The following is a 112,743-nucleotide window of genomic DNA, read 5'->3' on the forward strand; positions in this document are numbered from 1 at the left end:
TTTGGCAACACGCAAGACACATGTCGCGAACGGAGCAAAGCAGATGACACGTGAGATGACCGGCGCAAAGATGGTGGTTCAGGCCCTCAAGGATCAGGGCGTGGACACGGTATTCGGATACCCCGGCGGCGCCGTGCTACCGATCTATGATGAGATTTTTCTGCAAAACGACATTCGCCACATTCTGGTGCGTCACGAACAAGGGGCTGTGCACGCCGCCGAAGGGTACGCGCGCTCGACCGGCAAGCCCGGCGTTGCGCTTGTAACCTCAGGCCCCGGTGCCACCAATGCAGTAACCGGCCTGACCGATGCGTTGCTGGATTCGATCCCGATCGTGGTTCTAACCGGTCAGGTCCCGACCTTCATGATCGGCTCGGACGCGTTTCAAGAGGCTGACACCGTTGGCATCACCCGCCCCTGCACCAAGCACAACTGGCTGGTGAAGGATACGGATTCGCTTTCTGAGACCATGCACGAGGCTTTCCACGTCGCCACCTCTGGCCGCCCTGGTCCTGTGCTGATCGACATTCCTAAGGACGTGCAGTTCGCCTCGGGTGACTATACCGGCCCGAAACCTTCGACCTCACATTACCAGCCAGTTTTGAAAGGCGATCTCGAAGAGATCACCGAACTGGTTGCCGCGATTGAGACGGCGAAAAAACCTGTCTTCTACACGGGTGGTGGCGTGATCAACTCGGGCCCCGCGGCCAGCCAGTTGCTGCGCGAGCTGGTGGATGCAACCGGCTTTCCGATTACCTCGACCCTGATGGGACTGGGGGCCTATCCGGCGTCGGGCGAGAACTGGTTGGGCATGCTGGGAATGCATGGTCTCTATGAGGCCAATCTGGCGATGCATGACTGCGACCTGATGATCAACATCGGCGCACGTTTCGATGACCGGATCACCGGGCGCATTGATGCGTTCTCGCCGAACTCGAAAAAGGCGCATATCGACATTGATCCGTCGTCCATCAACAAGGTGATCCGCGTCGATATCCCGATTGTCGGGGACGTGGCACATGTGCTGGAAGATATCCTCAAGGTCTGGAAAGCACGTGGGCGTAAAACCGACGCAGCGGCGGTTAAACAATGGCAGTCGCAGATCGCGGATTGGCGCAAGGTCAACTGCCTGGCCTATACCAACAGCGAAAAGACGATCAAACCGCAATACGCGCTGCAACGTCTTGAAGAGCTAACCAAAAACCACGACCGCTATATCACCACCGAGGTCGGCCAGCACCAGATGTGGGCAGCACAATATCTTGGGTTCGAAGACCCCAACCGCTGGATGACATCCGGTGGTCTGGGCACCATGGGCTATGGCACTCCGGCCTCGATCGGTGTGCAGATGGCGCATCCCGACGCGCTTGTGATCAACGTCGCAGGTGAAGCCTCTTGGCTGATGAACATGCAGGAAATGGGCACCGCCGTTCAGTACCGCCTGCCCGTGAAACAGTTCATCCTGAACAACGAACGTCTGGGCATGGTGCGCCAGTGGCAGGAATTGCTGCATGGCGAGCGGTACTCGCATTCGTGGTCCGAGGCCCTGCCCGACTTCGTCAAACTCGCCGAGGCCTTCGGGGCCAAGGGCATCCTGTGTTCCGACCCTGCCGACCTGGATGACGCGATCATGGAGATGATCAACTATGACGGCCCTGTCATCTTTGACTGTCTGGTTGAAAAGCACGAAAACTGCTTCCCCATGATCCCGTCGGGCAAGGCCCATAACGAAATGCTGCTGGGCGAGGCCGAAACGCAGGGCGTGATCGACTCCAAAGGTTCGGTTTTGGTTTAACAAAATTCGTCGAATTTTGTCGGGCGCTTCAGTACCCGACCTTCGCAGGATGATGAAAGGGACTTAAATGTCTGCCCTACATATCAAACAAGGCTCCACCCGCCATTCGGCCTATAACCTAAGGCCCACATTCTCGGACGTGCAGGAACGGCACACGATTGCGGTTTTGGTCGAAAACGAACCGGGTGTTCTGGCTCGCGTGATCGGACTGTTCTCTGGCCGTGGATATAACATCGAAAGCCTCACCGTGGCCGAGGTCGATCACACCGGCCACCTGAGCCGCATTACCATCGTCACCACCGGCACGCCGCAGGTGATCGAGCAGATCAAGGCCCAGCTTGGTCGCATCGTATCGGTCCGGGATGTGCACGATCTGACGGTCGAGGGCTCATCGGTCGAGCGTGAGCTGGCCATCATCAAGGTCGTGGGCGAAGGCGACAAACGGGTCGAAGCTCTGCGTCTGGCCGACATCTTCCGCGCCAATGTAGTAGACAGCACCCTGAATTCGTTCATTTTCGAAATCACTGGGGCCCCGGACAAGATCGACGCCTTTGCCGACCTGATGCGCCCGCTGGGCCTGGTTGAAATCGCCCGTACCGGTGTCGCGGCCTTGCTGCGTGGTGACTGAATGAATTGCCCCGCCCATTGCATGTAGGCATCGGACGGGGCTAAACATTCACAAAACTGCAGACAATATGCAGTTATGTCTGTTTATTTTTTACATAACAGAAAATAATCGAATAAAAGATTATACAAATAAAAATAAAGCCTATTGCCTTTGTGGTTTAGCGCGTTAGCTTCGACACGTAACGTGGCGTTTCTATGCGCCTGTTGGGGTCCTAAGTACGATTTCAGAACATGCGCGACCGTTTGGTCAGACATGGTACGGTTTCACAAAAACACTTGAATACCGGGACAGAAATGACCAACGACACCCGCAACCCTGCTGACTTGCGCAGGATGTTCGGCGCAAACCTCAGGCAGCTCGCGCAGCAATACCCCTCTGTTTCCGAACTCTGCCGTCAGCTTGGCATCAACCGGACTCAATTCAACCGGTATTTGGGCGGACAGAGCTTTCCCCGCCCCGATGTTCTGGACCGCATTTGCCGGTTCTTCGATGTCGACGCCCGTATTCTGCTGCACCCTCTTGAGGCATTGGACAAGGCCCCTCTACACCCCGCCGCTTCGGCCCTGACCGAGTTTCTGGGCTCGGGGCCCACGACGTTGACCGAGACGCTGCTGCCCGCCGGATTCTATTCTGTGTCAGAGACGGATCTTGAAAACCCCTTCCCGTCCCGGCGCCGGCTGCTGCATGCCCGCCGCCTGCCCCAATGCACCCTGATTCGCAGCTTCGAGCCCCCCTCGGATGGCAAAGACAGTTCAGCCAAAGCGCGCGAAGTTCAGGGGATCGCCGCTTGTGCCGGTCATCAAATCTATATCCTGATGTCCTGCCGCGCCGCCCAGAACAGCCGCATCTACCTGATGACTCGCAATTCGGACTCGCAAGAAGAGTATTGGCGCGGCGTCGCAATCTGCCTGTCCAAGACGAATGCAAATGCGACCACCATGCGCAAACTCCAGCTGCGCCATCTGGGCACCAAACCGACCGAGGCATTGCCCGCCGCCCGCACCGCGCGCAGGTTGGAAAAGCCGCTTTAGGTAAGTCCTTCGGCCTCTGTAATCTGACGGTAAAGATGCCAGCTTGCATGCCCCAATAGCGGCAATACTATCAGCAAGCCAAGAAACCAGGGGATCATGGCGACAAAGGTCAGAACGGCGATCAGCACCCCCCAACCCAACATGACCGGCAGGTTTGCACTGACATAGCTATAGCTTGCAATCATCGCCGTAACGAAATCCAGTTCGCGGTCCAGCAGCATCGGGATGGACAAGACGGTGATCATGTAAAGCACGGTCGCGAAAACTGCGCCCACCGCCGTGCCCACCGCCAACATGGTCAGCCCATTGGCCGTCAGATACACCTCGACTGAAGTGGATACGTTGGTCATGGTCGACAACCCCATGAACAAAGCAAAGATCATGTGACCCAGAAAGAACCAGAACAGGAACATGACCACGATGATTGCGCAGATCGACGGCAACTGACGCCGCCCCTGCTGCGCCACGACACCAAAGATCGCGCCATAATCCAAAGGCTCCCCCAGTTCCAACCGGTGAGAGACCTCATACAGCCCCACCGCCGCGAAGGGGCCCAACAACGGAAATCCGATCGCGGCCAGCACCAGCCAGTATGAGGTTTGAGTCTGTATTGTCACCCAGGCAATCGCCCAGCCGGCCAGCACATAGAACCCTGCAAACAGCAGCCCAAAAACCGGCGCGCGGCGAAAATCAGCCCAGGCACGGCGCAGGGATTCGCGCAGCATCTCACGGCTGACCGGTCCCATTTTCGGAACGCCAAAGGGTTTCTCCATCACATTCTCCTCCCCTCATCCGTCCTTCTATCAGGCCGGTCTTTTCTGCGGCCAACGCGTGACCTCATGATACGCCGCCCCAATGGACAGAACCTGCCCATCGGCCCCTTTGGGTCCAAAAAGCTGCATCCCCATCGGCAGCCCCTCGGCCCCGAACCCGACGGGCACGGACAAGGCAGGCAGACCAATCAGACTGACAGGCACCATGACCTGCATCCAGCGATGATAGGTGTCCATCTTCACCCCTGCGATTTCTGTTGGGAACGGCGTGTCCAGCTCAAACGGCCAGACTTGCGCAGATGGCAGCACCAACATGTCATAATCAACGAACACCTCTGCGGCCTTGCGATACCAGTCCGAGCGAATGACGCTGGCGCGATGCACCTGCATCGCCGTCAAGGCCAAGCCCCGATCCAGCTCCCACTGCGCGGTGTCTTTCAGCTTTGAGCGGTGTTCAGTCAAAGGCCTCAACCCGGCGGCCACGCTCCAGGCGCGTAGCGTCACCCAACTATCCCACATCAATTCCGCTTCGAATGGCGGCGCAAGTGGTTCCACTTGCGCGCCCAGATCCGAAAACACCGCAAGGGCCTGCGCGCATTGATCCAAAATTCCGTCTTCAAACGGAAAGGCACCGCCCCAATCCGCCAACCAACCAATCCGCAGGCCGCGCATATCGGCGGGTCTGACCCGTGAAACCGGCGTGCAAGCCGCAGATAACGGCTGTCCCGCGTCCGGCCCTGAGATCACGTCCAGCAACACGCCCAAGTCCTCAGGGCTGCGCGCCATAGGCCCCAGAGTCGACAACTGATGCAAATACCCGTCCCCTTCGGGTTGAGACGGAACGCGTCCCCAGCTTGGTCGAAACCCATAAACATTGTTCCAGGCCGCTGGGTTGCGCAAGCTGCCCATCATGTCTGACCCATCCGCCAGCGCCAGCATCCCCGAAGCCAAGGCCACTGCGGCTCCGCCAGAGGAACCTCCGCAGCTACGCTCAGCATCATATGGGTTGCGCGTCGCCCCATAGACCGGGTTGAACGTGTGCGACCCCAAACCGAATTCCGGCGTATTGGTCTTGCCGATCAGAATGGCCCCCGCCGCCCGCAACCGTGCCGCGATCAGATCGTCAGCCTCCGGTACATGCCCTGCAAACAGCGGCGAGCCTTGGGTCGAGGCCATCCCGGCCACATTGACCAGATCCTTGACCGCCATCGGCAACCCATGCAGCGGGCCCCGTCGCGGACCTTCATCCATCGCCCGCGCCTCGGCCATCAATTCGGCCTCATCCCGCAGCGCCACGATGGCGTTCAATCGGCCATTGACAGCCCCGATCCGCTCCAGCGTCAACCGCATGACATCCGCAGCCGAGACCTGCCCCGATGCCATTGCGCCCAAAAGTTCAGTTGCGGTGATTTGGCTCAGTTCCATCCCGGTCCCATCGGCAGTCATATCGCGTCAATACGATCAGCCTAACGACCCCGCCGCACCATTTAAACCCACTGTTTAAATGTATCTTTTCCGGTCCACCGCCGCGCAAGGATCCCCTTCATCTGGCCCAAAATATCCCGGGGGAGTCGCGCGCACGCGCGGCGGGGGCAGAGCCCCCTGCCAGACTTATTCACCTTGCGCTTCGGACCGGGACTTGCCAGCCACATCCAGCGCCAAAGTCGCCGCCATGAACCCGTCCAGATCCCCATCCAACACGCCCTTTGTGTCCGAGGTCTCATGGTTGGTCCGCAAATCCTTCACCATTTGATACGGTTGCAACACGTAAGACCGGATCTGGTTGCCCCAACCCGCATCACCCTTGGCCTCATGCGCGGCGTTGATATCCGCGTTCCGGCGGTCCAGCTCTTGCTGGTAGAGGCGCGATTTCAGCGCCTTCATGGCGATGTCCCGGTTCTGGTGCTGCGACTTCTCGGAACTGGTCACAACGATTCCGGTCGGGATGTGCGTGATCCGCACCGCCGAGTCCGTGGTGTTCACGTGCTGACCACCCGCGCCGGATGACCGATAGGTATCAATCCGAATATCCGACGGGTTCACCTCGATCTCGATATTGTCGTCGACCACCGGATAGACCCAGACCGAGCTAAAGGACGTGTGTCGCTTGGCCGCCGAGTCATAAGGCGAAATCCGAACCAGCCGGTGTACGCCGCTTTCCGACTTCAACCAGCCATACGCGTTGTGACCCGAAATCTTATAGGCTGCCGATTTGATCCCTGCCTCTTCGCCCGCGGTCTCGGATTGCAGCTCGACGGTGTAACCCTTCTTCTCAGCCCAACGCACATACATTCGCGCCAGCATTGAGGCCCAGTCACAGCTTTCCGTCCCACCCGCGCCCGAGTTGATCTCAAGGAAGGTATCGTTGCTGTCGGCTTCGCCGTCCAGCAGGGCTTCTAGTTCTTTCTTGGCGGCCTTGGCCTGCAGCGCCTTGATCGCGCCCTCGGCGTCGGTAACGACCTCTTCGTCCTCTTCCATCTCGCCCAGTTCGATCAACTCGATATTGTCACTCAGATCGGTCTTGATGGTTTCATAGGTCTCAATCGCATCGACCAGCATCTGCCGCTCGCGCATCAGCTTCTGTGCATTCTCGGGATTGTCCCACAAGTTCGGATCTTCAACACGCGCGTTGAATTCCTCAAGACGATGAGGTGCGGTCTCATAGTCCATGCGCTGCGCCAGCAGCTCCAGCGACTTTTCGATTTCCGCCACGATATTCTGGGTTTCGGCGCGCATGGTCAGGTCCCAACTTGCTCAATCAGGCTTGCGTGATAGCAAGAGGTTGGGGCCACCACAAGACAGCGGAGGCCGCAAACCAATCAGGTGTCAGTAAAGACCGCCAGTTGCCACATCGCCCTGGCTGGCGTTGGGTCCGACGGTGACGGTGTTCCCGGTCGAGGTTGTCACCTGACGACCCGAGCTGGCCTCTTCAAACAAAGGCAGATCCGATCCCATCGCAAATCCACCGTCATAGACACGGTCGATAAACCCATCGACACCATCGCGGAAATACTCGGCCACCACATAGTCACCGGTCGCCTCCGGTGGCAGGCGCGCGCCGCTGAACCGGTCAATCTTGATGAAATGACCACCCTCTGGAACCTCGAAAGGACCGCCGCCATATTTCTCGGTCGCGGTTTCCATAAAGCTTTGGAAAACTGGTCCGCACATGGTGCCGCCATAGGCTCCCCGCCCCATGGGACGCGGGCGGTCGTAACCGATATAGCAGCCCGCCACGATGTTCGAGGTAAAGCCGATAAACCACGCATCCTTCGAATCGTTGGTGGTGCCGGTCTTGCCGGCGGTCGGCACAGGCAGGTTCACAAAAGACGACGCCGTTCCACGATCCACCACACCCTTCATCATCGAGGTCAGCTGATAGGCGGTGATCGCATCCATGACCTGCCAACGGTCGGTGACGATGGTCGGCGACTCGTCCGGCTCCAACCAGGCCGAGTTGCAGTCTAGACATTCCCGGTCGTCGTGCCGGTAGATCGTCTTGCCGAACCGGTCCTGAATGCGGTCAACCAGAGTGGGTTCGACCCGCTCGCCGCCATTAGCAAACATCGCATAGGCTGCGACCATCTTATAGAGCGTCGTCTCTTCGGACCCCAGCGAGTTCGCAAGAAACGCCCCCATGCGGTCATAGACTCCGAACCGTTCGGCATAGCCCGCGACCACCGGCATCGTGACTTCTTGTGCCAGACGAATGGTCATCAGGTTCCGCGACTGTTCAATCCCGGTCCGCAAGGGCGTCGGACCGTAGAATTTGTTCGACGAGTTCTTGGGCCGCCACAGACCTTGCGGCGTGTTCACCTCAATTGGGGCATCCACAACGATGGTGGCAGGGCTATAGCCACTGTCCAGCGCCGCGGCATAGACGAAGGGTTTAAAGCTCGATCCCGGCTGGCGCTGAGCCTGCGTGGCGCGGTTGAACACCGAATCCTGATACGAGAACCCGCCCTGCATTGCTAGAACACGGCCCGAGTTTACGTCCATCGCAACAAAGCCACCCTGCACTTCGGGCACCTGACGGGCGGACCACTGGCCCTCTTCCCCGGCCATTACCAGAATGACGTCGCCGCGCTTGAAGTTGTCAAAGAAGTTACCTTGCATCCACTGGATGTCAGAGCGAGGAACGATGCCGTCAGCCGGGCCGTCCTCGATACCCACGGTCAGGGACTGATCGGCTACGTTCAGCACAACGGCCGGATACCATTGCGTCGGCAGTTCCACGTCGCGGGGGATTTCCATGATCGCCAGCGCCTCGCGCCATTGCGCTTCGTCTGCCAGGGCATCTTCGGCAATCACCTCACCCGTACCGCGCCATTTCCCACGTGATCGGTCGTATTTCTGCAGCGCCGTGCGCAGGGCCTTGGCGGCCTCAACTTGCATTTCCTCATCCACCGAGGCGCGGACGGTGAAGCCACCGGTAAAGAACTCACCCTCACCGAAATCCTCGCTCAGCTGACGACGGATTTCGTCGGTGAAATAGTCACGCGGCGGCAATGCGGTACGGAAGCTTTCGAAATCGCCGTTTTGGACCGATCGCAGCGGTTGCGCCACCTCGGCCTCATAGGTGGCCAAGTCGAGGTATCCGTTCTGATTCATCTCGCGCAGCACATAGTTGCGTCGCGCCAGCAGGCGCTCTTTCTCGCGCACCGGGTGGTAGTCTGAAGGCGCCTTGGGCATCGCCGCCAAGGTCGCCGCCTCATGCGGGGCCAGTTCCTGCAGTGTCTTGTTGAAATAGGTCTGCGCAGCCGCCGTCACACCATACGAGTTCTGCCCCAGAAAGATCTCATTCATATAGAGTTCCAGGATCTGTTCCTTGTCCAGCGTATCCTCAAGCCGGGTGGCGAGGATAATCTCCTTGATCTTGCGCTCGGCGCGACGGTCGCCGGACAGCAGGAAGTTCTTCATCACCTGTTGGGTGATGGTCGACGCACCACGCACGTTTTCACCCTTGGATTTCACCGCCTCAACGCCAGCTGCGATGATCCCGCGCGGGTCATAGCCTTGGTGCGTGTAAAAGTTCTTGTCCTCGGCCGAGATAAAGGCCTGTTTCACCAGATCAGGGATTTCTTCTGAAGGCGTGAACAGGCGGCGTTCCTGCGCGAATTCGTCGATCAACTGACCCTCACCCGAATAGATCCGGCTAATCGTGGGTGGTTTATACTGCGCAAGTGATTCATGGCTGGGCAGGTCGCGCCCATACATCCAGAAGATCGCGCCAATCACCAGCGCGGCCATGAAAAACCCAAGGGTCACGAGGCTGAAGATCGCCCCAAAGATCGAAAATATGAAACGGATCACGTCACTGCCTTTTGCTCGCGGTGCCGCCTATATAGGGACGCCCGCGCGTTGGGTCAAAACACGATGCCCCATATTAGCCGTTTTGCGCCGTAGGGTCACTGGCCAATCAGGGATCGGCGGATCACATCCTGCTGACGCCAGACTTCAAGCCCGTCGCGGATGCCATGTGCCATACCCAAGCGCCACTCTGGATTATTGATGTTTTTCCAATCTCTGGGACTGGACAGAAAGCCAAGCTCGATCAAAACCGAAGGGATGTCAGCTGCTTTGAGAACGGAAAACGAAGCGGTGCGGATCGGGTGGTTGTTCATCGGCCCGCCCTGCTGCGTCATGCCATTGGCCAGCGCTGCGGCCAGCGCATCGGTGCGCGGTTTGGTTTCCTGACGCGCCAGGTCCAGAAGAACATCGGCGACCTGATCGTCGGCCCCGCTGAGGTCGATGCCCGAGATCAGATCACCCCGGTCATGCCGCTCGGCCAGTTTGTGGCTGGCCACGTCCGAAGCCTCTTCCGACAGGGTATAGACCGCCGCTCCATGAGCGCGCCCTTCCGACAGGATATCCGCATGCAGTGAGATGAACACATCAACGCCCGCCCGGTGCGCCAGCGCGATACGGCGCTCCAGCGACACGAAATGATCATCGGTTCGGGTCAGAACGATCTCGTAGCCCCCCGTGCGCAAAAGAACTTCGCGTAATTCGCGGGCGAAGGTCAGCATCAGGGTCTTTTCGTCCAGCCCGTCTACCTCGGCACCCGGATCAATGCCTCCATGGCCGGGGTCCAGCATCACCCGCAGCGGGCGCGGGCCATCCGCCTCTTGATCTGACGCGGACACCGAGGGTTCAGGCAAGTCCCACTCCGGTTGGCGGGGTGCTCCGGCGCTGGCGACAAACGTATCAAAGTCGGTTCCCTTCAAGTCAAGCGTCAGGGCCGCCGTCCCCGTTGCCTCGTCGATCCGCAAATCAGCGCTTTCGACCGCCAAGGGGGCGCCAAGGTCCAATACCATGCGCGACCATCCGGGGACATAGGCCCCGAATTGCACGCCACTGATCCGATCCGTCTGCAAGAAATCCGCATCTTTCAGCCCGGTCCAATCGACCTCCCGAAAGTCCAGAACCATCCGGTAGGGGTCGCGCAGCGTGAACACACGGTAGGGAACCCCTTGGCTGAGCCCAAGCTGCACCCGCACGCCCGAGCGCCCCTCATCCACGATGCGGCTTTCATCGGGCAACACACGGGCCAGCGCGCTAAGTTCATGCGCAACCGCAGCCTCCGTCAGCGCCCAGATCAGCACTATGGCGTAGAAAATCCTGCTCATGGCCTCAAGTTATCCCGAGATCGTTTGACCAGCAGACTAGCGCAGCCGCGCCGGTTTGTGAACGCTCTACCCCAAATTGCCCCGCTCGGTCATAAAGATGCGCAATCGGTCCAGCCCCTCACGGATATCAGAGGTGGAGCGGGCATAGGAAAAGCGCAAGGTGCCGTGGCCGCGTTCGGGATCGAAATCCAGACCGGGCGTGACGGCCACGCCGGCCTTGTCCAAAATCTCGGCCGCAAAGGCGCGGCTGTCGTCGGTTAGGTCGGATACATCGGCATAGACGTAAAACGCCCCGTCCGGTGGTGCGATATTGGTGAACCCGGCCTTGGGCAGACCTTCCAGCATCAAAGCGCGGTTCTGGCGGTAGACGTCCAGATTGGCTTGCAACTCATCCTCGCATTCCATCGCAGCCAGAGCCGCCACCTGACTGGCATGCGGCGCGCAAATGAACATGTTTTGGGCGATCCGCTCAACCACACGCACCTGATCCTCGGGCACGACCATCCAGCCGACACGCCAGCCGGTCATCGAGAAATACTTGGAAAACGAGTTGATCACATAGCATTCATCCGTCAGCTCCAGCGCGGTGACGGCTTTGGCCTCATATTCCAGCCCATGGTAAATCTCGTCGCTGATGAAGGATGCGCCCTGCCCCTGCGCCGCCTCGATCAGCGCGCCCATGGCCGCGTGGTTCAGCATGGTGCCGGTCGGGTTTGCAGGAGAGGCCACCATCAGCCCTTGCAGATCGAGCCCGGCGAAATCCGCAGGCACAGGCTGCAATCGGTTTTCAGGCGCGGTTGGCAAATCAACCGGAACCAAGCCCAGAGCCTTTAGGATCTGACGATAAGACGGGTAGCCCGGAGCGCCGATTCCGACGCGGTCGCCGCTGTCGAACAGGGCCGTGAAGGCCAGCAGAAACGCGCCCGAAGAGCCCGGCGTCACGACAACTCGATTGGGATCTAGATCGACTTTGTACCATTCACCATAAAGCTGCGCGATCCGCTGTCGCAGCGCAGGCATTCCAAGCGCCACAGTATAGCCCAAAGGGTTGTCCTGCATAGCCTTCGCCAGTGCTTCGGTCGCGTCCTTGGGGGCTCCGGTTCCGGGCTGGCCGACCTCCATATGGATGATGTGGCGACCCGCCTCTTCGGCCTTTCGTGCGGCCTCCATCACGTCCATCACAATAAACGGATCGACGCCGGACCGGGTTGAGTTTCTCATGCCCATCTCCCATGTTGCTTGTATGGCTTTTGAGCGTGTATCCAGGCTGGCGTCAATCCCGGCCCTGTTTCTATGTGTGATGACTTGGTTCGTCAGCGCCGCTCAAACCAATGCGCAAAGCTTGATCCGCGACCCCGACATCGAAAACGGCCTACGTGAACTGGCCTTTCCTGTGCTGCGGGCCGCCGGGCTGAACACCAATCGGGTGCAAATTCTGGTCGTTTATGACAGCACATTCAATGCCTTCGTCATCGACAACAACGCGATCTATCTGAACTACGGCCTGATCCTGTCCGTGGACACCCCTGAGATGCTGCAAGCGGTGATCGCGCATGAGGCCGCCCATATTGCCAACGGCCATCTCGCCCGCCGGTTCGAAAACCTGAAAGCCGCCAAACGCAATGCCGGGTTGGGAACAGCGCTTGCGCTGGCCGTTGCCGTTGCCGGAGGTGGTGAAGCAGCGGCAGGTATCGCTGCGGGCACCTCGAGCTCGGCCTTGCGCAGTTTTCTAGGGCACACACGGGCCGAGGAATCCTCGGCCGACCGCAGCGCAGCAAGCTATCTGCGATGGGCAGGTATTTCACCCAGCGGGATGGTTGCCCTGCACCAGAAATTCGTGGGTCAGGAGCTGCTGAGCGAGGCCAATCAGGACCCCTATATGCGCTCGCACCCCACCAACCGCGATCGTCTGCGCGCGGCCCAGACGTTTTTAGGGGAATTTGGCGCGTCTGCGGTCCCCAACGCGCAGGCAGAATATTGGTTTGCCCGCGTGAAAGGAAAGTTATCCGCCTTCCTGCGCGCGCCCTCGTGGACATTGCGACGCGCGAAAGAGGAAACCGCGCAAGACATTCGCCTGATGCGCGAGGCGGCGGCCCATCACCAGAACCGCAATCTTGCGGAGGCGAGGGGCGCCATTGACGGCGCCTTGGCCATTCGCCCCGGCGATCCTTATTATTATGAACTGAAAGGCCAGATCCTGCTGGAAAACCGTCAGTTGCCCGAGGCCGTTGCGGCCTATGGTCACGCGATGGAGATGGCACCAAACAACGCCTTGATCCTTGCAGGCTACGGTCGCGCGCTTTTAGCACAGGATCGGACGAAAGACGCCCTGCAAGTGCTTGAAAAGGCACGCGCCCGCGACCATCGCAACACTGGCTCTCTGCGAGATCTGAGCGTGGCATATGCGCGGGTCGGCAACACTGGCATGGCCTCAGTCGTTACGGCGGAAAGATATGCCTTGCAAGGCAAGGTTACCGATGCAGGTATTCACGCAAGACGCGCTCTCGGGCAACTACCCGAGGGTTCAACAGGTTGGCAACGGGCACAGGATGTGCTGATTGCCTCGGAAAACGCAAAGAAATCGAAAAGGAAACGGAAATGATCCTCAGACATGCTGCACCGGCCCTTCTGGGGCTTTCCCTGCTTGCCGCCCCGGCGCAGGCGTTGGACCTCAACACCATGAGCGATGCCGAGAGAGAGCAGTTCGGCGCGCAGGTACGTGCCTATCTTCTGGAAAACCCTGAGGTCATCATCGAAGCGATCAACATCCTTGAACAACGCAACGCTCAGGCCGAGGCCGCCGCGGATCAAGAGCTGGTCGCAGTCAATGCCGACGAGTTGTTCAATGATGGCTACAGCTGGGTGGGTGGCAATCCCGAAGGCGACATCACGCTGGTCGAATTCATGGACTACCGCTGCGGCTATTGCCGCCGGGCCGTCCCCGAAGTGGCCGAGCTGTTGTCCGAAGACGGCAATATCCGTCTGGTGATCAAGGAATTCCCGATCCTGGGCGAAGCCTCGGTGGTCTCTTCCCGCTTTGCCGTGGCCACCAAGCATGTGGCGGGCGATGACGCTTATAAGCTGGTGCACGACGCTCTGCTGGACTTTGGTGGTGAGCCGAACGAGGTTTCTCTGCGCCGTTTGTCGGATGGTCTGGGACTGGATAGCGATGCCATTTTGGCAGCGATGGACAGCGATCGTGTGACCGATGAGATCAACCAGACCCGCGAATTGGCGCGGCGGATGCAAATCCAAGGCACACCGTCCTTCGTTCTTGGCACCGAAATGCTGCGCGGCTATCTGACTGCCGACCAGATGCTGCAAATTGCAGACGCCGTGCGGGCTGAGCAGGGTTAAATATGAACACAGGCGGTGCGCGTCCGTGCACCGCCCTATCCCTTACCGATCGGCTACAGCCATCGGAATTTCACGCAGCAATTTTCGCCGAAGGGCTGCGGCATAGTCCTCATACCCCGCCGCAATTTCCACAAAAGCGCCCTGCCCTGAAATGACGTGCTCGACGTAGTAGGCCAGCACCTCGGGCTCTGCCCCCTCGATCACCAGCGCATTCACGGTGACACCTTGCATCACCTGCATCTCGCGCGCGACATGGGGGCGAAAGCCGTTATTGTGTTTGCCGTCCCCTGACACATCTATGACGCGCCGACGGCAATCGGGCCCATAGTCGAACATCAACGCTCCGAACGCGACCGCCGGGCCTATGCCGGTTCCACCCGCTGCACTTCGAGGGGCCGCCAGAACCTCGGCAGCGATCGATTTCAACCCTGCCACCCCTTTGACCAGACGCCAGGCCGAAATCTGCGTCTGCTGGCGCGAGTCTGACCACTCATACACCATCAGGGCCACGCCACCGGGTTGGGCCGAAATCGCCGTTACAACGTCAGGGTCCAGCAAGGCAGCGGCGACGCCATCGCGTTGCAACTGATGTTCGGCCTCATCGACGCTGCCCGACACATCCAACGCAAAAGCCAATGCCAATTCACACGCGCGCGCCGCGCCGATGGGAGCGGTCCACATTAGCAGAACAAGGACGAGTGTAGCCTTCATAGGCCCGACTTGGCCCCAGAACGGCGGGACCTGTCAACACAGACCGGTTCACCCTGTCGAGAACACATCCCTCCCCGGAACCGCGCGCTTGTTGGGTTATTCCGCAGCCTCGGCCGCTGCGTCCAGTTCAGCCGCTTTCTTTTCGACCTGTTCAACGATGTGGTCGATCATCTGATCGTTGGACATCTTGTGGCTGGCCTTGCCCGCCAGATAGACCATACCCGAGCCCGCACCGCCGCCGGTAAAGCCAACGTCAGTCATCAGCGCCTCACCGGGGCCATTCACGACGCAGCCGATGATCGACAGGCTCATCGGCGTCTTGATATGCTCCAGTCGCTGCTCCAGCGCTTCGACCGTCTTAATCACGTCAAAGCCCTGCCGCGCGCAGGACGGGCATGAGATGATATTCACACCGCGATGGCGCAGGCCCAGTGATTTCAGGATCTCATAGCCCACCTTGACTTCTTCCACCGGGTCCGCGGATAGGCTGACGCGGATCGTATCGCCGATCCCCATCCACAGCAGATTGCCCAGCCCAATGGCGGATTTGATGGTGCCGCTGACCAGTCCTCCGGCCTCGGTGATACCCAAATGGATGGGAGCATCTGTGGCCTCGGCAATCCCCTGATAGGCCGCAGCCGACAGGAACACGTCACTGGCCTTCACGCTGATCTTGAAGTTGTGAAAGTCGTTGTCTTTCAGAATGCGGATATGCTCGAGCCCGCTTTCGACCATTGCCTCGGGGCATGGCTCACCATATTTCTCAAGCAGGTGCTTTTCCAGCGACCCCGCATTGACCCCGATCCGGATCGAGCAATTGTGGTCGCGGGCGGCCTTGATCACCTCCTGCACCCGCTTTTCGTCGCCGATATTGCCCGGATTGATCCGCAGACAGGCAGCGCCTGCCTCAGCAGCCTCGATGCCGCGTTTATAGTGGAAATGGATATCGGCCACGATCGGTACAGGGCTTTCGCGCACGATCTCTTTCAGTGCCTTTGACGACGCCTCATCCGGGACCGAGACCCGCACAATATCCGCCCCCGCCTCAGCTGCGGCCTGCACCTGCGCTACCGTCGCGGCCACATCCGTGGTCAGCGTGTTGGTCATGGTCTGAACTGCAATTGGCGCATCGCCCCCGATGGCAACGTCGCCAACCATGATCTGACGGGATTTGCGGCGATAGATGTTTCGCCACGGGCGCACGTGATTGAGGGACATGAGGGTCGGGTCCAAGACAGCCAGAGTTGCGCCTTTAGATAGTTCGCTTAACCCACTATCGCAATGGCTAGATCATTCAGACGCGGCAACGGGTTCCTGTGCCTGAAGCTCGGCAACCAAGCGTTTGAGCGCGCTGTTCTGCTCGGCCTCAAGATCGGCGACCGTGTAGTTTTCCGCAACGGCATCCTTGGACAAGACTACGCCTTTAGCCACGGTACCCGGCGCACCGACCGGGCCGAAATGTTCACCGTTCATCGAGAAATAGACCGACCCCGACGCGCCTGCGCGCAGTTGCGGTGGTTCTTCGGTCAGCGGAACCTCGAACGTGTTGCCTTGCTCGACCGTGCCCAGCGTGCCTTCGAAGATAACGCTGCCATCTGCGGCTGTCACGCGCATCCAGGACGGATTGACCGCGACGATCTTGAGCGTGGTGTCCAGTTGCTCGACCACTTGCGGCAGCACCGGGCGTTCGACAGTGTGCACCTCGGCCACTTCGATCTGAGGCGGCTCCGGCGGCAGGAAAGTCCCGACCGTGCGCGGATCAAGGGTCGAGATCGGAGCGTCACGCGCAACCAGAACCGGTACATCCAGCGCCTGTGGGCGATACAGACGATCCAGCGCCTCGACGCTGGGTGGTTCGATCTCGGCCGTGGTTTCAGTTGATATCGCAGCGCGGGCAACATCCAGAGGATCAAGATCGGACAAAACGACCGGCGCCTGTTCAACCGGGCTGACCTGAACCTGCTGTATTCGGTTCAGCACCGACCAGCCGCCATAGCCGATCCCGCAGATCACAGCCAGCAACACCAGCGATGAGCCGATGGCACGCGGATCGATCTGGCTGACCAGCGGTTCTTTTCCCGGAATATAGGGTGTATTGGGCGACATGAACGGATCATGGCCCATCGGGCCACGGGCCGGCAGCCCGCCTATAGGCTTGCGCACTACCGACGCTTGCGCAGACATGCCATGGGCCACTTCGAACCCACTTTCCTTGCAGAAGGCGGCAAATGTTTCATCCGGGTTCATCCCCAGATAGCGTGCATAAGACCGCACATACCCGGCGATAAAGCCGGGTGTGTCAAAAGCGTCGGGGTTCGCTTCTTCAATCGCTGCGATGTAGGTGGCTTTGATCCGCAGTTCGCGTTGAACATCCAGAAGAGACTTGCCCATCGTCGCGCGTTCGCCGCGCATCATGTCGCCAAGTCGGACCTCATAATCGTCATAGCCTTTCGGCCGGACGTCACTGTCCTCATCCGATCCGCGCTGAGATCTGCGCCCAATCATTCCTGCTGCCCCATTCTGCCTACGCGTGTTTCACGCCAGAGCCGAATCATGCCTACCGATTCGTCTGCTACTTTTGTTAGCTTAAGCCTAACACGCTATGAACGCGTTGCACACTTTGGCGTGAGGTTAACCGGCGAGTTCGGCGCGATTTAGCGCACAATGTGACCAAAGTTCGTCCATCGCCTGCACCAGAGCGTTCATTTCATCCGGCCCGTGAACCGGCGATGGAGTGAACCGCAAACGCTCGGTTCCGCGCGGAACGGTCGGGAAATTGATCGGCTGAACGTAGATTCCATAGTCGTCCAGCAGCATATCGCTGAGCTTTTTCGTATGAACCGGATTGCCAACGATCACCGGCACAATATGGCTGCCATGGTCGATCAGCGGCAGGCCCAACCCTTTCAGTCGCAGCTTCAGGACTTTCGCCTGTGTTTGGTGCAGCTCACGCAGTTCCGGGGCAGTCTTCAGATAGGCAACCGAGGCCGCCGCACCCGCAGCAACGGCAGGCGGCAGCGACGTGGTAAAGATGAAGCCCGGCGCATAAGAGCGCACAGCGTCACACATTTTCTCGCTTGCTGCGATATAGCCACCCATCACGCCAAAGGCTTTGGCCAGCGTTCCGTTGATGATGTCGATCCGATGCGCCAGACGATCCCGCTCGGTCACACCGCCACCGCGGGGGCCGTACATGCCAACCGCATGAACCTCATCAATGTAGGTCAGAGCACCAAATTCATCTGCCAGATCGCAAATTTCTTCGATCGGGCCGAAATCGCCATCCATCGAATAGACGGATTCAAACGCGATCAGCTTGGGAGCGGCCGAATCGTCAGCCTCCAGCAGTTCGCGCAGATGAGCGACGTCGTTATGACGGAAGATCCGCTTGGCGCCACCGTTGCGGCGCACGCCCTCGATCATCGAAGCGTGGTTCAGCGCATCCGAATAGATAATCAGACCAGGAAACAGTTTGGGCAGCGTGCTCAGCGTTGCGTCATTGGCAATATAGGCCGAGGTGAAGAGCAACGCCGCCTCTTTGCCATGCAGATCAGCCAGTTCAGCCTCAAGCTGCTTGTGGTAAACCGTCGTGCCCGAGATGTTGCGCGTGCCACCCGAACCGGCCCCTGCCGAATCCACAGCTTTGTGCATCGCGTTCAGGACAACCGGGTTCTGGCCCATGCCCAAGTAGTCATTGCCGCACCAGACGGTGATGTTCTGTGTGGACCCGTCCGGGCGCGTGTGTACCGCATGCGGGAAATGGCCGTTGCGACGTTCGATGTCGATGAAGGTCCGGTAGCGTCCTTCGTCGTGCAGCCTGGCAATCGCGGTATCGAGCTGAGCAGTATAGTCCACCGGTTTCTCCTTAAAAGCCCGGCCAATCCGCATTGACCGAACATCTTCCCCGACCCCGTTTTCATCCGACGCCGATATGGTCCCAAGTGATCGCACCATATAAGTGAGTCTGGGAATGCTTATTTGATTTGCATCAAATATCGCCTCACATCCTACCCGACAAGTAAACTTACGTCCAAGAAACGCGAGGAAACGACGCAGGGGGGCGGTCGCATGCGTCAGTTATTGCGCCTTTTTTGACAGCAAACGGACTGGACGGCAAGGATCGCCCTGTTAGGGTGCCGCCAGAAATCCTTTTGGCCGGAGTCCCCCTCATGACGCTTGACGCAGTTCTCACCCGCATCGACGCCGATCTGCAAACCTCAATCGACCGGTTGATGGAATTGCTGCGCATCCCTTCGATTTCGACTGACCCGGCTTTTGACGCTCAAGTCAGCCAAGCTGCGGACTGGCTGGTGGCCGACCTGAAAACCATCGGCATTCAGGCAGAAAAGCGCGAAACCACGGGCCACCCGATGGTCGTTGGGCATATCGGAGAAGATAACGACGCGCCGCATGTACTGTTTTACGGGCACTATGACGTGCAGCCAGTGGACCCGCTGAACCTGTGGAACCGCGACCCGTTCGACCCGGCCATCGAAGACACCGACAACGGCCCCGTCATCCGGGGGCGGGGATCCTCGGACGATAAGGGGCAGTTGATGACTTTTGTCGAGGCCTGCCGCGCCTGGAAAGCCGTTCACGGCACCCTGCCTTGCCGCATTACTTTTTTCTTCGAAGGCGAAGAGGAATCCGGTTCGCCCTCACTTGTGCCCTTCCTGCGCGAAAACGCGGCCGAGTTGAAAGCCGATCTGGCCCTGGTTTGCGATACCTCGATGGTGTCGCGTGGGGTGCCCTCAATCGCGTCTCAGCTGCGCGGGATGCTCAAGGACGAATTCACCATCGTCGGCCCCCGGATCGACCTGCACTCGGGCCACTACGGGGGACCGGGTCTGAACCCGTTGCGAGAATTGTCGAAGATTGTTGCCTCTTTCTACGATGACGAAACCGGTCGGGTTGCAGTCGACGGCTTTTATGATGGCGTCCACGAGGTTCCCGCTGACCAGTTGCGCCAATGGCAAGACTGCGGTTTCGACGAAGCTGACTATCTGAACTCCGTCGGCTATTCGCAACCGCATGGCGAAAAGGGCTATTCCACCCTTGAACAACAATGGGCGCGCCCGACACTCGAGGTCAACGGGCTTTGGGGCGGGTACAACGGTGCGGGGTCCAAAACGGTGATCCCCTCGCGCGCCCATTGCAAGATCACCTGCCGCCTTGTTGGCGATATGGACCCTGACGATCTGCGCAACAAAATCCGCAAACATGTGGAGGATCGCCTTTCGGCAGATGCAACGGTTGAATGGGATAACGACCTTGAAGGCGCCCCGGCATCGGTGATGAACCTGGATCGCCCCGAATTCGAGGCCGCACGCGGCGCGCTATCGGACGAATGGGGGCGCGAGGCTGTCTTCACCGGCATGGGAGGATCAATCCCGGTCGTCGGATATTTCAGCACCGAATTGGGGCTGGATTCCATGCTTGTCGGTTTTGCCAATGACGACGATGCGATTCATTCGCCGAACGAGAAATACGACGTAAAGAGCTTCCACAAAGGCATCCGGTCCTGGGCCCGTATCCTGGACGCACTGAGCAACTAGGGGTTAAGCGAGGCTCTGCCTCGCGCTCCGGGATATTTAAGGCCAGATGAATGAAGGATCCCCGCTTCATCTGGCTAAAAATATCCCGGGGGAGTCGCGGCTTGCCGCGGCGGGGGCAGAGCCCCCCTTCCCTTACATGTGGATCACGCGCCCATAGGCATCCAATACACTTTCATGCATCATCTCGGACAGCGTTGGGTGCGGGAAAACTGTGTTCATCAGATCTTCTTCCGTGGTCTCCAATTGACGACCGACTACATAGCCCTGAATCATTTCCGTCACTTCCGCGCCAACCATGTGCGCACCCAACAATTCGCCAGTTTTGGCATCAAAGATCGTTTTGATCATCCCCTCAGGCTCACCCAGGGCAATAGCCTTGCCGTTGCCGATGAAGGGGAAGCGGCCGACTTTGATGTCATAACCCAGTTCTTTGGCCTTGGCTTCTGTATACCCGACCGAGGCGACCTGCGGCTGACAATAGGTGCAACCCGCAATGCTCTCGGGCTTGACCGGGTGTGCGTGTTTACCTGCGATCAGTTCGGCGACCATCACGCCTTCATGACTGGCTTTATGCGCCAGCCAGGGCGCGCCGGCGATGTCCCCGATTGCATACAGCCCCTCGACACCCGTCCGGCAGAACTCATCTGTAACCACGTGGGTACGGTCGATTTTCACCCCTAAGGCCTCGAGCCCCAGATTCTCGACATTACCGACAATACCAACGGCTGAGATGACCGTATCGAAATCGTGCTTTTCGACCTTGCCCTTCACCTCGATATGCGCGGTGACTTTGCCTTTGCCGCGATCAAGCTGCTTGACCATCGCTTTTTCCATGATGGTCATGCCCTGCTTGGTGAAGGCTTTTTTGGCAAAGGCGCTGATCTCGGCGTCCTCGACCGGCAGAACCCGATCCATCACCTCGACCACCGTCGTGTCCGCGCCCAGTGTATTGTAGAAGCTGGCAAATTCGATCCCAATTGCGCCTGACCCAATCACCAACAGCTTTTTCGGCATCCGGGGCGGTTGAAGTGCATGTTTGTAGGTCCAAACCAGATCGCCATCTGCCTCAAGACCGGGCAACTCGCGCGCACGCGCGCCCGTCGCTAGCACGATGTTCTTGGCCGTCAGGTCCTCGATCCCTTTTTCGGTTTTGACCGAGACCTTGCCCTTGGCCGGGATCGTTGCCTCGCCCATCACAACGGTCACTTTGTTCTTTTTCAGCAGATGACCAATGCCGCCTGACAATTGCGCCGCAACCCCGCGCGACCTTTTAACCACCGCATCCAGATCGTACCCGATCTTGTCGGCCTTCAGACCAAAATCCTTGGCGCGTTCCATAAGGTGAAACACTTCTGAAGATCGCAGCAGCGCCTTTGTTGGAATACAGCCCCAGTTCAGGCAGATACCGCCCAGGTGCTCACGCTCGACAACGGCCGTTTTCAGACCGAGCTGCGATGCGCGAATTGCTGCTACATACCCGCCGGGCCCGGCGCCGATTACGATCAGATCAAAAGAGTGTGCTGCCATTGTTCCCTCTCGGCGCAGGTCGTTTCAGAGATTAGTTTACCATTAAACTAAATTCAAAATTGCATCAACAATATCGTCCCGCGGCAAAAGCGACGCAGGGTCAGCGCACAAGATAAACGCTGTTTTCAGCCTATACCGCGCAAGACACAATGGCTAGAACATAGACGTCGGGCACGCCCGGCACTCATTGATTGTATTGTATTGGAAGTTTCGACCATGGCCAGAACGCTGACTGACCTGTTGCTTGCCCTATTGAACGCGACCCTGATCCTGGTGGCCCTATGCCTGTTTCTGGGGTGGAAGCTCGCCTCGACGGTTGACGATGTCACGACGACCCTCACGGAAAAGGTTCAAATCGTTGCTCCGCTGAAAGAAGAGGTGAAGGGAGTGCGTGGCGAATTGACCGCCCTGCGCAGTGAATTGTCGTCATTACAATCTGCGGCGGTTGTCGCAGACAGCGCCGTCGCCGCACAAATATCGTTGGCCTTGGCCAAGCTTGACCAGCTTGAAACCAAGCTGCAAACGTCACAGGCGCGTATCGCCGATCTCACTGAATCGCCGGACCACTTAATTAATACCGCCATAAACACGACGGCCGACGCAATCGCCGACCGCGTGATTGCCATTCGTGGCTGTGTGCCTTCGTCTTAGTTCGCGGCCTGCAATTCACGGACCGTTGCACCGTAGCCACCCATGTCCACATAGGCGGCTTCGGGCGCGGTCATGGGGCGCGACAAAGCCTCGTTCCGATAGGGGAAGCGACCGAACTGGCGGATCACTTCACGATGGGCCCGCGCGTGTAGCAGATTGCTGGAGTCCGAATTGATGTTCTGACACATCAACCGCACGCAGCGTTCCTGATCGCACAAGTTTTCCGAATGCATCATCGGTAGATAAAAGAATTGCCGTGCGGGCTCGTCAATCTTGAGGTCCCAACCCTTGTCCACCGCGCATTTCGCAGCCGTCAGAGCGGCGCGGTCCGATGCAAAGGCTTTAGCACTGCCTCGGAACATATTGCGTGGGAATTGATCCATCAGGATGATGTAAGCCAATGATCCGCTGGGATAGGTCAGCCATAGCGAGAATTTGCCCTCGCACGCCAGTTCCCATGTGGTCAGGAATTTTTCACGGATTTCGGCATCAAGCGCCTCATCCTGCTCATACCACCCTTTGGGACCAACTTCATCCAACCAAAAACTCAGTACGTCTTCAGGCCCTGCCATTGCCCAATACTCCGTCTGTTCGCCTCCCCAGGGACGTAACGTCATTTAAGGGCGTTTTACAGATTTATGACAGTAACATATTGCAACATTTGCGCAATAATTCCGTGTTTTAGGCAACATCTTGCGTATCCTGATCGGCCTCGGCGGCTTCGATGGCCACTTCCTGCGCGACCTCGAACGCCACCGGAGAGGCGGTTGGATACAGCGGCGACATAGTGCCCGTCTCATCCACCGGAATAGCGGCGCGCTGTGTCATGCGGTACATGGCGTATCCGGCCAGGGCTACCAGCAGGGCGGCAATGATCAGGAAGAAGCCCGGAGGCCCAAAGATTGCGTCGCCCATCAGCCAACCGGTGATCAGCGGACCCGCGATTGCCCCCATACCGTTGATAAACACCAAACCGCCCGAAGCCGCTGCCATATCTTCATTGTCCAGAAAGTCATTCGCATGGGCAATCAGTAGCGAATAGAGCGGGTTCGACATGCCACCAATCACAAAGGCCGAGGCGAGCAGGATCGGAAAGACCGTCCCAAACAGCATGGCCGTAACTGCGCCCCCCGCCCCGGTCAGAGCCACGAGCATGATCAGGAAGCGCCGGTCCATCCGATCTGAAAACCAACCCAGCGGATATTGCAGCAGCACGGCGCCCACGTAGAACGCGGCGACGAAGGTCGATATCTCGACCAGTGTCAGCCCGGCCCGTGCGCCGTAAACGGCCGCCATGCCGAACTGGGCCGAGAACACACCCCCCAGAAGGAACATGCCGATACAGCCCAGAGGTGAATTGCCCATCAACTCGCGCAGGGTCATTGGTTTGGTGCTGTCAAAAGCGGGCGTTGGAGAGATCGACAGCAAGATCGGAGCAAATGATACGGACACCAGGATCGAGGCGATGACAAAGGTTTCATAGCCTGACGGATCACCAATCAGAACCAGCCCCTGTGCAGCGATAATCCCCGTCATCTGCACAATCATGTAAAGTGACAGCGCTTGTCCTCGGTTCTCGTTATTGGCCGCATTGTTGAGCCAGCTTTCAGCGGTGACGTAAACGCCGGAAAAGCAGAACCCGATCACCATACGACCCAAAATCCATGCGATTTCATTGGTCAACAGCGGATACATGATCATCACCGCTGAAATGAAAGAGGCCAGCGCCGCAAAGACCCTTACATGGCCCACGCGGCGGATCATCTCGGGGGCAAGACGTGAGCCGCCCAGAAAACCCAGGAAATAGGCGGACATGACAAAGGACATCTCGAGGGTTGAAAACCCTTCGATCTCACCCCGCACGCCCAGAATTGTACCCTGCAGGCCGTTGCCAACCATAAGCAGGCCCATACCAAGAAGAAGCGCCCACGCGCTGGAAAGGACCTGAATCATTGGGGCCTCCGAGTTGAAGCGGTTTGACAGTTTCGATCAGTTTCAGATGAAAAGCGGCTTGGGTCGTGCTTGTCTACGACATTACCATGTTTTGATCCCGACACGCGACTTATTCCGGGATCAAAAGCGATGCATCGCCGTATGAGAAGAACCGATATTTCTGTTCAATTGCATGAGCATAAACATCGTGAATCCTGTCCTGCCCCATCAGTGCCGAGACCAGCATCAGCAAAGTGGATTTCGGCAGGTGGAAGTTTGTCATTAGCGCATCGGTGACGTGGAAATGGAAACCGGGATAGATGAAAATGTCGGTCTCGCCTTCCCACGGCGCGATTTCTCCGCTGCGCGCGGCGCTCTCGATCAGGCGCAAGGCGGTGGTACCCACCGGGATCACGCGGCCTCCGGCAGCCTTGGTGGCGCGTATCTGCTGCGCGGCCACTTCGCTGACACGACCCCATTCGGCGTGCATCTTGTGGGTTGTCACATCCTCGACCTTGACCGGCAGGAAGGTGCCCGCGCCGACATGCAACGTGACATGGCTGAACTCCACGCCACGCGCTTCAAGGGCCTGCATCAGCGCGGTGTCGAAGTGCAGTGATGCGGTCGGGGCTGCGACCGCGCCAGAATTACGCGCCCAGATGGTCTGGTAATCAGTCTTGTCCTGTTCATCCGCCGGGCGCTTGGCGGCGATATAGGGCGGCAAAGGCATCGCCCCGGCCTGTTCAAGCGCGGCATCAAAATCCTCACCCGTCAGGTTGAACCGCAGATAGGCCTGCCCCTCTTCGACCCGGTCCAGCGTCGCGCTGAGGTCGTCCGAGAACCGGATATCCTCGCCCGGTTTGACCTTTTTCAACGGTTTGATCAGCGCGGTCCACGTGCCATCCGCCTGCGGCTCTAACAAGGTGGCCTCGATCGCGGCCGAGACCGGCCCTTGCGCGCTGTCGCGGTGGCGGCGACCATTCAGACGGGCGGGAATAACGCGGGTGTCGTTCAGGACAAGGCGATCCCCGGCCCGCAACCAGCCGGGAAGATCGAACACATGCGCATCCGAAATGGCATTGCCGTGCGCAACCAGCAAACGCGCCGACGACCGAGGGGTCGCGGGCCGCGTGGCAATCAGGTCTTCGGGTAGATGGAAATCAAAATCGCTGAGTTTCATGCGGGCGCATTACAAGGCCCCGCTGGATTCAGCAACAACCCAATTTAGCGGTCCTCGCCGCGGGTCCCAGAGGCTGCTTTCGTGTTGTCCGATTTGACCGGCTGAGAATTCGGCCCGTCCGTCACTTTTGGCGGTGGTGGTCTAAGCAAATTACGCAAGAACAAAGGCGCAAGGCCCGACAAAGGGTTGACCGCAACCTTGGGCGCGGTGAGCGGACCGGTCAGGGAATAGTTGAACCCGATGACCCCTTCACCCTTTTTGGTCAACAGGCTGCCCACCGCGTTGACCAGGTATATTGGTGAAATCGCGCCGCGCAGGTTCAGCAGCCCATTCGCAAGGTCGACTGTTCCATCGAAGGACAGCCCCATTGAAGGACCAACCGCGCTGCCGCTGAGGACCTTGATCTCGGTCGGTGTGATGCGCATTCGGCTTTCAATTGTCGCAAAAAAGATCCCCTGCCCGGCCATTTCGTCAATCAACCCGACCAGGCTGATTGCGTTCAGCAGGGCCGCCATGGCGGGCGCATCGGTGATCCGCGTGTTCGAGATTTTCAAGTTGGCGTCATAGTCACTGCCGTTGCCGACCGGCTCCAGCGTCATGGTCAGTGTGCCGCCCCGCGCCTGTGTGATTACCCCGGCAGCGCGAAGCGCCTCGCCTGCATCATCCGAGATCAACTCGACCGCGCTGCGTGCACCGCGTGGAGTGATCGTCCCGCGTACCGGGGCACTGCCGTTGATCCGCGCAGTGAAGCCGCCCGTGACACCGCCCGTGGTACGGAAATCGCCCTTAAAGCCTGTCAATGCAATGCTTTCCGTCACTTGCAGCCGGTCCAGAACTACATCCAAGTTCGGCCCGTTCCCGGTCCCCCCGCTGCCGCTGCTACCGCCGCCAAAGGTGGCGCCACCCAAATTGACCACCCCGCCCTGCACCCGAATATCAGGCACCGAGGCGCCGCGGCTGACCAACTCGGCCGGGACGGCAAGCCAATTGCCCAAATCGAACGAGCTGAACTCGACCTTGTCGAATTCACCATCCTCGCGGAATGAGATCGACGCGGTGCTGCGCAGCCCTGCCGCATCCAGTTTCAGTGTATTAACCCGCAGTTGATCGCCCAAGGTCGCGTCGAGCGTCATTTTGCCTTGAGCTTGCCGCCCCTTGCGCCAACCCAACTCGGGGATCGACAGCGCGACACCGACCAGATCCGAAGTCGCCGTCAGCGCGATCGGTTCACCCGCTCCAATTCCCAGATTGATATCGGCTGTACCCTGCCCGGTCAGCATCCCCTGAGGCAGGCCCGCCTTCAATTCGGTCATCAGTCGCGGGGACAGTTCAATCTCGCCCGACAGCTGACTGCGTTGCGGCTCGGTGCCACCGATGGGTTGGCGCCATGTTGCGTGCATGGGCACGTCGCCAAACAGACCGTAGCCGCCAATTTCAACAGCAGTTTGATCGCCCGACAATGTCAGTCGATCGGCACTGATCGTGAAACCAGGAACCAGCCGGTCGCTTTTTACATTGTCGATGTCACCGGTGAAATGAAACTCGGTATCTTCGAATTTCAGCCCTTTTATCAACGGCAGGGACAGCGTGCCCGACAGGCTGACATCACCCGCTGCTAAATCAACGGGCAAATTGGCCTTGCTTAGCAATTCCAGCGGCGGCAGGTCCAGAAGTGACAGCGCAGCAGTCGCCTTGCCCTTGGCTTTGATCCGGGCAATCGCAGGCGAGTCCTTTTTGATCGACGTATCGGGGATGATGAAGGACGTCCCCGACGCATCGACCGCGCCCCCTTCGGGGGCCATTACCACCCCGCTTTCGGCCGAGGCGGTGAAGCGGTTTTCCAGGAGGCTTACCCGGCCTTGTGCGTCCTGAATGGGCGGCAGGGTCTTGGCAAATCTGATCTTCGCGTTGTCGAACCCGAAACCCAGATAGAGATCAGGTTTGGTTTCGGGACGGACCCGAAGCGAGAATTCGATGCCCGCGAAATCACCCTCATACAGGTTTTCAGACACCCATAGGCGGGGTTTGGGGGCCAAAATCTCGGGCCAGTAGTTCAAAAGCCGGTCCGAGGTCATCGTATCCAGATGCGCATCCAGAGACGCGACCCACCCGTCGGGTCGCCCAAGTAAGCGCCCCGAGGCCCGCAATGTGTGATCGGCATCCGTCAGGGTCAGTTGTCCCAAACGCAATTCGAACGGCAAAAGTTTCATCTGGAAATCCAGTTCGGCCCGTGCGGATTCCAACGATTCCGGAAACAGGCCGCCGGGATAGATGTCGATGCTGTTGAGCTGCAACTGAGCGGTCAGGCTTTCCAACGCACCGTCTTCGATGCCTTGCAGAAACGCCTTGCCCTCCGCCTGAATGGCTCCAAGGTCCGAGACCACGGACGCCTCGTTAAAATCTAGCACCTGCTGGCTTGGGTCATAGGTGAAATACGTCCGGGCAGACTCGAAGCGAATGGGTTTTGTCTCGGGCGTAGGCTGAACGGCCCCTGCGCCAAGGTTCAGGGTGGCAAACAGCGGGCCCAGCGCGGCTTGATCGTCGATGCTGCCCCGTAAGGACCCTGAAATCGGCGCTTTGAGCACTTGCAGCCAGGCTAGCGCAAGGCTTTGCCCAGCAATATCCTCGGAAGGTAAATCGGTGATCGAAAATCCGAAACTTGCCTGAGGACTGCCCAGAAGACTGGTATAATTGGCCTCGATCGAGCTGGCATAGTCCCGCCCGGTCAGAACCGAAAAGCCGGTGGCAAGGCGCATTTCGTCACCGTCGCGTGTGACGGTAATGTGGCCGCCATCGAAAACCCAGGCCCTACTTAGTCGCAAATCCTGGTAGTCCAGCGTCAGTGATTGCAACTCGACCGACCGCAGACCCGACAGGATTGGCGACAGAAACACATCATCCGATTCCTCGATCAGTTCAGCTAGCGTCGGGGCCTGCTGCACCGGAGAGCTGCCGGACCCAACCGTCAGCGACAACGCCCCGTCCTTGTTGCGCGTCAGGGCAATCTGGGCATCTTGCAGGATGATGCGACGCGGGCGGATCTGGCCACGCAACAGGCCGCGCATAGACAGGCGCGTCCGCAAGTCGCCGACCTGCGCGATCTGCTGACCCGCCGCGTCACTGATCGTCACGTCACGTAACCTTAGCCGCGGAAGCCATTGTTCATTCACGAAAAACGTCGCATCACCGAACCGAACTTTCAGCCCGCCCAGCGTCTGATCCAGCCGTTTTTCAGCCTGCGTGCGCATCCATTGGGGCGCGTGTAACTGGTGACCGATCAGAAAGAACCAACCGGCGACAGCCAGCGCGCCAAGCATCAACGTAAAGCCAAGGGTCACGTAGGCAACCAGCCGACGGCGCGACCTGCGACGCCGGGGTGTCTTGCTCTGGTCTGCACTTTTGTCGTCGTGCTGCACCAAATTGCTATCCACGCCTTTCAACCCGCTCGCACCGCCCTATGATCACGGGCAGCAATTAAAAACCTTTAGCGGAGTTTCCAATGCCCGACGTTACAGACATCGCCCCTGATTTCACTTTGCCTCGCGACGGCGGTGGCGAGGTCACGTTGTCAGACCTGCGCGGCGGTGCCGTCGTTTTGTTCTTTTACCCCCGCGATGATACGCCGGGCTGCACCAAGGAATCCATCGGTTTCTCGGAACAACTTCAGGCCTTTGCGGATGCGGGCGCTCACGTTTTCGGCATTTCGCGCGACAGCGTGGCCAAGCACGACAAATTCGTCGCCAAACACAGCCTGACCACGCCACTTTTGTCCGACGAAAGCTCGACCGTATGTGAGGATTATGGCGTGTGGGTTGAAAAGAACATGTATGGGCGCAAGTCGATGGGGATCGAACGAGCCACTTTTTTGATCGACGCCGAGGGCAAGGTCGCCAAGGTCTGGCGCAAGGTCAAAGTACCCGGCCATATGGATGAGGTGCTTGAGGCCGTCCGCGACCTCTGACCCCTTTTCTTGCGGTCGCCATCCGGTCTATGACGCAGTCCGATCAAGCGGAGAAAAACGGTGTCTAAAACCCTGACCCAGATGGCGACCGAAGTTCTGACGACCGCGGATGGACACGCAAAAACCGCGCTGTCCAAACGCTATGCCGCCGAATGGTTCGCCGCCCGCGGCGGGGATGCGCCCGCGATTGAAATCGGCACGGCGTCTCCGCCTTTGTCCCCCGCGCGCCCAGATAAGCCCGAGCTTCTGTCTCCGCGCGAGGTGCCCAAGCGCAAACCCGGCACCGAGGCGGGCCGGATCGCATTGTTGCATGCGGTTGCCCATATCGAACTGAACGCAGTGGACCTTCATTGGGACATCATCGCACGTTTCGGGCATGTCCCCATGCCCATCGGATTCTATGACGACTGGGTCAAATGCGCCGAAGAAGAATCGCGCCATTTCGAGATGGTCTGTTATTGTTTGGAACGCATGGGCAGCCACTATGGTGCCCTGCCTGCCCATGCCGGGATGTGGCGCGCCGCAGAAGACACCGCCGAGGACCTGATGGGACGTCTGGCCGTCGTCCCCATGGTGCTCGAGGCGCGCGGGCTGGATGTCACACCGGGCATGATCGGCATCTTCCGCAAAGCTAAGGATGAGCACGCCATTGCCGCACTCGAGGTGATCTATGCCGAAGAGGTAGGACATGTGGCCTATGGCTCGAAATGGTTCCATTTCCTTTGCGGGCGCGAGAATGCCGACCCCAAGGATGTGTTCCACTCCTTGGTGCGGCGCTACTTCCACGGTGTGCTGAAACCACCCTTCAACGAAGAAAAACGCGCCGAGGCCGGTTTGCCCCCCGATTTCTACTGGCCCCTGACCGAGGACCTACCTGCGCCCGGTCAAGCGCGTTAAACCTGCACAAGTTGACGTTATCGGCAACTTCCCGCCTAAAATGGGCGGGAAAAAACCGGTTCGTTGTGTGAACTGGTTAACAAACTTGCCCAAATCGCACGTCCCCTCTATGCAGTTGGCCCAAGGGACGGAGACAACTCACAACCGGTCCCGAATTGGGGATGGACAGAGGGAAGACGCGTGCGAACACGTCTGGCAATTAAACTACATTCACTGCTCGAGCGGCACCTACCAGAACGCCGGGTATTTCTGAAATCCGACAATGATACACGGTTCATCCGTCTCAGCTCCGAGACGCAGGTGGCAGCTGTTGCAGGGGTCGCGCTGATCGTCGGCTGGACCGCCGTGGCAACCGCGATCCTGTTGATGGACAGTATCGGATCGGGCAATTTCCGCGATCAGGCGAAACGGGATCAGGCGACCTACCAAGAACGTCTAAACGTCCTGTCAGCGGAACGTGACATGCGCGCCGCCGAAGCGTTGTTGGCGCAGGACCGGTTCAACGCGGCGCTTCAGCAGATTTCGGCCATGCAATCCGAATTGCTAGCTTCGGAAAACCGCCGCCGCGAGCTGGAAACGGGCATTGAGGTCATTCAGACCACCCTGCGCGCGACGATGAAACAGCGCGAAGACGCGCGTCTGGAACTGGCTCAGCTCAAGCAGGAAGGCGGCGCGGACGAGGCCTATATGGCCAGCGCAAGCGACCCCGCCCAGATGGATTTCATGACCCAAGCGCTGGCCCGTACGGCGCTGGAACGGGACCAGATCGCAGCTGATGCCAAGGATGCACTGGAAGAACGTGACGATCTTGAGCTGGAAATCCGGCTCATGCAGGAACGCAGTGACGAGATTTTCCGTCAACTGGAAGAGGCAATGGTCATCTCGGTCGAACCGCTCGACAAGATGTTCCGTCAGGCAGGAATGCCCACAGACCGCATCATCGAAGAAGTGCGGCGTGGTTACAGCGGCATGGGTGGCCCCCTGACCCCCATATCCTTCAGCACGCGCGGTGAGGAACTGACCCCCGACGAAATCCGCGCCAACACTCTGCTACAGCAGATGGACCAGCTGAACCTGTACCGTATCGCCGCCGAGAAGGCGCCGTTTGCCAGCCCCGTGAACGCGGTTGTGCGTTACACCAGTGGCTTCGGCACCCGCCGGGACCCCAAAACCGGTGGCCGGCGCATGCACAACGGTGCAGACTTCGCTGGTGCGCACGGGACGGATATCTTTGCGACCGCCGATGGTGTGGTCACCCATGCTGGCTGGCAGTCCGGGTTCGGACGGCTGGTGAAAATCAAGCACGCCTTCGGAATTGAGACACTTTACGCTCATAACACCAAGATACGTGTAAAGGTTGGTCAAAGGGTCTCGCGCGGGGATCATATTGCTGATATGGGTAGCACCGGACGGTCGACCGGCACGCATCTTCACTATGAGGTGCGCGTGAACGGAAAACCTGTTAACCCAATGACTTACATTAAGGCTGCGAGAAATGTTTTCTAAGAGCAAAATCAACGAGCCCGCATCCAATGCGTCCGAGGCGGCAAAGCCTGCGGCTCCGGCCACACCGGCGGCACCTGCCCCGTCTGAAACCAAGGCCAGCACTGCACCCAAGCCCAAGCCTCCGGCGTCGGTTCTGTCTGCGGACCTACATATCACCGGCAACCTGAAAACCTCGGGCGATATCCAGGTCGAAGGCACGGTCGAAGGCGACATCCGCGCCCATCTGCTGACTATTGGCGAAACCGCCACCATCAAGGGCGAAGTGACCGCCGATGACGTGGTGATCAATGGCCGTATCGTAGGCCGGGTGCGTGGTCTGAAAGTCCGTCTGACGTCGACCGCACGGGTCGAAGGCGACATCATTCACAAGACCATCGCTATCGAAAGCGGCGCGCATTTCGAAGGTTCGGTGCAGCGTCAGGACGACCCGCTGAACCCCGGTCGCGGCGGCAAAGGCGGCGCGAACCCGGCTGCTGAAGTCAAGCAGTAAAGCTGACACGAAATCAATTCTATCAACGCCGCGGGGAGACCTGCGGCGTTTTTGGTTTCACGCCGCCATTTTCGCTTGTAGTCTTTGCAAATGTTTATTTTTTTCTCGGTTCTTTTGCTGATCGCTGGCTTCTTCGCCTATCGTCATTGGTCCAAAATCCAAGCACGCAATGCGCTTTTGGCAGCTCCTCTGACCGAGCATCAGCGTCGGATCATCGACGCACAGGTTCCGCTGTTGCGCCGCCTGCCCGTCGGTCTGCGGGACAAGCTGGATGGCAAAATCAACCTATTCCTGGATCAGGTACAATTCCACGGCTGCGACGGACTGGACGTCACCGAGGAGATGAAGCTAGCCATTGCTGCGCAGGCCTCTTTGCTGCTGGTCAACCGTGACATCTGGTACGACAACCTGACCACCATTCTGATCTATCCCAACGCCTTCAAGTCGCGTCAGCGCAGGCAAGACGGCTATGTGATCAGCGAGAAAGAGATCGTGCGCACCGGCGAAAGCTGGGATCGCGGCCCGGTCATCCTGTCGTGGCGCCACAGCCAGCAAGGCGCGTTGGACGATCGCGACGGGCAAAACGTCGTGTTGCACGAATTCGCGCATCAGGTCGATGATCTGTCCGGCGGCACCAACGGCGTCCCGATCCTGAGCGACGGGCAGAGTTTCGCAGAATGGGAACGGGTTTTTCTGACCGCCTATGACACCCATGTTCACGCCGTGGAACATGGCCGCCCCACGGTCATCGACCCCTATGGCGCCACCGGACACGAGGAATTCTTTGCCGTCTCTGTCGAGGTCTTTTTCGAGCGGCCCAAAGCCCTGAAAGCCGACGCGCCCGAGGTCTACGACCAGCTTTCAAAGCTGTTCCAACTGAACCCGGCAGACTGGGAATGACCTAAACATTTAACAAAAATGAATTTTTGAATTACGCTAAGCCCATTGATTTTCGGAGGGCTTTTCATGTCATCAAAACTTCTGGCCGAGTTTTTCGGCACGTTCTGGCTGGTGCTGGGCGGGTGCGGCAGTGCGGTATTGGCAGCCGGAGTGGCCGATGTGGGTATCGGCTGGCTAGGCGTTTCATTCGCCTTTGGTCTGACGGTACTGACCATGGCTTATGCGGTCGGTCACATCTCGGGCGGGCATTTCAATCCGGCGGTCAGCCTTGGTCTGATGATCGGCGGACGGTTCGATGCCAAGGATCTGATTCCCTACTGGATCGCGCAGGTGATAGGCGCGGTCGCAGCAGCAGCTGTGTTGTATCTGATCGTAAGCGGCGCACCAGGGTTTGAAGGCGCAGGCGGGTTTGCCTCGAACGGGTATGGAGAGGCCTCACCGGAAGGCTATTCGATGCTATCCGCGCTGGTGATCGAGATCGTGATGACCGCGTTCTTTCTGATCATCATCCTTGGAGCGACATCGAATTTTGCACCCGAAGGCTTTGCGCCGATCGCCATTGGCCTGGGCCTGACGCTGATCCACCTGATCTCGATCCCCGTGACGAATACATCGGTAAACCCAGCGCGCTCGACCGGCGTTGCCCTCTTTGCAGACGGTCCTGCGATGGCGCAGCTTTGGCTGTTCTGGGTCGCACCGCTGATTGGGGCCGCAATCGGGGCGCTGATCTGGAAAGCAATGGGTGACGACTGAAGCAAAAAGCCCCGATGCAGCGCATCGGGGCTTTTTTATTATTCCGTTACAGTGACTTTTTTCATCACATCCGGCTGGCCGATCACCGCGCCGTTGGGACCGTCGCCGCGCTTGATCGAGTCCACCACGTCCATACCGCCGGTCACTTGACCCACAACCGTATACTGACCGTTCAGGAACGGACCGGGCGCAAACATGATAAAGAACTGCGAGTTTGCGCTGTTGGGATCCTGCGCCCGCGCCATGCCTACAACACCCCGGTCGTAATTGAAGTCCGAGAACTCAGCAGGCAGATCCGGGCGATCCGACCCGCCGGTGCCCGCCCGACGCAGATCACTGCCCAGACGTCCATGCTCTACGTCCCCGGTCTGCGCCATGAAGCCTTCGATCACGCGGTGAAAGACCACCCCGTCATACTTACCTTCGGCAGCCAGAGTGCTGATCTGTTCCACATGTTTAGGGGCCAGATCGTCAAACAGATCAACGGTCACGGTGCCATTGGCACCCTCGCCCTCGATCTCAATCTCAAGGCCTGTGGCAAGCGCAGGGCTAGCCAGCAAGGCAAAAGCAGCGGCCAGCTTATACATCGGCGGCCACCTTGACGCTGATCATGCGGTCAGGGCTCATCGGCGGCTCACCACGAGTGATGGCATCGACATGTTCCATCCCTTCGATGACTCGACCGTAGACGGTGTATTGGCCGTTCAGGAAGTGATTGTCCTTGAAGTTGATGAAGAACTGCGAATTGGCCGAATCCGGATTCTGCGAGCGTGCCGCGCCCAGCGTGCCCCGGTCGTGCGGCAGTTTCGAGAACTCTGCCGGAACGTTCGGCAGCGACGAGCCGCCTGTACCCGCCATACGGATGTTGAACCCGTCTTCCATGTCGCCGTGCTGCACATCGCCGGTCTGCGCCATGAAGCCGTCGATCACACGGTGGAAGGCCACGTTGTCATACTCGCCACCACGGGCCAGCTCTTTCATCCGGGCCGAGTGCTGAGGGGCCACGTCAGGCAGCAGTTCGATGACGACATTGCCGTCTTTCAGCTCGATGATGATGGTGTTTTCGGGATCCTTGATCTCGGCCATGTGGCCCTCCTGTCGTTTATCTTGCGCAAATACCTATGCGGCATGGGCGTGAATGCCAAGTGACGCATTGACCTGAGGGCAAAATGCAGGAAAAGAACCGCCTAAATCGGTTGTAACGACAAGGACAGAGTGATGGGCTGGAAAACACTGGACGATATGGACCTGAACGGCAAACGCGTGCTGGTGCGCGTCGATATCAACGTGCCGGTCGTTGACGGTGTTGTGACCGACGCCACCCGCATACAGCGCATCGTGCCCACCGTGCGCGATATCCTTGCGGCAGGCGGCAAACCGATCCTGCTAGCGCATTTCGGCCGCCCGGGTGGCGAGCGACGTGAGAACCTGTCGCTGAAGCAGCTGATCCCCACCCTGACCACTGCCTTTGGCGCAGATGTGCTGTTTGCCGCAGATTGCGTCGGCACCGAGGCCGAGCTGGCTGCAGAGCAGCTGCAGCCCGGCCAGGTTCTGTTGCTGGAAAACACCCGTTTCCACGCTGCTGAAACCAAGAATGACGCTGATCTGGCCGCTGGAATGGCCAAACTCGGCAAAGTCTATTGCAACGACGCTTTCTCGGCCGCGCACCGCGCGCACAGTTCGACCGAGGCCATTGCCCGCCTTCTGCCCGCCTGCGCCGGTCGCCTGATGCAAGCCGAGCTCGAGGCCCTTGAGGGCGCTCTGGGCGCGCCAAAACGCCCGGTGACGGCGGTTGTGGGCGGGGCCAAAGTGTCCACCAAGCTGGAACTGCTGGGAAATCTGATCGAAAAAGTGGACTTCCTGATCATCGGCGGCGGAATGGCCAACACTTTCCTCGTTGCCAAAGGCCTGAATGTCGGCAAGTCGCTGGCGGAAACCGCCATGAAGGACACCGCAGCCGAAATCATGGCCAAAGCGGAAACCTCGGGCTGCAAGATCGTTCTGCCAACGGATATCGTTGTGGCCGACAAGTTCGAGGCAGGTGCCCCACATCAGGTTCTGCCCGTGGATCAATGCACCAATGACGGCATGATCCTAGACGCCGGCCCTGACAGTGTTGCCGCAATTTCCCAGATCTTCGCAGAAAGCAAAACGCTGATTTGGAACGGCCCGCTGGGCGCATTTGAGATCGAGCCCTTTGACGCTGCCACCAACGCCGCAGCCTTGAAAGCCGCCGCTTTGACCCGCTCGGGCCAGTTGGTGTCCGTCGCCGGCGGAGGCGACACGGTTGCGGCGCTGAACGCATCCGGCGCGGCCAAAGATTTCTCGTATATCTCGACCGCAGGCGGCGCGTTTTTGGAGTGGATGGAAGGCAAGACCCTGCCGGGCGTCGCCGCGCTAGAGTAATAAAATTCACGGCCCCTGACACTTTTTTGCGAATCAGGGGATTCACAACCCGAATCACCTGTGACATAGTGCTTTCAGAGGTCCGAAAAGCGCCCGTTATTGAGGCGTTTCATACGGCGGTAAACAGAGTGTCCCGTTCCAATCGGCCCGGTTTGGGCGCAGTCGTTTTCTTCATGGTGGCGTTTATGCTGGGTGTTTATTTCACCTTCGCTGCCGTGCAGGGGGACTATGGCCTGTTCCGACGGGTCGAGATTGCAGCGGAACGGGACGCCCTGTCGCGCGATCTGGAAAAGCTGGAAGCCAAGATCGCCCAGATGGAGAACCTGACCCGTCGCCTCTCGGACACTTATCTGGATCTGGATCTGCTGGATCAACAGGCACGCTCGGTACTGGGCATGATCCGCTCGGACGAAATTGTTATCCGCTAAGCCAGGCCAAGATTTTTCGACGAAAAATCTCTGACGTCGCACCCTTTGATACCTGCGCTTGCAGGGTCAGTGTCGCCGCATATTTTCCCTCGCCAGAGCATCGGAAATGCTTTATGAAATAGTTTAACGCTAAACTATCTTGCCGAGAGGGGGAGATCGCCAATATGGCTGCGCGAAAAACTACAAAGAAACCAAATGTTTCTGCTGAAGAACTCACCACATATTACCGGGAAATGCTGCTGATCCGCCGATTCGAGGAGAAGGCCGGCCAGCTTTATGGAATGGGCCTGATTGGCGGCTTCTGCCACCTCTATATCGGTCAGGAAGCCGTTGTTGTGGGTCTCGAGGCCGCAGCGAAAGAGGGTGACAAGCGAATTACCTCTTACCGCGACCATGGCCACATGCTGGCCTGCGGCATGGATCCGGGCGGCGTGATGGCCGAACTGACCGGACGTATTGGCGGCCTGTCCAAGGGCAAGGGTGGCTCGATGCACATGTTCTCGAAAGAGAAGAATTTCTATGGCGGCCACGGCATCGTTGGCGCGCAGGTTCCATTGGGTGCAGGTCTGGCGTTTGCAGATAAGTATAAAGAAAACGGCGGAGTCACCTTTACCTATTTTGGCGATGGTGCTGCGAACCAGGGTCAGGTTTACGAGACGTTTAACATGGCGGCCCTGTGGGACCTTCCCGTGGTTTTCGTGATCGAGAACAACCAATACGCAATGGGAACATCACAGGCACGCTCGACCTCGACCAAAGATATCTACCATCGTGGCGAGGCTTTCGGCATCCCCGGCGAGATCGTGAACGGCATGGATGTGCTTGCAGTCAAAGCTGCCGGTGAAAAAGCCGTCGCCCACTGCCGCGCGGGTAATGGCCCATATATCCTTGAGGTCAAAACCTACCGCTACCGCGGCCACTCGATGTCCGACCCGGCCAAATACCGCACCCGCGAAGAGGTTCAGAAGGTCCGCGAACAAAGCGACCCGATCGAACATGTGCGTGAGCTGCTACTGACCGGCAAACACGCGAGCGAAGATGACCTGAAGGCGATCGACAAAGAGATCAAAGAGATCGTCAACCAGGCCGCCGAATTCTCGAAAGAAAGCCCCGAGCCTTCCGTGGAAGAGCTCTGGACAGATATCTACGCCTGAGAGGACGATTAAGACATGGCAACCGAAATTCTCATGCCCGCCCTTTCGCCCACAATGGAAGAGGGCACGCTGGCCAAATGGCTGATCAAAGAAGGCGACACTGTATCATCCGGCGATATCATGGCCGAGATCGAAACCGACAAGGCCACGATGGAGTTTGAGGCGGTCGATGAAGGTATCGTCGGCAAGATCCTGATCGCTGAAGGCACCGAAGGCGTCAAGGTCAACACGCCTATCGCGGTCCTTGTGGAAGAAGGCGAAGACGCTTCCGCCCTGCCCGCGGCTGCGCCCGCAGCCGCAGCGGTAACCGAGGCCGCCCCTGCGGCGGTTGAGGCCCCCGCTCCCGCCGCCGCACCGGCGGCTCCGGTCGTCGATCTGTCGCCGGATTGGCCAGCCGATGCCGAGATGAAATCCGAAACCGTCCGCGAGGCCCTACGCGATGCGATGGCCGAGGAAATGCGCGGTGACGGCGACGTCTACCTGATGGGCGAAGAGGTTGCCGAGTATCAGGGCGCATACAAGATCAGCCAAGGTCTGCTGGATGAATTCGGCCCCAAACGCGTGATCGACACGCCGATCACCGAACATGGTTTTGCCGGTATCGCAGTTGGTTCTGCCTTTGGCGGCCTGAAACCCATCGTTGAGTTCATGACCTTCAACTTCGCCATGCAGGCGATTGACCAGATCATCAACTCCGCCGCCAAGACGCTCTATATGTCCGGCGGTCAAATGGGCTGTCCCATCGTGTTCCGTGGCCCCAACGGTGCCGCCGCCCGCGTGGCCGCGCAGCACAGCCAGGATTACGCGGCGTGGTATATGCAAATCCCCGGCCTGAAAGTCGTCATGCCCTATTCGGCAGCCGACGCCAAAGGTCTGCTGAAATCGGCCATTCGCGACCCCAACCCGGTGATTTTCCTAGAAAACGAAATCCTCTATGGCCGGTCTTTCGACGTGCCCCAAGTGGATGATCTGACCATCCCGCTGGGCAAAGCGCGTATCTGGCGCGAAGGCACAGACGTGACCATCGTCAGCTTTGGCATCGGCATGCAATACGCGCTGGAAGCCGCTGACAAGCTGGCCGAGGAAGGTATCAGCGCCGAGGTCATCGACCTGCGCACCATCCGCCCGATGGACACTGGCGCGATCATCAACTCGGTGATGAAAACCAACCGTCTTGTGACCGTCGAGGAAGGCTGGCCGCAAGGCTCGGTCGGCAGCTATATCAGCTCGGTCGTGATGCAGGAGGCGTTCGACTATCTCGACGCGCCGGTCATCAACTGCACCGGCAAGGACGTTCCGATGCCTTACGCCGCGAACCTCGAAAAGCTGGCCCTGATCACCACTGATGAGGTCATCGCCGCCGTCAAACAAGTGACCTACCGGTAAGGAGCGACACAGATGCCCACAGAAATTCTGATGCCCGCCCTGTCGCCGACCATGGAAGAAGGCACGCTTGCCAAATGGCTGGTCAAAGAGGGCGATACCGTGTCGTCTGGCGACCTGCTGGCCGAGATTGAAACCGACAAGGCGACGATGGAATTCGAGGCCGTTGACGAAGGCACCATTGGCAAAATCCTGATCCCGGAAGGCTCCGAAGGCGTCAAGGTCAACACGGCCATCGCGATCCTGCTGGAAGATGGTGAAAGCGCCGATGATATCAGCACAACACCCGTAGCAGCCCCCGCGGCTGCCCCGGCAGTCGCTGCGGGTAACGAGGCCGCCCCTGCGGCGTCCGAGGCACCCGCCCCCGCCCCGGCTGCTCCGGTCAAGGCCGATGGCGGTCGTATCTTTGCCTCGCCTCTGGCCCGCCGGATCGCCGCGCAAAAGGGCCTTGATCTGGCGCAGATCACCGGCTCGGGTCCGCATGGACGTATCGTCAAAGCGGATGTGGAAGGCGCAACGGCGACGGCCCCAGCGGCAGCGCCCGCACCTGCAGCAGCGGCTCCGGCGGCGGCGGCACCGGCTGGCCCCTCGGCAGACGCAGTTGCCAAGATGTACGAGGGTCGCGACTACGAGGAAATCAAGCTCGACGGCATGCGCAAGACCATCGCCGCGCGCCTGTCCGAGGCCAAGCAGACCATCCCGCATTTCTACCTGCGTCGCGATATCAAACTGGACGCGCTGCTCAAGTTCCGCAGCCAGTTGAATAAGCAGCTGGAAGGCCGTGGCGTGAAGCTCAGCGTCAACGACTTCATCATCAAAGCTGTCGCCAACGCGCTGCAACAAGTTCCAGCCTGTAACGCGGTTTGGGCCGGCGATCGGGTGCTGCAACTGAAACCCTCGGACGTGGCCGTGGCCGTCGCGATCGAGGGCGGGTTGTTCACCCCAGTGCTGCAGGATGCCGACACCAAGTCGCTGTCTGCGCTGTCGACCGAGATGAAGGACTTGGCCGGGCGCGCGCGTGAACGCAAACTGGCACCGCATGAATATCAGGGCGGTACCTTTGCGATCTCGAATCTGGGCATGTTTGGCATCGACAATTTCGACGCTATCGTGAACCCGCCGCACGCTGGAATTCTGGCTGTGGGCACCGGTGTCAAGAAACCGGTTGTAGGCGATGATGGAGAGCTGACCGCAGCAACCGTGATGTCCGTCACCATGTCCGTCGATCATCGGGTTATCGATGGTGCGCTTGGGGCAGAACTGCTGCAAGCTATCGTTGAAAACCTTGAAAACCCGATGGTTATGCTGGCCTAACATCTAATAACACAAAACAGCCGCGCCCGATTTTCCGGCGCGGCTTTTTGGTGCCCTGACGGGATGTGAGCAAGCGTGATCTGCCCGACTGTTGCTAGGTTCTGCGCAGCACACCAAATTGAGTGCAGATCAGAAACGAATGCACAGGTGCCCCATGACCTTCACGCGAATTACTCGAACAGGATTGGTTTTGCTGATGCTGGCTGCGATTGCACCCGCCGACGCCTATGCCAAGCCCAATAGCTATCCCGGCGAAAACTCGAAATACAATTCAAAAAGCGCGGTTGCCAAATGGGAAGCAGAACGTTCCAAACGAATTGACGAGCGTAAGAAACGGCGAGAAGAACGGCGGCTCAAGCGGTTGAACGAAAAGAACAACCGCTCGAACTAATACTCACTTACTGGTCCTTTCCCAGCATGTGATCCATCGAGATCGAGGGCTGATCGCACCCTGCTTCGCCCACGATCTTGGCTGGAATGCCCGCCACTGTTTTGCACGCGGGCACTTCCTGTAACACAACCGAGCCCGCAGCGATCCGGCTGCAATGACCCACTTCGATATTGCCCAGAACCTTGGCCCCGGCCCCGATCAGAACACCGTTGCCAATCTTGGGATGACGCTGCTCTTCTTCCTTACCGGTCCCGCCCAGCGTCACTGAATGCAGCATCGAGACATTGTCCCCCACCACAGCAGTTTCGCCAATCACTATGGAATGGGCATGGTCGATCATGATCCCTTTGCCGATTTTCGCGGCGGGGTGAATGTCGATCCCGAAAATCTCGGACGAGCGCATCTGGAAGAAATAGGCCAGATCGTAGCGTTTCTTCTGCCACAGCCAATGCGCCACACGGTAGGCCTGCATCGCCTGATAACCTTTGAAGTACAGGATCGGCTGCAGCAGGCGGTGGCAGGCTGGATCGCGTTCGTAGACCGCCATAAGGTCAGCGCGAGCCGCCTCGATCAATGACGGATCGTCGGCATAGGCTTCGTCCACAATCTCGCGCAGCACCATCATCGACATCTCGTTCGAGCACAGCTTGGCCGCTACACGATACGACAACGCGCGCTCAAGACTGCGGTGATGCAGGATACAGGCATGCACCAGCCCGCCCATCAGGGGCTCATTTTCAACGGCCGCTTCGGCCTCGGTCGTGATGCGGTCCCAGACGGGGTCGACGGGGGTCACAAGACTGCGCTTTTCCAACATGGCTTTTCATCCTTTGCTGCGCCTAGAATGCCATTTAGTGGCAAAAACGCCAAACGCAAACCCGTGATCTGCAAGGCAACGAAAATGAATGCATCGCAACTGGCAGAATTCGAAGCCAAAATTCGAGCGCGGTTGGAAGAACTGGCGGAGGATTCAGCCGCTGGACAGGACGCGCAAGCGGTTGTCGAGCTGGACCAGCAAGCCGTTGGTCGCCTGAGCCGAATGGACGCTTTGCAAAATCAGGCCATGGCCAAGGCGCAGCAAGCAAACAGGAATCTGGAAATGCGTAGGTTGCAATCCGCATTGCAGCGTATGGAGGACTGGGAATACGGGTTTTGCGAGGATTGTGGAGAGGATATCCCCGCTGGCCGCCTGAATTTGGACCTGGCGGCCAGCAAATGCGTCAGTTGCGCGTCTGGTTGATCCGAGTGTCGATCAGGTGACGCAGCACCAGTTCAAAGCACTGACAATAGCGCAGATCGTCAAAGCTGGGCTCATCCGCCAGCTTCCTGTTACGCGCCGCCGCCATCAGGGAACCATTTCCAAACAGCGGATGCATACACCCGGTCTGGCCGACATAGGCATCGGCCAGTTCTGCTTCTTGGATCATACGTTGGCACAGGCGGTCCCGGTCCAGCGGGTCAACCCGTAACTGCACCCGCGCGGCGGCACTGACATCGCCGTGAAGCACCGGGCGCATGGTCAGCCCTGCCCGACCGACAGTCGCGCAAACAGGCCGGGGCCAAAGCTGGCGGAAACCTGCGCGACCTGTACGTCGTACCCCGCTGAGACACCATCGCTTAGCTTCATCGCGGCGCTATAGACCCAACGCGGTTCTGCAGTGATCTCTTCTCGGATCAAGGACCCGCTGGAGCGAACCTGTACCAGATAGGTTTCAGCTTCTTCCGCCAGTGGTACGTCCAACCCCTCCCAGTCGTCGCCATCCAGACGGGTGCGGCGAATCCAGCTGATCTGGTCCTCGGACGCAGCGCGATGCGCGCGCAGATGAACCGGAGCATAGGGCCGCAAGCCATTGCCGTTGAAAACCAGAACCTGATGCACATAGGACGGATCATCGTACCCTCGCGCTGCCGGGCCCATGCGATAATGCTTGGCGACACGACGTTCGGACCTCAGAAGGTTGGTCTGCGCGATCCGTTGATCCAGCAAGACAAAGGTCGAACCTTCTGGCCAAACATCCGGTATTGCGGCGTCGCTGCCCAACTGACCACGCAGGCGGCCAGACAAAGCGTAAGTGCCGGGGCTTTCCAACGTTGCTTGGACGAACTGAAACACCTCCCAGTTGTCGGGCGATCCGTCGCCGATTGCTGCCAGATTGGCCCCATTCAGCAGGGCGTCTCGCGGTCGGGACTCCAAAAGCCCTGCGATCAACTCGACACGCAAAGGCGCGCCATTATCCCATACACCGGCACTTGCACGCCGCAGAGGTGTTTGCGTGAAGCCGATCACCGCCTGCCGCGAGATCACATCCTGCAAGCTGTAATCCTCATCACTGCCAGAGGAATAGACCGCCGCCCCACCGGGCCACGGATCGGCCGACACTGCGATGTAGGGCGCATGAGGCACCTCGGCCCCCGTGATCAGCGGCAGGTCCAGAAATACGGGCAGAACCGGAACCGGCGCGACAAAGGGCCGTTCGGGAACGGGATCCTCGGGCAAGTCCGAGGCGCTGTAGACGCCCGGCTCAACCCGGACCGCGTCGGCCAATTGCAATTCGGCCTGTTCCAGGCGGTCGATGCGATACCGCGCGCCCTGTTCGTCCCCTGACAGGCTGATCACATCGCCCGCGCCGATATTCAGCATCGATGGTGGCAGGGCAAAGCGGACAGTTTCACGCGACACCCGCGCCTCGCTGAGCCAGCGCTCGACCGTTTGGCGCCCCTCGGTGCGGGTCATCGACAGGGGCATCTCGTTGACCGAGACGGAATGTGTCTGATCGTCTGGTAGAACGGCCTCCTCCGAGACGATGTCGTGATCGGCATCCGATTGCACGAAACGCAACCGCACGCGCCCCGTCATCTCGGCTTCGGCTTCGCGCCGGTGTTCGATAATGTTTTCGACATCCGGGCTGATGGCCAGTTGCTCGGTGTCAAGCACCTGCGGCGTCTGCGCCGCCCGCATCCGAAAGATCAAAACGCCGTCGCGTTCAATGGAATCGAACCCATAGCGCAGCATCAAAGGCTGCAAAGCCGCCCGCGCGTCCGAGACCTGCTCGATCACATAGCCGCGGACAACACCATAAAGCTGCGTGGTGTCGATATCGGTCACTCCGGCTCCGTGGCAGATTTCCGTCACCACGGACGCCAGACTACGCGCGCCAGAGCGTCCGTTCAGCCAATGACCACGGGCATAGTTTTCACCGTCGCTCCACTGGCTGCGCAGATTGGGAAAGGTGGGATAGGGCCGTGCGTCCCAGGCCCAGACATAGGCGTTGGACATGTCAATCATCGGTGCGTCATAGACATCTGATACGGGGTTCAGGGTCGGGTCGGACCAGTACCCCAGCACCGCGCGCAGATATTGAAACTGCATGAAATCATCCCGCAACCCGTTGGAATAGGCTGGCAAGCTGGATTCCGAGGACTTTGGGTCCAGAAATTTGTTCGGCTGGTTCGTGCCCTTGTCGATGGCCGCACAGCCAAGCTCTGTGAACCAGATCGGTTTCGACCCCGGAACCCATGCTGTTTGGTTCGCCTGTCGCACACCGCCGATGCGTTCGTGATGCGGGTTGGACCACCAACTGCGCAGGTCCTTGTAGCGCCAGATCCACGGCTCGTTGTGTTGCGCGTCTTCAATGGGCGCGCGGATTTGCGCCTCGGCCTCTTCGGGTGAGGCATAGAACCAGTCATACCCCTCGCCGCCTTCGATATTGCTGCGCAGGTAGTCCAGATCGTAGATCGCATTCGCGCCGGCCTTCAGGTCGGCATGATCCTCGCCGTCCCGCCAATCCGACAGTGGCATGTAGTTGTCGATGCCGACGAAGTCGATATTGTCATCCGCCCACAGTGGGTCGAGGTGAAAGTACCGATCCCCGCTGCCATCCGCAGGCTGATAACCGAAGTATTCGCTCCAATCCGCTGCATATCCGATCTTGGTGTCAGGCCCCAGAATTGCGCGCACTTCGGCCGCGAGGGTGCGCATCTGAGTAACGGCCGAAAAACCCGAAGCCCCTCGGATCTGCGTCAGACCACGCATCTCGGACGCGATGCAGAAGGACTCGACCCCACCTGCGGCCTTACATAGCGCGGCATAGTGCAGAATAAAGCGGAACATCCCCCAGTCCTGCGGGCCGGTATAGGTCACTGCACCATCGGCGATGGCAAAATCCGACGCCCGCGCCTGACCGAAGAATGCATTGACCTGCGCATCGGCCTGAGCGGTGCCATCCGGCGAGCCCGCGCGTCCCGGTGCGGTGCTAAGCGTGATCCGTCCGCGCCACGGAAAATGGGGCTGACCGGTTCCGCCCGACCAGGGGTTTGGCAGGTTATTGCCGCTGAGTTGGTCCATCAGAATGAACGGGTAGAACATCACTCGTTTGCCCGATTGCTTCAGGTGCTGGATGGCCTGCACGACCGACGCATCGGCCGGGGTCGCCCCATAGACCGGTCGGTCATTTTCATGCTGTACAAGCTGCGCCTCGGCACGAGACACGCCGGCAACCGTCCAGGGCATATTCTCGCCCTCATATTCCTTGTGCAAAACCTTGGGCTGCAACTGACATTCGCCGCAACGCAGGTCATTCCCGAACCACGACACGATCAAAGAGGCCGCGTGGCATGACGGCAGTTCGGCTTCCAACGCGCGGGTCGAGGTTACAAAATCCGGCACGCCAGACGCCGAGTTCACATTGGCCGCCCAGCTTTGCCCCCGTCCCTTGGTGTAATTCACCTGAGTGCTCGCCAGCGCGTATTCGCCGGTGCCCGGCATCAGGGCCACGCCCCGCACGATACTGGACAGTGCATTCGGTGTCTCTGGCAGGTCGGGCTGATCCGGACGCACCACCTCGAACGAGAATTGCGGCACCCTGTTGCCGAAGGCCGCCAGCTGCAAATCTTCGATCACTACATAGGCTGTCCCCCGGTAGGCCGGAACACTACCGGCCCCCTCAATCGCTTCGATCAAGGGATCAGGCAATTGCGCCTCATCGCCTGGGTAGACCCGCATGTTCAGGCCTGCACGTTCCAGTTCCTCGCCGTCGGCCCAGACCCGGGACACATCGGCGATCTGTCCCGCCCCGACTGCAATCGCCAACGAGATCGAATAACTGTAGCTGTGAGTGGTGGTCGTGACCTCGGGTGCTTTCGGGCTTCCTTTGCCGCCGCCGCCCGACTGCGTGGTTGTGCTGGTGCTGAGCGTTTCCAGAAAGTCCGAGGCCCAGATGACCTGCCCACCAACCCGCATCCGCCCGAATAAGGTAGCGACCGAGGCACCTTCACCCGTCTCTGTCAGTCGGAACCGGTCCAGCCGTCCGGTTTCAACCACCTCGCTGCCGCTGCCCATGACCGATTGGCTCATCAGTCGCTGGTCGATTACACGACCCAGCGACGCCCCGATGGCGCGCCCTATGACCGCCGTAGACAACCCCGCGACCGTGCCCCCAATCGCGCCGCCAATCGCGGCACCGGCCGCAGAAAGTACAATCGTCGCCATTTACATATCCTTCCGCGGAAAACAGAAACAGGCGACCACGCGGCGGCACCAGGGATCGCTCAGGGTATTCTCGACAACCCCATGGCCGGAATACGCATGAATAAACTGCGGTAATGGTTTGATCTGGCTGACAAGTCCGACATGCTTAGCCACGCGTCCGTCACGCATCCGAAACAGCAAAACATCTCCGACTGCCGCCTCCTTAACTGGCTTTGCGATCAGGTGGCGGCGGGCCGCATCCCACATCCGTTCCTCACCCTGCGGTTCAGACCAATCCATAGAGTAGGAAGGCACCGCCTCCGGCTCGACCCCCATGACCGCGCGCCAGACGCCGCGCAGTAGACCCAGACAATCCGCGCCCGCCCCCTTGGTCGAGGCCTGATGAACATAGGGCGTGCCCAGCCAGCTTCGCGCCTCGGTCACGATATCCTGCCTTTCTTCGGTCATCGTCTGCTTCCCCCTGCGTTCGGATTGCTTTTCTTGGGTACGGCCATCACCCAATCCTCGCTCGGAAGATCAGGAAATCCTTGGAAGTTTATGAGATTGCTAAATTTTAATCGACAGGTCTCCATGCGCTTATCGCAACCTGCGGTCAGGCGAACGTGGTCTCCAGCGGCCAGACCACCGCTTATCCCGGACCACAACGTGATGCGACGACCACCCGAGATCGGCTCATCCTGCTTGACCGACGCCCATAGGCCCTCTGCCTGCCCTGACAGAATATCCACGCGGCCCCGTTCGAACCATGCAGCCGGCACGGCTTCGGCACCCGTCACCTCAAGCACACTACCATCGGTCAAACGAGCAATCTGGGCTTCGACCTGAAACCCCGGTGCTTCAACGTCGAACCGACAACTTCGGTCGCCCAGAACCGCCGTACAGGGTTTTTGATAGATCCGCCCCAGAGGCCGGTTCAACAGATCCGTCAGGCCCCGTAGTTCAGCATGAAACGCCCCACCCGCACGACGTATCTCGCCGATCGAGCCGCGAAATTGCAGGATACGCTGTTCTGGCTGCGCCCAGTTCACCAACCAGGCTTTGACTTCGGCCCCATCAAAACGACCCGCCTCAATATCCTGTTCCCGAACCGCTGCATCGGACAACGCGCCCATCGCCTCGGAATTATCGATGGACAGGCCCGTAGCTTGTTCAACCGCAGCGGCGGTCAAGCCGGTGCTGGCCTTGAAGGTCAGCCCCTCGAACTGCAATTCCAGATCATGATCCGTAAACCCATAGACCTGCCCATCCGGTCGCCTGATTGCCCAGCATCGGCACGTCGTCGTCAGCCCGGTTTGCAGATGCGCTTGCAAGCTTTCCCGATCCCCGCTCATCAGATACGCACCTCGACAACCGGAACATTGGGAACGTCACCGGCCTGAAAGCTGGCAACGCTGGTTTGAATCTTGTCGGTGTCAAAACGCACGGGCACGTCAAACTCGAACCCCGCAGTGATCTCGACATTCTCGGGCGGCGGGTCGGCGAACATCACTTGCCCGCGCAGCAGATCGACCTCGAAATCCACCCCTTCGCGCATTTCATCCTGTTCCAGGCCCAACCGCACCGTACCCAGAACCGGCTTGGTGATGGGGCGCACATACTGGAATCCGCCCGAACTGTAGGTTTTAACAAGCTGAAAGTCGGTCTTCACGCCGTCTCCGCGCGCGATGACCTGATCGCCTTTGTCCACGTCAGCGGTTGCTGCACCGGATTTGTAGTCGGACCAGTCCTTCCAGCGGAACCCGAACATTTGGCCCTGCCGAGCCTCGAAAAACGAGATCAAAGTCTCGATATCATCCAGAGACCGCATCCCGAACCCAGCGTCATACCGCCTGCGCGAATGAGCCCAAGGGGTGTTGCGTTCTTCGAAACCATTGGCCAGCGTCACGATGTCCGTTCGCCGCTCCGGTCCGCCGACCGAGCCGAAACTCAGGCTGGCGGGAAATCTCACCTCGTGGAAATTCATGACCTGCTCCGTGGTTTACCTATTGCGATTGCCGCGACCCAAGGCGCGGCTCATCTGTGCGGCGATCTGGCTTTGACTGCGTCGAAAGCCCTGCACGTCAGGTGTGGTGATGTTCATCACCACATTCACCGCTCCACCTCCGCCCGATGTGCGAACGCCCAGTTTGCCATCTGGTCCGCGCGCCAGAGGCATAATCGCCTCAGGGCCAGCCTCCCCCATCAGGCCGGTCGCGCCGCGCATAGGGAAAGTCGTCGGGCCGGTTATCACCCCGCCATTGGCAAAGGGCATTACCCGGCCCTGGCTAAAACTGCCGCCATCGGCAAACGGCAGAATACCTTGCACAAAACTGCCGACCCCGTTTGCCAGCAGGCCACCGAAATGATCCGTTACCGGTTTGATCGCCGCCGCGTAAGCTGCCTGAATCATTGAGTTCTTCAGGACACCCAGCGCGTCCGACAGGTTCATCCCATCCAGCAGCACGCCATCAAAGGCCCTCCGCAACCCGCCAGACATGCCGCGCTCCAGCGTTGCGACGTCCTTGCCAGTTTCCTCGAAGGCTGCGCTGATCCGCTTCATCTGGCTATCAAATGCTGCCGCCATGGAAGCGGCATCGCCTAGCGCGTCGCCCAACGCCTCACCCCGCTCCTGAAGGTCGTCCAGCCCATCACGATCCGTCGTCATCACGCTCTCCTTGTTTCTTGTCCGGGTAGGCCGCCAGCAAAGCGTCCAGCCCCTTGCGGTTCATCGCAGGCATCCCTGCGCCCTGCCCCAGCATCAGTCGCAGCTCAGCCGGGGTCAGACGCCAGAACTGGTCCGGCGTCAGACGCAAGCCGGTCATCCCGGCCCGCATCAGGGTGGACCAGTCGAACCCGCTCAACAATCCGGCACCATGAAGGCGCGGGCCAACAACTCAGCCGCCGCGCGGGCCCCTTTCATGGGGCCGCCTTCGATCTCGGCGCGCAGCATGTCGGCGCGGGTCACATCCGCCCCACCACCCCGCAGCCCCGCCACGATCAGCGCCAATACATCGCCGCTGGAATAGGCTCCGCCTTCGAACCGCTGTACCAGTTCCACCAACGTCCCGGTGCCGATTTCCTGTTCCAGTTCCGCCAAAGCACCCAGCGTCAGCTTGAGCACCCGCGGCTCGCCGTCGATGGTCAATGCCACCTCACCCGTCCACGGATTGGCCATCGGCTTACAGCGCCGTAAAGGTCAGAGCCCCGGCGCTGGCCAGGCTCATCTCATAGGTGGCCTCGCCGTTATGCGAGCCCGCATACTCGATGCCAGTCACCTGAAACGCGCCTTCGACAATGCCGAAATCGGGGATGATCACCTGGAAATCTGGCGTCTCACCGTCAAAGAACAACTGACGCGCACGTTCATCGGTACCTTCGTCCTTGAACACACCCGAGCCCGAGATCGAGGCCGATTTGACCCCAGCCCCCGACAGCAGCTCGCGCCATCCGCCCTGGCTTTCAAGGCTGGTGACATCCACACTTTCCGCGTTGAAACTGACCCGCGTGGCGCGCAGGCCCGCGATGGTCTCGAACAGGCCCGAGCCGTTCATATCCACTTTGACCAACAGGTCTTTTCCGTTCTGGGCAGCCATATGCTCTCTCCGTTGATTGCTTAGTCGTCTTCCACGCGGGCGCGGAATCTCAGGTCGATCTGGCGGATCGCGCCGCCCGTTCCCGTGCGCCGGGCGCTGGCGCGTTCGAACCACAGCCCCACAAGGCGGCCCCGATCCAAGCTGAGTGCTGCGCCTTCCAGCGCGTCGCACACCGCGCCCGCCAACGTCTTGGCCGTTCCAAAGCCTGCGGCCTCGGACACCACCGACACAGTGAACCGATGCACGGCCCCCGTGCCCGACCGGTCTGAGGCATCGCGCACCTCTTCCGGGCCCAACGTCACATAGGTTTGGGGCACCGCACCCGCCGGAACCGCGTCATAGATCGCGCCGCCTGACAGCGTACTGACCTGAGCGTCACCGGACAGCTTTTGAAACACCGCCGCCTGCAATGCGGCCGAAACGCCATAACTCATGCTGCCACCTCTTCATCTGCAAAACAGGTCAGGTACTGGCCGCGTGGGTCGCGCTCGGCCACGGCGCGGATTACGAACCGGCGCGAGCCCTCAGAGAACCGCTGATCAGGGCTTGGTCGCATCGACGATCCCTGAGGCGCGCCGCGCACTACGATGCGATAGCCAACGCGCGAGATCGGAACGCCCGCAACAGACCGCTCGGACCCACTTCGCGCGGTGACCTCGGCCCAGACCGTGCCCAGGGCAGCCCATGTCTCGGTATAGCCACCCGCCCCGTCGGCACTGCGTACCGGCGCTTCAAGCACCAGTTTTCTGTTCAACCGGGGCGTCTTCATTGCGCCACCCCGGCACCAAAGCGCACAATCCGGTAGCGTTGGATCAGGCTGGTGACGCCAAAGGGCATACAGCCCGCGCCCAGCGCCGTCTCATCGCGGTATTCATAGTAATGCGCCGCCAGCAGCAGCACCGCCTGCCCCAGATCAGCGGGCAGAGCCCCCCAATCCGCAGCCATCCCGGCGGTAAATGCAATCTTGACCGACCCACCCGTGGGAATGGTCGGCAGGCTTGCTCCGGCAGGACGCAGACGCGGGCGTTGGCTTTCTTGGGCCAGACGATACCGGCCACTGTCCACCACCGTGTCGGTGCCGGTTGCGTCGGTCACAGTCACCGCGCTGATCGCCGTGACCGGGGCCACCGGCAACACCTCAACCACCGTATCGCGCCAGCTGTTCAGATCCCATGAAAACCCGCGCGAGATCAGCACCTTTCCAGTGCGCGCTTCAATCGCTGCAATCGCCGCCCGCAGAAAGCTTTTCAACACTTCATCTTGCACACTGTCTTCGGTGAAACCCGTTCCCAGCCGCAGATGAGCCTTGAACTGGTCCACCGGCAGCGCCGCATCCGCGATGGCGGTTTCTTCGATCAACATCATCCATTCACTCCGCAATCTCGGACCCCACCGGGGCCGTAACTTCAGGAATTGACGGGCACGCGCCGCCCCACGTTGCTCGGACGGAGGGGAGCAGCTAGACAACGCAAGGGATCTCACCCTGGCACGCACCCGCCGCCCCGGGGGGCCAATGGCCCCCCGAGGATTCAGCCCGCTTTAGGCGGTGCCGAATTTCACCAGCTTGATCGCGGCAAAGTCGCTCACGTCGCCGCCGACGCGCTTGGTCGCGTAGAACAGGACATGCGGTTTGGCGCTGAACGGGTCGCGCAACACGCGCAGGTCGGGACGCTCGGCAATGGTGTAACCCGCCTGAAAATCACCAAACGCGATCGAGAAACTGTCGGTGCCCGCTTCCGGCATGTCCTCGGCGATCAGCACCGGATAACCCATCAGGCGCGCAGGCTCACCCGCCGCCAGACCGTCCGACCACAGGAAGCGGCCATCGCTGTCCTTCAGCTTGCGGATCAGACCCGCGGTTTTCGAGTTCATCACGAATGTGCCGTTCACGCGGTACTGCGCGCCCAGCGCATAGACCACATCGACAATCGCATCCGCATCAACACCGCCGTCGATGCCGGTGGGCACGTAGCCAATGTTGCCCCAGTCCCAAACGTCATTGTCGACCTTGGTGTGGCTCAGGATACCTTTGGGCTTGTCTGCCCCATCACCGTTGATAAAGGCCGAGGCTTCGGCGCGGGCGAACTTGTCTGCAATGCGGCCTGCCAGCCAGCCTTCGACGTCAAAGGCGCTGTCATCCAGCAAACGCTGCGAGGCTTTGGGCAGCGCGCTCAGCTCGTGCAGCGAGATCGAGATACGGTCAATCGACGGGGTCGCGGTCTCACTCGCAGCGGTGTTCTCATCGGCCCAGCCCGCGCCTACATCGGTATGGTCGATCAGCACATCGAACGAGTTCGCCTCGACATTCACCACAGACGCGATCGAGCGGATCGAGGCGGTGGATTTCAGCACCGACTTGATTATTTCAGCGGTCTGCGGATCAACCAGATAGCCACCATCGCTGTTCACGGCGCTGGACAGGGATTTCGATTCCATATCAAGCCCGCGCAGGCCGTCATCCTCGCCCGAACGCACATAGGCGTCAAAGGCCTTCTGGTGCGGTGCGCCGTCCTCGATCGAGGCCGCAAGGTGCGGACGCGCCGCGATGGTTGATTTACGATCCAGCATGGTCAGTCGCTCTTCTGTCTGTTGCAGTTGGGTTTTCACTTCAGCCTTGAGGCCCTTGAATTCATTCACGAAGCCAGTCATCGCCTGCTTCACCTCCTGAACCAGGGGCGCACCCTCTCCGGTCAAGGCCGGGGTTTCGGTCTTGCTCATCAGCACTTCCATTTCTTGGGTGGGGGTTGAGGCGCGCTAGGTCCGCGCCAGCTCCTGCCGGGCGGTGTTGAACACCTCGGCAATACTGCGCCAGGTGTTTTCAACGTCAGGCTCAACGCCCTTCGCTGCCACCCGCGCACTGGGCAGCATCGGGAACGTCACCAAGGACACTTCCCACAGCTCCAGTTCGGTCAGGACCCGCTGGCCCTTGTCATTCTTCACGGCCCGCTTGGTGCGATAGCCAATCGACAGACCATCCATCGCACCCGCGCGGATCAGTTCGGCTGCCTCACGGCCCTTTTGCGTTGCCTCCAGCAGACGCCCTTTGACCCAAAGGCCCCGGTCATCCTCGCGCACCTCTTCCCAGACGCCGATGGGTTGCGCCGGATCGTGCTGCCACAGCATCTTGACCCGCTGCCCCGCTTTCGCCAGACCGTCAAGCGAGGCTCGATACGCCCCGCGTTGCACCACGTCGCTGCCCTGATCTACCTGACCAAACAGGCTGGCATAGCCCTCGATCACAGCATCGTCCGTTACCGAAAGCCCGTCTCCGAACCGCGCGAATTTGTGTTCCAAATCCATGAACACCTCCTCGTAAGCCTCTGATTTCACGGCGTCGCCGCAAGGAATGACTGAAACACCTGCGCCAGGATCACTGCCGCGACGCCATAGACCGTCAGCCACAACCGTTTCTCCAGCCGTTCCATCATTTCTTCGATCTGATCCAGCCTGCGGCACAAGTGGTCGTGCTGGATCTCGGCCACCCTCTCATGCGCGGCCAGACGCAGGCCCGGCGCGCAATCGAACGGGGGATACCCCTCAGCCATCCGCGCGCTCCGGCAGCCCCAGCAAGGCGCGCTTTTCAGCGTCGGACAGGAAGTCGGCGCCATTGACCCGCGCCCATTGCGCATCGCGTTCCGCCGACAGCGCAGGCACCTGATCCAGATCGGGCTTCAGCACCAGATCCTCGCCGGTGTACCCCACCAGCCACTCCGACACCGCCGCCGCCACCCGCGTCACCAGAGGCAGCACGGTCAGGCGGTAAAACGCCCGATTGGCCTCTTGATAGTTCGAATAGGTCGCGTCCCCTTGTATCCCCAGCAACATCGGCGGGACACCGAAGGCCAGCGCGATCTCGCGGGCGGCGGCTTCCTTGGTCTTTTGAAACTCCATATCGGACGGCGAAAAGCCCATCGGCTTCCAATCCAGCCCCCCTTCCAGAACCATCGGACGACCTGCATTGCGCGCCCCGCGATAGTTCTGTTCGATCTCATCCGAGAGACGACGGAACTGATCCTCGGCCATCACCCCATGGCCATCACCCTTCCAAACCAGCGCCCCCGAAGGCCGCGCCGCGTTATCCAGCAACGATTTCGACCACCGCGACGCACTGTTATGCACGTCAATCGCCATCGCCGCCGCCTGCATGGGCGAGAACCCATAGTGGTCGTCCTGAGGGTGGAAGGACTTGATGTGACAGATCGCATCCGCCGGAAACCGGTGCGTCTTGCCACCCGCTGTATAATCATAAGCCTTGGGCCAGCCATCTGCGCCCGGCACCACGCTCATCCGGTCGGATCGCAGGACGTGTAGCTCAACCGGCAAGCCTTCTTCGGCCTGAACCGCCTCGACATAGGCATTGCCCGACAACAGCAACTGCCCGAACAAAGCCTCCATCAACTCCGCCCGCCCCTGCGCCGCATTTGGACGACGCATCAACGACAGGATGGGATGAGTATCAAACCGCTGCGCCTGATCCTGCAACACCAAAGGCAACGCCGCCGCCGCCTCGGCAATCAGCTTGACCGAGCGAAACCCCACCGGGTTGCCCGAAAACCCCGTCCGCGTCAGCGACACCGCGTCCCGAGGGCTCCACGCCACGCGCCCGCCCGTCTGCCACGCCACCACGGGGCCCGCCGCGCTGGCCTTCGCATCGGGCGCTTCGCCCGCCGATCCACGACGCAAGAAATCGAATACCATCTGTGCTCCTTTCTGCCGCCGCTCTGCCCGGCTTGTTGAAAGGAGTTATGACGGAAAGAAGTTTAGGGCTTGGGAATGGAGCGTACGGGGGTTGGGCAACGGGCATATTAGACCTAACAAAAAACAAGAATTTTAGCGGCAAGTTGATAAAGAGCCCCCAAGATCACAACCATTCATTGGGATATTCATCTTCCTAATACAAACTGCAATTTGGTTAGGACGCTGGTTTGAGTACAAAGCAAATCTCTTACTATGAATCAGACTTGAAACTATGAAATGTCATCTGGATTGGGCGGAATGCAGCGTTGCTTTTGCCGCAGACGGTACACTGCGGGACATATATGTGCTCGGTACAACCGAAGCAGATTGGCAGAAATTTACTGATTTCGCTGCGAAGCTCGACTCATCTTTCTATTGCGATGGTGAACAACGGAAACTGCCCAAACATATATCATCCATATTCGACTCAAACAGAGAACAATTGGTACTTATGAAAATTGAGACCGGATGTACTACAATCCATTGCCATTTCTTTACCGAGTCTGAATTGGAACTAGATGATGACCCCAAACACATTGTCTCACAGCAAGGCCTGAACGAAATCTCCGAATTCATCATAGGGCTTGGTAAGGTGCTGAAAAAGAACGTCGTACTGACCGAAGAGAACGCTCCGGCGGCCGTATGGCTCTCCTATTCCGCAGCAGATAAAAAGATCGCGTTCCGACACCCTTAGAAACGCTCACAAACTCCGCACCCTCGGCCGCCTATAAACCCCCGCAGGCCCCACAACCAACTCATGCAGAGCCCAGACCAGCGCATCCACGCGGTCGGGCGAGCCCTGCCCCTCGAACCCTCGCGCGGTCATCTGGCACATCTGCTCCTCCAGCGCGTCCAGCCCAGCCACATGGCTTACCCGTCCTTGTTCATACAGAGCCGCCACAGGCTCGGCTCGCGCAACCTTGCCGCGCGACGCCCGCACCGCACGGAAAGGGACCAGAGGGTCCAGCTGCCGCACGACCTCTTCCACCAGTTGCCCGCCCTGATTGACCTCGGCCACCAGCCGCTCGGCCCCGAATTCGTCCATCGCGTCAATTGCTGCGCGCGCCCAGCCCGCCGGGCCAACGCCCTGTACTGTGCGATCAGCCAGCACGTAGGTCCGCCATTCCTCGGGCGGCCCCTGTAGCTGAGCCCCCACAACCACGATCCCGCAGGCATCCGCACTGGACCCCGCCGTTACTGCCGGGTCCAGAGCCACCACGACACGGTCCAGTTCGGGCACAACCTCCACCCGCGCCGTATCCAGCATCGAGCCGGTCCACAGCGCGCCCTCGGCATCTGACAACAGCACTCCATCCAATTCCTGCCGCCCAAGCCGCGTGCCCGCGTAGCGCGCGCGCACTTCGGCCAAAAACGAGTCCGCCAGATTGGCCCGGTTCGCCTCGGTCGGCGCATGGGTTTGCACGGTGGAGGGCGACGCCAGCAGATCCTTCAAGACCTTCACATTGCGCGGCGTCGTGGTTACACAGACCCGAGGCTGATCGCCCAACCGCAATGCAAATTGCAGCATATCCCAGGTCTCGCCCGCCTTTTTCCACTTGGCCAACTCGTCCACCCAGGCCGCATCGAACTGCGGGCCCCGCAGCCCCTCAGGATCATGCGCCGAAAACGCCTGCGCCTCGGCCCCGTTTGGCCAGATCAGCTTGCGCTCCGACGCTTTCCACACCGGCCGACGATCCGGGGACGAGCATTGCAATATGCCGCTATCGCCAAAGATCATCACATCGCGCACCTGATCAAAGGTCTCCCCAACCAGCGCCACCCGGCTGGCCTCGCCCTTGTCCAGCGGCTTGGACCCTTCGACCATCGACCGCACCCATTCTGACCCCGCCCGCGTCTTGCCAGCCCCGCGCCCGCCCATGATCACCCAGGACCGCCAGTCGCCCTCGGGCGGTAGTTGATGCGGCAGCGCCCAAAATTCAAACAGGAAAGGGAGGGCACACAGCCCCCCCTCCCCGATCTCACTCAGAAATCTGTCCCTCACCGCAGCATCGGCGGAGGCGAGCCAGCCTGCACCCGATTTCAAATCGAGCGCGCTCAAGGTCGAGCGCGTATCCCCCTTGGGCAATTCCGGCTTGTCTGTAATGTTGTTCGACAAAGCTTGTCTCCACTTTCTGACAACTTCGGATCAGCCCCTCTAACTGACCCAGTTGTTTTGCCGTTCCGGCAAGATCTGCATCCTCCCCGGTTCCGATTTGCCTGCGCAGTTCTTCTGCTGCTTGGCGCAAACCGCGAATAGATGTTTCCAGCGACTGCAACAGTTCCGCCGTCTGGGACATCCGCTCTTCCGGGGTAATTAAAGTCATGTGTGCCTGTGACCTCATGCGTGAGTTTTCTCCGCACGAGAGAAACGAAAAAACGACCGCCGGGTTGCCCCGCGGCCGTTGCTCATTTCTTCTAGCATGACACAATCAATACGACAAAAAGCACGCAAAGTCAATATGTTGCGCAACACCCATGCAACAGGAACCGCACTGCCTGTTAAGACTGTTGGCGTTTGATCTGTCTATCCAGCGGTAAACTCGCTCAACCCCGAGCGATCTCCAGCACGGCGGCACTCACAATCAGTACCGCCCCAGTTGCCTCGCGCAGCCCAAAGGGCTCGCCCGAAAAAACAGCCGCCGAAACTAGGCCGACCACAACCTCGCTCATCAATAACAACCCCACCCGAGCCGGTGTCAGTAAGGTCGCGGGCCAGATCGTCAGAAAGATCATCGGCAGAGTGTACAGCACCGACAGCATCGCAATGGGCAGCACACCGACAACAACCGCGCTTTGCTCTTGCACCCCGCCTGCGCTGAACACCAGGCTGATCAGAGACAGCAGCAGAGCCCCAGTAATAAACGCAAAAACCTGCCCCGGAACCGAAATGCCCGAGGAGCGATACAAACCCAGCGTGCCCACCGCCCAAGCCATGCCGGAAACCAGCGCCGCCCAATCTCCGACATTGCTGGGCCAAGGGATGCCGCGGCCGCTGCCAAGGACGATCGCCATGCCGCAAAGGCCACATAACAACCCCAAAACGCGGGTTCCAGTTAGATGCTCGCCAAGAAAAACCCGACCTAAGATCGTGCCCCAAACAGGCGTCAGGTAGAACAGCAGGATGGCTCGAACGACGTCCGTATAGACCAGGCTGATCGTGAATAGACCAAAGGCAGCGCCGGTGAACACGCCGCTGTACATCAAATCCTGCCAGCGCCGCGCAAGATCGTGCCGGTCGCGCCATAAAAGCGGGAAAAGGCCAAGCAGCGCTGCTGAATACATCACGATCCCCGGCCAGGCCCCTTCCAGCCCCTGATCCACGAAGTAGCGGACAGGGATCCAGTACAGTCCCCACATCATACCGCCAAGAACCAGAGCACCACTGGCGAGCTTGAGGCTATGGCCCTGCTGTGCACTTCCCGTCATTCCCAACCCCAAACTTCGCCTCGCAATGTTACGACGCGCTGAACCGCCACCCGGAAAGCGATGGCTCAAACTGATTGAGAACGCCAGCAGAATTTGGAACTCCGACCGCCAGCCCATCAGACAAATACTTGACAATGCCCGCGCCAACGCTCATGTGCCGTCCATCAGCGCCGCCGCGTGAGCAGCCGGGCCTTTGCCCCCACGGCGCACCATATCTCTCCTGGTTCCCCTTCACGCAGGGTTCTTGATGCGATGGCCGGATGGCGCAGGATACGCCTGTGCGTCCCGAGGTCTCGCTAAACCCTGCCTGCCGCGCTTTTGTGCGGTCACACGCATCCGTGCACAAAGTTGCGGATATCAAAGGATTATTACATGTTCGACTTCGACATGCTGGGCCTTGCCCCGGCTTTGAATGACGCCCTGAAACGGGCAAACTTTACTCAACCCACACCGATCCAAAACCAGGCCATCCCAATGGCGCTGAATGGACATGACATTCTTGGGCTGGCCCAGACCGGCACTGGTAAAACGCTGGCCTTTGGTCTGCCGCTGATTGATCATCTTCTGGCGCAACCGGCCAAACCTGCACCCAAGACAGTCAAGGCGCTGATCCTTGCCCCGACGCGCGAACTGGTGAACCAAATCGCGGACAGCCTGCGTACCCTCACGCAAAAGACAAAACTACGCGTCGCCACCGTTGTCGGTGGCCAATCCATCGGTAAGCAGATTTCGTTCCTATCGCGCGGTACCGATATTCTGGTCGCCACCCCGGGTCGTTTGATCGACCTGATGGAGCGCGGAGCCGTCGATCTTGGTTCTGTGCGCCATCTGGTGCTGGACGAGGCTGATCAAATGCTGGACATGGGCTTTATCCACGCGCTCCGCAAAATCGCGCCCGCTTTGGGCACGCCGCGCCAGACGATGCTGTTCTCGGCCACTATGCCCAAGCAGATGGAGGAGCTAAGCCAGTCCTACCTCACCAACCCGCAGCGCATACAGGTGTCGCCTCCTGGCAAGGCGGCGGACAAGATCACTCAGTCCGTGCACTTCCTGTCCCGCGCGGACAAGCCCCGCAAGTTGCGTGAAATCCTCTCGGCCGACATGGACGCTCTGACGCTAGTCTTCGCCCGCACGAAACACGGGGCTGAGCGGTTGATGAAGGACCTCGTTCGGGATGGCTTCAACGCGGCCTCGATCCACGGCAACAAAAGCCAAGGTCAGCGGGATCGCGCCATCAAGGCGTTCCGCGCTGGCGAGATCAACATCCTCGTCGCGACAGACGTTGCTGCGCGTGGCATCGACATCCCCGGCGTAGCCTATGTGATCAACTATGACCTGCCCGAGGTGCCCGATAATTACGTCCACCGCATCGGTCGCACTGCCCGCGCAGGACGCGAGGGTGAAGGCATCGCCTTCTGCGCCCCGGATGAACTGGACCAACTGAAGCAAATCCAGAAGCTGATGAAGATCGACATTCCGGTCGCCAGCGGCACCATGCCCGAATTCGCCGAGCCCAAAAAGCCGCGCAAACAGGGCGGTTTTCGGGCGCGTAGGCCACAGGGGGGCAACACATCTTCCAAGCCTTCGGCGTCTAAACGGCGGCGTCCGCGCAGACGCCCCGCTGCGTAAAAAAGAAAGGGACGCGATTTCGACGCGGCCCTTTTTTCTTAGTTGCCCGAACTGTTTCTCTCGGCCTCAATCTCGCGCCACTTGGCGACGTTTCGATTGTGCTCGTCCAGCGTTTCGGCAAAAGCGTGCCCACCTGTTCCATCCGCGACGAAGAACACAAAGTTTGTCTCCTCCGGTGCTACGGCGGCCTCAAGACTGGCCAGCCCCGGATTGGCAATCGGGGTCGGTGGCAGACCGTCAATAACATAGGTATTCCAAGGTGTTGCGCGCCGCAGTTCACTGCGGCGCAAGCCACGCCCCAGCGTGCCCTTGCCCTCGGTCACGCCATAGATAACCGTCGGGTCCGTTTGCAGTTTCATACCCCGCTCCAACCGGTTCACGAAGACGCTGGCCACTCGCCCACGCTCATGCGGGACGCCGGTTTCCTTTTCGATGATCGAAGCCAGGATCAACATCTCTTCGGGGTTCGAGATCGGCAGATCATCCTGACGGCTTTCCCAGATCGCGTTGATCCGAAGTTGTTGCTTGTCCTGCATCCCCCTCAGTACGGCCGTCCGGTCGGCTCCGCGCGCGATGTCGTAGCTGTCAGGCGCCAACATCCCCTCGGCGGGTATCTCAGCCACCTCGCCCGTCAACGCGTCGATCTGCTTCAGCCCTTCGACCACCTGCCACGAGGTCACACCCTCGGCCACCGAAACACGATAGCGCGTATCCGCATCTTCGCGTTTCTCGACATAGGCGGCAGGCACCTCGTCCGAGGTCACATCAAAAGTCGCAATCTCATCAAAATCCAGCGTCGCCGGGTTCAGCTCGCGCACGCGGGTCTGAATACGGGTGACGCCGATGCGATATTCGATCTCCGACCCGCAGGTGCTGGCACCGCTGCTGGTGATCTCATCTATGATCTGTTCCATCGACGCGCCTTCGCGCACCAGAAAGCTGCCAGCCTTAAGCTGGGGGGCCTTGTCGGTATAGTCTGCCGCCATCCGAAACAGCACGGCGCTGGTGATGGCGCCTTGCTCTTGCAGCTGTTGGCTGACCGCACCCATGTTCGAACCGCGCTGGACCTGAAGGCAGATCGCAGTTTCAAGCGGGCCCGCGTTTTTGTAACGGGATTGCCCCCACAAGATCAGACCACCCATCAGGAACAAGCCAACCACCAAAACGGTCAGCATGTTCGATGCAAGGGCCCGCCACATTTAACTGACCTTTCCGAAGATCACGCTGGCATTGGTACCACCGAACCCAAAAGAGTTCGACAGGGCCACGTTGATCTCACGCTCGCGCTTGGCGTTGGGGGCGAGGTCAATCGGCGTCTCGACAGCCGGGTTGTCCAGGTTGATCGTAGGCGGTGCAACCTGATCGCGGATTGCCAGGATCGAGAAGATCGCCTCGATCGCGCCCGCCGCGCCCAGCAGGTGGCCGGTCGCCGATTTGGTCGAGGTCATGGTCGCATTCGCCGCGTGATCGCCCAGCAGGCGTTCGACCGCGCCGAGTTCGATCGTATCCGCCATGGTCGAGGTGCCATGCGCGTTGATATAGTCCAGATCTTTCGGCTCCAGCCCGGCGCTGCGTAGCGCGGCTTTCATCGAGCGCTCGGCCCCGTCACCATCCTCGGATGGAGCCGTGATGTGATAGGCGTCACCGGACATGCCATAGCCCAGCACCTCGGCGTAAATCTTCGCCCCCCGCGCCTTGGCGTGTTCATATTCTTCCAGCACGACAATGCCCGCACCTTCGCCCATGACGAAGCCGTCGCGGTCGATGTCATAAGGGCGGCTGGCTTTCTTGGGATCATCGGCATATTTGGTCGACAATGCCTTGCACGCGTTGAACCCGGCAATTCCGATCTCACAGATGCAGCCTTCGCCGCCGCCCGCAACCATTACTTCCGCATCGCCTGCACGAATGATACGGCTTGCATCGCCAATTGCATGGGCACCGGTCGAACAAGCAGTCACGACCGAATGGTTCGGCCCTTTGAACCCGCGACGGATCGACACCTGACCCGAGGCCAGATTGATCAGCGCGCCAGGAATAAAGAAGGGCGACACACGGCGGGGTCCCTTGTCACGGATCAGATTGGCGGTATCCGCGATAGACCCAAGCCCACCAATACCCGAGCCTATCAGAACACCCGTGCTCAAGCGCGCTTCTTCATCTTCGGGCATCCAGCCAGCGTCTTCGCAGGCCATATCGGCAGCCGCAATCGAGTACAGGATAAAGTCCTCAATCTTGCGCTGTTCTTTCGGCGACATCCAATCGTCGGGGTTGAACGTTCCGTTCGTGCCATCACCGCGTGGAACCTCGCAGGCATAGGTCGTCGTGACCCCACTGCCTTCGGCATCAAACTGAGTGATCGGGCCCGCACCGGATTCTCCGTCCAACAGCCGCGACCAGGTTTCCTCGACCCCGCTGGCCAACGGAGTGACCAATCCCAGACCGGTTACAACGACTCTGCGCATGAAATGCCTCTTGCCTGCTTCGTGTTTAAGAAACGCTCATACCCCGGCGTAGGGGCTGGGGGCAAGAGCAAGGGCGCATTCAGCCCAGAACCAGTTATCATCATGTGCGTCGCACAGACACCGAAAAACAAAAACCGCCCCCTCAGGTCGTTTGAGAGGGCGGCAAATTCATGATGGAACCGATTTTACTGGAATTCGGCCACCGGCTCATGTGCGGTCGAGGCCACAGCCAGTGCCTCCGACAGCTCCAGCGTCTTGCGGAACAACGCCCGCCCTACAATCGCTCCCGAAATGTTTGGGATATAGGCCAGGCGCGAGATATCGTCGGCCGTGCGTACAACACCGCTGGCGATGACAGGCGTGCGCGATTTCTCGGCAACCCCGGAGATCAGACCCAACTGCGCCTCGACATCTTCCATGTCGCTGTCGATATCTGTCACCAGAATTGCGGCAAACGGAGTATCGGCGAAAGCTTCGATATAAGCTTCGGCGGTAAATGCGCTTTGACTGCGCCAACCTTCGGTCATCACGTGACCTTGCCAGACATCGACCGCCAGAACGATCTGGTCCGGATACAGCTTTGCCAGCTCTTTAACCAGATTAGGGTCCCAGGCGGCCAATGTACCGATGACGATCCGACCCGCGCCCTTGTCGATCCAATGTTCGACCTGCTCACGGGTGCGCATGCCGCCTGCCAACTGCACCGGGATCTCGGCCGAACGGATGATCTCTTCGACCAGTTCCGCATTAGTATCACGCCCTTCGATGGCGTCGAAGTCCGTCAGGTGCATCCATTCCGCCCCTGCGGCAGCCCAGCTACGGGCTGTTTCGGCAGGGTTCACATGCCAGATCATAGCTTCGTCCAGGCGGCCCTTGTCCAGTGTGACACACCGGCCGTTCTGCAATTCCATCGTGGGGTAAATCCTCATGAGCCTGATCCTCCGCTCAATCCTTGTGCTATACCCCAGTATCATAGCCGAAGAAATTACCCTTGCGGCAACCAGTTTCGGCAAACCACGGGCATTTTGCGGCATCGCAGCACGGGGATCAGTGACGTGTCGGTGGACCTGTCCGGCGCAGCAATTTGACCGACGTTCCTTGATAATCGCAGTCGCGCAGAGGCTGGTACCCCAGTTTTTCCGCCAATCTTTGCGAAGTCTCATTTTCGGAATTTATCATTGCAACCAATGGCCCCGGCATGATGCGGTCAAACCATTCATGCGCGGCCTGAGCGGCCTCAAGCCCCATGCCCTGTCCCTGCGCCTCGGGGGCCAGAACCCAACCTGCCTCGGGAAAACTGTCGAAATCCTCGCCCAACGCACGGTTGCCATAGAAAAAGCCGGCCTGCCCGATCATCTGCCGATTCGATTGCTGAATCACCGCCCACTGACCAAACCCGGCCATCTGCCAATGCCCGGCATTGCGCAAAAACGAATCCCACGCTTCGCCACGCGATCGCGGTTTGCCGCCAATATGCCGCACGACACACGGGTTACGCCAGATCTCGGCGAACCGGTTGAAATCCTCAGGCCGCATGGCGCAAAGCGTCAAGCGTGCCGTGTTTATCATCGGGGTGGATCGTATCATGCCCTGCCCGCTCTGAAATTTTTGCCTCAGCTGAAAGCGTGCGAGCGAAATGGACATCTGACAAGCCTGAATACGCGTCAGGCAACAAAAAACGGCGCCTCCGTTGCCCGGAAGCGCCGCTTTCATAAGATTTCGAAGGTCTTAGGACGCTTCAGATATGAATTTGACGGCGTCGCCAAAGGTCTGGATGGTCTCGGCTGCGTCATCAGGGATCTCGATGCCGAACTCTTCTTCGAAGGCCATAACCAGCTCAACGGTGTCCAGGCTGTCTGCGCCCAGATCGTCGATGAAGGAAGCGTTTTCCGCTACTTTGTCTTCTTCAACACCCAGGTGCTCAACAACGATCTTCTTAACGCGATCTGCGACGTCGCTCATGTCTATTCCTCATTCCATTTCAGGGCATAGTGCCCGGTTCTGCCCTTGCCCGCTCAGGCTGGCCTTGATGTGCCCGTCTGGGCGGTTTGGGTTCCCGATTGCCGGGAAACTAGAAGGCCGACCCTATGGCCGACCCCCGAATTGATGCGCCGCCTATAGCACAGACAACGCCCAAGGCAAACGCTTTCGCGCCTGCCCCGACAGGTGGTCACAACATGGCCATACCGCCGTTTACATGCAAGGTGGTTCCGGTCACATATCCGGCCTCGGGGCTGGCAAGGTACAGAACTGCCGCAGCAATTTCCGATGCATCCCCCATACGTCCGGCCGGGACCTGACCCAGAATGCCCGCCTTCTGATCGTCGGTCAGCTTGTCGGTCATCGCCGTAGTGATAAAGCCCGGAGCCACCGCATTGGCCGTGATTCCGCGACTTGCAACCTCGTATGCCAGCGACTTGGTCATCCCGACCATCCCCGCTTTGGACGCCGCATAATTCGCCTGACCGGGGTTGCCCGTCGCGCCCACCACGGACGAGATGTTGATGATCCGACCCCAACGCGCCTTCATCATGCCGCGCAGCACGCCTTTGCAAAGTTTCGCGGTCGAGGTCATGTTGACGTCGATTACGCTCTGCCATTCGTCATCCGACATACGCATGAACAGGTTGTCGCGGGTGATACCCGCGTTGTTAACCAGAATATCGACTGACCCCATCGCATCCGCCGCCTGCTTGGGCAGTGCGGCCACAGCCTCAGGGTCGCTCAGGTTACAGGGCAGCACGTGGGCACGGTCGCCCAACTCAGCGGCCAGCGCCTCAAGCGGTTCAATCCGTGTGCCGGACAGCGCCACCGTAGCACCGGCAGCGTGCAGAGAGCGCGCGATCTCACCACCGATCCCGCCCGAGGCACCGGTGATCAGTGCGTTCTTACCTGTCAAATCAAACATTCTCTTGTCCTTTTGCTACGCGCCACGCGGCGCGCGGTGTCTTACGATTCGGCTTGTGTCACATTCTGCACGTCATCCGGCGTGCCGACAGCTTTACCCGCGATCGAACGGTCGATTTTGCGGATCATCCCGGACAGAGCTTTCCCTGCCCCGATCTCCCACGTCTCGGTCACGCCCTGCGCGGCCATATACTGCACGCTTTCGCGCCAGCGGACCGAGCCGGTGACCTGCGCGACCAGCAACTGACGGATCAGATCGGGGTCACTGACTGCCTCGGCCCGCACATTGGCAATCAGCGGCACGGCAGGCGCTTTGATTTCAACCCCTGCCAAAGCTTCGGCCATCACGTCGGCAGCAGGCTGCATCAGCGCACAATGGAAAGGCGCGCTGACAGGCAGCATGACGGCCCGCTTGGCGCCCTTTTCCTTGGCAATCTCGGCCGCACGTTCCACAGCAGCCTTCGCGCCCGAGACCACAACCTGCGTAGGGTCATTGTCGTTTGCGGCCTGACAAACCTCACCTTGCGCGGCCTCGTCCGCCACGGCGCGCACGGCCTCAAGGTTCAACCCAAGGATCGCCGCCATCGCACCTTCGCCCACCGGCACGGCGCTTTGCATCGCCTGACCACGGGTGCGCAGAAGACGCGCAGTATCTGCAACCGACAGCGCACCAGAAGCGGCCAGCGCGGAATATTCCCCCAGCGAATGCCCGGCCACAAAGGCTGCATCGGTGACTGAGACGCCCTCGGCCTCCAGCGCCCTCATTGCCGCCATTGACGTTGCCATCAACGCAGGTTGTGCGTTTTGGGTCAGGGTCAATTCAGCAATATCGCCGTCCCAAATCAGGCCGCTCAGCTTTTCGCCCAGGGCTTCGTCCACTTCGTCGAACACCGCCTGAGCAGCGGGGTAAGCCTCAGCCAGAGCTTTGCCCATTCCGATGGTCTGGGCGCCCTGCCCCGGGAAAACAAATGCGCGTGTCATTGCAACCTCTTGGATGACGTTAGGTTGCGGCGGGGTGTAAACTGTGTGATCGCGCGGCACAAGCATTGCCTGATCTCTGCACAAAGGCACCGTATCTGTGCGCTCTGCGCCCTTGAGTCCTGCCCTCACGGCGATAGGTTGAACCCAACCATCTTTTCGCCGGAGCACCCGATGCCCTCGACCAACACGTTTTCCAGCTATGGCAGCGTCACCAAGACCTTCCACTGGCTGACCGCCCTGCTGATCTTCACCGCCTTTCCGCTGGGCTATTTCGCCAATGATCTGGCGCAGGCCATATATGACCCGAACATCCCGACGACCGAGGATGACATCGCCCGCGCGGCGCGCCTATTCTCACTGCACAAAACATTGGGCGTGGCCGTCTTTTTCGTAGCCCTTGCTCGCATTCTCTGGGCCCTGACCCAAACCAAACCCGGCCTACTGAACGCCGACAATAAGCCCGAGGCCTTTGCTGCCGAAACCGTGCATTGGCTGCTTTACGGCTCGTTGGTGCTGGCACCGCTGACCGGCTGGATACACCACGCCGCAGCCGAAGGGTTCGCGCCGATCCTTTGGCCCTTTGGTCAAAACCTGCCGCTAGTCCCCAAATCCCAGCATCTGGCCGAATTCACCGCCAGCCTGCACTGGCTGTTCGTCTGGACCCTAGGTGGCGCGCTTGTGCTGCATATTGCCGGGGCGCTGAAACACCACGTCATCGACAAAGACAGCACATTGCGGCGTATGCTGCCTGGCTCAACCCAGGCCCCCGAGCCCCCGGCCCAACACCATTCGAAGACACCCGCGCTTGCCGCGCTCGTCGTCTGGGGTGCGGTTTTGGTCGGCGGCTGGGGCATCGGCGCGTTCAGCCATCACTCATACGCTCAGGGCGAAGCCACGGCACTGGCCGAAGTCCAATCGGACTGGCAGGTTCAGGAAGGAACTCTGGGCCTTACCATCAACCAGCTGGGTAGCCCAGTCACCGGTAGCTTCCAGGACTGGACGGCCGCCATAGCCTTTGATGAGCCCGCCGAGCCCGGTTTGGCCGGTTCGGTCGAGGTGACGATCTCAATCCCGTCGCTCAGCCTAGGCACGGTCAGTGATCAAGCTATGGGCGCGGATTTTTTCGACAGCGCACAATATCCCACGGCGCTGTTTAAGGCAGATCTATTCAAAACCGAAACCGGGTATGAGGCACGCGGCCCCTTGACCATCCGCGACAAGTCCTTGGACGTTGTGCTGCCGTTCACTCTGGATTTGCAAGGCTACACCGCGACGGTTTCTGGTGAATTGGAGTTGAACCGCATGGATTTCGATGTGGGCACATCGCAACCCACCGAAGCTTCACTGGGCTTCGCAGTCACTGTAAGCGTCGAGCTGACTGCTACGCGCGGTGAATAGCGGCGAACAAACGAAAACCGCCGGGGCAAAAAGCTCCGGCGGTTTCGATTCTAGAATAGTAGCCTTATTTACTCGGCTTTCTGCGCCTCGACCGAGATCTGAACATTAACCTCGTCACCCACGAAGGGTGCGAACTGACCCAGATCGAAATCGCTGCGGATCAGAGTGGTCGTCGCGTCGAAGCCAGCCCACGGCTTGCCTGCCATCGGATGCTCACCCGCCTGGTTCAGCTTGGCGTCCAGTACGACCGATTTGGTTACACCATTCATGGTCAAATCGCCGGTGATATTGGCGGTGTTCTCGCCTGTCACTTCGATGCTGGTGGACGTGAAGGTGACAAGATCGCCTTCAGCGGCACCGAAAAAGTCTTCGGTCATGAAGTGATCTTCGCGCGGTTTCCAGCCCGTGAACATCTCGATAACGGGCATCGAAACCGTCACGCTGGACGCAGCCGGGTTTTCCTTGTCGAACAGGATCTCGCCTTCAAAGCCCGAGAACATGCCATAGGTGGTCGAAAAACCAAGGTGGTTATAGTTGAAAATGACCTGGCTGTGGCTTGGGTCCAGAACGTATTTCTCGGCACTTGCAAACGCCGAAGTCGCCGACACGGCCAGTGCAGCAGCAAGAAGGATGGGTTTCATGACAAACTCCGCAATGTTGTGGATGCAAACCTGTTGGGTTGCTCGGTAACGAAAATGTGCCGCCAAGGGGCGGCACACAAGCTTTATTCGCTCACAACTTCTGTTCCTATATGAACAGAATAAAATTCAGGCGAAGATTGTTACACTTCCACTCAATTGACCCTTGAGCGCTCGGCTGACATCCGCCGACTGCAGGGGCAGCTTCATCAGCAGGCTGCCATCGACATCAAACAGTTCGACCTGATCATCGCTGAATTTGGCACCGCCTAGCGTGTCATAGCTGCGGCGCAGAACCGTTTGCGGGCGGCCGTTTTCGTTCTTTTGCAGAACGCGGACTTCGCGACGGATCGGATCAAAATAGGCATCGGGACGCGAGTCCAGCATCTGAATGGTCAGCAGACTGACACCAACGATCAGGAAAGCAAGCGACGCTGCCATCTTGATCGGCCAAACTTCGGCGGCCATGGCCGAACCCGGTGCCAGCCACATGGAAAAGGACATCACAATCAGGAACGCACCGACCATGCGCGCCAAAATCATGCGCACTTTCCAGTTCGGAGCGAATGTGATCAGAACTGGAACGGATTTCTCAAAACGCGCGCCGGTCGCCGACTGTTCAAGTGTATTCGTATTCATCGCGGTCATTTCTCTCACCCTGTTTCTCAGGTTGCCGTCGTGGGTCCGGTGTGTCCGATCTGTCCCCGGTATGAAATTCAAGATCGACTTGAAAAGCGTCAGGAATTGGGCGGTGCAAAGGAAATAGCAGGACTTCACCAAGGCACGTGTGTCAGGTCTTGCCCCGCCGCCATAAACGTGTATACGGGGCCATCCTTCGCTAATCACATGAATCGCGCAGCCTCTCGTGGCAGGGTCGCGAAGGACCAAACGGCCCCGCCTATGAAATGCGCCTTGATATAAACAGGAGTGCACATGCCACTGTATGAGCATGTAATGATCGCGCGTCAGGATCTGTCCAACGCGCAGGCAGAAAGCCTTGTCGAACATTTCGGCACTGTTCTGGCTGACAACGGCGGCAACGTCGTCGAAAGCGAGTACTGGGGTGTCAAGACGATGGCCTACAAGATCAACAAAAACCGCAAAGGCCACTATGCCTTCCTGAAAACCGACTCGCCTGCTGGCGCGGTTCAGGAAATGGAGCGCCTGATGCGCCTGCACGAAGACGTCATGCGCGTTCTGACCATCAAGGTCGACGAACATGCCGAGGGCCCCTCGGTCCAGATGCAGAAGCGCGACGAGCGCGAAGGCCGCCGCGAGCGCCGCTGATCAACGCCTGACGAAAGGACATAAACCATGGCCGCAAAACCATTTTTCCGCCGCCGCAAGGTCTGCCCGTTCTCGGGCGAGAACGCGCCGAAGATCGACTATAAAGACACTCGTCTGCTGCAGCGCTACATCTCTGAGCGTGGCAAGATCGTTCCCTCGCGCATCACCGCCGTTTCGGCGAAAAAGCAGCGTGAACTGGCCCGTGCTATCAAGCGCGCCCGCTTCCTCGCCCTGCTGCCCTACGCCGTGAAGTAAGGAGAGACTGATATGCAAGTTATCCTGCTGGAACGCGTTGCGAAACTGGGTCAGATGGGCGACGTCGTTGACGTCAAGCCCGGCTACGCCCGCAACTTCCTGCTGCCCCAAGGCAAAGCTCTGAGCGCGTCCGAGTCGAACATCGCCTCGTTCGAAGCCCGCAAGGCGCAGCTTGAAGCGCACAACCTGGAAACCAAGAAAGAAGCTGAAGCACTGGCTGAAAAGCTGGACGGTCAGCAGTTCATCGTGATTCGCTCGGCGTCGGATGCCGGTGCTCTGTACGGCTCGGTCACTCCGCGTGACGCTGCAGAGGCCGCGACCGAAGCTGGCTTCACCGTCGACAAGAAACAGATCGCCCTGATCGCACCGATTAAGGAGCTGGGTCTGCATTCGCTGGCAGTCAAACTGCACCCCGAGGTCGAAGTTGAAATCAAGATGAACGTCGCCCGTTCGGAAGAAGAAGCCGAACTGCAAGCTTCGGGTAAATCGATCCAGGAACTGGCCGCTGAAGAAGAAGCCGCCGCAGAATTCGAAATCGCCGAGCTGTTCGACGATATCGGTTCCGCCGCGTCTGACGACGAAGACCTGATTGCCGAAGAAGCACCGGCTGCGGAAGAAGACGACGCGAAAGCGTAACCTTCAACCTGCGAACTTCGAAAAGGCCGCACCATTTTGGGCGGCCTTTTTTCATGCACGAACTGGGCGGCATAATTCAGCCTGAATTTCCAGCTACCCTTGCGGCCAGAGACAAGTTTCCTAGTATTTCGTCCAAAATTCCGGAGCCCTTGATGACTCAGATCCCGCGCCGCAGTGTCTTAGCCCTTCTTCTTGCCGCACCGCTGGTGGCTTGCGGCACCCCCGACACACCGACGCGTGCGGCCTTTGATCCCCCGCTTTACCCGAACGAAACGCCCGAGCTGCGGGCATCGATCAATAAATGGGCCGATCACTACGAATTGCCGCGCGAGCTGGTGCACAAACTGGCTATTCGCGAAAGTACGCATCGCCCCTGGGCCGTGAACCGACCCTATTACGGGCTGCTGCAAATCCTTCCGGCCACTGCACGGTCCATGGGCTACCAGGGCGATCCGCAGGGGCTCCTCGACGCCGACACCAATTTGGAATTTGCCGGCAAGTACCTGCGCGGCGCATGGCTGCTGTCCGACGGCGATCAGCAACGCGCGATCTTTCTCTATGCCAAAGGCTACTGGCCCGAGGCAAAAGCACGCGGATTGTTGGTTGAAACAGGGTTGGTTCCCGAATAGCCCTCCGAGGCTGCCGAAAACCTTGTATTAATGCGTTATGACGTCGCGAATGGCGGATAATAACACTACACATGTGAACAAACTGCTTGCGCGCTGCCTTACGCCTCGTAAGATTTACTGAACATTAACGCCGTTAACCTCTGAACCGAGGTTAACCTCCGTAAAGGTTGAAAAGTTGAAGCTGATCGACTTGGCCGCTATCGACCACGAGGAAAAGTCAGCCGCTGACATAATTGACGCGGTTTGTTCCGAGCTTGGCTTTGATTACGCATCCTATGCAACATTCAACCCCGTAAAGGGAGATGTTCAAGGCTACGCGAACTATCCTGACGAATGGAAGATTCACTATGGTACGCAGGGTTTTCATAAATTTGACCCGACTTTGTATCAATCCGTGCTCAGTATCGCCCCCGTAGACTGGGGTCGCTTTAACCATGATGACAAGTTCCACACCGTGTTTCGGGACGCCCATGACTTTGGCATCACGACCCGAGGCCTTTCGGTTCCGGTGCGCGGCCCTTACGGCGAATGCGGGCTGCTGAACGTAACGCGTGACTGCTCGGACGACGAATGGGACAAGCTCAAGCGGCACGTGATGGGGGACCTGCAACTTGCCGCCGTACACGCCCATGACACGGTCATGCAGTCGGGTTTGTTGGGCAAAGCACTATACCTACCTGCCCTGTCAACGCGCGAGAAAGAGATCCTTCAATGGGCGGCCGTGGGTAAATCTCAGCAGGATATCGGTGATATCCTGTCCATCTCACACCGGACCGTCGAAGTGCATATGCGGTCAGGGCGGGAAAAACTAGGCGCATTGACCACGCCGCAGGCGATCGGACGGGCCGTTAGTCTCGGCCTGATAGCTCCCGGTTAACAAAAAAACTAAAATTCTACGGGAATCCCCTAATAGTCTCAGATCACAACTTTGTTAATCCTCTGTTCACGGTAACCAATCTGTAGGGGGATGGAACATGATCATCGTGATTGATGGGATGAACCAACACAAATTCAAAGACATCTTGGATGAGATGTATCAACTGCGCGCACGGGTCTTCGGCGACCGCTTGGGATGGGACGTAAACATCCAGGACGGGCGAGAGATCGACAGGTTCGATACGCTCAATCCTGCACACGTGGTCAGTCTGAACGACGAGGGGAACGTCGTTGGCTGTATGCGTCTGCTGCAGACCACAGGGCCTCATATGCTGGCCGATGTGTTTAACGCGATCCTGGATGGCGAGCCGCCTGTGCGCAGCGCCCAGATTTGGGAGGCAACCCGGTTTTGTGTCGACACTAAAAAGTTGGGGCGCGGGAGGGGTGAGAATTCGGTCTCCTATGTCACCAGCGAAGTCATGATCGGTTCGTTCGAATACGCCAAGACAGCCGGAGTGCTGGACTCGATCGCTGTTATCGACCCGGTGATGAACCGCGTCCTGCAACGATCCGGGAACGCGCCTTATGACTATCTGGGCACCGCGAAACCCATGGGGAAAGTGGTGGCGATGGCCGCCCTCATGGATTGCTCGGACGAGCGTATTTCAGGAATTCGCGACTATGCTGGCATCGCCCATGACGTGTTTCTGACCGACGAACAAGCGCTCCAGCTTTTCGCCAAGTCCAACGTCAAACCACAACCCAAACCCGCAAACTTCGATCACAAGCCACTGAGTCAAATGGAAAAATACTTCGTAGAACAAATGAGCGCCGCAACCACCCAGGAAGAGGTCAATGCCGTATTGCGCTTGATAGAAGAACTCTCGGACAAGTTCACACCCGAGCAGAAGATAGCCCTGATGCGTTCCCCCCGTGCTCTAGCTCATGGGGCCTGACCCCCTCACCTCAGAAGTTAGAGCCACTTAGTCGGAGCCGCCTTTATCAGGCGGCTCCGTATTCTTTTGCCCGGCTACGCGGGCGACAAAGGATTATTCCTCGTCCAGCGCCTCAACAGCTTTTTGCAAGTCGTCTTTGCTAACTTCCTTGTCAGCAACCTGAGCCAGCTCGACGATATAGTCGATGACTTTGTCCTCGAAGATCGGCGCGCGCAGTTGCTGCTGCATCTGGGCATTCTGCTGCACGAACTCAAAGAACTGACGTTCTTGACCAGGGTACTGACGCGCCTGATTCATGATCGCCTGAGTCATCTCTGCATCGGTGACTTCAACCTCGGCCTTCTGGCCCAGCTCCGCCAACAGCAGACCCAGACGCACGCGGCGCTCGGCCAGTTTGTTGTGCTCGTCGGTGGGCTCGATCGGGTCGTGATCGTGACCTTCGACATCGGGGTTTTCCTCGTGCCACAGCTGGTGCGCGATTTGCTTGGCTTCGGCTTCTACCAGCGACGGTGGCAGGTCGAACGACACTTTCTCATCCAGCACGTCCAGCAGAGCGCGCTTCATCACGGCCCGCGATGCGCCGTTGTATTCGGCTTCCAGACGCTCCGAAATCTGACCCTTCAGCGCATCCAGATCTTCGGCACCGAATTTGGTGGCCAACTCGTCGTTGATCTCGGCGGCGACGGGCTCTTTCACTTCTTTGACGGTGCAGGTGAAAACAGCTTCCTTACCGGCCAGATGCTCGGCACCGTAATCGGTCGGGAAAGTGACGTTGACGTCTTTTTCCTCTTCGGCTTTCACGCCAACCAGCTGTTCTTCAAAGCCGGGGATGAAGCTGTTCGAGCCCAGAACCAGCGGGTACTCCTCGGCCGAACCGCCTTCGAATTCTTCGCCGTCTACTTTGCCGACGAAGTCGATCACGACCTGATCACCGTCCTTGGCTTTCGAGCCTTTACGGCGCGCTTTGAAATCCTGCGCGGTTTCAGCCAGGTTGTTCAACGCTTCTTCGATCGCCGCGTCGTCGGCTTTGACGACCAGCTTTTCCAGTTCGACCGATTTCAGGTCAACTTCAGGAATGGCAGGCAGCGCCTCATAGGACATCTCGACATGGACGTCGTCGCCTTCTTTCCAGTCCTCGTTGGTCATCTTGACCTCGGGCTGCAGCGCAGGACGGTCGCCGCTATCCTCAAAGTGCTTATTCATCGCACCGTCGATGCTTTCCTGCATCGCTTCACCCAGCAGGCGCTGGCCGAACTGCTTTTTCAGCAGCGCCATCGGCACTTTGCCTTTGCGGAAACCTTTCATTTCGATTTCCGGCTGTGCCTCGACCAGTTTTTCATTCACTTTGTCGTCCAGCTCAGCTGCGGAAACGACAATATTGTAACCGCGTTTCAGACCTTCGTTCAGCGTCTCGGTAACCTGCATTATGGTAGTCCCCATAGGATTCGGGGCGCGCAAAACGGCGCGCCGGGCAAATTTGAGGCCTTCTATTTGCCCTGCCCCCAACGTGCAAGGGGCAACTGCCCGATCAGCCTTGTTTTGCCGCGGATTTGAAGAAAAAACGCCCCGGACTGGGCCGGAGCGTTTGTTGTTGGCTGCAACTGTCGTCTCAGAACCGCCAGCGCGCGCCCAGAGCCCAGGCTTCGTTCTCGTCGAAATCGACCATATCGTCAAAATCGTGGCGGCGGTATTTCAGATAGGCATCCGTGTTGATGCTGTCGATCCGCTGCACAACCGCGATGCCCCAGGATTTGGTGCTTGATCCTTCATTCTGGAAATCGGATCCGTCGAAATAGTCGATCCCGATACCGGTTTTCCCCCAAGACACCCAATCGGTCTCATAGGCGATCTTTGTGTACCAATAATCCGGATCGCTAGCCCCATCAGAGGTATTGTCCCGCGTCCCCAGAGCCGCCGTGAAACTGAACCCGCTCGGCAGCAGCACCGAGGCCGATCCGATCGTATCCCGACGTTCACCTGACCCATCATCAAAGTCGCGCACCGCATAGGCGATTGTGGCCGCAAACTCGATCCCATTTGTGAAGGTGTTTCCGTAAGATACTGCAATATCGTAATAATCGTCGTCGTCACTGCTGGACAAAATATTCTGACCATAGGCGATAGCGCCCGAGAACCCATTGTAACTAGGCGTGTCATAACGGATACGCCCGCGCCGCGCCCCGTCAAAGTTGCTGGCGGAATCTCCAACCGTGATGTCGCTCAGTATCCCGTCGGGCTGGCGATAGAAAAAGGCACCGTTCTCGTCATTGGTGAACGAATACAGCACAGTGCCAACATAGGACAGATCAACCTCGGCCGCGCCATCGGACGCCATGCTGCCCTGCCCTGCCGAGAATTTGCCATAGCTGCCTTTCAGGGCGAAATCGACGTGGCGAATATCTTCGCGCGACCAGCCATCATTATTGGTGCCGTCCTGATTGGCCGAACCGGTGCTGGGCAGCCCCAATCCGGTTTCAAACCGGAACGTGAACTCGTTGCTGCCATAGGGCTGCATCAGGCGAAGCCCCACACGGCTGTTCGACAGATCATTGTCGAGCAAACGGGTTTCCGTTTCTTCCCCGTCATCTACCGAGACGATGACCGGGTGAATCTGGCCGTAGAGCTCGACATAGCCGCCGCTGTTATTGTCGTATCGCAATTGCGCCATTGCCGGAACGGCAGTCGTTACGGCCAACACTGCAGCCAGAGAATGAATTCTAAAATTCTGGGTCATTTCAGTCACCATGAGAAAAACTGTTTTGGCGCTGCTCAATTTTTTGTCTTCTACCTGCCTAGGACGGGCGCTGAACGCACAAGTGATGCCTATTGCCTTCCGTAACGTACCTCACACCGCGTCCTCGAAATCTGGCTTCTTTTTAAATTCTTACTTCTCGCAAAACCTTCCCTTGCTTCCAGGTTCGTTCGTCCCAAGGCACAGACACAATTGTCGATTGGTCAGCTTCACCCTTCAGACGGCCATTACCAGTGCAGCAACCAGCGTTCGGCGACACGTCGAATATACAATCATATATCTATGTTTTTCAATACATATGGCAGTTGCTCAGGCAAATCCTCGGCAATCAAGCCCGGCCCAAAGCTGCGCGCACATTCCACATGCAACCACGCCCCAGTTTCCGCAGCCTGCATGGGCGCGAACCCTCGGGCCAGCAAACCGGTGATGAACCCGGCCAGCACATCTCCAGACCCCGCCGTTGCCAACCAAGGGGCAGAACGGTCGTAAAAAGCCGCATTGATCGAGCATCTACCATCCGGCGCCGCAATCACCGTATCCGGCCCCTTGAAAAGCACCACACACCCAGCACGCTTGGCCGCCTCTCGCGTGGCATCCACCTTCGAATAAGCCGGTCCCTTTGTCGGCGTCGCCGCCAGCTTTTCGGTAATATCCGGGAAGAGCCGCGCAAACTCGCCCCCATGCGGGGTCAGAACACACTTGTCGTGCAACTTCGAGAACAAAGCCGCCGGGTCACCCTCAAACGCCGTCAGAGCATCCGCATCCAGCACGGTCGCCCGCTTGGCCTGCAACGCAACAGGCAGCAGTTCGCGCGCCCGCTCCAACCCCATTCCCGGCCCAAGACAGAGCGCATTCAACCGCTCGTCGCCCAGCGCATCCGCAAACCCCTCGGCCCCATCAATCCGCCTCACCATGAGGGCTGTCACCTGCGCCGCTACCTCCATCCGAGCCGAGCCCGGCACTCCAAGCGTCACCAACCCAGCCCCAATCCGCAAAGCCCCCCGCGCCGCCAACCGCGCGGCGCCAGTTTTCGCCGCGCCGCCAGTGAGGATAAATGCGTGGCCGTGGGTGTATTTGTGGTCTGCGCGCCCCTTGAACACGCGCTTTGGAGCACCTTCGATCATTTTCAAAACCGGGCGCTCGGCCTGACTATTCCAATGCTCCGCCAACCCGATGGACTTGACGATCAAGCGGCCCGATTGGATGGCCCCGCGATCAAGAAAATGTCCACGCTTTGCAAGGTGAAATGCGACCGTCAAGGAGGCCACCGCAAACGGACCGAGTGACTTACCGCTATCAGAACAAAGCCCAGACGGGGTATCAACCGCGATAACTTTAACGCCCCCTAGCGCAATCCACGCATCCAAGGACTGCAAGACCTGCCCTAGTTCTCCTTCAACGGGACGCGCCAAGCCCGTACCGAAGACCGAATCCACGACGATGTCGGGCTTTGCCGCATTTTGAAGTGCGCCCTGTTTGCTCAAATGCTGAACAGCCCCCAACTCCACCCACCGCCCATAGTTCTCCCGTGCATCCGGCGGCAGTTTCTCGGCATCTCCATACAGAAACACGTCAACTGCCCAGCCCAGCCCATGCAAAAGCCGCGCTACAACAAACCCGTCGCCACCGTTATTCCCCGGCCCACACAGCACCACAGCGCGCAGCGGATCCTCTTCATCTGGCCCCAAATATCCCGGGGAGCGCGAGGGGCTGGCCCCTCGCCTGTCCAACTCCGGCCACTCCTCGAAAATCGCCTCGACGACGCCCTGCCCGGCACGCTCCATCAACTCCAGCCCGGTAACTTCACCAGACCCAATCGCGGCCTGTTCAATGGCCCGCATCTGCGCTCCGGTCAGCAATTCCGTCATCTTAAAATCCCATCCGGATTCAATTTTGATTACTTTTTGTGCAAATCGACCAAAATTTAACCTACAGCTTCTTTTCCAGACACCCAACCCAGACCAAATCCGTAATCCGATTGCCCACTGAACTTAGACGTGGTCAGTGCCACCCTGACAAGAGTTAAAGGGAGCCCAGTATGAAGAAGATCGAAGCGATCATCAAACCGTTCAAGCTGGACGAAGTAAAAGAGGCGCTGCAGGACGTAGGCGTCCAGGGTCTCAGTGTGATTGAGGTCAAAGGCTTTGGCCGTCAGAAAGGCCACACCGAACTCTATCGTGGCGCGGAATATGTCGTCGACTTTCTGCCCAAAGTAAAAGTCGAGGTCGTTTTGGACGACGATCAGGTCGATGCTGCCATCGACGCCATCGTTTCGGCCGCTAAGACCGACAAGATCGGCGACGGCAAGATTTTTGTGTCGCCCGTTGAGCAAGCCATTCGCATCCGGACCGGTGAAACCGGCTCGGAAGCGCTGTAATCGAACACTCCAATCAGAGGAAAATAGAGTATGAGCAAGGACGCAGTTCTTCAGCTGATCCGTGATGAAGACGCAGAATACGTCGACATCCGCTTCACCGACCCGCGCGGCAAGCTTCAGCACGTCACCATCATGTCGGACCAGGTTGACGAAGACTTCCTGGAAGAAGGCTTCATGTTCGACGGCTCGTCGATCGCTGGCTGGAAATCGATCGAAGCATCGGACATGAAACTGATGCCCGACACCGAAAGTGCCTATGTTGATCCGTTCTACGCGGAAAAGACCATCTGCCTGCACTGCTCGATCGTTGAGCCCGACACCGGCGAAGCCTATGAGCGTGACCCGCGCGGCACCGCCCAGAAAGCCGAAGCCTACCTGAAAGCTTCGGGTATTGGTGACGTTGCCTACATGGGCCCAGAAGCCGAATTCTTCCTGTTCGACGACGTCCGTTTCTCGAACAGCATCAACAAGGTATCTTACGAAGTTGATGCAACCGACGCGTCGTGGAACACCGACACCGAGTACGAGATGGGCAACATGGGCCACCGTCCCGGCGTCAAGGGCGGCTACTTCCCCGTGAACCCTGTTGACGAAGCGCAAGACCTGCGCTCAGAGATGCTGTCGACCATGAAGCGCCTGGGCATGAAAGTGGACAAGCACCACCACGAGGTTGCTTCCTGTCAGCACGAGCTGGGCCTGATCTTCGACAGCCTGACCAAGCAAGCTGACGAGCTGCAGAAGTACAAGTACGTCATCCACAATGTTGCACATGCCTACGGCAAATCGGCCACCTTCATGCCAAAGCCGATCGCAGGCGACAACGGCACCGGTATGCACGTGAACATGTCGATCTGGAAAGACGGCAAGCCTCTGTTCGCTGGCGACAAATACGCTGACCTGTCGGATGAAGCGATCTACTTCATTGGCGGCATCCTGAAGCACGCCAAGACCCTGAACGCCTTCACCAACCCGTCGACCAACAGCTACAAGCGCCTGATCCCGGGCTTCGAAGCACCTGTTCTGCGCGCCTATTCGGCCCGCAACCGTTCGGGTTGTGTCCGTATTCCATGGACCGAAAGCCCGAAAGCTAAGCGCGTCGAGGCTCGCTTCCCCGACCCAGCCGCGAACCCCTACCTGGCGTTTGCTGCTCTGCTGATGGCTGGTCTGGACGGCATCAAGAACAAAATCGATCCGGGCGAAGCCATGGACAAGAACCTGTACGATCTGCCGGCCGAAGAACTGGCCGACATCCCGACCGTATGTGGTTCGCTGCGCGAAGCGCTGGAAGCTCTGGCCTCCGATCACGACTTCCTGCTGCAGGGCGACGTGTTCACCAAAGACCAGATCGACGGCTACATCGCACTGAAGATGGAAGAAGTCGAAACCTACGAGCACACACCGCACCCGGTCGAGTACGGCATGTACTACAGCTGCTGATCCAAGAATTTTCGACGAAAATTCTTCCAAGGGCGCCCAACCGGGCGCCCTTGTTTCGTTTCGGGTGATCTTCCAGACTGCCTGCCAAGGAGGAGATCCCATGGACACCGAGTTTACGCATTTCGTGACCACCGCCGAAGAATTGGAACAGATAACCGGCGCGCCTCTGCCCCAGATCATCGCCAAGGAATTGCCCGCTCTGGATCAGATGTGCCGCGACTTTGTTGCAACCTCGCCGTTTTGCATCATTGCCTCTGCCAATCCCGACGGACATTTGGATGTGTCACCGCGCGGAGACCCAAGCGGTTTTGTTCACGTGCTCTCGGACACCCTGATCGCCATCCCCGACCGTCCTGGCAACAAACGCGTGGACACGTTCCACAACATCCTGAAAGACCCACGCGTCAGTTTGATTTTCTTCGTGCCCGGCAAGATGGAGACATTGCGCATGCGCGGAACGGCCCAAATCTGCGCCGACCCAAAGCTGCTGGACACCATGGCCGTGCAAGGTCGCGCGCCCAAGCTGGCCTTACTGATCAAAGTTCAAACCGTCTTCGCCCATTGCCCCAAATGCGTGATCCGCGCAAACCTGTGGAACCCTCAGGATTGGCCAGATTCGTCAAACCTGCCGAACATGAACGCCATGATGGTCAAGCACGCGCGGATCAACAAAACTCCGGATGAATGGTTCGAAACCCTCAAGCAAAGCGGAGAACTGGATCTGTACTGACCCCCTTTGCGGGACAGCTCTCGGTACGTAAGATGGGAATTGTTCTTTTCAGTCCATCAGGTTTTTCACCATGTTTCGCCTTGCCCTGCTTTTCGCCTTGATCCTTCCAACTCTTGCGATTGCTGCCCCCTGCGGTGACACAAGCGCCGATTTTGAGGCTTGGAAAAAGGACTTCGCGAAACAAGCCAAACGCGCGGGTGTAAAGAAGAAAGGCCTCCAGGCACTCGCCCAGACGACCTATGCAACACGCACTATTGCAGCCGATCGCAACCAGAAGAGTTTCAAATATTCGCTGGACAAATTCATGCAGGTTCGCGGCGCCGACACGATTGTCGCGCAGGGACGCAAGCGCAAGGCGCGAAACCCGCAATTCTACGCGGCGCTCGAGCGGCAATATGGCGTTCCAGCAGGTGTTCTGATCGCCATTCACGGCATGGAAACCGGCTTTGGCGGCTTTATGGGCGACAGTCAGGTTGTTTCGGCAATCACCACCCTTGCCTATGATTGCCGCCGGTCGGAATTCTTCATTCCCCATGCGATCGGCGCACTGAAACTGGTGGATCAAGGCAGCATTACGACCGCGACACGGGGGGCGAAACATGGCGAATTGGGGCACACGCAGTTCCTGCCCGGCAACGCACTGAACTATGGGGTCGATGCCACGGGGGACGGCAAAGTGGATTTCTACAACATGACCGACGCGTTGGCCTCGACCGCGAATTTTCTTCGCAAAAAGGGTTGGAAACCGGGGCGCGGCTACCAGCAAGGGCAGCCAAACTTTGCCGTCATTCAGCAATGGAATGCTGCCACCGTGTACCAGCAATCCATCGCCATCATGGCCGCGCGAATCGACGGCTAAGGCTGGCCACAATCTCAGCACGCGCCTCCTTATTTCAGCCACATTCCTGCCACAGACATTTAATGGCCCTTAAATTGCCTAGGTTTCCAGACCGTAATCAATCTTTGCAATTTGTGATTTTTTTCCATTTTCGCCCAAATCTGCCCCATTTCTCTCACTAGACTGGAGTCCAAACAGGATGCGACAAAGGAATGCGCAGTGACTCCGAAGAACAGCTATCATGGTGGTTTGCAGTTTGACGGCGAGACCGATGGCGCGATCGAGCGGTTCAGCGCCATTGTTTCTGCAACGCTTGAAGATTACGGGCATCTGGTCGAACGCAAAAGCATTCGTGACGCGACCGAAGCCAGCATCGTCTGCAATCAATATCTGGTGCGTCTGACGCTGGACACACAGGTGCCCGTGGCTGAAGACCGGTTTGAGCGCATGAACCGCTCGGCTGGTTTGAAGACGCTGCAACGGCCCGTGGTGACGTTGCCGAAAAACCGGCTGACCATTACGATCACGCCGGTCTCACCGCTTCTGGACGACCGCGAGATTTCCGAGCTGATGCTGGTAGTTGTCCTGTATCGCATGGTCGACATCTGCGCCACGCAGCGGGTTGAATGGCTGACCCCCAACACCGTGCTGACCATCGAACAATTCATGAGTGCGTTTGACACTCTGCCCCCCGTTAAAAAAAAGAAGCGAAATAGAAAACAGATTTTCGAGGCAGTCTCAGGCCCGTTCGCGGAACTGGACACTATTGAGGAAGACCCACTGGACGAGCCACAAAAAAAGGCGCCGCCCCCGGCAGCCCGGCCGATCCAGTTGTCGGATGAGCAGTTGCTCAGCATCGCTTTTCGGACAGAACCTATCGAGCAGCCTTTGGATCGGGACGACACGCACCCCCTCGACCACGACGAACAGCCCAGTGATATCCTGCGACTGACCAGTTGGGGATTGACCGGTGCCGTGGCCAGTGTGTCTGTTCCGATCGCGGCCTCTATGGCCGCTGTGAACCTGATCCGGGGCGAAGATTTTCGCCTTAACACTCAGGTGCTTGCCTATTCGGTAGCGATCTCCGCTCTCAGCACAAGCGGGGCCTTCGCAGGTGTTGCCAACGTTTTGGGCATGTGATTCACGAACCTAAGACCCTCCTAGGAGGCCCCGCCATCAGGCGGGGTTTTCTATATTTGGCAAGCTGTACGCTTTCAGCACGTAGGTATGGATTGTAAATACCACCGCCTGCGTCTGCGGCAGCCGCAACAGTGTTTGCTTTTCGCTGCGCAGATAAGGCGCGGATCCGGGGTCTTTGATGTGACGTGGCTCATGCGCGCTTCGGGGTTGGTGCAACTCGGCATCATCGTACCACAGCGCGTTGAACCTCCAGAGCGGCCGACCCGGCCGTATCCCGTCGAACAAGCGCTGGACACGGCGGGCGATGTCATCGTCATAGCTGTCGACCGGCACATGGATGTCGATCAGCGGGCGCATGAACTTCTCGGACAGGCGCCAACTGGCCGGAAAACACAAGACGGCCCCGGTCAGAACATGTTCTTCGCCGTGCTTTTGCAAGATACAGATATCCTCCTGCACCAGTTTGCATAGGGTCTCCATCGGCTGGGCTCGATCGATGACCACCTCTTGTCCATCGGGTCGGGTGACATGGTCGGAGCACCCCGGATAGGCGTGGTACAGCACAATATCTAGCAGCTCCTGCGCCGCCGGTTCAGCGCTTGGGTCCAGCGCCAGAACATCCGCCCGGCGGTCGCGCAACAAAGCTTCTCGGTGCTGCATCTGCGCAGCAAAGGCATCATCCCGGTGCAGCCATGTCTCCATACTGTCGGGCTGGATACCCGGCAGTGGGCGTTGATCTAGCGGGTTGTAGGGAATTGCGGTCTGAAAAATCGTCATAAGGCTGATCTATCACTGCAACGCAGAGCTGTCGGTCAAAAAGCGACGATCCGACCGTCGCAATTTATCGAGACTGCGCGGCAATGATTCTCCACGCTGAAAAAACAGGCAGAGAGGGCATCCATGAACACACATTACCGCGACGGCCGCAAAATCGACCCCACCAAAGGCGCGACCCTTGGTGATGGCACCCCGAACGAATTGGACCGGATCGAGATCGGTCCCACCCAACTAGCCTTTTCCGAGTGGGAGGCCGCCGGGTTGACCCTGCCCAACCTTGCCAACATGCGCGAGTATCGCTGGAAACGCCTGACGCAAGCGGTCGTGGATCGCGGCTATGGCGGGGTGCTGATGTTCGACCCGCTGAACATCCGCTATGCCACCGACAGCACCAACATGCAGCTTTGGAACACCCACAACCCGTTTCGCGCCGTACTGCTGTGCGCCGATGGGTACATGGTAATCTGGGACTATAAAAACTCGCCCTTCCTTTCGACCTTCAACCCGCTGGTGCGCGAACAGCGTTCAGGCGCCGACCTGTTCTATTTCGACCGGGGAGACAAGGTGGATGTGGCGGCTGATGTGTTCTCGAATGAGGTGCGGGTGCTGATCGAAGAGCATAGCGGCGGCAACAAACGCTTGGCCGTGGACAAGATCATGCTGCATGGGCTGCGCGCGCTCGAGGCGCAAGGGTTCGAGATCATGGAGGGCGAAGAACTCACTGAAAAGACCCGCGCGATCAAGGGCCCGGACGAGATTCTGGCCATGCGCTGCGCCCATCATGCCTGCGAGACCGCTGTTGGCGCGATGGAGCAGTTTGCCCGCGCCAATGTCGGCGACAGCAAGACATCCGAGGATGACATTTGGGCCGTTCTGCACGCTGAAAACATCCGACGCGGCGGTGAATGGATTGAAACCCGCTTGCTCGCCTCAGGGCAACGCACGAACCCGTGGTTTCAGGAATGTGGACCGCGGATCACGCAACAAAATGAGATTATCGCGTTTGATACGGACCTGATCGGTTCTTACGGCATATGTATCGATATCTCACGCACATGGTGGATCGGCGATCAGAAACCCCGCCCGGACATGATCTATGCCATGCAGCACGCGCATGAGCATATCATGACCAATATGGAGATGCTGAAACCCGGCGTCATGATCCCCGATCTGACGGCCAACTCACACAAACTGGACGACAAGTTTCAGGCACAGAAATACGGTTGCCTGATGCACGGTGTCGGCCTGTGCGATGAATGGCCGTTGGTGGCCTACCCGGACAAGGCGGTTGCCGGCGCTTACGACTATGCCTTGGAGCCCGGCATGGTCCTGTGTGTCGAGGCCGCCGTGGGCGAAGTGGGCGGTGACTTTTCCATCAAGCTGGAGGATCAGGTTCTGATCACCGAAGACGGGTATGAGAACCTGACAACCTATCCGTTCGACCCCCAGCTTATGGGTCTGGCCTAGTCCGGCCAGGTTGAGCGTTTGACATTGCCGTGCCAGTCTTCAGCGGTTTGCGCCGCGACCGGCGCGGCCTCGGGCCAGTTGTGACCCGCCGCAAAGCTAAGCAGCGCCGTCAGGGCAAGAATGATCAGAAGATCGGGGCGCAGCGCGGTGCTGCGTGGTGCGCAAGAAATGTGTGCCATCATGGCCTCCGAGATTGTGTGACGTGAACAAAGTCAATGTGGAGGCTTCAAACATATTTTTAAAACGAATATTATTTTGATACATCATCACATAAATTGATGGTAATTGAAACCTACGTTCCGCTTCATGTACTGGATGACCGATCTGTTCTCACCTTCCCGTGACGCGCGTTACATATGGGTTGAGCGACCCGGTAGAAGCCCACAGTATTGGCGCCAACTTGCGACGTAAGGAACTGCCATGCCCACCGAACGCATTACCTTTGCCGGTCACGACGGCAACCAACTTGCTGCGCGCCTCGACCTGCCTGACGGGCCGGTTCTGGCCACAGCGTTGTTTGCCCATTGTTTTACCTGCTCCAAGGACATTCCCGCCGCCCGTCGCATCGCGGCTCGCTTGGCTGGAATGGGTATTGCCGTTCTGCGTTTTGACTTCACCGGTCTGGGTCACTCTGAAGGCGAATTCGCCAACACCACTTTCACTTCTAATGTCGAAGACCTGATTGCCGCCTCTCACTATCTTGCCGGGCGCGACATGGCGCCGTCGTTGCTGATTGGGCACTCGCTTGGCGGAGCTGCTGTGCTGCGCGCCCGCGCTGGCATTCCCAGCGTCAAAGCGGTGGTCACGCTGGGCGCACCTGCTGATCCGGGCCATGTCTCGCACCATTTCCAGGCCGCTCTTCCCGAGATCGAGCAGGAAGGCTCGGCTGAAGTGACGCTGGGCGGGCGTCCTTTCCGCATTGGCAAGGCCTTTGTCGATGACATATCGGAAACCGAACTGACCCCCGCCATCAAAGAGCTGAAAGCCGCGCTGCTGATCCTGCACGCCCCTTTGGATGAGACCGTGAGCGTCGACAACGCCAGCGCCATCTTTATGGCCGCCAAGCACCCCAAAAGCTTTGTTACTCTGGATGATGCCGACCACCTGATCACGCGGGCCTGTGACGCTGAATATGCGGCCGATGTGATTGCGGCCTGGGTGACACGCTACATAACCCTGTCCCCACCAGCCCCACCGCCCGGCGCCCCCGAAGGCATTGTGCGCGTGACCGAGGCCGACCCCAGCGGTTTCTTGCAGGACATTCAATCCGGCCCCCGTCACCATGCGGTCGCGGACGAGCCTGCCTCGTATGGCGGCACCGACCGAGGCATGTCGCCTTACGGTTTCGTGTCTTCCGGATTGGGGGCCTGCACTTCGATGACAATTCGCATGTATGCGCGTCGCAAACGCTGGCCGTTGACGGGCATTGTTGTCGATGTCTGCCACAACAAGGTCCACGGGCAGGATGCGGGGCTAGTCGGCGACGGAAAGGTTGATCTGTTCCGGCGCAAGATCCGGCTCGAAGGTCCTCTGGACGACGAACAGCGCGCCAGGTTGCTGGAAATTGCCGACAAATGCCCTGTTCACAGGACACTTGAGGGTTCGGCGGAAATTACGACCGAATTGCTGACCTGACGCACCTTACCGTCGCGGTGCCGGTCGATGGATCGGCGGCCGTGCTGTCGGGGGCCGAGCCACAGGTGGCCGGGGCCGCGCGGGCGGTTTGGCGATCGGTGGCTTGGGCCGTGCAGGCGGTTTCCCAACCGGCGGCTTCGGGCGAACCGGGCGATCTACGTCGATGTCCACATCTACGTCGTGGTAATAGTCGTTCCAAAGAAGCGAGTCGTAAAACGGATCATATCCGTATCCCACGCCAACAGTGACCCCATCACAGGCCGAAAGGGTAAAACTGGCTGCGCCCAGACTCAGGGCAAGACAGGTGCGTTTGATCAGTTTTCTGGCCATCCTCCCCCTCCTCACCGAGCAGCCCGGAACGAGGCGAACACTGCGTTCAGATCATCCACATAGGCCGGATCGGCCCCATCGCGCAGAACGGCCACGGCCACGGCGACGCGGTCATTGGGCAGGTCGATCACAGTCGCAGTGAAGTTAACGCCCCGCCCATCACGGGTACCGGTGCCCCGGATCACTTGCGCGGGCAGCCCTCCGATACGAGTCGAAACATTGTCTGAAACCACTGGAGATTTGACCAGAAACTTGTCGACATCCTGAAGATACCGCAATCCTCCGTCGATCGAGGCGACGCCGGCAGGTGCGACAAAACCGATCCAGACGTTGTCATCGGTCACAGGCCGTATCCCCATGACACGAGCCACTGCGCGGGGATCTCCCAGTTGCGTATCCTCAATCTCGCGTGTGCCACCTGTCCGCACGGCCCAGAAATCGGGCACCGAAAAGCTGAACAAGGCGCGTCCATTATCCGTATACGTCACCGGGGTATCGGCAAAAACTGGCGCGGCGCCAAGCCATATCGCCGCAATGGCAGAGCTTAATCGCAAAAACATATCATAATAACCTGTTGTTTCTGTTGGCTCAGAGTGGCCCGCGATGACCGGATTTGTCCAGTCTCATTCCATAACAAAAAAAACCCGCGCCGGGATTGCTCCGGGCGCGGGTTTCGTCGTTCTCAAAAGCGGGAAATCAGGCGCGGGCGTCGCCCACCAGTTTCCACAGGCCAGGGATCAGCAGCGCCGCCAGCGCCAGTTTGATCGCATCACCCACCAGGAACGGCGTCAGGCCCCAGGCCAGGATCGGCTGATCCCAACCATACAGCTGACCCAGCCAAAGCAGGCCGGGGACGTAGATCAACACATTGGCCAGAACCAGCGCCAGCGCCAGCTTGCCAACCGAGCGGTCCCAGCCGCGCGCGGCCAGAGCACCCAGAGCCAGGGTCGCCAGCAAATAACCCACCAGATAGCCGCCTGTGCCACCCATCATGTAAGTCAGCCCGAATTTCTCGGCCGACGAACCGGCGAACACATCAAAGCCCAGCGCGCCGATCAGCAGGTAACCCAGCATGGTCACCAGACCCAGACGCGCGCCATAGGCGGTGCCAATGGTCAGAACGGCAAAGGTGCCCATGGTGATCGGAACCGGCCACATCGGCACTTTGATTTTCGCGGCAACGGCCAAAGCAACGATGCCAAGCGCAACCAGGATCACTTGCTTAACACGCAGCGCCGTGCCTTCGCGCGGGCCAAACGCATTGGCCAGTACATTTGCATTCATCTTCATTTCTCCCCAATTCGGATCGGAATTCTGCGACAGCAATGCCCAATCCGGCCGCTCACTTCAAGGTGATTACGCTACCGTAGCACGTATTCCGTGTCCATTTCGTAGGATTTTCGGGGCCCGGAGACTATCCAGCGTACGCTCCATCGCGGCCAGTTCGAGAAATCATAGACTGCGTCATAGCTGTCTGGCGCGCAATCATGGTGATCCGACGTCTGCGGAACCCCCAGATTCAAACGGTGGAAATACCGCCCGTCGTCGAAAAAGACGGCTACACCGTCGCCGTCCGCACGCCACAGGTAGCGCCGGGTGCCTGTCATCTTAGCCTGGCCGGGTATGCGCAAAACCACTTCTTCGTCATAGATCAGACCGTCATCAGCAAGACGCAGATACGCCATCCCATCCGCCTGCACCACCTGCCCCGCTCTTGCGTCGCGGATGGTGCGCGTCAGGCCCCAGCAGCCTTCGAAATCGGACAGGCTGTTCGGAGCGATCATTCCGGCAGATACCCGTCCGTTATCCCGCCCCTGTCGTCGATGAACCGAATGATTACCCCGCTTTGCAAAACGTCATAGCAGGCCCAAAGCCCGGATGGTGGCCAGGTCGAGCAATACTGGTCTCCGCGAACCGCCCACCGTCCACTGCTGGGTCGCCCCGAGAAATACTGCGTAGCCCCGCTTGCATCGAAGGTTTGCCAGACGCCTTCGCCATAGCTGAGTTTCTGCCCGGTCAAGGCCGACACGATTTCATTCCCGGTCAGTGGCCAAAACTCTGTCGCGGCCGAAATATCGGGCCAAAGGGCTAAAATCAGGGCAAACCGTCTCATCTGCGCACTCGCACCTTGTTCCTGTGGCGGGTCGGGTTTAAACCCCGCCGCAACGCCTCCTGCCAAATCACAATAAGGTGCCGCTGCCAATGATTCCACGTTATTCCCGCCCTGAAATGGTTGCCATCTGGTCGCCCGAAAGCAAGTTCCGCATCTGGTATGAGATCGAAGCCCATGCCTGTGACGCCATGGCCGATCTGGGCGTGATCCCGCGCGAAAACGCCGAGGCAGTGTGGAAAGCCAAGGACGTGGAGTTCGACGTAGCACGGATTGATGAAATCGAAGCCGTCACCAAACATGACGTCATCGCCTTTCTGACCCACCTAGCCGAACATGTCGGCAGTGAAGAGGCACGCTTTGTGCATCAGGGCATGACCTCGTCCGACGTGCTGGACACCTGCCTGAACGTGCAGCTGACTCGCGCCGCCGACCTGCTGATCGCCGATCTCGAAGGTCTGCTGGCCGCCCTGAAACGCCGCGCGATCGAACATAAGAACACCGTACGCATCGGCCGCAGCCACGGCATCCACGCCGAGCCCACCACCATGGGTCTGACCTTCGCGCGTTTCTACGCCGAGATGGACCGCAACCTGTCCCGGATGCGCGACGCGCGGGCCGAGATTGCAACCGGCGCAATCAGCGGCGCGGTCGGCACCTTTGCCAATGTCGATCCCGCAGTCGAGGAACATGTCTGCGACAAGCTTGGTCTGGTGCCCGAGCCGATCAGCACGCAGGTCATTCCGCGCGACCGTCACGCGGCCTTCTTTGCCACATTGGGCGTGATCGCCAGCAGCATCGAAAACATCGCCATCGAAATCCGCCACATGCAGCGGACCGAGGTTCTGGAAGGGGCCGAGTTCTTTTCGATGGGCCAGAAAGGCTCGTCTGCGATGCCGCATAAGAAGAACCCGGTGCTGACCGAGAACCTGACTGGTCTGGCGCGTATGGTGCGTGCGGCGGTGATCCCTGCGATGGAGAATGTGGCACTTTGGCACGAACGCGATATCTCGCATTCCTCGGTGGAACGCATGATCGGGCCGGACGCCACGATCACGTTGGACTTTGCGCTGGCCCGTCTAACAGGTGTGATCGACAAGATGCTGATCTTCCCTGAAAACATGCTGGAGAACATGAACAAATTCCCCGGTCTGGTCATGAGCCAACGGGTTTTGCTGGCTCTGACCCAAGCGGGTGTCAGCCGCGAAGACGCCTATGCCATGGTTCAGCGCAACGCTTTGAAGGTTTGGGAACACCGCACTGATTTCAAAGAAGAACTTCTGGCCGATGCCGATGTCACCGCCGCCCTCAGCCCCGCGGAGATCGAAGAGAAATTCGACCTTGGCTATCACACCAAGCACGTAGACACGATTTTCGCGCGCGTGTTTGGCGAGGAATAAAGCCTAACGCACTAAACAAGGCCCGGACCGTATAGGCGGATTCGGGCCTCGTCCTTTTGTCAGGTTGCTCAAATTCGGATATGATGGGGTCGTTGTTCCGAACAGGAGACCCACCATGACCCGTACTCTTCTATGCGCATTGGCTCTGACCTGCTCTGCCTCGATCGCGATGGCCTGCAGCGGACATTCCAAGCAAACGCAATCCTGCGCGCCGGGCACCCAATGGGACTATGAGACCCAGAGCTGTACCAAAACCGTGAACAGCTAAGAAAATATTTCCTACTCGTGAATAAAAGCGAGCCGCCGATTGTTCGTCTTTTATCGGATCGCGCTATGCTTGATCAGAGCAGCCCAGAGAACGGAGTAGGAAAATGCGCCTAGTACTAGCCTCAGCAATTGCCCTGCAGGCATTCGCTTTCGCCCCAGTTGCCCACGCCGCTGGCGGTGGGGACAGCAGCCCGCCTAAACCGACGAACACGACCAAGAAGTGTCTGTTCGGTCGGGTCTATGACAAGGACGCCGGGCGCTGTGTGAAACCGAACAAAACAAATTTCACTCAGGACGAACTTTATGGCGCGGTGCGTGAGCTTGCCTATGACGGGCAGTTGGAAAACGCGCAGGACGTCCTTCGGATCATGGATCAGGATGATGACCGTGTTCTGACCTATTGGGGCTTTACCTTCCGAAAGCTGGGCGATCTGGAACAGGCCAATCTGTTCTATCAGGACGCTATCAGGGTCAATCCCGACAATATTCTGGCGCGCTCGTACGTGGCACAAGGCTATGTCGCCGAAGGTCGCACCGATCTGGCCATCGAGCAATGGCGCGAGATCAAGGCGCGCGGTGGTGAAGGCACCTGGGCCGAGGCGTCTCTGCGCGAGGCAATCCGCACGGGGCTGACCTTCAACTACTAAGCTTCAGGTTTTTTTTACCCGAGTCTCCCTATTCTGCCCGTGGATCAGAATGATGGCACCGCAGGCAGATGCAGGACTCACACACATTGGTACAAATGGCGCCGGGGGCTTCGGCCCCCATTGCCGACAAAGAACAAGAAGCGCCGCGCGTGGTTCCACGCGCGCTGAGCAATCGACAAAAGGCGGCAGTGGTCGTACGACTTTTGTTAAATGACGGCGCGGATATCCCGCTTGAGGATCTTCCCGATGACTTGCAGGAAAAGCTGACCCACCAACTGGGGCAGATGGGTCTGGTGGACCGGGTGACGCTGGACGCTGTGGCCGCTGAATTTGCCGAAGCGCTGGACAGTGTCGGGCTTTCCTTTCCGCACGGACTTGCGGGTGCGCTGGATGCTGTGAACGGCAAAATCGCTCCGGCCACCGCCGCGCGGCTGCGCAAAGTCGCAGGGGTGCGTCAAGTCGGCGATCCCTGGCAGCGCCTGCGCGAAGTCCCGACCGAGGATCTGGCCGACATGGCGCAGGCCGAAAGTATCGAGGTCGCGGCAGTGATGCTTTCGAAGCTGGAAACCGCGAAGGCCGCGCAGCTATTGGGCCACCTGCCCGGCCCTGTGGCGCGACGGATCACCTATGCGGTGTCGAAAACCGCCAACGTCACACCCGAGGCAGTAGACCGGATCGGATGGTCGCTGGCCGCGCAACTGGATCAACGCCCGACCATGGCATTCACAGATGGCCCCGGTGCGCGCGTGGGGGCCATCCTCAACCAATCCGCCGCCTCGACCCGCGACGGGTTGCTTAGCGCTCTGGATGAGGAGGATTCGGATTTCGCCAGTGTCGTACGCCGGTCCATCTTTACATTCGCCCATGTCCCAACGCGCATCCTGCCGCGCGACGTACCCGCTATCCTTCGGGGCGTGGATCAACCGGTTCTGGTCACAGCGCTCGCCGGTGCCGAGACCGAGGACGACAAGACAACGGTTGAATTTCTTCTGACCAACATGTCCTCGCGCATGGCCGACAATCTGCGCGAGGAAATGACCGAACGCGGCAAGGTCAAACAAGCTGAGGCGGAAGAGGCCATGACCCAGATCGTTGGCGCAATCCGCGATCTGGTGGATGGCGGCGCGATAACCCTTGTCGAAGAAGAGGCCGAGGAATAACGAGACGCCTCCGTGCCCTTGTAACCCATTCAGAACGCTTGTGGTCACTCGGTCGGGGTTGTATGTCTGGCCCGGCAACGCCCGCAATAGCCGCCGAGAGCCACAGATGCCCGTAGAAAAGTCAGAACTCAGCCGGATTGAGCTTGGCAAATATTACGTGACCGGCCTGTTCCTCAGAGGGTTGATTGGCGCGATGCGCCTGCTGCCCTACGAGCGCCGCATTGCGACAATGGGCGCATTGGTCCGCACGCTTGCACCAGTGGTGGGGTTTTCGAAACGCGTGCGCAACAACCTGAAGCTGACCTGCCCCGACCTGCCCGAGGATGAAGTCAATCGCATCTGCCGGGCCGTCCCCGACAATGCTGGCCGTGCGATTATGGAACATTTCTCGCCCGAAGGGTTTACGGATCGACAGCGCCATGCAAAGGTTTCGGGTCCTGGTATCGCCGCGTTTGACGCCGCCGTTGCCGAAGGCAAGCCGGTGATGATGATCACCGCCCATTTCGGCCACTACCTTGCGGCGCGCATCGCGCTACAGGAACGCAGCGGCGAACCGATCGGTTGTCTCTATCGCCGGATGGCAAACCCCTATTTCAACGACATGTATGTCGACGCCTTTTACAAAACCGGCGCGCCGATGTTTGAACAGGGCCGCCGCGGCATGGTTGAGATGGTGCGCGCCCTGAAAAAGGGTGGGATCATCGCCATCGTATCGGACCTGCACGCCCATGGCGGCGAAGAGCTGACCTATTTCGGCAAACCCGCCGTGACCTCGGTTCTGAATGCCGAGCTTGCGATGAAGTACAAGGCGGTGTTGATCCCGTGCTATGCCGTGCGCCAGCCCAACGGTATCGACTTTGAGATCGTCCTGCACGACCCCGTCCCCCATACCGACCCCAAGACCATGACCCAGTTCACCAATGACGATCTTGAGGCGATGGTGCGCAAAAACATGGGCCAGTGGTTCTGGATTCACCGCCGCTGGAAAGCTTGGAATGGGCTGGGTGTTCAGCCGGAAGACATGGTTTAATGGGCGGTTGACCTATTTGACCCGCGCGGCGGCCACGATCGGGCCATGACCCGCCTCTTGAACCAGCACAACCGCAGGCAGGTCCGAAGTCAGCGCAACCGAATATTGCTGTGCCTGGTTGCCATCCCAGGATCCCGCCCAGTGCCAGGATTCCACCACATTGGCATAGTCCAGCTCATGCCCTGCCAGTTCCCCTCGGCGGATCGAGGCATGGCGCATCGGTGAATACTCCACCACCCGAATCTCATAGGTCGCCCCTTCGGGCAGTTCGATCGGCGTGACATCCACCGTGACATCATTCGCCGCCCGTGTTGCTGAGACCGATGCCTCTGGCGCAGCTTTCAGATGGGCGTCGATGATGCGATTCAGTTCATCAGCCTTGGCGCCCACAACATCCTGCTGCCCGTTGATCACCATCTGCGGCGTATAGATCATCGACCGCCCGCCCCCACGCGCATAGGCGCGCTGCCGGGTGGTGTGATCGGGATTGGCATATTCATCTTCCCACCCGATATAGTCCCAATAGTCCACGTGCAGCGCCAAGCCGATAACGTCGTCGCGCTTGGCAAGCTCATGCATCAGCTTGTCCGCAGGGGGACAGGAAGAACACCCCTGAGACGTGAACAACTCCACAACCACCGGGTCACTTTCCGCCATCGAAGACGAGGCAAGAAACAGGGAAACAAGCGCGGTCGCAGTAACGGTTCTGATCATGGGGCTCTCGGGATTTGTGGGATGCGAGACAGGTGTACATCTATCGCCGCTCAACCTCCAATCAAGGTTTCTTGAGAGCCGCGACAGCCAGATTTCAAAAAAATGTGTGCAATGGTATACAAAAATTGCCGCAGGTGGGCTGTTGGACCTTGAACCGGCGGCTTGGGTGATGCAGATACCCCTCAGCGAATCCCATATTCCACGTCATTTGAGAGGGAGGCCACTAGATGCCCATCAAAGTCGGACAGGATACCGCCAAGACACGCCGCAGCCTGAGCGTGAATGGCAAGTCCATTTCCTATTATTCCATCCCCGCCGCACAAGAGGCCGGTCTGGGTGATTTCTCAAACCTTCCCGCCGCGCTGAAAGTGGTGCTGGAGAACATGCTGCGGTTCGAGGATAACGGTTTCTCGGTCTCGGTCGACGACATCAAGGCCTTTGCCGAATGGGGCGCCAACGGCGGTAAGAACCCGCGCGAGATCGCTTATCGCCCTGCCCGCGTTTTGATGCAGGACTTCACCGGTGTTCCGGCGGTTGTCGATCTGGCCGCAATGCGTGACGGCATCAAAGGACTGGGCGGCGACGCACAGAAGATCAACCCACTGAACCCAGTTGATCTGGTCATCGACCACTCGGTCATGATTGACGAGTTTGGCAACCCGCGCGCGTTCCAGATGAATGTGGACCGCGAGTATGAGCGTAACATGGAACGCTACCAATTCCTGAAATGGGGCCAGAACGCCTTTAACAACTTCCGCGTTGTGCCGCCCGGAACCGGCATCTGTCACCAAGTGAACCTGGAATATCTGGCCCAGACCGTCTGGACTGACACCGATCAGGACGGCAACGAAGTCGCCTACCCTGACACGCTGGTCGGCACCGACAGCCACACTACCATGGTTAACGGCATGGCCGTACTGGGCTGGGGTGTTGGCGGGATCGAAGCCGAGGCCGCAATGCTGGGTCAGCCGATCTCGATGCTGATCCCAGAGGTTGTGGGCTTTGAGCTGACCGGCGATCTGGTCGAAGGCACTACCGGCACCGACCTGGTTCTGAAGGTCGTCGAGATGCTGCGTGAAAAAGGTGTTGTCGGCAAATTCGTCGAGTTCTACGGCGAAGGTTTGGATCGTCTGCCCCTGGCCGACCGCGCGACCATCGCCAACATGGCCCCCGAATACGGCGCGACCTGTGGCTTCTTCCCGATCGACGGCGAAACCCTGCGTTATCTGCGCAATACCGGTCGCGACGAAGACCGTATCGCGCTGGTTGAAGCCTACGCGAAAGAGAACGGCTTCTGGCGCGATGCGGACTACGCACCGATCTATACCGACACCCTGTCGCTGGACATGGGCACCATCGTTCCTGCGATCTCGGGTCCAAAACGCCCGCAGGACTATGTTGCACTGACCGACGCCAAGGCCGCTTTCACCAAGGAAATGGAAGAGACTTTCAAGCGTCCCATGGGCAAGGAAGTCGTCGTCAACGGCGAGGACTACACCATGGAATCGGGCAAGGTCGTGATCGCCTCGATCACCTCCTGCACCAACACTTCAAACCCCTATGTGATGATCGGCGCGGGCCTTGTGGCGCGCAAAGCCGCAGCGCTGGGTTTGAACCGCAAACCTTGGGTCAAAACCTCGCTGGCTCCTGGGTCGCAGGTTGTGTCAGCCTATCTTGAGGCCGCTGGCCTGCAAGAAGATCTGGACAAGGTGGGCTTTAACCTCGTGGGTTATGGCTGCACCACCTGTATCGGTAACTCGGGACCCATCCAAAAAGAACTGTCCGAGGCGATTGCCGAAGGCGACCTGGTCGCCACGTCGGTGCTGTCGGGCAACCGGAACTTCGAAGGACGAATCTCGCCTGACGTACGCGCCAACTATCTGGCCTCGCCGCCGTTGGTGGTGGTCTACGCGCTGGCAGGCACCATGGATATCGACCTGACGTCCGAGCCGATTGGTCAGGATCAGGACGGTAACGACGTCTTCATGAAGGACATCTGGCCATCGGCCCAGGAAGTCGCTGAACTGGTTGAAAAGACCGTTACGCGTGAGGCGTTCCAATCGAAATATGCGGACGTCTTCAAGGGCGATGAAAAGTGGCAGGGCGTAGATGTTCCGCAGCAGGAAACCTATGATTGGCCCGCGACATCGACTTACATCCAGAACCCGCCCTATTTCCAGGGCATGGGGGCCGAGCCGGGTACGATTTCGAACATCGAAGGTGCCAAGGTATTGCTGATCCTGGGTGATATGATCACCACAGACCACATCTCACCGGCCGGTTCGTTTGCGACGACCACGCCTGCAGGCAAGTATCTGACCGACCGCCAGGTTCAGCCGCGCGAGTTCAACTCGTACGGGTCCCGCCGTGGCAACCACGAGATCATGATGCGCGGCACCTTCGCCAACATCCGCGTCAAGAACGAGATGCTGGACGGTGTCGAGGGTGGTTACACCAAAGGCCCCGATGGCGAGCAGACCTCGGTTTATGAGGCGTCGATGGCCTATCAGGAAAAGGGCACCCCGCTGGTTGTCTTTGGTGGCGAACAGTACGGTGCGGGTTCTTCTCGTGACTGGGCGGCCAAGGGTACGGCTCTGCTGGGCGTCAAGGCCGTGATCGCCGAAAGCTTTGAGCGTATTCACCGCTCGAACCTGGTTGGCATGGGCGTCATTCCGTTTGAGTTCACCGGCGGTGACACACGCAAGTCGCTGGGTCTGAAAGGGGACGAAACGGTCTCGATCCACGGTCTGGACACGATCCAGCCGTTGCAAGAGGTGCCCTGCACGATCGTCTACGGCGATGGGTCCGAGAAGACCATCACCCTGAAGTGCCGCATCGATACCGCGCCCGAAATCGAGTATATCGAAAACGGTGGCGTACTGCACTACGTACTACGGAACCTTGCAAAGGCCGGATGACCGGAATTTGTGCATATAGAATAAGAAAGGACGCCTAAGGGCGTCCTTTTGTTATTTGCGAGGCTCTGCCTCGCGCTCCGAGGTATTTTTGAACAGAAGAACGGGCGGGCTTTATTTGCCTGCAGCTTTTTCCAAGGCTGGGCGGATGGTGCCTTCGATCACGCGTTGGGTGATGGGTCCGGCAAAGCGCAGGATTATGGTGCCTTCGCCGTTGATGACATAGGTCTCGGGTACGCCGTAGACGCCCCAATCGAGGCCCATTCGGCCCTGTTCGTCGCGACCGATGCCAGTGTACGGATCGCCGAGTTCGGTCAGGAAGTCTTCGGCATTGTCCAGTTGGTCTTTGTAGTTGATGCCGTAAAGCGGGATGCCTTCGTCGGACAGGGCCTGAAGGTTAGGGTGTTCCACACGACATGGGGCGCACCAGCTGGCCCAGTAATTGACCAGTTTGACATTCCCGTCGCGCAGCGTGGCGTCGTCGAAATTGGGTTTGCCTTGAAATTCGGTCAGGACGACCGGTGGCGCGGGCTGGCCTTCGCGGGCGGATGGCAACGCGTTTGGATCGTCGCGGAACATGCCGATGCCGGCCAGAACGGCAAAGGCGCCAAAGATCAGCGGTGGCGCGATCATCAGAGGCGAGATTTTAGCCATTGCGGGTCATCCGTTCTTCGAGTTTTTCCATCTCGGTCCGAACCTTGCGGCCGCGCATCACGCTGAACAGGATCAGCGCTGTCAGAAGTCCGATTGAAACCACATAGGACCACAAGACCGTGTCGGCGTATTTTCCAAGATCGGGGATCATCCATTTACCCTTTCCCGTGCCAGCAACGCCTTGATCCGGCGCGCGCGAATTTCCGTACCCGTGCGGTAGAGCACCAGCGCGATGAACAGTAGAACAAACCCGATGATGCACAGAAGCAGCGGGTAGAAATAGATGTTGCTGACTTTTTCCTCGGTATCCGCCCCGGTAATGGCAGCTGCACGCATCACCGATGCGCCTTGGTGCAGACCCTGATTCCAGAAATTCACCGCATAGCGGCTGAGGATCGCAAAAACCGAGCCCACCAGACACAGGACCGAGGTCAGGTCGGCGGCGGTGTCGGGGTCTTCGATCGCTTCCCACAGGGCGACATAGCCCAGATAAAACAGGAATAGGATTAGGAAGGAGGTCAGGCGCGGATCCCAGGCCCACCAAGTACCCCACATGGGCTGACCCCAAATCGCGCCTGTCGCCAGTGCGATCAAAGTCATCACGATGCCGATTGGCGCAGCAGCACGGGCGGCCAGAGCGCTGACATGGTGGCGGCGCACCAGCCAGACCAGCGAGGTCGCCAGCATCATCAGCCAACAATTGATCGCCATCAGCGCCGCCGGAACATGCAGGTAGATGATCTTGACGGTCGAGCCTTGTTTATAGTCATCCGGCGTGAAGAAAAACCCCCAGATCAGCCCCACCACGATGCACGCGATAGAGGTGATCCAGAAGAACGGCATCACCCGTTCGCTGGTCGCAAGGAACTTGCGCGGGTTGGCGTATTCCCAGAGGGCATTGGCTTTGGCTGCGATAGACATGGGCCTTATCTAGTCCGAGTCGGGTTCGTTCTCAATTGACCTTGGTCAAAGTTTGAGCACGTCACCGAAGGTTGATGCGTAAAACGGCGGCGCTGGCAAAGGGCAGCAGTGCGATTGTGGCGGCGGTGATCCCCGCCAGCATGAGCAGCGGGGTCTGGGTCTCCATCCCCGTGGCGCCACGGCGGGCCACTTCAGCGCCGAAGATCAGCGTGGGCACGTAAAGCGGCAGGACCAACAGCGACAACAGCAAACCGCCGCGTTTCAGGCCGACGGTCAGGGCTGCGCCGAAGGTGCCGATGACGCTCATGGCGGGGGTGCCGATCAGCAGCGAGATCACCAGCCACGAAAAGCCCGGCACCGGCAGATTCAGCAGCACGCCCAGAAACGGCGCGGCCAGAACCAGTGGTAGGCCTGTGGTCAGCCAGTGCGCAAGCGCCTTGATCGTAACCACGGCTTCCAGCGGCAGCGGTGCCGTGGCCAGCAGGTCGAGCGAGCCGTCCTCCCAATCCAGCGCTAACAGGCGGTCGAGCGACAGCAGGCAGGCCAGCAGTGCGCCCAGCCAAAGCACACCAGGCGCGATAGTCGAAAGCAGAGAGGATTGCGGCCCGACCGAGAATGGCACCAGCACGGTCACGATCAGGAAGAAAGCCAGCCCAAGGCCGAAGCCCCCTCCGGCGCGGAAGGCCAGTTTCAGGTCACGCAGCAGCAAGGCGATCACAGGAAGCCTCCGTCGAAATCGTCGATGGGTTTGGGTTTGGCCTTGTTGGGGCCGACATCCAGAACCTCTCCGTCAAGGCCCAAGTCTATATGAGTGGCGATCAGGGCTGATCCCCCCTGCCCCAGGTGCGCGCGCACGGCGTCGGCGAACATTTTCACTGCGTTCTGGTCCAGCGAGACGGTGGGTTCGTCCAGCATCCAGATCGGTCGCCCTGTAACCAGCATCCGCGCCAGCCCCAGCCGCCGTTTCTGTCCCGCCGACAGGTTGCCTGCGTGGCGGTCGGCCAGATCATTCAGAGCAAAGGCGTCCAGCGCCGGTTGTATGCCTTGCGTGCCAAAGACCGAGGCCCAGAAACTAAGATTTTCGACAACCGTCAGCGTGGGTTTCAGCCCGTCGGAATGTGAGGCATAGGCGATCTGATCCTCGGCCCCTTCGATGCGGCCATGCAGCGGCGGTTGTAACCCGGCAAGCGTACGTAGCAGGGTTGTTTTGCCGATCCCATTGGGGCCGCGCAGGATCAGTGCTTTGCCTGCAGGCAGTGTAAAGCTGAGCCCTTCGAGCACGGGAATGCCACCACGGGTGATGGCCAGATCGGTCACGGTCAGTGTCATAGCGCTCGCTTAGCGGATTGTGGGGGCGGACAAAAGGTCGGAATTGACGCAGAGCTTTAGACGGAACGCGATGTGGTTGGGGTGGGAGTGAGGGGCCAGCCCCTCACGCTCCCCGGGATATTTTTGGCCAGATGAAGGGAGATCCGTCAGACCGGGAGCGCGGCAAGGGCGATGCGGCGACCTTCGGAGAGCAGTACGTTGTAGGTTCGGCAGGCGGCGGGGGAATTCATGATCTCGACCCCGATACCCGCATCTTCAAGCGTGTTACGCAGTTTGGCGGGAATATGTGCCAGCTCTGCCCCGGTGCCGATGAACAGGACGTCAATGTTGGCGGCAAGATCGAGGAGCGGTTGGGCATCCTCATAGCCCCGCCATTCCGAGGTGCCGGTTGGGCCGGTGAGAACCGCGCCGTGAAAGAGCGCGCCGCCCACGCGGAAGAAACCGGGGCCGTAGCCATCGACAGGGGTGGCGTTGGTATAGGTGATCTCGTTCAGGCGCATGGGTGCGTTCTAGCCCCAAAGTGGTAGGCCCGACAAGGCCGCAACGGCAATCACTAGATACGCGGCAGCGCGGTAGAGCCTTTCGTGTTCGGGGCGGAACAGTTTGCCGCCCAGCCAATTGCCGATCAGGTTTGGCACAGCAAGCAGCAACCCCAGAAGCGCGGCCATTCCGGTCACCCGCCCCATACCTGTGAGGTAGCCCAGTAGCAGAAAGTCGAAGGCAAATAGGAATAGTAGAATGGTGGCGCGGATGACCGTCACTTGCAGTGGGCGGGACATGTAGAACAGTATGACCGCTGGACCAGGCAGGCCTGCCACGCCTCCAAGAAATCCTGCAGCGCAGCCGATGCCGACCACCATCGTGCGGCTGACATAGCCGTGATAGCGCAGACCTAGGATCAGGACCGCCAGCATCGCGATCGACAGGAGGCTAACCGCGTACCGAAAGACATTCACGTCGACCTGCGTCAAAATCCAAAGCCCAAATGGCAGGATCAGGGCGCACCCGGCCACCAGCCGGATCAGGTCGCCCCGGTCAACCTCGCGCCACGCACGGCGCAGGTTGGGGAGCGGACCGAAGATATCCATGATGGTCAGCCCAATCAGCGCGCCGAACGGGCCCAGAAAAGGCGTTGCGATAGGCAGGAAGATCAGCGCCGTGCCAAAGCCGGAAAACCCACGCACGATGCCGCTGAGGAAGGCGGCGCATAGAATAGTGGCCAGCCCTGTGGGGGACTGGCCAAAAAGATCAGGCGTCGATGTTTGCAAACTGGTTGCCCGCCGTGTTCGACGGTTTGGACCAGTCGCGTTTGACCCCCAGCCACAGCAGGATGGTCGAGGCTACGAAGACCGAAGAATACGTCCCGACGATCACGCCCCAGATCATCGCGAAGACGAAGCCACGGATGACGTCTCCGCCCAACACATAAAGCGAGATCAGCGCCAGCAGGGTTGTCACCGAGGTCATGACCGTCCGGCTGAGGGTCTCGTTGATCGAGATGTTGAGGACCTCTTTTAGGTCTTTCTTTTTGTATTTGCGCAGGTTCTCACGCACCCGGTCAAAGACAACCACCGTGTCGTTCAGCGAATAGCCCACGATGGTCAGCAGCGCAGCGATGATCGCCAGATCGAACCGGATTTGCAGTTCCGAGAAGATGCCGATGGTCAGGATCACGTCATGCACAAGCGCGGCCACCGCCCCCAGGGCAAACTGCCATTCGAACCGTAGCCAGATATAGACCAGCACGGCCCCAATCGCGAGGACAACGGCGATCACGGCGGTCTGGATCAGCTCACCCGAAACCTTGGGACCGACGGATTCAACGGACACAAATTGGATATCGGGGGCTGCCGCCTTCAATGCCTCTTCCACAGCCGTTACTGTTGCGGCCGAGACCGCTTCGGCTTCCGCCTGCGCCTGAACGCGGATCATGGCGACGTTTTCGTCCTCGCCAAAGGTCGGGTCGAAAATCTCGGTGATTGTGACATCGCCCAGTTCAAGCGGAGCGATGGCGTCGCGATAGGCACCCACGTCGATCTCTTGCGCCGATTGGGTGCGGATCGTGGTGCCGCCCCGGAAGTCGATGCCGAAATTCAGGCCCTGCAACATGAAGGACGTAAAGGCCAAGACCATCATCAAGCCGGAAATACCCAGCCAAACCTTCCAGCGGCTGAAGAAATCGAACGAGGTTTCTTGAGGGACAAGTTTCAGTCTCATGATCAAACCTCGATCGTTTTCGGGCGGCGCCGTTCGAACCAAATCACGATCATCAGGCGCGTCACGAAAATCGCGGTGAAGACCGAGGTGAGGATGCCCAGACCCAGAGTGATGGCAAAGCCCCGCACCGGTCCGCTGCCCATGGCAAACAGGATTGTCGCCGTGATGAATGTGGTGACGTTTGCGTCCAGAATTGCCGACAGTGCCTTTTCATAACCCAGCTCAATTGCACGGGCTGGACCTCGGGCGGATTTCAGTTCCTCGCGGATACGTTCAAAGATCAGCACGTTGGCATCCACCGCCATACCGACTGTCAGCACGATCCCCGCGATCCCCGGCAAGGTCAACGTCGCCCCGATCAGTGATAACAGACCAAACAGCAGCCCGACGTTCAGGATCAGCGCTATATTTGCGAAGATACCGAACAAACCATAGCTGAGCGCCATGAAGACCAGGACGGCAACAAAGGCCACGATGGTGGCCACCTTGCCTGCGTCGATACTGTCTTGTCCCAGCTCGGGGCCGATCGTGCGTTCTTCAAGGAACTCCAGCCCTGCCGGCAGCGCACCTGCGCGCAGCAGGACGGCCAGATTGGTGCTTTCCTCAACCGTGAAATTGCCGGTGATGATGCCCGAACCACCCGGAATATGGCTTTGGATCACCGGGGCCGAGATCACTTCGTCATCAAGCACAATCGCAAAAGGCGCGCCGATGTTCTCCAGCGTGTAGTCGCCGAATTTGCGGGCACCGGACGTGTTAAAGCGGAAATTGACCGCAGGGCGGCCGTTCTGGTCGAACGCGGGTTGGGCGTCGACCAGTTCCTCACCCGTCACTACGGGGGCGGATTCCAGAATGTAATACACACCGTCTTCATCAAGCGAAGGGACGACCTCTTGCCCGATGCCCGGCGCGGTATCCGCATCGGTCGTGCGGCCAGCAACCGGATTGAAGGTCAGTTGCGCAGTGGTTCCGATGATCTCTTTCAGCTCACCCGCGCTGCCGATGCCAGGCACCTGGATCAGAATACGATCCGCGCCCTGGCGTTGAATGGTGGGTTCACGCGTGCCGACCTCGTCGATACGACGGCGGATGATCTCAAGCGACTGTCGAACGGTGCGATCATCCGAGGCCAGCTTCTCGGCATCCGACAGTTGCACGACGATGGTGTCGCCTTCGGCGCGGGCTTCGATATCAGTGGCCCCTACCCCGGACAGCGTCTGCACCTGCCGGGCTAGGCCACGCACGACTTCCAGTGCGCGCGCCATGCCTTCGGGCTGACTGATACGCACCCGAATCTCATCTGGGGCTGAGTTCTGACGGCGGATGGTGCCTACGGTCGCCCGCTCATCCCGCAGCGCGTCGCGGATTTCAGGCCACATGGCATCCATACGGGATTCGTAGACATCGCCGACCTTAACCTCGGCCAGCAAGTGCGCACCGCCCCGCAAGTCAAGGCCCAGATTGACCAAGGACGACGGCAACCAGTTTGGCCACTGCGCCGCTTCGGCCTGCATCTCGGGCGTGTCGATGCCAAGCTCGATCGCGGCCTTGGCATCGTTGGATTGTTCAACGCGCGTGTAAAACGCATTCGGCAGGGCCATCAGCAGGCCGGTCACGCAGACCAGCCAGATCAGAACCCGCTTCCAGGTATCAATGTGCAGCATTACCCTGCCTTTTCAAGGATTTGACGCGCGACGTTACTTCGCCGGTTCAGTCTTGTTCAGAACCTGCGCGATGGTCGATTTGACGACGCGAACCTTGACACCCTCGGCCAGTTCAACCTCGATCTCGTTCTCGCCTTCCTTGACCTTCGACACTTTGCCGATCAGGCCACCCTGCGTGACCACCTGATCACCCCGGCGCACAGCTTCGACCATGGCCTGATGTTCCTTCATCTTTTTCTGCTGAGGACGGATCAGCAGGAAATACATGATCGCAAAGATCAGGATCAGCGGGAGAAACTGGGCGATTGCGCCACCTTCCATGGGATATTCCTTTTGGTTTGGTGTTTGCGGAGGGCCCGCAAATTTTGCGAGAACCTATTCTTTGAACTGACTGTTTGCAAGGAATGGCGGTACAGGTTTTTGCACCGAAACTCAGATAATGCGCAAAGATTTGGCCAAGCGTTGCAGTTAAGTCCTAGAAACAAGCGCTTGCGTCGATATAGTTGAACCGCGGGAGGTCCAATGGCGCACATTCATCTGAAACTGGGATTGCTACTTCAGATACTGGTCACGACCCTGTGGGTTGGCCTTTGTGCGGCGCCTGCTTCTGGTCAGGAAACTGTCGAAGCACCTGTCGAAAACGAAGAACAATCCGAGACCTTCAAAGCACCCGTTATCGTCGACGGCGATACTCTGTTTTTCTTACGTGGTTCCAGCGCACTACCAGCATCGGAACGCGCCGAAGCAGTACAGGAAAAAATAATAGAAGCGGCCGAAGCTTCAGATAACCTTGAAGTCACAATCACTTATGAGGATACTGAACTCGGTACACGCATACTGGTCGACGGACTTTCGGTATCGGTTGTGACGGTCGCCGACGCGGAACTCGAGCAGATTGAACTGGAAGTTCTCGGTTTTCTCCATGGCGAGGCCATCGAGCAAGCTATCTTGGCCTACAGGTCCAATCGAACTGATCAAGCGCGAGTTTCCGGAGCGATCGAAGCCACCGCATGGACAATAGGCTTTGGTGTCTTTGTAGCCATCATCCTTTGGCTGCATCGCAGGATCAGACGCAAAACGCTGAAATTCGTACAACGGCATCTGAAGGACGTGGAAAACGCCACCGCAAAAAGCGTTCAGGCTGAAGCGATTGCCGCACTGGTTCGATATACCCTGAATTTCGTCCTGCTGGTGATCTTCTTTCTGGGTTTCTACTATTATCTGTCCTTCGTCCTACTCGCCTTTGCCGAAACACGGTACTTCGCGCAGCTTCTGCTGACTTACCTGACTGAGCCTGTTCTACTGATCTTCAAGGGCATCCTTAGTTACATCCCCAACTTGATCATGCTGGGTCTAATCAGCTGGGTCACGGTTTATATCATTCGGGGCATGCGGGTGTTCTTTGACGCCGTTGAGGCCGGGTCCTTCGATCTGGGGGATTTTGAGAAACATTGGGTGAGCCCAACCTTCAACATCGCGCGTGTCGTCGTCATCCTGATCGCGCTGGTCTTTGCCGTTCCTTACATTCCGGGATCAGATTCGGCTGCCTTTCAAGGCCTGACCATTCTGGTGGGCGCAATGCTGTCGCTGGGCGCAAACTCGGTCGTTTCAAACATGCTGGCGGGGCTGTTTGTGATCTATCGCCGCTCGACCTCGATTGGGGACCGCATCCAGATTGGCGATCACATTGGCGACGTGGTGCAGATCAAGCTGATGGAGACGCATCTGAAATCCATCAAGAACGAACTGATCTCGATCCCCAACGCGCAGTTGATGAACTCGGACGTGGTGAATTTTTCCAAGAAAACCGATGGCAGCGGGCTGTTACTGCACACCACTGTCGGCATCGGCTATGAGGAACCGCCCGAAAAGGTCGAGGCCATGCTGATCGAGGCCGCCCGCCGAACCAAAGGGATCAAAGCCAAGCCCGAACCCTTTGTTTTGTGGACGGCTTTGGCCGATTACGCGATCAATTACCAGATCAACGGCTATAGCACGCGGGGCAGCATCATTCCCAAGATCCGATCCGACCTGCACCGCAATATCGTGGCCGTTTTTAATGAAAACGGCGTACAGATCATGACCCCATCTTACATGGCTGATCCACCCGAACCCAAGATCCCGGTCGGAGAATGGGATGGCCATCTGGCGCATGAATCCCACGAGGGCGCGGATAAGTCGTAACCGGTGCTACACCCTGCCTTTCAGATGGTGCATAAGCGGTCTCAGTGATTCACGCATTCAAGGATCTGAGACATGCACGACATCCGCGCCATTCGCGAAAACCCCGCCGCCTTCGACGCCGCCCTTGCGCGCCGTGGGGACGCGCCGGTGTCGTCGGACCTGCTTCGGCTGGACGAAAGCCGCCGTGCGAAAATTCTGGCAGCTGAGACCGCTCAGGCCGAACAGAACAAGGCCAGCAAAGAGGTCGGCGCCGCCAAAGCGCGCGGCGATGAGGCCGAGTTCGAACGTCTGCGCGGGCTAGTCGCCGAGAAAAAGGCCGAGATCGCCCAAATGCAGACCGAAGCCAAGGATCTGGACGCTCTGCTGACAGACCAGCTGATCCGCATCGCCAACCTGCCTGCCGAGGACGTGCCCGAAGGCGCGGATGAAAATGACAATGTCGAGGTCAATCGCTGGGGCACCCCACGCGAACTGGACTTTGCCCCGAAAGAGCATTTTGAAATCGACGCCGTGCAAAACGGCATGGATTTCGAGACCGCCGCGAAATTGTCCGGCTCGCGTTTTGTGCTGCTGTCCGGCGGCGTCGCACGCATCCACCGCGCGCTGGCGCAGTTCATGCTGGACACGCATATCAACGAGAACGACCTGACCGAGGTCAACGGCCCCGTTCTGGTTCTGTCGGAAATGATGCAGGGCACTGGTCAGCTGCCGAAATTCGGCGAAGACAGCTATCAGACGCGCGAAGGCTGGTGGCTGATCCCGACGTCCGAGGTCTCGCTAACCAATATCGTCAACGACACGCTGATCGAGGAAAACTACCTGCCCCGCCGCTATACCGCGCATTCGCTGTGCTTCCGGTCCGAGGCCGGTTCTGCCGGCAAAGATACGCGCGGGATGCTGCGTCAGCACCAGTTCGAGAAGGTCGAGATGGTCTCGGTCGCGCATCCGGACAATTCCGACGACGAGCAGAAGCGCATGTTGCGCTGCGCCGAAGGGATTCTGGAAAAGCTGGGCGTGCCCTATCGCACCGTGATCCTGTGTACCGGCGACATGGGCTTTGGCGCGCGCCGCACCTATGACATCGAAGCCTGGCTGCCCGGTCAGGATACGTACCGCGAGATCAGCTCGGTCTCGACCTGTGGAGACTTTCAGGCTCGTCGCATGAACGCACGCTTTCGTCCCGAAGGCGGGGGTAAGCCAGAATATGTCCACACGCTGAACGGCTCGGGTCTGGCGGTGGGGCGTTGCCTGATTGCAGTGCTGGAAAACGGCCAGAACGCCGACGGCACCGTCACCCTGCCCAAGGTGCTGGCTCCCTATCTTGGTGGCAAGCTGACACTGCAACTGGACGGCAGCTTGGCATAAGAAAACCGGCGCGCCACAGCCGCCGGTTCGCAAATCTCAAAGGCGAGGAAGGGTTACTTCTTCGCCTTTTTCTTTTCTTTCTTCTTGTCTTTATTCTTGTCGTCTTTTTTCTTCTTGTCCTTGGACTTGTCGTCCTTTTTGGACTTTTTGTCCTTCTTCGCCTTTGCCTTCACCTTGTCCTTGGCTTTCGAGAACACGGCCTCCATCTCGGCGCGTTTTTTGGCGGCCTTTTCCGCTTTGGCTTTGGCCTTGGCTTTTTTCCGTGCTTTGGCTGCAGCGGCATCTGCGGCTGCTTTTTCCTCGGCCGCTTTGCGGGCCGCCGCCTCAGCCGTTTTTTCGGCAGCGGCCACCGTCTTGCGCGCGACCGGTTTACGCGCCGCCGGTTTGCGCGTCGATGTTCGGCGTGCGGCTGGCTTGGTGGCAGCCGGCTTGACGGCTGGTTTGGTCGAAATCGCCTCTTTCGCTGCAGCGATCAGCAGCGGCGCACGCGCGACACCAATTCGGGGGACCTTGACCAGATCGGCAGGGCTTGCCTTGGCGATGGCTTCTGCGGTTCTAAAACCGTTTGCCGTAAGCGCTTGTCCTAGCGCTTCGCCCACACCTTTAACGTCGGTCACTGAGGTCATTCCTTGTCCTTTCTGTATCTCCAAGCAGATGTATATACACTGAATATACAGATCCGCAAGCCGTATGATCCCAGACCTAACTGCTATGGGCCAAGTTGGCTGTTTGTCGTTTCTTTGGGAACGGCACCAGGCGTTTGGCGTCTTCGTCCCACAGTTTGAGGTTCAATGCCGCCACCGCTTCGGGGAACTTGATCCGGCGCGGCGTGTATTCGGGCGGTAGGTTGTAGTGACATTCCCGCAGTCGGTAAGACGGGATACGCGCGTTGAAATGGTGGATGTCATGCAACGTAATGCAGGCCACCGCGTTGTCGAACCACCAACCGAAATCCAATGCGGACGACCCCTGCAAAGCCGCCAGTTTAGGGTCCAGGTCAGGACGCCGATCCCAATAGGTATCCTCAAAATTATGCTGGAGATATACAAGGAATACGCCCAGCATCCCACCCAACAAAGAGAAGACAAGCCACACCAGAATGCCGGTACTGCCCGCTATCAGGTACAGCAGCCCCAGAAACACGATGATAGACAGGTTGTGCAGAACGACACCGGTCACACCGAACCGCATCGTGTTCTTGGGCCAGCGATAACGGATGAAATAGGTGAACAATGCGCCCACTGGGACAAGGATGAACGGATTGCGGTAAAGGCGATAGAACAAACGGGTTTTCCAGTCCGCCTTAGTCCACTCGCGTACTGTCATCGTGTGAATTTCACCGGTTTCGCGATGTTCCAGGTTTCCGATTCCGGAATGGTGCAGATTGTGGTTCTGCTTCATCACTTCGAACGGGGCAAAGGTGAAAGGTGACAGCCCATGCCCGGCCCATTCATTTTGTAGACGTGTTTCGAAAAGGGAATGGTGGCCGCAATCGTGCTGCAAGACATACAGGCGCACGGCGGCAAATGCGAAAACAATCCCGGCGGGGACCATAATATACCAGCGATCCACATAAGCGATGGCCAGCGCAAGCGATGCAAAATACACCGCGAAAGTCCCAAAATAACTGAGAGCCGCCAGCCGGTTGTCCTGCACCGCATATTGTCGCGTGTATTCTCTTAGATCCATCCAGCCCGCCCCTCACGATGGCCCGGTTTAATATCAATTTGAAATTAAGCGTGGAATTCTCACATGCAACCCGCACGCGCGAAAACAAATGCACGCCAGTGAATGCTAGCGTGCAGTTTGGGGCCTGTCACGCCCCTCAGCCGAAAATGCTGCGATTTGGCGAGGTTACGCGCGCCCTTTGAGATGTTTGGCCAAAGCACCGGCGTTTTTCTTACGCCGTCCTTTGTAGGGGTTCTTGTCGCCTTGGCCGCGCAATGTCAGGCGGATGGGCGTACCGGGCATGTCAAAATCCTCGCGCAAGCCATTGATCAGATAGCGGTTATAGCTTTCGGGCATCTTGTCGGGATGCGAGCACATCACCACAAACCCCGGCGGGCGGGTTTTGGCTTGCGTCATATAGCGCAGCTTGATCCGGCGGCCCTGCGGTGCCGGCGGTGGGTGCTGTTCCAGCATCGCAGTCAGCCAGCGGTTCAGCGCAGCCGTGGGCACACGGCGATTCCACACATTATGCGCACGCAGGATGGCCGCACGCAGACGTTCCAGACCCCGGCCCGTCTTGGCGGACACCGTGATCAGAGGCGCGCCGCGCAGTTGCGGCAGCAGCCGTTCAAAGGATTCCTTGAGGTCGCGCAGTTTCTCCTGCTTGTCCTCTTCAATATCCCATTTGTTCACTGCGATGACGACCGCGCGACCTTCGCGTTCAGCCAGATCGGCGATACGCAGGTCTTGCTGCTCAAATGGAATTGCTGCATCCAGCAAAACCACCACGACCTCGGCGAACTTCACCGCGCGCAACCCGTCGGAAACCGAGAGCTTTTCAAGCTTTTCCTGCACCTTGGCCTTTTTGCGCATGCCTGCCGTGTCGAAAATCCGCATCGGCGTGCTGTCGCCATCCGGATCGGCCCAGTCTACCCGAAGGCTGATCGCGTCGCGGGTGATCCCGGCCTCGGGGCCGGTCAGCAGACGATCTTCGCCCATGATTTTGTTGATCAGGGTGGATTTCCCGGCATTCGGGCGCCCCACAACGGCCACCTGCAGCGGCTTGGCCGCGGTGATCAGAGGGGTTTCGCCCTCACCATCCTCATCCAGTTCGATATCGGTCTGGGGAGCGTCATCGACGGCCTGCTCCTCGGCTGCATCAGCCAGAGGCATCAATTGGGTATACAGGTCCGTCATCCCCTCGCCATGCTCGCCCGACAGTCGGACGGGTTCGCCAAGGCCAAGGTTATACGCCTCAAGCACACCGGCATCGGCGGCTGAGCCTTCGGCCTTGTTCGCCGCAAGGATCACATGTTTCGAACGTTTGCGCAGGATATCGGCAAACAGCTCATCGGTCGGTGTCACGCCAACCCGCGCATCGATCATGAACAGACAGACATCCGCCATGTCTACAGCGCGTTCTGTCAGTCGACGCATCCGGCCCTGCAGGCTGTCATCGGTGGCGTCCTCAAGCCCGGCGGTATCAATCACGGTAAAACGCAGATCGGCCAGACGCCCTTCGCCCTCGCGCAGGTCACGCGTCACGCCGGGCTGGTCGTCGACCAAGGCCAGACGTTTACCAACAAGGCGGTTGAAAAGGGTGGATTTGCCCACATTCGGGCGCCCCACGATGGCGAGGGTCAGTGACATGACGTTCAACTTTCAAGACTCAGACGCGCCCTTTAGCGCATCTTTTCGTCAACGGAAAGCGTGTAGATCACCTTTGGTCGATACGACATACAAGGTCTGCCCCGCCACGACGGGTGCAGTGGTGGCCCCGCCGGGGACCTCGACCCGGTTGACCAGCGCGCCATCGACGGGATTAAAGAAGCGCAGGTAGCCATCATTCGAGGCGATTACGATGCGCCCTCCGGCCAGAATCGGGCCGTAATGAGCCACTATGGGACCACGACGGTTGGGTTTGTCCTTTACGAAGCCTGGCAAGTCCTGCGCCCAGACTACCTGACCAGTCGCTGCGTCCAGACGGATCAGCTGGCTGCGGTCGCTGACCTGGAAAATGCTGTTGCCCGCAGGCCAAACCGTATCAATTGCGCCTTCATCGGCGGTCCACTTTCGCTCACCGGAATCCGCGTCAAAGGCCACGGTGCGGCCCGAGTGGTTCCCAATATAAATCGTGTCACCCACCACCATCGGGCCACCGGTGACATCAACGATCTGCGCCGCCGCGCGTCCACGGCGCCCACCGGCCACCGAGGCATTCCAGCGGCGGATGCCGCCACGACGGAACGTGGCCGACACATCGCCAGAGCCAAAGGCGAACACGGCAAATTCCTGCGCGATTACCGGAGCGGGCGCACCCAGGACGTTTCCGACGCTCGGCGTGGCTTGAATCTGCCAAGCGATCCGCCCGTCTTTGACATCCACGGCCCAGCCGGTCTCATCCCCGGCGACCAGATACAGCAAGCCGCCATTCACCAAAGGCGCGCCGCTGCCGGTGGCGTTCAACCGTTTCTGCCAGCGGGTTACGCCGGTTCTGGCATCCAGCGCGGTAAGGCGACCAAACCCGGATGACACATACAAAACACCATCAGCATAGGCCAAGCCACCGCCTGTGGCGTCCGCGTCGCCATCCTGTGCAGGGATCAGATTAACGCTCCAGACAGTTGCGCCTTGTGCGGATGTCGCGGTGACGTTGGCGCCAGAATCCAGAGTGTAGATCAAACCGCCTGCTACGACAGGCTCGGCTGTGATGCGCTGTTTGCGCGAATCCCCCTTACCGATGGAATTCGACCATACCCGTTGCGGAGTCGCGCGCAATTGCGCATGCGTGGTGCGGAACGCCGCTGTGCCAGGACTTTGCGGCCAGCTTACATTAGCTTGCTGGGCCGGCAGGCTGATAGGTTTGGCTCCACGTGTCTCAACCGCCTCGGAATCCGCAGCGGGGCGGATATCCTCACGGGGGCCGACCAGGATCACCTCGGCTTCCTGACAGGCAGCCAGTACTGTCAGGGAAAGAACTGCGACCGACGCTCCGACGCGGGAAAATAGACTTGTTACCATGATATTGCGCACTCGCCTGTCCAATATGTGTTCCGCCCCGGATTAGCCCTGCCGGGCTATCAGCGGTTCGGGTTCACCCCCAAGGGCTACAATCAGTTGCGCAGCACGCTGTTGCAGGTCAACACCGATCTCGGCATCTTGGCGCAGCGCTTGCAACCGCGCAATCGCCGCGTCGACATTGCCTTCAGACACATCCAGCAGCGCCAACTGCTCCTCCGCAAGCAAGCGCAGCGGCGCACCCGGCGCAGCCAAGGCTTCGAATTGCTGGCGTCTGTCTGCGATGGGCAGGCTATCCGCTTGCAGCAACAAGGCTTTAAAAGCCGCAATCGCCCGGTAGATCTCAGGCAGGTCCCCCTGCACCGCAATGGTGTTCAGACTTGCAACCGCATCCGCCTCGGACCCGGCTTCAACCTGGGACGCCGACAGCAACATATTCAGGACTGCATCTCCACCTGGCGCCGCCGCCTCAACCTCCGACAGGGAAGCAGCACGTTCCGCCGAGTCGTTTAACGCCAGAGCCGCTAGAATCGAGTCGCCCAGATCCTGGGCCTGTCCGGTTGCCCGCGCCTTACGCACCTCGTTGAAGGCCGCGCCGCCGACGATCAGAACCACGGCCAGCACACCGACCCAGCCCCAGCGCCGCAGCAGCAGGTAAAGACGGTCCCGGCGGACCTCTTCGGTCACCTCATCAATGAAACTGTCGGTGTCGCTCATCCCTGCCCTCCGGGGCTGTAATCCGTGGTGTATGGCGCCATGTCATAA

115 protein-coding genes are annotated in these 112,743 nt (G+C 59.0%); 44 read left to right on the plus strand and 71 right to left on the minus strand.

What is annotated here, in order from left to right; all coding sequences use genetic code 11:
* Positions 1-43: 43 nt before the first annotated feature.
* The 3 genes from ACR0C5_RS02285 to ACR0C5_RS02295 all read left to right on the plus strand — a co-directional run bounded on the left by ACR0C5_RS02285 (position 44) and on the right by ACR0C5_RS02295 (position 3,454).
* Complete coding sequence (locus ACR0C5_RS02285) at positions 44-1,795, plus strand: acetolactate synthase 3 large subunit (protein WP_170774566.1); 1,752 nt, start codon at positions 44-46, stop codon at positions 1,793-1,795.
* 67 nt (positions 1,796-1,862) lie between these two features.
* A complete protein-coding gene (gene ilvN / locus ACR0C5_RS02290; protein WP_170774568.1) occupies positions 1,863-2,423 on the plus strand; it encodes an acetolactate synthase small subunit in 561 nt (186 codons plus the stop codon).
* Positions 2,424-2,716: 293 nt separating this feature from the next.
* A complete protein-coding gene (locus tag ACR0C5_RS02295) occupies positions 2,717-3,454 on the plus strand; it encodes a helix-turn-helix domain-containing protein (protein WP_170774570.1) in 738 nt (245 codons plus the stop codon).
* Here the strand turns inward: ACR0C5_RS02295 and ACR0C5_RS02300 are convergent.
* The 6 genes from ACR0C5_RS02300 to ACR0C5_RS02325 all read right to left on the minus strand — a co-directional run bounded on the left by ACR0C5_RS02300 (position 3,451) and on the right by ACR0C5_RS02325 (position 12,077).
* Positions 3,451-4,227, minus strand: coding sequence for a DUF2189 domain-containing protein (locus tag ACR0C5_RS02300; RefSeq protein WP_170774571.1), 777 nt, complete (start codon positions 4,225-4,227; stop codon positions 3,451-3,453). The genes ACR0C5_RS02295 and ACR0C5_RS02300 overlap by 4 nt on opposite strands.
* Before the next feature lie 30 nt (positions 4,228-4,257).
* Positions 4,258-5,652: an amidase gene (locus ACR0C5_RS02305; RefSeq protein WP_480874730.1), complete on the minus strand. Its 1,395-nt coding sequence runs from the start codon at positions 5,650-5,652 to the stop codon at positions 4,258-4,260.
* 186 nt (positions 5,653-5,838) lie between these two features.
* Entirely contained in the window at positions 5,839-6,963 is a 1,125-nt protein-coding gene (gene prfB / locus ACR0C5_RS02310; RefSeq protein ID WP_170782586.1) for a peptide chain release factor 2, read from the minus strand.
* Positions 6,964-7,053: 90 nt separating this feature from the next.
* A complete protein-coding gene (locus ACR0C5_RS02315) occupies positions 7,054-9,540 on the minus strand; it encodes a penicillin-binding protein 1A (protein ID WP_480874257.1) in 2,487 nt (828 codons plus the stop codon).
* A gap of 95 nt (positions 9,541-9,635) precedes the next feature.
* Entirely contained in the window at positions 9,636-10,856 is a 1,221-nt protein-coding gene (locus ACR0C5_RS02320; protein WP_480874260.1) for an N-acetylmuramoyl-L-alanine amidase, read from the minus strand.
* Between the two features lie 66 nt (positions 10,857-10,922).
* Positions 10,923-12,077 carry a pyridoxal phosphate-dependent aminotransferase gene (locus ACR0C5_RS02325; protein ID WP_480874262.1) on the minus strand — a complete coding sequence of 385 codons (1,155 nt, stop codon included), beginning with the start codon at positions 12,075-12,077 and terminating at the stop codon, positions 10,923-10,925.
* On the opposite strand from ACR0C5_RS02325, the gene ACR0C5_RS02330 reads away from it, so the two are divergent.
* Together ACR0C5_RS02330 and ACR0C5_RS02335 are read left to right on the plus strand one after the other, a co-directional pair.
* Positions 12,076-13,458: a M48 family metalloprotease gene (locus ACR0C5_RS02330; protein ID WP_480874265.1), complete on the plus strand. Its 1,383-nt coding sequence runs from the start codon at positions 12,076-12,078 to the stop codon at positions 13,456-13,458. The genes ACR0C5_RS02325 and ACR0C5_RS02330 overlap by 2 nt on opposite strands.
* On the plus strand, positions 13,455-14,213 hold the full coding sequence (locus ACR0C5_RS02335) for a DsbA family protein (protein WP_480874267.1): 759 nt from the start codon (positions 13,455-13,457) through the stop codon (positions 14,211-14,213). Before ACR0C5_RS02330 ends, ACR0C5_RS02335 begins: the two co-directional genes overlap by 4 nt.
* Positions 14,214-14,255: 42 nt before the next feature.
* Here ACR0C5_RS02335 and ACR0C5_RS02340 read toward each other — a convergent pair whose 3' ends face one another.
* The 4 genes from ACR0C5_RS02340 to hemA form a co-directional block, all read right to left on the minus strand.
* Positions 14,256-14,924 (minus strand): DUF1194 domain-containing protein, encoded by a 669-nt coding sequence (locus tag ACR0C5_RS02340; protein ID WP_170774585.1) that lies wholly within the window; start codon positions 14,922-14,924, stop codon positions 14,256-14,258.
* Positions 14,925-15,020: 96 nt separating this feature from the next.
* On the minus strand, positions 15,021-16,142 hold the full coding sequence (gene ispG / locus ACR0C5_RS02345) for a flavodoxin-dependent (E)-4-hydroxy-3-methylbut-2-enyl-diphosphate synthase (RefSeq protein WP_170774587.1): 1,122 nt from the start codon (positions 16,140-16,142) through the stop codon (positions 15,021-15,023).
* 72 nt (positions 16,143-16,214) lie between these two features.
* The gene (locus ACR0C5_RS02350; protein WP_170774589.1) at positions 16,215-17,429 is read right to left on the minus strand and encodes a helix-turn-helix domain-containing protein; all 1,215 of its coding nucleotides are present in this window, start codon (positions 17,427-17,429) and stop codon (positions 16,215-16,217) included.
* 126 nt (positions 17,430-17,555) lie between these two features.
* The gene (gene hemA, locus ACR0C5_RS02355) at positions 17,556-18,779 is read right to left on the minus strand and encodes a 5-aminolevulinate synthase (RefSeq protein WP_480874271.1); all 1,224 of its coding nucleotides are present in this window, start codon (positions 18,777-18,779) and stop codon (positions 17,556-17,558) included.
* A gap of 314 nt (positions 18,780-19,093) precedes the next feature.
* Here hemA and ACR0C5_RS02360 point away from each other — a divergent pair, with 314 nt between their 5' ends.
* The gene (locus ACR0C5_RS02360; RefSeq protein WP_480874273.1) at positions 19,094-20,479 is read left to right on the plus strand and encodes a dipeptidase; all 1,386 of its coding nucleotides are present in this window, start codon (positions 19,094-19,096) and stop codon (positions 20,477-20,479) included.
* Between the two features lie 132 nt (positions 20,480-20,611).
* Here the strand turns inward: ACR0C5_RS02360 and lpdA are convergent, their stop codons facing one another.
* On the minus strand, positions 20,612-22,006 hold the full coding sequence (gene lpdA / locus ACR0C5_RS02365) for a dihydrolipoyl dehydrogenase (RefSeq protein ID WP_480874276.1): 1,395 nt from the start codon (positions 22,004-22,006) through the stop codon (positions 20,612-20,614).
* Between the two features lie 216 nt (positions 22,007-22,222).
* On the opposite strand from lpdA, the gene ACR0C5_RS02370 reads away from it, so the two are divergent.
* Positions 22,223-22,657 (plus strand): hypothetical protein, encoded by a 435-nt coding sequence (locus tag ACR0C5_RS02370; protein WP_170782598.1) that lies wholly within the window; start codon positions 22,223-22,225, stop codon positions 22,655-22,657.
* On the opposite strand, the gene ACR0C5_RS02375 is transcribed toward ACR0C5_RS02370, so the two are convergent.
* The 4 genes from ACR0C5_RS02375 to ACR0C5_RS02390 all read right to left on the minus strand — a co-directional run bounded on the left by ACR0C5_RS02375 (position 22,654) and on the right by ACR0C5_RS02390 (position 29,200).
* Positions 22,654-23,229 carry a DUF924 family protein gene (locus ACR0C5_RS02375; RefSeq protein WP_480502539.1) on the minus strand — a complete coding sequence of 192 codons (576 nt, stop codon included), beginning with the start codon at positions 23,227-23,229 and terminating at the stop codon, positions 22,654-22,656. The two genes, ACR0C5_RS02370 and ACR0C5_RS02375, sit on opposite strands and share 4 nt — an antisense overlap.
* A gap of 109 nt (positions 23,230-23,338) precedes the next feature.
* Complete coding sequence (locus ACR0C5_RS02380; RefSeq protein ID WP_170788778.1) at positions 23,339-24,610, minus strand: MFS transporter; 1,272 nt, start codon at positions 24,608-24,610, stop codon at positions 23,339-23,341.
* Positions 24,611-24,719: 109 nt separating this feature from the next.
* Complete coding sequence (gene queA / locus ACR0C5_RS02385) at positions 24,720-25,769, minus strand: tRNA preQ1(34) S-adenosylmethionine ribosyltransferase-isomerase QueA (RefSeq protein ID WP_480874280.1); 1,050 nt, start codon at positions 25,767-25,769, stop codon at positions 24,720-24,722.
* Between the two features lie 44 nt (positions 25,770-25,813).
* Positions 25,814-29,200, minus strand: coding sequence for a YhdP family protein (locus ACR0C5_RS02390; RefSeq protein WP_480874283.1), 3,387 nt, complete (start codon positions 29,198-29,200; stop codon positions 25,814-25,816).
* Between the two features lie 68 nt (positions 29,201-29,268).
* Between ACR0C5_RS02390 and ACR0C5_RS02395 the strand changes: the two genes are divergently transcribed.
* The 6 genes from ACR0C5_RS02395 (at position 29,269) to aqpZ (ending at position 34,276) form a co-directional block, all read left to right on the plus strand.
* Positions 29,269-29,730, plus strand: a complete 462-nt coding sequence (locus tag ACR0C5_RS02395) for a peroxiredoxin (RefSeq protein ID WP_480874286.1) — start codon at positions 29,269-29,271, stop codon at positions 29,728-29,730.
* Positions 29,731-29,811: 81 nt separating this feature from the next.
* Positions 29,812-30,627 (plus strand): ferritin-like domain-containing protein, encoded by an 816-nt coding sequence (locus ACR0C5_RS02400; RefSeq protein ID WP_480874732.1) that lies wholly within the window; start codon positions 29,812-29,814, stop codon positions 30,625-30,627.
* A 180-nt stretch (positions 30,628-30,807) separates the two neighbouring features.
* Positions 30,808-32,133: a DUF5930 domain-containing protein gene (locus ACR0C5_RS02405; RefSeq protein WP_480857418.1), complete on the plus strand. Its 1,326-nt coding sequence runs from the start codon at positions 30,808-30,810 to the stop codon at positions 32,131-32,133.
* On the plus strand, positions 32,123-32,623 hold the full coding sequence (locus tag ACR0C5_RS02410; RefSeq protein ID WP_170770566.1) for a bactofilin family protein: 501 nt from the start codon (positions 32,123-32,125) through the stop codon (positions 32,621-32,623). The genes ACR0C5_RS02405 and ACR0C5_RS02410 overlap by 11 nt, the downstream gene beginning before the upstream one ends.
* A 90-nt stretch (positions 32,624-32,713) precedes the next feature.
* A complete protein-coding gene (locus tag ACR0C5_RS02415; protein ID WP_480874290.1) occupies positions 32,714-33,523 on the plus strand; it encodes a M90 family metallopeptidase in 810 nt (269 codons plus the stop codon).
* A gap of 66 nt (positions 33,524-33,589) precedes the next feature.
* Positions 33,590-34,276, plus strand: a complete 687-nt coding sequence (gene aqpZ, locus ACR0C5_RS02420) for an aquaporin Z (protein ID WP_170770562.1) — start codon at positions 33,590-33,592, stop codon at positions 34,274-34,276.
* A gap of 38 nt (positions 34,277-34,314) precedes the next feature.
* On the opposite strand, the gene ACR0C5_RS02425 is transcribed toward aqpZ, so the two are convergent.
* Both ACR0C5_RS02425 and ACR0C5_RS02430 read right to left on the minus strand, forming a co-directional pair.
* On the minus strand, positions 34,315-34,863 hold the full coding sequence (locus tag ACR0C5_RS02425; RefSeq protein ID WP_170770560.1) for a peptidylprolyl isomerase: 549 nt from the start codon (positions 34,861-34,863) through the stop codon (positions 34,315-34,317).
* Positions 34,856-35,362, minus strand: coding sequence for a peptidylprolyl isomerase (locus ACR0C5_RS02430; protein WP_170770558.1), 507 nt, complete (start codon positions 35,360-35,362; stop codon positions 34,856-34,858). Before ACR0C5_RS02430 ends, ACR0C5_RS02425 begins: the two co-directional genes overlap by 8 nt.
* Positions 35,363-35,494: 132 nt before the next feature.
* Between ACR0C5_RS02430 and ACR0C5_RS02435 the strand changes: the two genes are divergently transcribed.
* The 6 genes from ACR0C5_RS02435 to ACR0C5_RS02460 all read left to right on the plus strand — a co-directional run bounded on the left by ACR0C5_RS02435 (position 35,495) and on the right by ACR0C5_RS02460 (position 41,352).
* Positions 35,495-36,682: a phosphoglycerate kinase gene (locus ACR0C5_RS02435; RefSeq protein ID WP_170770556.1), complete on the plus strand. Its 1,188-nt coding sequence runs from the start codon at positions 35,495-35,497 to the stop codon at positions 36,680-36,682.
* 128 nt (positions 36,683-36,810) lie between these two features.
* Entirely contained in the window at positions 36,811-37,110 is a 300-nt protein-coding gene (locus tag ACR0C5_RS02440; protein WP_170770553.1) for an FtsB family cell division protein, read from the plus strand.
* Positions 37,111-37,274: 164 nt separating this feature from the next.
* On the plus strand, positions 37,275-38,264 hold the full coding sequence (pdhA, locus tag ACR0C5_RS02445) for a pyruvate dehydrogenase (acetyl-transferring) E1 component subunit alpha (RefSeq protein WP_480857426.1): 990 nt from the start codon (positions 37,275-37,277) through the stop codon (positions 38,262-38,264).
* Between the two features lie 15 nt (positions 38,265-38,279).
* Positions 38,280-39,650, plus strand: a complete 1,371-nt coding sequence (locus tag ACR0C5_RS02450; RefSeq protein WP_480874296.1) for a pyruvate dehydrogenase complex E1 component subunit beta — start codon at positions 38,280-38,282, stop codon at positions 39,648-39,650.
* A gap of 12 nt (positions 39,651-39,662) precedes the next feature.
* Positions 39,663-40,961 carry a pyruvate dehydrogenase complex dihydrolipoamide acetyltransferase gene (locus ACR0C5_RS02455; RefSeq protein ID WP_480874299.1) on the plus strand — a complete coding sequence of 433 codons (1,299 nt, stop codon included), beginning with the start codon at positions 39,663-39,665 and terminating at the stop codon, positions 40,959-40,961.
* A 154-nt stretch (positions 40,962-41,115) separates the two neighbouring features.
* Positions 41,116-41,352, plus strand: coding sequence for a hypothetical protein (locus tag ACR0C5_RS02460; RefSeq protein WP_480874301.1), 237 nt, complete (start codon positions 41,116-41,118; stop codon positions 41,350-41,352).
* Between the two features lie 7 nt (positions 41,353-41,359).
* Here the strand turns inward: ACR0C5_RS02460 and cysE are convergent, their stop codons facing one another.
* Positions 41,360-42,169: a serine O-acetyltransferase gene (gene cysE / locus ACR0C5_RS02465; protein WP_170770542.1), complete on the minus strand. Its 810-nt coding sequence runs from the start codon at positions 42,167-42,169 to the stop codon at positions 41,360-41,362.
* Between the two features lie 84 nt (positions 42,170-42,253).
* Between cysE and ACR0C5_RS02470 the strand changes: the two genes are divergently transcribed.
* Complete coding sequence (locus ACR0C5_RS02470; protein ID WP_170770540.1) at positions 42,254-42,592, plus strand: TraR/DksA family transcriptional regulator; 339 nt, start codon at positions 42,254-42,256, stop codon at positions 42,590-42,592.
* On the opposite strand, the gene ACR0C5_RS02475 is transcribed toward ACR0C5_RS02470, so the two are convergent.
* From ACR0C5_RS02475 to ACR0C5_RS02550, 16 genes are all read right to left on the minus strand, one after another.
* On the minus strand, positions 42,573-42,869 hold the full coding sequence (locus tag ACR0C5_RS02475; RefSeq protein ID WP_480874305.1) for a DUF7742 family protein: 297 nt from the start codon (positions 42,867-42,869) through the stop codon (positions 42,573-42,575). The two genes, ACR0C5_RS02470 and ACR0C5_RS02475, sit on opposite strands and share 20 nt — an antisense overlap.
* Positions 42,870-42,871: 2 nt before the next feature.
* On the minus strand, positions 42,872-46,840 hold the full coding sequence (locus ACR0C5_RS02480; RefSeq protein ID WP_480874307.1) for a baseplate multidomain protein megatron: 3,969 nt from the start codon (positions 46,838-46,840) through the stop codon (positions 42,872-42,874).
* Positions 46,841-47,287: an NlpC/P60 family protein gene (locus tag ACR0C5_RS02485; RefSeq protein ID WP_480874310.1), complete on the minus strand. Its 447-nt coding sequence runs from the start codon at positions 47,285-47,287 to the stop codon at positions 46,841-46,843.
* Complete coding sequence (locus ACR0C5_RS02490) at positions 47,284-48,171, minus strand: DUF2163 domain-containing protein (protein ID WP_480874313.1); 888 nt, start codon at positions 48,169-48,171, stop codon at positions 47,284-47,286. The genes ACR0C5_RS02485 and ACR0C5_RS02490 overlap by 4 nt, the downstream gene beginning before the upstream one ends.
* Positions 48,171-48,803 carry a DUF2460 domain-containing protein gene (locus tag ACR0C5_RS02495; protein ID WP_170770530.1) on the minus strand — a complete coding sequence of 211 codons (633 nt, stop codon included), beginning with the start codon at positions 48,801-48,803 and terminating at the stop codon, positions 48,171-48,173. The genes ACR0C5_RS02490 and ACR0C5_RS02495 overlap by 1 nt, the downstream gene beginning before the upstream one ends.
* A 15-nt stretch (positions 48,804-48,818) precedes the next feature.
* Positions 48,819-49,484, minus strand: a complete 666-nt coding sequence (locus ACR0C5_RS02500) for a phage tail tape measure protein (protein ID WP_170770528.1) — start codon at positions 49,482-49,484, stop codon at positions 48,819-48,821.
* The gene (locus ACR0C5_RS02505; protein ID WP_480548362.1) at positions 49,468-49,680 is read right to left on the minus strand and encodes a rcc01693 family protein; all 213 of its coding nucleotides are present in this window, start codon (positions 49,678-49,680) and stop codon (positions 49,468-49,470) included. The genes ACR0C5_RS02500 and ACR0C5_RS02505 overlap by 17 nt, the downstream gene beginning before the upstream one ends.
* Entirely contained in the window at positions 49,677-49,994 is a 318-nt protein-coding gene (locus tag ACR0C5_RS02510) for a gene transfer agent family protein (protein WP_480874316.1), read from the minus strand. Before ACR0C5_RS02510 ends, ACR0C5_RS02505 begins: the two co-directional genes overlap by 4 nt.
* Before the next feature lie 4 nt (positions 49,995-49,998).
* Positions 49,999-50,412 carry a phage major tail protein, TP901-1 family gene (locus ACR0C5_RS02515; protein ID WP_170788812.1) on the minus strand — a complete coding sequence of 138 codons (414 nt, stop codon included), beginning with the start codon at positions 50,410-50,412 and terminating at the stop codon, positions 49,999-50,001.
* 20 nt (positions 50,413-50,432) lie between these two features.
* A complete protein-coding gene (locus tag ACR0C5_RS02520; protein ID WP_170782620.1) occupies positions 50,433-50,846 on the minus strand; it encodes a DUF3168 domain-containing protein in 414 nt (137 codons plus the stop codon).
* Positions 50,843-51,181 (minus strand): phage head closure protein, encoded by a 339-nt coding sequence (locus ACR0C5_RS02525; RefSeq protein WP_170782621.1) that lies wholly within the window; start codon positions 51,179-51,181, stop codon positions 50,843-50,845. Before ACR0C5_RS02525 ends, ACR0C5_RS02520 begins: the two co-directional genes overlap by 4 nt.
* Positions 51,178-51,777 (minus strand): head-tail connector protein, encoded by a 600-nt coding sequence (locus ACR0C5_RS02530; RefSeq protein WP_480874321.1) that lies wholly within the window; start codon positions 51,775-51,777, stop codon positions 51,178-51,180. The genes ACR0C5_RS02525 and ACR0C5_RS02530 overlap by 4 nt, the downstream gene beginning before the upstream one ends.
* A 174-nt stretch (positions 51,778-51,951) precedes the next feature.
* The gene (locus ACR0C5_RS02535) at positions 51,952-53,130 is read right to left on the minus strand and encodes a phage major capsid protein (RefSeq protein WP_480874324.1); all 1,179 of its coding nucleotides are present in this window, start codon (positions 53,128-53,130) and stop codon (positions 51,952-51,954) included.
* Positions 53,131-53,166: 36 nt separating this feature from the next.
* The gene (locus ACR0C5_RS02540; RefSeq protein WP_170770512.1) at positions 53,167-53,712 is read right to left on the minus strand and encodes an HK97 family phage prohead protease; all 546 of its coding nucleotides are present in this window, start codon (positions 53,710-53,712) and stop codon (positions 53,167-53,169) included.
* Between the two features lie 26 nt (positions 53,713-53,738).
* Positions 53,739-53,957 carry a GTA head formation protein, RCAP_rcc01685 family gene (locus ACR0C5_RS02545; RefSeq protein WP_170770510.1) on the minus strand — a complete coding sequence of 73 codons (219 nt, stop codon included), beginning with the start codon at positions 53,955-53,957 and terminating at the stop codon, positions 53,739-53,741.
* Positions 53,950-55,110: a phage portal protein gene (locus ACR0C5_RS02550; RefSeq protein WP_170770508.1), complete on the minus strand. Its 1,161-nt coding sequence runs from the start codon at positions 55,108-55,110 to the stop codon at positions 53,950-53,952. Before ACR0C5_RS02550 ends, ACR0C5_RS02545 begins: the two co-directional genes overlap by 8 nt.
* 271 nt (positions 55,111-55,381) lie before the next feature.
* Here ACR0C5_RS02550 and ACR0C5_RS02555 point away from each other — a divergent pair, with 271 nt between their 5' ends.
* Positions 55,382-55,843 (plus strand): hypothetical protein, encoded by a 462-nt coding sequence (locus ACR0C5_RS02555; protein WP_170770506.1) that lies wholly within the window; start codon positions 55,382-55,384, stop codon positions 55,841-55,843.
* Positions 55,844-55,849: 6 nt separating this feature from the next.
* Here the strand turns inward: ACR0C5_RS02555 and ACR0C5_RS02560 are convergent, their stop codons facing one another.
* Complete coding sequence (locus ACR0C5_RS02560) at positions 55,850-57,193, minus strand: DNA-packaging protein (protein ID WP_480874735.1); 1,344 nt, start codon at positions 57,191-57,193, stop codon at positions 55,850-55,852.
* Positions 57,194-57,693: 500 nt separating this feature from the next.
* Positions 57,694-58,575 carry a DMT family transporter gene (locus ACR0C5_RS02565; protein ID WP_480874329.1) on the minus strand — a complete coding sequence of 294 codons (882 nt, stop codon included), beginning with the start codon at positions 58,573-58,575 and terminating at the stop codon, positions 57,694-57,696.
* 372 nt (positions 58,576-58,947) lie between these two features.
* Here ACR0C5_RS02565 and ACR0C5_RS02570 point away from each other — a divergent pair, with 372 nt between their 5' ends.
* On the plus strand, positions 58,948-60,204 hold the full coding sequence (locus ACR0C5_RS02570) for a DEAD/DEAH box helicase (RefSeq protein ID WP_480874332.1): 1,257 nt from the start codon (positions 58,948-58,950) through the stop codon (positions 60,202-60,204).
* 38 nt (positions 60,205-60,242) lie between these two features.
* Here the strand turns inward: ACR0C5_RS02570 and mltG are convergent, their stop codons facing one another.
* The 7 genes from mltG to fabD form a co-directional block, all read right to left on the minus strand.
* The gene (gene mltG / locus ACR0C5_RS02575; protein ID WP_480874334.1) at positions 60,243-61,403 is read right to left on the minus strand and encodes an endolytic transglycosylase MltG; all 1,161 of its coding nucleotides are present in this window, start codon (positions 61,401-61,403) and stop codon (positions 60,243-60,245) included.
* On the minus strand, positions 61,404-62,669 hold the full coding sequence (gene fabF, locus ACR0C5_RS02580; RefSeq protein WP_480874338.1) for a beta-ketoacyl-ACP synthase II: 1,266 nt from the start codon (positions 62,667-62,669) through the stop codon (positions 61,404-61,406). It abuts the gene before it with no gap.
* 185 nt (positions 62,670-62,854) lie between these two features.
* Complete coding sequence (locus tag ACR0C5_RS02585; RefSeq protein ID WP_480874341.1) at positions 62,855-63,598, minus strand: 1-(5-phosphoribosyl)-5-[(5-phosphoribosylamino)methylideneamino]imidazole-4-carboxamide isomerase; 744 nt, start codon at positions 63,596-63,598, stop codon at positions 62,855-62,857.
* Positions 63,599-63,716: 118 nt separating this feature from the next.
* Positions 63,717-64,256: a GNAT family N-acetyltransferase gene (locus ACR0C5_RS02590; RefSeq protein WP_170782628.1), complete on the minus strand. Its 540-nt coding sequence runs from the start codon at positions 64,254-64,256 to the stop codon at positions 63,717-63,719.
* A 141-nt stretch (positions 64,257-64,397) separates the two neighbouring features.
* Positions 64,398-64,631, minus strand: coding sequence for an acyl carrier protein (locus ACR0C5_RS02595; protein WP_008756330.1), 234 nt, complete (start codon positions 64,629-64,631; stop codon positions 64,398-64,400).
* A 208-nt stretch (positions 64,632-64,839) separates the two neighbouring features.
* On the minus strand, positions 64,840-65,577 hold the full coding sequence (fabG, locus tag ACR0C5_RS02600) for a 3-oxoacyl-[acyl-carrier-protein] reductase (RefSeq protein ID WP_170782629.1): 738 nt from the start codon (positions 65,575-65,577) through the stop codon (positions 64,840-64,842).
* A 41-nt stretch (positions 65,578-65,618) separates the two neighbouring features.
* Positions 65,619-66,557, minus strand: coding sequence for an ACP S-malonyltransferase (fabD, locus tag ACR0C5_RS02605; RefSeq protein ID WP_480874346.1), 939 nt, complete (start codon positions 66,555-66,557; stop codon positions 65,619-65,621).
* Positions 66,558-66,728: 171 nt separating this feature from the next.
* Between fabD and ACR0C5_RS02610 the strand changes: the two genes are divergently transcribed.
* Positions 66,729-67,955 (plus strand): cytochrome b/b6 domain-containing protein, encoded by a 1,227-nt coding sequence (locus tag ACR0C5_RS02610; protein WP_480874348.1) that lies wholly within the window; start codon positions 66,729-66,731, stop codon positions 67,953-67,955.
* A 68-nt stretch (positions 67,956-68,023) separates the two neighbouring features.
* Here ACR0C5_RS02610 and ACR0C5_RS02615 read toward each other — a convergent pair whose 3' ends face one another.
* Both ACR0C5_RS02615 and ACR0C5_RS02620 read right to left on the minus strand, forming a co-directional pair.
* Positions 68,024-68,596 (minus strand): YceI family protein, encoded by a 573-nt coding sequence (locus ACR0C5_RS02615; protein WP_170770485.1) that lies wholly within the window; start codon positions 68,594-68,596, stop codon positions 68,024-68,026.
* A gap of 126 nt (positions 68,597-68,722) precedes the next feature.
* On the minus strand, positions 68,723-69,241 hold the full coding sequence (locus ACR0C5_RS02620; RefSeq protein WP_170770483.1) for a hypothetical protein: 519 nt from the start codon (positions 69,239-69,241) through the stop codon (positions 68,723-68,725).
* 285 nt (positions 69,242-69,526) lie between these two features.
* On the opposite strand from ACR0C5_RS02620, the gene rpsF reads away from it, so the two are divergent.
* The 6 genes from rpsF to ACR0C5_RS02650 all read left to right on the plus strand — a co-directional run bounded on the left by rpsF (position 69,527) and on the right by ACR0C5_RS02650 (position 73,232).
* Positions 69,527-69,880, plus strand: a complete 354-nt coding sequence (gene rpsF / locus ACR0C5_RS02625; RefSeq protein WP_170354526.1) for a 30S ribosomal protein S6 — start codon at positions 69,527-69,529, stop codon at positions 69,878-69,880.
* 27 nt (positions 69,881-69,907) lie between these two features.
* Positions 69,908-70,135, plus strand: coding sequence for a 30S ribosomal protein S18 (gene rpsR, locus ACR0C5_RS02630; RefSeq protein ID WP_005608650.1), 228 nt, complete (start codon positions 69,908-69,910; stop codon positions 70,133-70,135).
* A 12-nt stretch (positions 70,136-70,147) separates the two neighbouring features.
* Positions 70,148-70,771: a 50S ribosomal protein L9 gene (rplI, locus tag ACR0C5_RS02635; protein ID WP_170782632.1), complete on the plus strand. Its 624-nt coding sequence runs from the start codon at positions 70,148-70,150 to the stop codon at positions 70,769-70,771.
* A gap of 152 nt (positions 70,772-70,923) precedes the next feature.
* Positions 70,924-71,400 carry a transglycosylase SLT domain-containing protein gene (locus ACR0C5_RS02640; protein WP_170770479.1) on the plus strand — a complete coding sequence of 159 codons (477 nt, stop codon included), beginning with the start codon at positions 70,924-70,926 and terminating at the stop codon, positions 71,398-71,400.
* Positions 71,401-71,575: 175 nt separating this feature from the next.
* Positions 71,576-72,277 (plus strand): LuxR family transcriptional regulator, encoded by a 702-nt coding sequence (locus tag ACR0C5_RS02645; RefSeq protein ID WP_170782633.1) that lies wholly within the window; start codon positions 71,576-71,578, stop codon positions 72,275-72,277.
* A gap of 97 nt (positions 72,278-72,374) precedes the next feature.
* Entirely contained in the window at positions 72,375-73,232 is an 858-nt protein-coding gene (locus ACR0C5_RS02650; RefSeq protein WP_170770475.1) for an acyl-homoserine-lactone synthase, read from the plus strand.
* Between the two features lie 93 nt (positions 73,233-73,325).
* On the opposite strand, the gene tig is transcribed toward ACR0C5_RS02650, so the two are convergent.
* The 3 genes from tig to ACR0C5_RS02665 form a co-directional block, all read right to left on the minus strand.
* Positions 73,326-74,657: a trigger factor gene (tig, locus tag ACR0C5_RS02655; RefSeq protein ID WP_480874352.1), complete on the minus strand. Its 1,332-nt coding sequence runs from the start codon at positions 74,655-74,657 to the stop codon at positions 73,326-73,328.
* Positions 74,658-74,841: 184 nt separating this feature from the next.
* Positions 74,842-75,966, minus strand: coding sequence for a porin (locus tag ACR0C5_RS02660; protein WP_480874355.1), 1,125 nt, complete (start codon positions 75,964-75,966; stop codon positions 74,842-74,844).
* A gap of 290 nt (positions 75,967-76,256) precedes the next feature.
* Positions 76,257-77,852, minus strand: coding sequence for an NAD(P)H-hydrate dehydratase (locus ACR0C5_RS02665; protein ID WP_480874358.1), 1,596 nt, complete (start codon positions 77,850-77,852; stop codon positions 76,257-76,259).
* 170 nt (positions 77,853-78,022) lie between these two features.
* Here ACR0C5_RS02665 and ACR0C5_RS02670 point away from each other — a divergent pair, with 170 nt between their 5' ends.
* The 5 genes from ACR0C5_RS02670 (at position 78,023) to ACR0C5_RS02690 (ending at position 82,506) form a co-directional block, all read left to right on the plus strand.
* A complete protein-coding gene (locus ACR0C5_RS02670) occupies positions 78,023-78,361 on the plus strand; it encodes a P-II family nitrogen regulator (RefSeq protein WP_170354532.1) in 339 nt (112 codons plus the stop codon).
* 30 nt (positions 78,362-78,391) lie between these two features.
* Positions 78,392-79,798 carry a type I glutamate--ammonia ligase gene (gene glnA, locus ACR0C5_RS02675; protein WP_170354533.1) on the plus strand — a complete coding sequence of 469 codons (1,407 nt, stop codon included), beginning with the start codon at positions 78,392-78,394 and terminating at the stop codon, positions 79,796-79,798.
* A 100-nt stretch (positions 79,799-79,898) separates the two neighbouring features.
* Entirely contained in the window at positions 79,899-80,528 is a 630-nt protein-coding gene (locus ACR0C5_RS02680) for an MSMEG_1061 family FMN-dependent PPOX-type flavoprotein (RefSeq protein WP_480874361.1), read from the plus strand.
* A 70-nt stretch (positions 80,529-80,598) separates the two neighbouring features.
* Positions 80,599-81,387 carry a lytic murein transglycosylase gene (locus ACR0C5_RS02685; protein ID WP_170770463.1) on the plus strand — a complete coding sequence of 263 codons (789 nt, stop codon included), beginning with the start codon at positions 80,599-80,601 and terminating at the stop codon, positions 81,385-81,387.
* 198 nt (positions 81,388-81,585) lie between these two features.
* A complete protein-coding gene (locus tag ACR0C5_RS02690) occupies positions 81,586-82,506 on the plus strand; it encodes a hypothetical protein (protein ID WP_331252086.1) in 921 nt (306 codons plus the stop codon).
* Between the two features lie 36 nt (positions 82,507-82,542).
* Here ACR0C5_RS02690 and ACR0C5_RS02695 read toward each other — a convergent pair whose 3' ends face one another.
* Positions 82,543-83,283: a heme-dependent oxidative N-demethylase family protein gene (locus ACR0C5_RS02695; protein ID WP_480874365.1), complete on the minus strand. Its 741-nt coding sequence runs from the start codon at positions 83,281-83,283 to the stop codon at positions 82,543-82,545.
* 123 nt (positions 83,284-83,406) lie between these two features.
* On the opposite strand from ACR0C5_RS02695, the gene dddP reads away from it, so the two are divergent.
* On the plus strand, positions 83,407-84,750 hold the full coding sequence (gene dddP / locus ACR0C5_RS02700) for a dimethylsulfonioproprionate lyase DddP (protein WP_170788832.1): 1,344 nt from the start codon (positions 83,407-83,409) through the stop codon (positions 84,748-84,750).
* Here dddP and ACR0C5_RS02705 read toward each other — a convergent pair.
* The gene (locus ACR0C5_RS02705) at positions 84,747-84,929 is read right to left on the minus strand and encodes a hypothetical protein (RefSeq protein WP_170788833.1); all 183 of its coding nucleotides are present in this window, start codon (positions 84,927-84,929) and stop codon (positions 84,747-84,749) included. The two genes, dddP and ACR0C5_RS02705, sit on opposite strands and share 4 nt — an antisense overlap.
* Before the next feature lie 241 nt (positions 84,930-85,170).
* Here ACR0C5_RS02705 and ACR0C5_RS02710 point away from each other — a divergent pair, with 241 nt between their 5' ends.
* Positions 85,171-86,385, plus strand: a complete 1,215-nt coding sequence (locus tag ACR0C5_RS02710; protein WP_170770456.1) for a bifunctional alpha/beta hydrolase/OsmC family protein — start codon at positions 85,171-85,173, stop codon at positions 86,383-86,385.
* Between the two features lie 6 nt (positions 86,386-86,391).
* On the opposite strand, the gene ACR0C5_RS02715 is transcribed toward ACR0C5_RS02710, so the two are convergent.
* The 5 genes from ACR0C5_RS02715 to ACR0C5_RS02735 form a co-directional block, all read right to left on the minus strand.
* A complete protein-coding gene (locus ACR0C5_RS02715; protein WP_170770454.1) occupies positions 86,392-86,715 on the minus strand; it encodes a hypothetical protein in 324 nt (107 codons plus the stop codon).
* 11 nt (positions 86,716-86,726) lie between these two features.
* On the minus strand, positions 86,727-87,275 hold the full coding sequence (locus tag ACR0C5_RS02720; RefSeq protein WP_170770452.1) for a hypothetical protein: 549 nt from the start codon (positions 87,273-87,275) through the stop codon (positions 86,727-86,729).
* A 136-nt stretch (positions 87,276-87,411) separates the two neighbouring features.
* Entirely contained in the window at positions 87,412-87,999 is a 588-nt protein-coding gene (locus ACR0C5_RS02725; RefSeq protein WP_480874370.1) for a biotin transporter BioY, read from the minus strand.
* A 77-nt stretch (positions 88,000-88,076) separates the two neighbouring features.
* Positions 88,077-88,499 (minus strand): DUF6314 family protein, encoded by a 423-nt coding sequence (locus ACR0C5_RS02730; protein WP_170770448.1) that lies wholly within the window; start codon positions 88,497-88,499, stop codon positions 88,077-88,079.
* Complete coding sequence (locus ACR0C5_RS02735; protein ID WP_170770446.1) at positions 88,496-88,828, minus strand: hypothetical protein; 333 nt, start codon at positions 88,826-88,828, stop codon at positions 88,496-88,498. The genes ACR0C5_RS02730 and ACR0C5_RS02735 overlap by 4 nt, the downstream gene beginning before the upstream one ends.
* Before the next feature lie 89 nt (positions 88,829-88,917).
* Here ACR0C5_RS02735 and purB point away from each other — a divergent pair, with 89 nt between their 5' ends.
* From purB to ACR0C5_RS02760, 5 genes are all read left to right on the plus strand, one after another.
* The gene (gene purB / locus ACR0C5_RS02740; RefSeq protein WP_480874373.1) at positions 88,918-90,225 is read left to right on the plus strand and encodes an adenylosuccinate lyase; all 1,308 of its coding nucleotides are present in this window, start codon (positions 88,918-88,920) and stop codon (positions 90,223-90,225) included.
* Between the two features lie 115 nt (positions 90,226-90,340).
* Entirely contained in the window at positions 90,341-90,493 is a 153-nt protein-coding gene (locus tag ACR0C5_RS02745) for an adenylosuccinate lyase (protein ID WP_170788837.1), read from the plus strand.
* A gap of 103 nt (positions 90,494-90,596) precedes the next feature.
* Positions 90,597-91,139, plus strand: a complete 543-nt coding sequence (locus tag ACR0C5_RS02750; protein ID WP_480874376.1) for a tetratricopeptide repeat protein — start codon at positions 90,597-90,599, stop codon at positions 91,137-91,139.
* A gap of 95 nt (positions 91,140-91,234) precedes the next feature.
* Positions 91,235-92,299 (plus strand): flagellar motor switch protein FliG, encoded by a 1,065-nt coding sequence (locus tag ACR0C5_RS02755; RefSeq protein WP_480502887.1) that lies wholly within the window; start codon positions 91,235-91,237, stop codon positions 92,297-92,299.
* Positions 92,300-92,405: 106 nt separating this feature from the next.
* Positions 92,406-93,329: a lysophospholipid acyltransferase family protein gene (locus ACR0C5_RS02760; RefSeq protein ID WP_170770438.1), complete on the plus strand. Its 924-nt coding sequence runs from the start codon at positions 92,406-92,408 to the stop codon at positions 93,327-93,329.
* Between the two features lie 12 nt (positions 93,330-93,341).
* On the opposite strand, the gene ACR0C5_RS02765 is transcribed toward ACR0C5_RS02760, so the two are convergent.
* A complete protein-coding gene (locus tag ACR0C5_RS02765) occupies positions 93,342-94,043 on the minus strand; it encodes a DUF1223 domain-containing protein (RefSeq protein WP_480502580.1) in 702 nt (233 codons plus the stop codon).
* Between the two features lie 227 nt (positions 94,044-94,270).
* Here ACR0C5_RS02765 and acnA point away from each other — a divergent pair, with 227 nt between their 5' ends.
* A complete protein-coding gene (acnA, locus tag ACR0C5_RS02770; RefSeq protein ID WP_480874379.1) occupies positions 94,271-96,961 on the plus strand; it encodes an aconitate hydratase AcnA in 2,691 nt (896 codons plus the stop codon).
* A 111-nt stretch (positions 96,962-97,072) separates the two neighbouring features.
* Here the strand turns inward: acnA and ACR0C5_RS02775 are convergent, their stop codons facing one another.
* From ACR0C5_RS02775 to yajC, 10 genes are all read right to left on the minus strand, one after another.
* A complete protein-coding gene (locus ACR0C5_RS02775; protein ID WP_170782651.1) occupies positions 97,073-97,612 on the minus strand; it encodes a DsbE family thiol:disulfide interchange protein in 540 nt (179 codons plus the stop codon).
* Complete coding sequence (ccmD, locus tag ACR0C5_RS02780) at positions 97,605-97,763, minus strand: heme exporter protein CcmD (protein ID WP_170770430.1); 159 nt, start codon at positions 97,761-97,763, stop codon at positions 97,605-97,607. The genes ACR0C5_RS02775 and ccmD overlap by 8 nt, the downstream gene beginning before the upstream one ends.
* Complete coding sequence (locus ACR0C5_RS02785; RefSeq protein ID WP_170770428.1) at positions 97,760-98,533, minus strand: heme ABC transporter permease; 774 nt, start codon at positions 98,531-98,533, stop codon at positions 97,760-97,762. Before ACR0C5_RS02785 ends, ccmD begins: the two co-directional genes overlap by 4 nt.
* 61 nt (positions 98,534-98,594) lie before the next feature.
* Positions 98,595-99,251, minus strand: coding sequence for a heme exporter protein CcmB (gene ccmB / locus ACR0C5_RS02790; protein ID WP_170770426.1), 657 nt, complete (start codon positions 99,249-99,251; stop codon positions 98,595-98,597).
* On the minus strand, positions 99,248-99,862 hold the full coding sequence (gene ccmA / locus ACR0C5_RS02795; protein ID WP_480502584.1) for a heme ABC exporter ATP-binding protein CcmA: 615 nt from the start codon (positions 99,860-99,862) through the stop codon (positions 99,248-99,250). Before ccmA ends, ccmB begins: the two co-directional genes overlap by 4 nt.
* Positions 99,863-100,008: 146 nt before the next feature.
* Positions 100,009-100,362 (minus strand): Mth938-like domain-containing protein, encoded by a 354-nt coding sequence (locus ACR0C5_RS02800; protein ID WP_170788846.1) that lies wholly within the window; start codon positions 100,360-100,362, stop codon positions 100,009-100,011.
* A 9-nt stretch (positions 100,363-100,371) separates the two neighbouring features.
* Positions 100,372-101,130, minus strand: a complete 759-nt coding sequence (locus ACR0C5_RS02805) for a sulfite exporter TauE/SafE family protein (RefSeq protein ID WP_480874385.1) — start codon at positions 101,128-101,130, stop codon at positions 100,372-100,374.
* Positions 101,111-102,079, minus strand: a complete 969-nt coding sequence (gene secF / locus ACR0C5_RS02810; protein WP_170770422.1) for a protein translocase subunit SecF — start codon at positions 102,077-102,079, stop codon at positions 101,111-101,113. The genes ACR0C5_RS02805 and secF overlap by 20 nt, the downstream gene beginning before the upstream one ends.
* Before the next feature lie 2 nt (positions 102,080-102,081).
* Positions 102,082-103,743, minus strand: coding sequence for a protein translocase subunit SecD (gene secD, locus ACR0C5_RS02815; RefSeq protein WP_480874388.1), 1,662 nt, complete (start codon positions 103,741-103,743; stop codon positions 102,082-102,084).
* A gap of 33 nt (positions 103,744-103,776) precedes the next feature.
* Complete coding sequence (gene yajC / locus ACR0C5_RS02820; protein ID WP_170770420.1) at positions 103,777-104,064, minus strand: preprotein translocase subunit YajC; 288 nt, start codon at positions 104,062-104,064, stop codon at positions 103,777-103,779.
* A 201-nt stretch (positions 104,065-104,265) separates the two neighbouring features.
* Here yajC and ACR0C5_RS02825 point away from each other — a divergent pair, with 201 nt between their 5' ends.
* The gene (locus ACR0C5_RS02825; RefSeq protein WP_480874392.1) at positions 104,266-105,927 is read left to right on the plus strand and encodes a mechanosensitive ion channel family protein; all 1,662 of its coding nucleotides are present in this window, start codon (positions 104,266-104,268) and stop codon (positions 105,925-105,927) included.
* A gap of 72 nt (positions 105,928-105,999) precedes the next feature.
* A complete protein-coding gene (gene serS / locus ACR0C5_RS02830; RefSeq protein ID WP_480874395.1) occupies positions 106,000-107,292 on the plus strand; it encodes a serine--tRNA ligase in 1,293 nt (430 codons plus the stop codon).
* 53 nt (positions 107,293-107,345) lie between these two features.
* Here serS and ACR0C5_RS02835 read toward each other — a convergent pair whose 3' ends face one another.
* From ACR0C5_RS02835 to ACR0C5_RS02855, 5 genes are all read right to left on the minus strand, one after another.
* The gene (locus tag ACR0C5_RS02835; protein ID WP_170770415.1) at positions 107,346-107,918 is read right to left on the minus strand and encodes a helix-hairpin-helix domain-containing protein; all 573 of its coding nucleotides are present in this window, start codon (positions 107,916-107,918) and stop codon (positions 107,346-107,348) included.
* A gap of 76 nt (positions 107,919-107,994) precedes the next feature.
* Positions 107,995-108,981: a fatty acid desaturase gene (locus ACR0C5_RS02840; protein ID WP_170770413.1), complete on the minus strand. Its 987-nt coding sequence runs from the start codon at positions 108,979-108,981 to the stop codon at positions 107,995-107,997.
* Between the two features lie 165 nt (positions 108,982-109,146).
* Positions 109,147-110,610 (minus strand): ribosome biogenesis GTPase Der, encoded by a 1,464-nt coding sequence (gene der, locus ACR0C5_RS02845; RefSeq protein ID WP_480502593.1) that lies wholly within the window; start codon positions 110,608-110,610, stop codon positions 109,147-109,149.
* Positions 110,611-110,658: 48 nt separating this feature from the next.
* Positions 110,659-111,981, minus strand: a complete 1,323-nt coding sequence (locus tag ACR0C5_RS02850; protein WP_170770409.1) for a PQQ-like beta-propeller repeat protein — start codon at positions 111,979-111,981, stop codon at positions 110,659-110,661.
* Positions 111,982-112,023: 42 nt separating this feature from the next.
* Positions 112,024-112,695 (minus strand): hypothetical protein, encoded by a 672-nt coding sequence (locus tag ACR0C5_RS02855; RefSeq protein ID WP_170770408.1) that lies wholly within the window; start codon positions 112,693-112,695, stop codon positions 112,024-112,026.
* Between the last annotated feature and the right edge of the window lie 48 nt (positions 112,696-112,743).

The sequence above is a fragment of the Ruegeria sp. N8 genome (assembly GCF_056531325.1).

Excerpts from the sequence above, each read along its gene's own strand:
- ACR0C5_RS02285 (WP_170774566.1), top strand. The coding sequence starts at position 44 with ATGACACGTGAGATGACCGGCGCAAAGATGGTGGTTCAGGCCCTCAAG.
- ilvN (WP_170774568.1), top strand. The coding sequence starts at position 1,863 with ATGTCTGCCCTACATATCAAACAAGGCTCCACCCGCCATTCGGCCTAT.
- ACR0C5_RS02295 (WP_170774570.1), top strand. The coding sequence starts at position 2,717 with ATGACCAACGACACCCGCAACCCTGCTGACTTGCGCAGGATGTTCGGC.
- ACR0C5_RS02300 (WP_170774571.1), bottom strand. The coding sequence starts at position 4,227 with ATGGAGAAACCCTTTGGCGTTCCGAAAATGGGACCGGTCAGCCGTGAG.
- ACR0C5_RS02305 (WP_480874730.1), bottom strand. The coding sequence starts at position 5,652 with ATGGAACTGAGCCAAATCACCGCAACTGAACTTTTGGGCGCAATGGCA.
- prfB (WP_170782586.1), bottom strand. The coding sequence starts at position 6,963 with ATGCGCGCCGAAACCCAGAATATCGTGGCGGAAATCGAAAAGTCGCTG.
- ACR0C5_RS02320 (WP_480874260.1), bottom strand. The coding sequence starts at position 10,856 with ATGAGCAGGATTTTCTACGCCATAGTGCTGATCTGGGCGCTGACGGAG.
- ACR0C5_RS02330 (WP_480874265.1), top strand. The coding sequence starts at position 12,076 with ATGCCCATCTCCCATGTTGCTTGTATGGCTTTTGAGCGTGTATCCAGG.
- ACR0C5_RS02325 (WP_480874262.1), bottom strand. The coding sequence starts at position 12,077 with ATGAGAAACTCAACCCGGTCCGGCGTCGATCCGTTTATTGTGATGGAC.
- ACR0C5_RS02335 (WP_480874267.1), top strand. The coding sequence starts at position 13,455 with ATGATCCTCAGACATGCTGCACCGGCCCTTCTGGGGCTTTCCCTGCTT.
- ACR0C5_RS02340 (WP_170774585.1), bottom strand. The coding sequence starts at position 14,924 with ATGAAGGCTACACTCGTCCTTGTTCTGCTAATGTGGACCGCTCCCATC.
- ispG (WP_170774587.1), bottom strand. The coding sequence starts at position 16,142 with ATGTCCCTCAATCACGTGCGCCCGTGGCGAAACATCTATCGCCGCAAA.
- ACR0C5_RS02350 (WP_170774589.1), bottom strand. The coding sequence starts at position 17,429 with ATGATTGGGCGCAGATCTCAGCGCGGATCGGATGAGGACAGTGACGTC.
- ACR0C5_RS02360 (WP_480874273.1), top strand. The coding sequence starts at position 19,094 with ATGACGCTTGACGCAGTTCTCACCCGCATCGACGCCGATCTGCAAACC.
- lpdA (WP_480874276.1), bottom strand. The coding sequence starts at position 22,006 with ATGGCAGCACACTCTTTTGATCTGATCGTAATCGGCGCCGGGCCCGGC.
- ACR0C5_RS02370 (WP_170782598.1), top strand. The coding sequence starts at position 22,223 with ATGGCCAGAACGCTGACTGACCTGTTGCTTGCCCTATTGAACGCGACC.
- ACR0C5_RS02375 (WP_480502539.1), bottom strand. The coding sequence starts at position 23,229 with ATGGCAGGGCCTGAAGACGTACTGAGTTTTTGGTTGGATGAAGTTGGT.
- ACR0C5_RS02380 (WP_170788778.1), bottom strand. The coding sequence starts at position 24,610 with ATGATTCAGGTCCTTTCCAGCGCGTGGGCGCTTCTTCTTGGTATGGGC.
- queA (WP_480874280.1), bottom strand. The coding sequence starts at position 25,769 with ATGAAACTCAGCGATTTTGATTTCCATCTACCCGAAGACCTGATTGCC.
- ACR0C5_RS02395 (WP_480874286.1), top strand. The coding sequence starts at position 29,269 with ATGCCCGACGTTACAGACATCGCCCCTGATTTCACTTTGCCTCGCGAC.
- ACR0C5_RS02400 (WP_480874732.1), top strand. The coding sequence starts at position 29,812 with ATGGCGACCGAAGTTCTGACGACCGCGGATGGACACGCAAAAACCGCG.
- ACR0C5_RS02410 (WP_170770566.1), top strand. The coding sequence starts at position 32,123 with ATGTTTTCTAAGAGCAAAATCAACGAGCCCGCATCCAATGCGTCCGAG.
- ACR0C5_RS02415 (WP_480874290.1), top strand. The coding sequence starts at position 32,714 with ATGTTTATTTTTTTCTCGGTTCTTTTGCTGATCGCTGGCTTCTTCGCC.
- aqpZ (WP_170770562.1), top strand. The coding sequence starts at position 33,590 with ATGTCATCAAAACTTCTGGCCGAGTTTTTCGGCACGTTCTGGCTGGTG.
- ACR0C5_RS02425 (WP_170770560.1), bottom strand. The coding sequence starts at position 34,863 with ATGTATAAGCTGGCCGCTGCTTTTGCCTTGCTGGCTAGCCCTGCGCTT.
- ACR0C5_RS02430 (WP_170770558.1), bottom strand. The coding sequence starts at position 35,362 with ATGGCCGAGATCAAGGATCCCGAAAACACCATCATCATCGAGCTGAAA.
- ACR0C5_RS02435 (WP_170770556.1), top strand. The coding sequence starts at position 35,495 with ATGGGCTGGAAAACACTGGACGATATGGACCTGAACGGCAAACGCGTG.
- pdhA (WP_480857426.1), top strand. The coding sequence starts at position 37,275 with ATGGCTGCGCGAAAAACTACAAAGAAACCAAATGTTTCTGCTGAAGAA.
- ACR0C5_RS02450 (WP_480874296.1), top strand. The coding sequence starts at position 38,280 with ATGGCAACCGAAATTCTCATGCCCGCCCTTTCGCCCACAATGGAAGAG.
- ACR0C5_RS02455 (WP_480874299.1), top strand. The coding sequence starts at position 39,663 with ATGCCCACAGAAATTCTGATGCCCGCCCTGTCGCCGACCATGGAAGAA.
- ACR0C5_RS02460 (WP_480874301.1), top strand. The coding sequence starts at position 41,116 with ATGACCTTCACGCGAATTACTCGAACAGGATTGGTTTTGCTGATGCTG.
- cysE (WP_170770542.1), bottom strand. The coding sequence starts at position 42,169 with ATGTTGGAAAAGCGCAGTCTTGTGACCCCCGTCGACCCCGTCTGGGAC.
- ACR0C5_RS02470 (WP_170770540.1), top strand. The coding sequence starts at position 42,254 with ATGAATGCATCGCAACTGGCAGAATTCGAAGCCAAAATTCGAGCGCGG.
- ACR0C5_RS02475 (WP_480874305.1), bottom strand. The coding sequence starts at position 42,869 with ATGCGCCCGGTGCTTCACGGCGATGTCAGTGCCGCCGCGCGGGTGCAG.
- ACR0C5_RS02480 (WP_480874307.1), bottom strand. The coding sequence starts at position 46,840 with ATGGCGACGATTGTACTTTCTGCGGCCGGTGCCGCGATTGGCGGCGCG.
- ACR0C5_RS02485 (WP_480874310.1), bottom strand. The coding sequence starts at position 47,287 with ATGACCGAAGAAAGGCAGGATATCGTGACCGAGGCGCGAAGCTGGCTG.
- ACR0C5_RS02490 (WP_480874313.1), bottom strand. The coding sequence starts at position 48,171 with ATGAGCGGGGATCGGGAAAGCTTGCAAGCGCATCTGCAAACCGGGCTG.
- ACR0C5_RS02495 (WP_170770530.1), bottom strand. The coding sequence starts at position 48,803 with ATGAATTTCCACGAGGTGAGATTTCCCGCCAGCCTGAGTTTCGGCTCG.
- ACR0C5_RS02500 (WP_170770528.1), bottom strand. The coding sequence starts at position 49,484 with ATGACGACGGATCGTGATGGGCTGGACGACCTTCAGGAGCGGGGTGAG.
- ACR0C5_RS02510 (WP_480874316.1), bottom strand. The coding sequence starts at position 49,994 with ATGGCCAATCCGTGGACGGGTGAGGTGGCATTGACCATCGACGGCGAG.
- ACR0C5_RS02515 (WP_170788812.1), bottom strand. The coding sequence starts at position 50,412 with ATGGCTGCCCAGAACGGAAAAGACCTGTTGGTCAAAGTGGATATGAAC.
- ACR0C5_RS02520 (WP_170782620.1), bottom strand. The coding sequence starts at position 50,846 with ATGAGTTATGGCGTTTCGGCCGCATTGCAGGCGGCGGTGTTTCAAAAG.
- ACR0C5_RS02525 (WP_170782621.1), bottom strand. The coding sequence starts at position 51,181 with ATGAAGACGCCCCGGTTGAACAGAAAACTGGTGCTTGAAGCGCCGGTA.
- ACR0C5_RS02530 (WP_480874321.1), bottom strand. The coding sequence starts at position 51,777 with ATGATGTTGATCGAAGAAACCGCCATCGCGGATGCGGCGCTGCCGGTG.
- ACR0C5_RS02535 (WP_480874324.1), bottom strand. The coding sequence starts at position 53,130 with ATGAGCAAGACCGAAACCCCGGCCTTGACCGGAGAGGGTGCGCCCCTG.
- ACR0C5_RS02540 (WP_170770512.1), bottom strand. The coding sequence starts at position 53,712 with ATGGATTTGGAACACAAATTCGCGCGGTTCGGAGACGGGCTTTCGGTA.
- ACR0C5_RS02545 (WP_170770510.1), bottom strand. The coding sequence starts at position 53,957 with ATGGCTGAGGGGTATCCCCCGTTCGATTGCGCGCCGGGCCTGCGTCTG.
- ACR0C5_RS02550 (WP_170770508.1), bottom strand. The coding sequence starts at position 55,110 with ATGGTATTCGATTTCTTGCGTCGTGGATCGGCGGGCGAAGCGCCCGAT.
- ACR0C5_RS02555 (WP_170770506.1), top strand. The coding sequence starts at position 55,382 with ATGAAATGTCATCTGGATTGGGCGGAATGCAGCGTTGCTTTTGCCGCA.
- ACR0C5_RS02565 (WP_480874329.1), bottom strand. The coding sequence starts at position 58,575 with ATGACGGGAAGTGCACAGCAGGGCCATAGCCTCAAGCTCGCCAGTGGT.
- ACR0C5_RS02570 (WP_480874332.1), top strand. The coding sequence starts at position 58,948 with ATGTTCGACTTCGACATGCTGGGCCTTGCCCCGGCTTTGAATGACGCC.
- mltG (WP_480874334.1), bottom strand. The coding sequence starts at position 61,403 with ATGTGGCGGGCCCTTGCATCGAACATGCTGACCGTTTTGGTGGTTGGC.
- fabF (WP_480874338.1), bottom strand. The coding sequence starts at position 62,669 with ATGCGCAGAGTCGTTGTAACCGGTCTGGGATTGGTCACTCCGTTGGCC.
- ACR0C5_RS02585 (WP_480874341.1), bottom strand. The coding sequence starts at position 63,598 with ATGAGGATTTACCCCACGATGGAATTGCAGAACGGCCGGTGTGTCACA.
- ACR0C5_RS02590 (WP_170782628.1), bottom strand. The coding sequence starts at position 64,256 with ATGATACGATCCACCCCGATGATAAACACGGCACGCTTGACGCTTTGC.
- ACR0C5_RS02595 (WP_008756330.1), bottom strand. The coding sequence starts at position 64,631 with ATGAGCGACGTCGCAGATCGCGTTAAGAAGATCGTTGTTGAGCACCTG.
- fabG (WP_170782629.1), bottom strand. The coding sequence starts at position 65,577 with ATGTTTGATTTGACAGGTAAGAACGCACTGATCACCGGTGCCTCGGGC.
- fabD (WP_480874346.1), bottom strand. The coding sequence starts at position 66,557 with ATGACACGCGCATTTGTTTTCCCGGGGCAGGGCGCCCAGACCATCGGA.
- ACR0C5_RS02610 (WP_480874348.1), top strand. The coding sequence starts at position 66,729 with ATGCCCTCGACCAACACGTTTTCCAGCTATGGCAGCGTCACCAAGACC.
- ACR0C5_RS02615 (WP_170770485.1), bottom strand. The coding sequence starts at position 68,596 with ATGAAACCCATCCTTCTTGCTGCTGCACTGGCCGTGTCGGCGACTTCG.
- ACR0C5_RS02620 (WP_170770483.1), bottom strand. The coding sequence starts at position 69,241 with ATGACCGCGATGAATACGAATACACTTGAACAGTCGGCGACCGGCGCG.
- rpsF (WP_170354526.1), top strand. The coding sequence starts at position 69,527 with ATGCCACTGTATGAGCATGTAATGATCGCGCGTCAGGATCTGTCCAAC.
- rpsR (WP_005608650.1), top strand. The coding sequence starts at position 69,908 with ATGGCCGCAAAACCATTTTTCCGCCGCCGCAAGGTCTGCCCGTTCTCG.
- rplI (WP_170782632.1), top strand. The coding sequence starts at position 70,148 with ATGCAAGTTATCCTGCTGGAACGCGTTGCGAAACTGGGTCAGATGGGC.
- ACR0C5_RS02640 (WP_170770479.1), top strand. The coding sequence starts at position 70,924 with ATGACTCAGATCCCGCGCCGCAGTGTCTTAGCCCTTCTTCTTGCCGCA.
- ACR0C5_RS02650 (WP_170770475.1), top strand. The coding sequence starts at position 72,375 with ATGATCATCGTGATTGATGGGATGAACCAACACAAATTCAAAGACATC.
- tig (WP_480874352.1), bottom strand. The coding sequence starts at position 74,657 with ATGCAGGTTACCGAGACGCTGAACGAAGGTCTGAAACGCGGTTACAAT.
- ACR0C5_RS02660 (WP_480874355.1), bottom strand. The coding sequence starts at position 75,966 with ATGACCCAGAATTTTAGAATTCATTCTCTGGCTGCAGTGTTGGCCGTA.
- ACR0C5_RS02665 (WP_480874358.1), bottom strand. The coding sequence starts at position 77,852 with ATGACGGAATTGCTGACCGGAGCGCAGATGCGGGCCATTGAACAGGCC.
- ACR0C5_RS02670 (WP_170354532.1), top strand. The coding sequence starts at position 78,023 with ATGAAGAAGATCGAAGCGATCATCAAACCGTTCAAGCTGGACGAAGTA.
- glnA (WP_170354533.1), top strand. The coding sequence starts at position 78,392 with ATGAGCAAGGACGCAGTTCTTCAGCTGATCCGTGATGAAGACGCAGAA.
- ACR0C5_RS02680 (WP_480874361.1), top strand. The coding sequence starts at position 79,899 with ATGGACACCGAGTTTACGCATTTCGTGACCACCGCCGAAGAATTGGAA.
- ACR0C5_RS02685 (WP_170770463.1), top strand. The coding sequence starts at position 80,599 with ATGTTTCGCCTTGCCCTGCTTTTCGCCTTGATCCTTCCAACTCTTGCG.
- ACR0C5_RS02695 (WP_480874365.1), bottom strand. The coding sequence starts at position 83,283 with ATGACGATTTTTCAGACCGCAATTCCCTACAACCCGCTAGATCAACGC.
- dddP (WP_170788832.1), top strand. The coding sequence starts at position 83,407 with ATGAACACACATTACCGCGACGGCCGCAAAATCGACCCCACCAAAGGC.
- ACR0C5_RS02705 (WP_170788833.1), bottom strand. The coding sequence starts at position 84,929 with ATGGCACACATTTCTTGCGCACCACGCAGCACCGCGCTGCGCCCCGAT.
- ACR0C5_RS02710 (WP_170770456.1), top strand. The coding sequence starts at position 85,171 with ATGCCCACCGAACGCATTACCTTTGCCGGTCACGACGGCAACCAACTT.
- ACR0C5_RS02715 (WP_170770454.1), bottom strand. The coding sequence starts at position 86,715 with ATGGCCAGAAAACTGATCAAACGCACCTGTCTTGCCCTGAGTCTGGGC.
- ACR0C5_RS02720 (WP_170770452.1), bottom strand. The coding sequence starts at position 87,275 with ATGTTTTTGCGATTAAGCTCTGCCATTGCGGCGATATGGCTTGGCGCC.
- ACR0C5_RS02725 (WP_480874370.1), bottom strand. The coding sequence starts at position 87,999 with ATGAATGCAAATGTACTGGCCAATGCGTTTGGCCCGCGCGAAGGCACG.
- ACR0C5_RS02730 (WP_170770448.1), bottom strand. The coding sequence starts at position 88,499 with ATGATCGCTCCGAACAGCCTGTCCGATTTCGAAGGCTGCTGGGGCCTG.
- ACR0C5_RS02735 (WP_170770446.1), bottom strand. The coding sequence starts at position 88,828 with ATGAGACGGTTTGCCCTGATTTTAGCCCTTTGGCCCGATATTTCGGCC.
- purB (WP_480874373.1), top strand. The coding sequence starts at position 88,918 with ATGATTCCACGTTATTCCCGCCCTGAAATGGTTGCCATCTGGTCGCCC.
- ACR0C5_RS02745 (WP_170788837.1), top strand. The coding sequence starts at position 90,341 with ATGACCCGTACTCTTCTATGCGCATTGGCTCTGACCTGCTCTGCCTCG.
- ACR0C5_RS02750 (WP_480874376.1), top strand. The coding sequence starts at position 90,597 with ATGCGCCTAGTACTAGCCTCAGCAATTGCCCTGCAGGCATTCGCTTTC.
- ACR0C5_RS02755 (WP_480502887.1), top strand. The coding sequence starts at position 91,235 with ATGGCGCCGGGGGCTTCGGCCCCCATTGCCGACAAAGAACAAGAAGCG.
- ACR0C5_RS02760 (WP_170770438.1), top strand. The coding sequence starts at position 92,406 with ATGCCCGTAGAAAAGTCAGAACTCAGCCGGATTGAGCTTGGCAAATAT.
- ACR0C5_RS02765 (WP_480502580.1), bottom strand. The coding sequence starts at position 94,043 with ATGATCAGAACCGTTACTGCGACCGCGCTTGTTTCCCTGTTTCTTGCC.
- acnA (WP_480874379.1), top strand. The coding sequence starts at position 94,271 with ATGCCCATCAAAGTCGGACAGGATACCGCCAAGACACGCCGCAGCCTG.
- ACR0C5_RS02775 (WP_170782651.1), bottom strand. The coding sequence starts at position 97,612 with ATGGCTAAAATCTCGCCTCTGATGATCGCGCCACCGCTGATCTTTGGC.
- ccmD (WP_170770430.1), bottom strand. The coding sequence starts at position 97,763 with ATGATCCCCGATCTTGGAAAATACGCCGACACGGTCTTGTGGTCCTAT.
- ACR0C5_RS02785 (WP_170770428.1), bottom strand. The coding sequence starts at position 98,533 with ATGTCTATCGCAGCCAAAGCCAATGCCCTCTGGGAATACGCCAACCCG.
- ccmA (WP_480502584.1), bottom strand. The coding sequence starts at position 99,862 with ATGACACTGACCGTGACCGATCTGGCCATCACCCGTGGTGGCATTCCC.
- ACR0C5_RS02800 (WP_170788846.1), bottom strand. The coding sequence starts at position 100,362 with ATGCGCCTGAACGAGATCACCTATACCAACGCCACCCCTGTCGATGGC.
- secF (WP_170770422.1), bottom strand. The coding sequence starts at position 102,079 with ATGAGACTGAAACTTGTCCCTCAAGAAACCTCGTTCGATTTCTTCAGC.
- secD (WP_480874388.1), bottom strand. The coding sequence starts at position 103,743 with ATGCTGCACATTGATACCTGGAAGCGGGTTCTGATCTGGCTGGTCTGC.
- yajC (WP_170770420.1), bottom strand. The coding sequence starts at position 104,064 with ATGGAAGGTGGCGCAATCGCCCAGTTTCTCCCGCTGATCCTGATCTTT.
- ACR0C5_RS02825 (WP_480874392.1), top strand. The coding sequence starts at position 104,266 with ATGGCGCACATTCATCTGAAACTGGGATTGCTACTTCAGATACTGGTC.
- serS (WP_480874395.1), top strand. The coding sequence starts at position 106,000 with ATGCACGACATCCGCGCCATTCGCGAAAACCCCGCCGCCTTCGACGCC.
- ACR0C5_RS02835 (WP_170770415.1), bottom strand. The coding sequence starts at position 107,918 with ATGACCTCAGTGACCGACGTTAAAGGTGTGGGCGAAGCGCTAGGACAA.
- ACR0C5_RS02840 (WP_170770413.1), bottom strand. The coding sequence starts at position 108,981 with ATGGATCTAAGAGAATACACGCGACAATATGCGGTGCAGGACAACCGG.
- der (WP_480502593.1), bottom strand. The coding sequence starts at position 110,610 with ATGTCACTGACCCTCGCCATCGTGGGGCGCCCGAATGTGGGCAAATCC.
- ACR0C5_RS02850 (WP_170770409.1), bottom strand. The coding sequence starts at position 111,981 with ATGGTAACAAGTCTATTTTCCCGCGTCGGAGCGTCGGTCGCAGTTCTT.
- ACR0C5_RS02855 (WP_170770408.1), bottom strand. The coding sequence starts at position 112,695 with ATGAGCGACACCGACAGTTTCATTGATGAGGTGACCGAAGAGGTCCGC.